Below are 115343 nucleotides of genomic sequence, written 5' to 3' on the forward strand. Positions count from 1 at the left end.
CGGCGGTGTTTCGGGCCGCGGATACAGGGATTCTCGTTTTTCCAGAACCAGCCGTGATGCACCAGGATCGCATCGGCGCCGCGGGCGATGGCGGCGTCGATCAGGGCCTGGGATGCCGTCACCCCCGTGACGATGTGGCGAATCTCGGCGCGGCCCTCGACCTGCAGGCCATTAGGGCAATAGTCGCGGAACCGTTCGGGTTGCAGCGTGATGTTCAGCCAGTGTTCCAGCTCCTGACGGGAAATCTGTGGTTTCATAACAAACGTGTCCTTTGCTGATCGGGAAATTCATGCCAATGCGACGATTGTGGCTGATTTTTGCCCAGACCGTGACGGTCTGTCTGGGCGTGCTGTTCTTGGTGTCCACCCTGCGGCCGCAGTGGCTGCCGGGCAATCAACCGCCCGCCGGCAACAGCGTCGCGGGCGGGGCCGCCGGCCCGGCGCTGCCGGTGGTCAGCTACGCTTCGGCGGTCGCCAGGGCGGCGCCGTCAGTGGTCAACGTCTACACGCGCAAGCATGTGGACGTGCCGCTGGTGCCGCTGCCCGCCGATCCTGCGCTGCGGCAGCTGCTGCGCAGCCTGCCGGGTTTCACCCAGCGGCAGAATTCCACCAGCCTGGGGTCGGGCGTGATCGTGCGCGCCGATGGCTATATTCTGACCAACTACCACGTGATCGAGTCCGCCGATTCGATCGAGGTCAGCCTGCGGGACGGCCGCCAGGCGGCGGCGCGCATCGTCGGCACCGACCCGGAAAGCGACCTGGCCGTGCTGAAGATCGATCTGGACAAGCTGCCCACCATCGTCTTCGATCCGGAACAGTCCGTGCGGGTGGGCGACGTGGTGCTGGCGATCGGCAATCCGTTCGGGGTCGGCCAGACGACCACACAGGGCATTGTCTCCGCCCTGGGGCGCAATCGCCTGGGGATCAATACCTACGAAGACTTCATCCAGACCGACGCAGCCATCAACCCGGGCAATTCGGGTGGCGCGCTGATCGATACGCAGGGGCGCCTGGTCGGGATCAACACCGCCATCTACTCCGAAACCGGGGGATCCCTAGGCATCGGCTTTGCGATCCCGTCGGGGCCCGCGCATCAGATCCTGAATCAGATCATCCAGTCCGGCCACGTTCAGCGCGGCTGGCTGGGGCTAGAGCCCCAGGACATCACCCCTGATCTGGCGCAGGCCTTCCACCTGGGCAGCGCGCAGGGCGCGATCGTCGCCCGCGTGCTGCCGCGCGGGCCGGCGGCCCGCGCCGGCGTGCAGGTGGGTGACATCATCCAGTCGCTGGACGGCCAGCCGGTGCGGGATTCCTTCGATCTGCTCAATCGGCTGGCGCCTTTGAAGGCAGGCCATGTCGCCCGCCTGGGCGTGATGCGCAGCGGCAAGACCCTGGCGCTGGACGTGACCGTGGGCGTGCGCCCGGCCGCGCAGCGGCCGGCGGGGCATTAGTTTCGCAGCAGCTTCGCCGCCGCGATGGCGAAATACGTCAGGATCCCGTCGCCGCCCGCCCGTTTGAAGGCCAGCAGCGATTCCATCATCACCTTGTCGTGATCCAGCCAGCCGTTGGCCGCCGCCGCCTTGATCATCGCGTACTCGCCGCTGACCTGATAGGCGTAGGTCGGCATGCCGAAAGCGTCCTTCACCTCGCGCAGCACATCCAGATACGGCAGGCCGGGCTTGACCATCACCATGTCGGCGCCCTCGCGGATGTCCGCGGCGACTTCGCGCAGGGCTTCCAGGCGGTTGGCCGGATCCATCTGGTAGGTGGCCTTGTTCGATGTCCCCAGGTTCGCGGCCGATCCCACCGCGTCGCGGAACGGGCCATAGAAGGCGCTGGCGTATTTCGCCGAATACGCCATGATGCGGGTATGGATGCGCCCGCGCCCGTCCAGCGCCTGGCGCACCGCGCCGATGCGCCCGTCCATCATGTCGCTGGGGGCGACGATATCCACGCCGGCCTCGGCGTGGGTCAGCGCCTGGCGCACCAGCATGGCGACCGTGGGCTCGTTGAGCAGTTGGCCGTCCGCGTCGATCAGGCCGTCCTGCCCGTGGCTGGTGTAGGGGTCCAGCGCCACGTCGGTCAGCACGCCCAGCTCGGGGAAATGCCGCTTCAGCAGCGCCACGGTGCGCGGAATCAGGCCGTCCGGGTTGGCGGCCTCGATGCCGTCCGGGGTTTTCAGCGACGGATCGATGTTCGGGAACAGCGCTAGCACGGGGATGCCCAGCTTCAGGCATTCCTCGGCGGTGCGCAGCAGGGTGTCCGGCGAGTGGCGCACGACGTCGGGCATCGAGTCCACCGCTTCGCGGACATTGCTGCCTTCGCGCACGAAGACCGGGTAGATCAGATCGTCGGTGGTCAGGCGGTTCTCGCGCACCAGGCGGCGGGAAAAGTCGTCGCGCCGGTTGCGGCGCAGCCGGACGGTGGGGAAATCGGTGGAAGGAAGGAATGTGGTCATTTTCAGTTCCTGTGGGTCTTCAGGGCACGACCTGCGGAGAAATCCAGTTCTCGATGTGGGCTGCGGCCTCGTCCAGGCCGATCCGGTGGGTGGCGGAGAAGGGCAGCGCGGCCAGCGTGCCGATCTCGGCGAGATCCTTGCGTGCCTGGGCAACAGCCCGTACGCGCTGGCCGTAGGGAAGCTTGTCGGCCTTGGTCAGCAGCGCCAGGGTGGGCAGGCCGCGCAACCCGATCCAGTGCGCCAGGCGCCGGTCCAGGTCAGTGACGCCGCGACGAATGTCGATCAGCAGCACGACACCGGCCAGGCTGGATCGTTCGTGCAGATAGCCGCCCAGGACTTCCGCCCATTCGTCACGGGCGGCGCGGTCGACCGCCGCATAGCCGTAGCCGGGCAGGTCCACCAGAAAGCCCAGCCAGGCATCGGGGGTCATCGGGTCGGGAATCCCGAACAGGTTGATCAGCCGCGTGCGCCCCGGCGTCTTGCTGGAAAAGGCCAGACGCCGCTGATTGGTCAGCACGTTGATGGCCGATGATTTGCCGGAATTGGATCGGCCCGCGAAACAGACTTCGGCGGTGGTGGGGGGCGGAAGCTGGTCCAGGCGGGCGGCTGAAACCGTAAAGCGGGCGCGATGAAGAAGGGACACGTCGGTTTGGAGAGCCGGACCGGCATGGAAGGATACCGGACGAGGGCTGAAAAATGAGGGCCAATGCCTATTGTATAATCTTCGCTTGTATTTGTTACGCCGACCCTCCTGCGCCTGGGCCAGTCTGTGTCGGCGTCTGATTGGCCGCGCCGTCCGGCGCCCGTACCCGAATCACAATCGAGGACTTCATGAAGCGTGCGCTTTCCAGTATGTTCATGGCCGGCAGCCTGGTGCTTGCCGGCGCCCTGCCTGGTTTGGCCCACGCCCAGAGTGCCACCGCGGTACCGGACGCCAAGGCTGGCGAACAGCTCTTCGCCAATGGCGACATGTCGCGCGGCGTGCTGGCCTGTGTCACCTGTCACGGGGCGGGGGGCAACAGCACCATTCCCGCCAATCCCAACCTGGCCGCCATGCCGCACGAATACATCGCCAAACAGCTGCAAGATTTCGTGGCCCAGGGCGATAAAAAGGCCGTGCGCAACGGCCCGGGTGGCGCGCCGTCCATCATGGCTACCATCGCTCCGTCGCTGACGCCCCAGGACATCCAGAACGTCGCCCTGTACCTTTCGCAGCAAAAGCTCGACTGGAACGCGGCGGGCACGGCCAAGCACGAAAAAACCCTCGATCGCGGCCAGCAGATCTGGCGCGCGGGCATCGCCGATCGGCAGGTCCCCGCCTGTGCGGCCTGCCACTCGGCCAATGGTGCCGGCCTGCCGGGCGAATTTCCGCGCCTGGCCGGCCAGCATCCAGAATACATCATGGAACAACTGAAACTCTTCCGCTCGGGCGATCGGGCCAATGCCATCATGGGTGACATCGTCAACCGGATGACCGACCCGGATCTGGCGGCCGTAGCCGATTACGCTGCGGGCTTGCGCTGATATTGCCCTGGGGCTTCCGGGCTGCGCGCAGATGCGGCCGGATGCCTGCGCCAGATTGGCGTAATCCGGGCAATTCCCGGTTGTGCTCAGGGTCTTGGGAGGGGCTCTTCGTACAGCTGGTGTATGGTTGAACTTTAAAATACAAGGGGAGACACGCGCTGGCGCGTCTCCCTTTTTTCTTGAATCGGGCTGCCGTGATGTCTTCTTCCAGTTCCCGTGTGCGTGGCGCGGAAATCATCGAACTGCTGGGTTCGATGCGTTTTGCCATCAGTTTGCTGGTGTTCATCTGTGTCGCCAGCCTGATCGGGACCGTGCTGCCGCAGAACCAGGCGACCAACACCTATATCGATCAGTTCGGCCCCTTCTGGTTCACGGTCTTCGACCAGTTTTCGATCTGGCACATCTACAACAGCCCGTGGTTTCTGCTGATCATGGCTTTTTTGGTGGTGTCCACGACGCTGTGCGTGATGCGCAACGCCCCCAAGATGCTGCGCGACATGCGGTCCTTTCGCGAATACGTGCGTGGATCCAGCCTGCGCGCCTTCCACCACAAGGTCGAGGTGGATAGTGGCCTGACACCCGATCAGGCCGTGGGGCAGGTTGGGGCGCTGCTGCGCGCCCGGGGCTTTCGCTACCGCGTCCGCCAGGACGGCGACAGCCGGATGGTGGCGGCCAAAAAAGGCGCGGCCAACCGCCTCGGGTACATCTTCGCGCACGTGGCTATCGTCGTCATCTGCCTGGGCGGGCTGCTCGACAGCGAACTGCCCGTGCGCCTGCAGACCTGGCTGTTCGACAAGCAACCCATTATCGGCAATATGTTGATTTCGGATGTGCCGGAATCCGGCCGCCTGTCGGCGCGCAACCCCAGCTTTCGCGCCAACATGCTGGTGCCTGACGGAAAACAGAGCAGCATGGGCATCGTGTCCGCTGGCCAGGGGGTGTTGCTGCAGCCCCTGCCGTTCTCGATCCGCCTGAAGAAGTTCTACGTCAAATACTACGACACCGGCATGCCCAGCGACTTCCGCAGCGACGTGGTTGTGACTGATCTGGCCACCGGAAAATCCTTCGACCGCACGATCCAGGTCAACGAGCCCCTGCACTACAAGGGCATCACGGTCTATCAGTCCAGCTTCGATGACGGCGGCAGCACCGTGAAACTGAAAGCCTGGCCGCTGAATGGCGCCAGCACGCAGCCCCAGGACGTCTCCGGTACGATCGGGCGCGAAGAGCGGTTATCCGCCGGTCTGGGGGGCCAGACGGTGGACTTCACGGGCTTGCGGGTCATCAACGTCGAGAACATGAGCACGGGTGGTGATCCGCAGCCGTCCAATCTGATCAAGGACGTCGCCGCCGTCACCGGCAGCGCGGCGCGGCCGCGCAACGACAACCTGCGCAACGTCGGGCCCAGCGTCCAGTACCGCCTGGTTGGGGCCGATGGCCAGGCGCACGAATTCACCCAGTACATGCTGCCGGTGAAGATCGACGACTTCCCGATGTTCCTGATGGGCATGCGCAGCACCTCGGCCGAGCCCTACCGTTATCTGCGTATTCCAGCCGACGGACAGGGCACGATCCAGGAATTCATGCAGCTGCGCGCGGCCCTGGCCGATCCCGCCCTGCGCGAAGAAGCCGCCCATCGTTTCGCCGACCACAATGCGCCGGAAGGCGAACAGCGCGAACTCATGTTCCAGGCGGCCCAGGGCGCCCTGCGCACGTTCTCGCAGAAGGGTTTCAATGGCATCATCGACTCGGCCCCCGCCGATCAACGGGAAAAGATCCTGAATTTCGCCGTTCCGATGATTCAGCTCAGCCTGCAGGAACTGCGTACCCTGATGCGCGAACGGCAGCATCTGCCGGCCTTGCCGGCGGATGGCCCGAGGGCTGAACATGAACAGCAGTGGTTGCGGCTGAGCGTGCTTGCGCTGGCCTCGCTGCCGGATTATCCGGCGCCGGTCGCGCTGCAGCTGTCGGGCTTCGATCAGGTCCAGGCCAGCGTGTTCCAGGTGGCGCGCAGCCCAGGCAAGACCATCGTCTATATCGGTTGCCTCCTGCTGGTGTTGGGGGTATTTTCAATGTTCTACATCCGCGAACGCCGCGTCTGGGTCTGGATCCGGCCCGGCGATACCGGGGGCAGCAGCTGGCTGGCCGCCATGACCACACAGCGGCGCGGCCTGGATTTCAATCACGAATTTGAACGGCTGCGCGATGCCCTGCGCCGCCTCGGAGGAGCCCGCCATGACGACTGATACCCTGACGCATGAATCTCCCGGCCTGTGGCCTCGGGACATGAATACCAGCGGGGACCGCCGGGGCCAGCGCGGACGGCCCGACTGGACGGACTTCGGCTTTTTCCTGCTGCTTGCCGTGGGGGCCGGGTATGTGCTGACCGATTACGGCCAGTTCATGGACTATTACGAAAAGCTGATCCTGATCGGGGCGGTGGGCGTATTCAGCTGGCTGGGCTGGCTGTGGCGGCCCATGCGTACCCTGATGATCGCCAGTGGCCTGACGGCCCTGCTGGCCGTCTGGCTGTACAGCCCCAGCGGCGCTCTGCTGCAGGGCGACCTGTCGCGGGCCGAATCGAACTTCCTGCTGAAATACCTGCTGTCCTCGCAGTCGGCCATCTTGTGGATGTGCGCGCTGTTCGTGCTGGCCACGATCTGTTACTGGATCGGCTTCGCCAGCCGGACGGCGGCCTGGCTGGGCACCGTGCTGACCTGGTCGGCCGTCTATGCCGGCCTGACCGGTTTGCTGGTGCGCTGGCGCGAAGGCCATCTGCTGGGGCCGGACATCGGCCACATCCCAGTCAGCAACCTGTACGAAGTCTTCGTGCTGATGTCGCTCATCACCGCTCTGTTCTACCTGTACTACGAACGCCGCTACGCCACGCGGGCGCTGGGTGGTTTCGTGCTGCTGGTCATCAGCTCGCTGGTGGTGTTCCTATTGTGGTATTCGTTCTCACGCGATGCCTATCAGATCCAGCCCCTGGTGCCGGCCCTCAAAAGCTGGTGGATGAAGCTGCACGTGCCGGCCAATTTCATCGGCTACGGCACCTTCAGTCTGGCGGCCATGGTGGGCTTCGCCTATCTGGTGAAGTCCCATGGCGAGACGCGCAACTGGAAGCCGTTGATCCCGGTCTTCGCGCTGGGCGCCGTGCTGTGCGCCGAACCGTTCGTGTTCGGTTCGCGTGAATTGTCCGCCACCTGGATGCTGTATTTCGGTATCGGCGCCCTGATCGTCGGTGCGATCCTGGCGTTTCGCGCACCGATCGCTCAGCGCCTGCCGTCACTGGAAACGCTCGACGACATCATGTACCGGGCAATTGCCGTCGGTTTCGCCTTCTTTACGGTCGCCACGATCCTGGGCGCGCTGTGGGCGGCCGATGCCTGGGGCACCTACTGGCAATGGGACCCGAAGGAAACCTGGGCGTTGATCGTCTGGCTGAATTACGCCGCCTGGCTGCACATGCGCCTGATGAAGGGTCTGCGCGGCTCGATGGCCGCCTATTGGGCGCTCAGCGGTCTGCTGGTCACCAGCTTCGCCTTCCTGGGTGTGAACATGTTCTTGTCCGGCCTGCATTCCTACGGCGAACTCTGATCGTTTCAGGCGGGGATGCTGCGCCCGCTGATCTCTTCGACGTAGGCCCGCGCCGCTGGGTTGGCGATCAGCGGCAGGATGTTGTCGTGGGCCAGGATCTCGGCGGGTTGGCGCGCCGCCGAGATCACGAACCCCTGGACGTAGTCCACGCCCATTTCCGCCAGGGTGCGCAGGGTGGCGACGTCCTCGACCCATTCGGCGATGCACTCCATGCCCAGGTTGTGGGCCAGATCCACGATGCTGTTGACGATGGCGATATTGGCCTCGCTGCCAAGCATGTCGCGGATCAGGGTGCCGTCGATCTTGATCGTGTCGGCGGGCAGTTCCTTCAGGTAGGAAAACGAGGTGTAGCCGGCGCCGAAGTCGTCCAGCGCCACGCGGGCCCCCATGCGCTGCAGGCGCCGCATGAACTGCCGCGTGCGTTCCAGGTCCTGCAGGGCGACACCTTCGGTGATCTCGACGCACAGACGGCGGGTGAACTGGGGCTGCTGGTTCAGGATGCCGAACAGCGTGTCGATGAAGTGGTCGTCGTTCAGCGACACGCCGCTGAGGTTGACGTTGACCTGCTGTGTCCGGCCGAGTTTCCGGTCGTTCTGGGCCATCCATTCCAGGGTTGTCGAGAACACCCATTTGTCGATCATCGTGATCATGCCGGTGTCTTCGGCCGCCTGGATGATCTTGTAGGTCTGCAGCGGGTGATCGCCGTGGCTGTGGACCCGTAGCAGCGCTTCGAAATTGAGCGTCTGCAGCGGATGGCGCAGCGACATGATGGGCTGCATTTCCAGATGGATGTCCTCGGGGGGCGTGCCCTGTTCCAGCTGTTCGAAGACCCGCAGTTCATTGATGTGGTCGAACAGCTCGTGGGCGTTTTCCTCGTACAGGACGATGTCCTGGTGCTGCTTGCGGGCGTCGCGGCAGGCGCGGCTGGCGGCGGCGATGGCGTCCTTCGGACGCATGCGGGCGTCCAGGTCGATCAAGCCCATGGCGCTCTTGATCTGGAAAGAGCGGTTGCTGACGTGAAATGGCGTGGCGTTCAGGGTCTCGACGATGTCCTGGCCGATGCGCCGCGCCTCGCGCGCGCGCACCCGCGGAAACAGGATGATGAATTCGTCGCTGCCGATGCGGCCCAGTTGCTGCTGCTCCGTCAGCGCGTATTTCAGGCGGTCGCAGGCCAGTTGCAGTAGCTGGTCGCCCGCGGAGTGTCCGAACAGGTCGTTGACGCGTTTGAGGTGGTCCAGGCTGAGGTACGCCAGCGCGCACGGGGTGCCGGATTGCTGCAGATCGTCGATCGAAGACTGGGTGGCGTCTTCGATTCCGTGCCGGTTCAGAGTGTTCGTCAGGGGATCGTGGTCGGTCGTCAGCCGCAGATTGCGGAGGGTTTCCGAGCGGGCGCCGACGTCTTGCAGCGAGCCCTCGATCCTGCTGCCCACCAGGGTGGCGCGCAGCAGAAAGCTGCGTGTCGTCGGCTGTAGCGGGCTGGGCAGCAGCTGGATTTCCGTGTCCCGGCCCTGTTCCGTCGCCAGTGAGACGGCCGCCCAGTCAACGTCCGGGAAGAAATCCTTCCAGTTGAGGCTGGGGGTGTCCGGCCCGTCGCTGATCAGCAGCATCCCGCGCGCATTCGGATTCAGATGTTCGAAATGGCGGGTGGCACCCAGCGTGAACATGCCCAGTGGCGACAGAGAGTCGTGGGCGATGAGTTCGTTGCGCTGCCGCAGGTTGATCTGCCGGTTTTCGCGGATGCGGTTGGCTGTGGCCAGGGCGATCAGCAGATTGCAACCCAGGAAGATGACGGTGCCCGGCCAGCCGCTGATCAACGACCGGTGATCCAGTCCGATCAGGATCAGGCCGGCGAGCAGCACGCCGACCGCGAAACAGACGCCGATCGTGTGCCAGAACAAAGCGCGCGTGGTGGAACGGAACAGGGCGTGGATCAGGATGGTGGCTACCAGCGCCGTGTCCAGCCAGGCCGCCAGGAACGACGCCGTCTGGAACATGTCGTAGGATGGAAGGAAGATCGGCGTCAGCAACAGCACCGAGCCTGTCAGGCCGATGATCCGCAGCCGGCCCAGGATCCGCGGGCCGAGACTCTGGCGAAACAGACAGGTAAACAGCATCCAGGTCGTGGTGAACGACAGCGGCAGCGTCAGCTTGCGTGACCAGACCAGATTGTCGGGCGACAGCAGGTGGCCGAGCCAGAGATGGTCCCAGTTCAACGCCCAGGCGCCCAGGCGCAGGTTGCACAGGATCCAGCAGGTCAGCACGATGTAGAGTTGTTCGCGGGTCGTCAGTGCAATGACCCCGAGGAAGGCCGCCAGCATCAGCAGGCCGCCTTCCAGCAGGCCCAGGGTGCGTGTGGCGTGCGACTGGGACAAGGCGAGCGCCTGAGGGTCCCATTGCTCGACTGCCAGAGTACCTGGGAATGCCAGGTCCAGCCGGCACAGGATCTGATCCGCCTTGGCGGAGCCCGGCACTGACGCCGCATAGCCGAGCACGCTCGGCTGGAAATCCTGTTCGGTCAGCAGCCGAGGGTTCTGGCTGTCGAATCGCCAGCAACCGGGGGCCAGGCTTTGATTGGCTGACAGCAGCAGCGCCGTCGGAGATCCCGGGCGTTCTTTGGGGGCCAGGTCGGCCAGCAGCCACACCGGGCCTTCAGCGGCGCGACTGGACAGCCGGGTGGGGCGCTGCAGGATCAACCCCAGGGCGTCGTGGGGATCCTGGACGGTGGTTGTGGGCAGGAATCGCGTCGACAGCGGCTGCCCGGTATTGGTGGCGAAATAGGCGGGAAAGAACCAGGCGGTGGTCAGCAGAGCCAGGCAGATCAGCAGCAGAGCCAGGAAAATCGTGAGGGAAGAAAGATACCCTGTCGCGCGGACAGAGAACGATGGATCGAGGCGGGCTGTTGAATCCTGTTGTGGTGGCATGAAACGGCTGGAAGGAAACAGGGCGCTTCGGTGGATCCGGGCGATGTTGCGCCTACTATACGCTTTACGACAAGACGTGCCCGGATTTTACCCTGTCTCGATGTCACCTGCCGTCGGCTGTTTTGGGGATGCGTTCCTGGGCGAACAGTTCCTGGATCGATTCCCGGGGGCGGATTACCCAGGCATTCTGGCCGTCGACCAGCACTTCCGCCGCGCAGGGGCGCGTGTTGTAGTGGCTGGCCATGGAAAACCCGTAGGCGCCGGCGGACTGGATCGCCAGCAGATCGCCCTGTTCCAGGGGCAATTTTCGGTCACGCGCCAGCCAGTCGCCGCTTTCGCAGATCGGACCCACGATGTCGTAGGTTTCCTGCGGGATCCCGGCCCTGGGTTGCACGGGTACCACACCGTGCCAGGCCTCGTACAGCGCCGGGCGCATCAGATCGTTCATCGCCGCGTCCACAATGGCGAAATTGCGGGCCTCGGTGCATTTCAGGTATTCCACCCGCGTCAGCAGGATGCCGGCGTTCCCCACCAGAGAGCGGCCGGGTTCCAGGATCACCTGCAGATAGTGCAGGCCGCGCTGATGCAGTGCCGCGAAGACCGGATTGAGCAGCTCGGCCGGGTCGGGCGGGGTCTCGTCGGTGTAGCGGATGCCCAGGCCGCCTCCCAGGTCCAGGTGGCGCAGCGTGATGCCGTCGGCGGCCAGCGCGTCGATCAGGTCCAGCAGCTTGTCCAGCGCATCCAGATAAGGACTGATCTGCGTGATCTGGGAACCGATGTGGCAGTCTACGCCCACGATCTCCAGCCCCGGGTGCTGGCGCGCCTGGCGGTACAGGGACGGCGCCTCGCGGATGTCGACGCCGAACTTGTTTTCCTTCAGGCCTGTTGAAATGTAGGGGTGGGTCTTGGCATCGACGTCCGGGTTCACGCGCAGGGACACAGGCGCGCGCACACCCATTTCCTGGGCGATGTCCGCCAGGCGTTCCAGTTCGGCGGCCGACTCGACGTTGAAGCACTTGATTCCTGCGGTCAGTGCCTGGCGTAGTTCCCAGCCCTGTTTGCCGACGCCCGAAAACACGACGCGATTCGGGTTGGCCCCGGCGGCCAGGACGCGGGCCAGTTCGCCGCCGGACACGATGTCGAAGCCCGCGCCCAGGCGCTGGAATTCGTGCAGCACGGCCAGGTTCGAATTGGCCTTGACGCCATAGCAGACCAGCGCGTTGCGCCCAGCGATGGCGTGCTCGTAGCGGTGCCAGGCTTCGTGCAGCGCCGCGCGGGAATAGACGTACAGCGGGGTGCCGTGGCGATCCGCCAGTTCGGGCAGAGGGATGTCTTCGGCATGCAGGATACCGTCCCGGATCGGGAAGTGGGGGGTAGCGGTCATGAGCAGGTCACGGGTGCGCGGCCGGCGTGGCGACGGGCGCGACGGTCGGCGGTGCGGTCAGGGTGGCGTCGGCAGGGGGCGGGGCGGGCGCCTTGAGCGGGCCTTTCATGCCGCAGCCCCCCAGGAGGAACATCAGGCCTGTCGCGGCCAGGATCAGAGTCGGACGTGTCAACGGGAGTCTTGTCATCAGAACGGCACTCGCACGGGTTGCGGGGTTGCGGCATTGCTGTCTGGCTGACTGCTGCGCAGCTGATCCAGGAGCGCCCCGATGCCGTCCGGCCGGGCTGGCGCCGTGCCGGGCGCGGGGTCGCCGGGCGCTGGCAGGCCGACGCGGGCAATCGCCACGCCGGGCGGGTATTCCGAGAAATAGAAGTCGCCGTCGGTGCGTACCAGACCGCTGGGCATGGGCCCGGGCGGAATCTGGGGCTGGCCAGCCAGCGCGACGCGCATGTAGCTGGCCCAGATCGGCAGGGCGGCCCCGCCGCCGGTCTCGCCCTGGCCCATCGATTTGGGCTGGTCGAAGCCCATCCAGGCCACAGCGACCAGCTTTGGCGTGAATCCGGCGAACCAGGCGTCCTGCGAGTCGTTCGTGGTGCCGGTCTTGCCGCCGATGTCGTCGCGTTTCAGTTCGCGATGCGCCCGGGCCCCGGTGCCCACGGTCGCGACGCCGCGCAGCATGTCATCCATGACATAGGCCGTGCGCGGGTCGATCACGCGTGCCAGGGTGTCGCCGGCGACTGTCGGTCGGGCGCGCATGATGATCTTGCCGCTGCCGTCGGTGACGTGGTCGATCAGGTAGGGCGGCACCCGGTAGCCGTTATTGGCGAACACCGCGTAGCCGCCGGCCAGTTGCAGCGGCGTGACGCTGCCGGCGCCCAGGGCCAGCGGCAGCACCGCCGGCTGACGCGAACGGTCGAAGCCAAAGCGGGTGACGTAGTCCTGCACATATTTGGGGCCGACCGCCTGCATGATGCGGATGGACACCATGTTCTTCGATTTGTACAGACCCTGCCGCATGGTCAGCATGGGTTCGTAGGATCGGCCGTAGTTCTTCGGGCTCCAGGCCTTCGATCCGGTCTGTTCGGCCGTCAGGGAGAAGGGCTCGTCCGAGATCTGGGTGGCCGGTGTCAGGCCGCGTTCCAGCGCCGAGGCATAGATGAAGGGTTTGAACGACGAACCCGGCTGGCGCCAGGCCTGCGTGACGCGGTTGAACTTGCCCTCGTCGAAATCGAAACCGCCCACCATCGCCACGACGCCGCCGTCCTGGGCGCGCAGCGACACCAGGGCCGCCTGGATGCTGGGCTTGTTCAGCAGTTCCCAGTAGTCTTCGAATTTGTGGATGTAGACCACCGCCCCGCGCTGGATGCGCACGGATTCCTTGGCGTTGGGCACCAGGCCGCGGGCGACCACGCGCAAGGCGCGCTTGTCGGTGATGTCGACGATGTCGGTGGGGCTGCGGGCGACCTTGATGGCGGTCGGGCTGGCCGACAGCACGACCCCGGTCAAGAGATCGCCGTTATCGGGGTATTTTTCCTGGACGGAATCCAGGATGTCGTTGAACGCCTCGGGCTGGTTTTCGATGCCGGCGGGCAGGTCGATGGTGTCCTCGGGGCCTGGGTAGGGGGCGCGGCGCGTGTAGTCCAGCACTCCGGCGCGCAGGGCCTGGTAGGCCGCTTCCTGGTCCTTGGAGTCGATCGTGGTGTAGATGTTGAAGCCACGCGAATAGATGTCGTCCTGGTACACCCCGTACAGCAGCTGCCGGGCCAGTTCGGCGGGGTATTCGCCATGCACCGCGTAGCGCCCGGAGGGCGTGCCGGCGGCGGATTTGATGACGATGGGCTGGGCCGCGGCCTGCTTGTATTCGGCGTCGGTCAGGTAGCCCAGGGCGCGCATGCGGCCCAGCACGTAGCCCTGGCGGTCTTTTGCGCGCTGGAAGTTGGAGATCGGGTTGAAGCGCGACGGGGCCTTGGGGATGCCCGCCAGCATGGCGGCTTCGGCCGGGGTGATGTCAGCCAGCTGCTTGCCGAAATAAGTGCGGCTGGCGGCGGCGAACCCATAGGCCCGGTGCCCCAGGAAGATCTGGTTCATGTACAGATCCAGGATCTGGTCCTTGGTCAGGGTGGCCTCGATCTTGAAGGTCAGCAGCAGTTCATAGAACTTCCGGGTGTAGGTCTTTTCCGAGGACAGGTAGAAATTGCGGGCGACCTGCATCGTGATGGTGCTGGCGCCCTGCGTCTTGGACATGTGCACCACGTTGGCGATCGCCGCGCGCAGCACCCCGGTCCAGTCGATGCCGCCGTGCTGATAGAAACGGTCGTCCTCGGCCGCCAGGATGGCGGACTTCATGATGTCCGGGATCTCGTTGAAGCGCAGCGCGTTGCGGCGTTCCTCGCCGAATTCGCCGATCAGCACGTTGTCGGCGGTGTAGATGCGCAGCGGCACGCGCGGCCGGTAATCGGTCATCGCGTGCAGGTCGGGAAGATTGGGCCAGGCCAGCGCGAGGGCCAACGACAGCAGCAGGGCGCTGCACGCGCCCAAGCCGGCGAGGAGGACGAATGCCTTCAGAACCAGGCGCGTGAGCCAGGACCGGGCAGGCGCCTTTGGCTTGGAGGGAGTGGTGGTGGTTCTCATCAGGGGCGATTGTAAGCCCTGGCTGGAGCAGGCCAGATGGCAAAGACGGAGTCTGTGTAACCGGATGCTGCGTTGCGGCGATGCCGGGCGGAACACGGATTGGGCCAATGCGATAATACACGCAAACGAACTGTCCCTGAGCTGTCATGTCGATGGAATCCGCCCCCGCCGCAAGCGAAATTCTCCCGGATGCGTCCGGGGACCGGGCCGTGCCGATTTTCCTGGTGGGCATGATGGGCGTGGGCAAGACCACGATCGGCCGCCAGCTGGCCAGTCAGCTGGGTCGTGAATTCGTCGATCTGGATCACGCCATCGAGGCGCGTTGCGGCGTGCGGGTGGCCACGATTTTCGACATCGAGGGCGAAGCCGGGTTCCGCCGCCGCGAAACCGCCTTGCTGGACGAATATTCCCGCTGCCAGGGGCTGGTGCTGGCCACGGGGGGCGGCGCCGTGTTGGCCGAAGACAACCGCCGCATGCTGCGGGAACGCGGCTGTGTGGTGTATTTGCGCGCCGGGGTCGATGAACTCTACCGGCGTGTGGCGCGGGATCGCAACCGCCCGCTGCTGCGCACCCAAGACCCGCGCCAGCGCATCGCCGACCTGCTCGCGCAGCGCGAACCTCTGTACGAAAGCGTTGCCGATGTGACGCTGGATACCGCCGATCAGCCCATCGCTCAGGTCCTGCGCAGCCTTTTACCTTTGCTGCCGGCCTGTCAACCTCAGTAGGATTTCATGCACAGCGTTCACGTCGACACCCCTGGCGGGCACTACCCTATCCACATTGGTCGCGGACGGCTGGACACGCTGGCCGACAGCATTCCCGCCGATGCCACGTCCGTGGCGGTGGTCACCAACACCACGGTGGCGGGGCTGTATGGCGATCGCGTCCGGGCGGCGCTGGCGGCCACCGGCAAGGCCGTCCACTGGGTCGAGCTGCCCGACGGCGAACAATACAAAACCTGGGATTCGCTGAACCGGATCTTCGATGCCCTGCTGGGCGCGGCGCTGGACCGCAAATCGGTGCTGGTGGCGCTGGGCGGTGGCGTGGTCGGGGACATCTGCGGGTTCGCCGCCGCCTGCTACATGCGCGGCGTGCGCTTCCTGCAGGTGCCCACCACGCTGCTCGCGCAGGTCGACTCCTCGGTTGGCGGTAAAACCGCCATCAATCATCCGCTGGGCAAGAACATGATCGGCGCTTTCTACCAGCCGCAGGCCGTGGAGATCGACCCGCAGGTGCTGGCCACGCTGCCGGCGCGGGAAATCTCCGCCGGCCTGGCCGAGGTCATCAAATACGGCATGATCGCCGATGCCGATTTCTTCGTCTGGTGCGAAACCCACGCGCAGGCGCTGCGCGCCCTGGATGCCGATGCGATCGAACACGCCGTGCGCCGTTCCTGCGAACTGAAGGCCTGGGTGGTCTCCCAGGACGAACGCGAATCCGGACTGCGGGCCATCCTGAACTTTGGACACACATTCGGCCATGCGATCGAATCCGGGCTGGGCTATGGCCACTGGCTGCACGGCGAGGCCGTTGGCTGCGGCATGGTGCTGGCGGCCGAACTGTCCGTTCGGGTCAGCGGCCTGGACCGCGCCGTGGCCGACCGTATCCGCGCCTTGGTCGAGGCCATCGGCTGCCCGACGCAGGCCCCGGATCTCGGCGCCGGCCGCTGGTTCGACCTGATGCGGGTGGACAAGAAAAACGAAGGCCACCGGATCCGCTACGTGCTGCTGTCGGAACTGGGCGGCGCCCGCCTGCAGGCGGTGGACGATGACCGGGTGCGCCCGGTCCTGCCGGGCGGGGTCTGACCATGGCAGCGCTGGCACCGTACGCCTGCCACCCCGAATCCACGCGCGGGCGCCGGCACCCAGAGTCACCGCCCCAGGGGCGCAGCGACTTCCAGCGCGACCGCGACCGCATCATTCACTGCTCGGCATTCCGGCGCCTGGAATACAAGACACAGGTCTTTCTGAACCACGAGGGCGACCTGTTCCGCACGCGGTTGACCCACAGCATCGAGGTCGCCCAGATCGCCCGCACCCTGGCCCGCAATCTGGGTGTGCACGAAGACCTGATCGAGGCCATCTCGTTGGCACACGACCTGGGGCACACGCCGTTCGGCCATGCTGGCCAGGATGAACTGAACGCCTGCCTGCGGGAATTCGTGCCGGATGCCGGCGGCTTCGAACACAACCTGCAGAGCCTGCGGGTGGTGGACGAACTGGAAGAACGCTACGCCGCCTTCGATGGCCTGAATCTGTGCTTCGAAACCCGCGAGGGCATCCTGAAGCACTGCTCGCGCAGCCATGCGCGGCAACTGGGGCCGGTCGCGGCGCGTTTCCTGGACGGCACCCAGCCGTCGCTGGAAGCCCAGCTCACCAATCTGGCCGACGAGATCGCCTACAACAACCATGACATCGACGACGGCCTGCGTTCTGGCCTGATCACGGTGCCGCAGCTGCTGCATCTGGATATCTTCGCCGCGCATCACGACCAGGTGCGCCGCCGCTATCCGGACGTCGAATCCAAACGTCTGGTGTCAGAGGTCATCCGCGCCATGATCAACACCCTGGTGCAGGATCTGACGCGCACCACGACCGACAATATCGCCCGGCTGCAGCCCCGGTCGGCCGACGAAGTCCGCGCCGGTCCGCCGCTGGCGGCGTTTTCCGATGAGATGCGTGCCCAGGCCGATGATCTGAAGCAGTTCCTGCTGAAGAACCTGTACCGGCATTATCAGGTGATGCGCATGACGGGCAAGGCGCGGCGAATCGTTCGCGAACTGTTCCAGGCCTTCGTGGCCGATCCGCGCCTGCTGGCCGACGAATACCGCCGCGAAGACCAGATTGCCCAGGCGCGGGCGATCACGGATTACATCGCCGGCATGACGGACCGTTACGCGGTCCGGGAACACCGGGCGATCTACCGGATGGAATAGGCGCCGGCGGCCAACACCGTCTTCAGCCATTGTCCGGTGTGGCTTTCCGGCGTCGCGGCGATCGTTTCCGGCGTGCCCTGCGCCACGATCCGCCCACCGCCGGCCCCGCCCTCGGGGCCCAGGTCCACGACCCAGTCGGCCGTCTTGATCACGTCCAGATTGTGTTCGATCACCAGCACTGTGCTGCCGGCGTCCACCAGTTGCCGCAGCACGTCGAGCAGCACCGAGATGTCGTGGAAATGCAGGCCCGTCGTCGGTTCGTCCAGCACGTACAGGGTGCGTTCCGACCCGCGCCGCGACAATTCCTGGGATAGTTTGATGCGCTGGGCCTCGCCGCCTGACAGGGTGGTCGCGCTCTGGCCCAGGCGGATGTAGGACAGGCCCACGTCCATCAGGGTCTGCAGTTTGCGTGCCACGGTCGGCACGGCCTGGAACAGGTCTAGCGCCTGCGTCACCGTCAGGTCCAGGATGTCGCTGATGGTGTGGCCGCGATAGTGGATGTCCAGTGTTTCGCGGTTGTAGCGTTTGCCCTCGCAGACTTCGCAGGGCACGTACATGTCGGGCAGGAAGTGCATTTCCACGCGCACCATGCCGTCGCCCTGGCAGGCTTCGCAGCGTCCGCCCTTGACGTTGAAGGAAAAGCGCCCCGCGTCGTAACCGCGCAGGCGCGCCTCCGGCACGCCCGCGAACAGTTCGCGGATCGGCGTGAACAGCCCCGTGTAAGTCGCCGGATTGCTGCGCGGCGTGCGGCCGATGGGATTCTGGTCGATGCTGATGATTTTTTCGAAGTTCTCCAGGCCTTCCAGACGGTCGAAGGGCGCGGGCGCGGTCTGCGCCCGATGCAGCCGCTGGGCCAGGGCCGCGACCAGCGTGTCGTTGATGAGCGTCGATTTTCCCGACCCCGAGACGCCCGTCACACAGGTCAGGCGCCCCACCGGAATCGCCAGGTCCACCGACTGCAGGTTATGGCCGCGGCAGCCCAGCACCCGCAGCCAGGGCTGATCCGGGTCATCCCGCGGGACGGGCCGGCGTGCCGGCACCGCGATACGCTGCGTGCCGGCCAGATACTGGCCGGTCAGGGACTGCGGCTGGGCGGCAATTTCCTGCGGCGTGCCCTGGGCCACCACGCAGCCGCCCTGTTCGCCTGCGCCCGGCCCCATGTCCAGTACGTGGTCGGCGGCGCGGATCATGTCCTCGTCGTGCTCGACCACGATGACGCTGTTGCCCAGGTCGCGCAGCTGCCGCAGCGTATCGATCAAGCGCCGGTTGTCGCGCTGGTGCAGCCCGATCGACGGCTCGTCGAGCACGTACATGACCCCCGTCAGGCCGGATCCGATCTGGCTGGCCAGGCGGATGCGCTGGGCCTCGCCGCCCGACAGCGTGTCGGCGCCGCGATCCAGCGACAGATAACCCAGGCCGACGTTGTCCAGGAAATCCAGACGGGCACGGATTTCGTGCACGATGCGCTCGGCGACCTCGCGCCGCGCGCCGCCGATGACCGATTCCTGAAACCAGCGCCGGCAGTCGGCCAGCGACAGGGCCTCGATCTCGTAGATGGCGCGCCCGCGCCGCTGCCCCGGCCCGGGGTCGTCGCCGATCAGCACATGGCGCGCCTCGGTGCACAGGCGCGCACCCTGGCATTCCGGACAGGTCGTGGTGTGGCGCAGCCGGCTCAGCTCTTCCCGGACGGCATGGGAGTGCGTCTCGCGCCAGCGTCGTTCCAGATTCGGGATCACGCCTTCGAATGCATGGTGGCGGATGGCCGGAATGCCGCCCTCGCCCAGATACTGAAAGGCGATTTCCTCGGTGCCAGAACCGTGCAGCAGGCGGTCGCGCACCGACGGATCCAGATCCTGGAAGGGGGTGTCCAGACTGAAGTGATAGTGTTGCGCCAGGCTGGCCATCATGGCGTAGCTGAAGGCATTGCGGCGGTCCCAGCCGTGGATGGCGCCGGCCGCCAGGCTGAGTTCGGGAAAGGCCGCCACGCGCGCCGGATCGAAGGATTCCACCTGTCCCAGACCATTGCAGGTGGGGCAGGCGCCCGTCGGGTTGTTGAAGCTGAACAGGCGCGGTTCCAGGTCGCCCATGCCGCGCGCGCAGACGGGGCATGCATAGGCGGCGGACAAGGCCCATTCCTGCTGCGTGTCCAGATCCAGCACCAGGGCGCGTCCCTGGGCCAGATCCAGCGCCGTTTCGAAACTTTCGGCCAGCCGCTGGCGGCTGTCGGGCCGCGCGCGCAGGCGGTCCACCACGACATCCAGGTCCCAGGCGCCGCCGGGCTGGGGCAGGGGGGTGCCGCCGTCGATGCTGTGGATGACCCCATCGATGCGTGCGCGCACGAAGCCCAGAGCCTGCAGCCGGCGGCATTCGGCGGCCAGATCGTCCTGGCGCGCGCGCGCCAGCGGCGCCAGGATCGCCAGACGGCTGCCTTCGGGCAGGCCCAGCACCTGATCCACCATCTGGCTGACGCTTTGCGCCTGCAGGGGCAGGTCGTGGTCTGGGCAATAGGGCGTGCCGATGCGCGCGTACAGCAGGCGCAGGTAGTCATGGATCTCTGTCACCGTGCCAACCGTGGATCGCGGGTTGTGGCCGGCGGTCTTCTGCTCGATGGCAATGGCCGGCGACAGACCCGTGATCACGTCCACGTCGGGCTTGTCCATCATCTGCAGGAACTGCCGCGCGTAGGCCGACAGGCTTTCGACATAGCGGCGCTGGCCTTCGGCATACAGCGTATCGAAGGCCAGGGACGATTTTCCCGAACCGGACAGGCCCGTGATGACCACGAGCTGCCGGCTCGGCAGATCGACCGAAATGTTTTTCAGGTTGTGGGTGCGTGCGCCGCGGATGCAGATGGCGTCCATGCCGGTAGGGGAGTTCAGGTTCTTAAAAGGCCAACTTGCTACTATAACGCGCAGACCTCCTATATTCTGTCTTTTATGGCCCGTTCCGCACCTTCCACCGCCCCCGCCCTCAAACTCACCGACCTCGAACGGCGCAGCAGCATCGCGCTGGCCACACTGTTCGCGGCCCGCATGCTGGGTCTGTTCCTGCTGACCCCCATCTTCGCCGTGGCGGCTCGCGCACTGATCGGGGGCAACGACCCGGTCCGGGTGGGCCTGGCGCTGGGCGCCTATGGCCTGACGCAGGCGGTCATGCAGATTCCGCTGGGCATGGCCTCGGACCGCTATGGCCGTCGGCCGATCATCGTCTTCGGCATGCTGCTCTTCGTCATCGGCGGGGTCGTCTGCGCCCTGACCGACAGTGTCGATTGGGTGACGGTCGGGCGCGTGATCCAGGGGCTGGGCGCCGTGTCGGCGGCCATCACAGCCTGGATCGCCGACGCCACCCGGCCCGAGGTGCGCACCCGGGCCATGGCCATGGTGGGCGGGTCCATCGGTATCTCCTTCGCCTTGTCGCTGGTGCTGTCGCCCCTGCTGGTGGGCGAATTCGGCCTGTCGGGCCTGTTCTGGGCCATCAGCCTGCTGGGTTTCGTCTGCCTGCTGATCGCCATGTTCTTTGTGCCGGACGTCCCCAAATCCGAAGCCGACATCGTCCAGGCCACGCCGCGCGATGTGCTGGGCCACCGCGACCTGCTGCGCCTGAATTTCGGCGTGTTCTGCCTGCATTTCATCCTGATGGCGCTGTTCATGGTGGCCCCGGGGCTGCTGGGGCGCCTGGGCGGCTTCGATTCGGGCAGCCTGTGGCAGGTCTATCTGCCGGTCATCCTGGCGTCCTTCGTGCTGATGGTGCCGGCCGTTTTCTACACAGAAACCCGCAAGGTGCACAAACCCGCGCTGGAATGGGCCGTGCTGGGGCTGGCTGTGGTGCTGGGGGCGCTACCCTGGCTGATGAATTCCTTCACGCTGGTGGTCGTGGCCCTGATTGGCTTTTTCGTCTGCTTCAATATCCTGGAAGCCCTGCAGCCGTCGCTGGTGTCGCGGGTGGCGCCGCCCGCCTACAAGGGCCTGGCCCTGGGCTTCTACAACACCGCGCAGTCGCTAGGGGTGTTCGCCGGCGGCGTGCTGGGCGGCGTCCTGGTACGCACCAGCGGCCCGTCCATGGTCTTCTGGGTCAGCGCCATGCTGGCCGTGGTCTGGTTATATACCGCGCGGGGATTCAAGGAAATCCGCACGGGACACTGACACTTGGCCAGCCGCCTCAGGGGGTTCCCAGATCCTGCTCCACCGCATGACAGGCCACCAGACGGCCAGCCTGCATCTTCAGCTCGGGCATCGTTTCGCGGCAGACCGGCATCACGCGTGGGCAGCGGCTGCTGAACGGGCAGCCGGGCGGCGGGTTCAGGGGGCTGGGCAGTGCACCCGAAATGCGGATGCGCTCGCCGTGTCCTGTGGGGTTCAGCCTAGGGGTGGCCGACAACAGCGCCGACTCGTCGCCGAAATGCACGGACAGATTGCGAACTTCCAGCATGGCCCGATCCTCAGACTTTCAGGCGCGGATCCAGCGCGTCGCGCAGCCCGTCGCCCATCAGATTGAATGCCAGCACCGCCAGCAAAATGGCCAGGCCGGGAAATGTCACGATCCACCAGGCGCTTTGGGCGAACTGCAGCACGAAGGCAGGCAGCAGGATGTGATGCAGGGCGTCCCAGAAGTCGCCGGCTTCGCCGAACAGCAGCGTGTCGATCAGCATGAATCCGGTCAGCGGGTTGCTGGGGTCAAGAAACAGCGACTCGCTGATACGCCCGGACACCGGCATCAGGTCCCACTGCACCGACACCAGCATGATCAGCATTAGGCCCCACCAGAACACCGGCATGGAATAGCCGGTCAGGGCAGCCGTGATCGACATGTGATCGAACCAGGAACCGCGTTTGACGGCCGCCAGCACGCCCACCGGGATGCCGATCAGCAATGCGATGAACATGGCGATGATGCTCAGTTCCAGCGTCGCCTGGAAGCGCGGCACGAATTCCGACCAGATGGTTTCGCGGGTCGTCAGGGATGTGCCCAGGTCGCCGTGCAGCACGTTCCAGATGTAGTGGAAATACTGCGTCATCATGGCGGCATGCTGTTCTGGGGATAGGCTCCGTTCTCCGGCCATGATCAGCACGGGGTCGCCGGGGATCAGGTCTTCGAAGGGCGTGTAGCACCAGCGTGAATAGTTCGACCCGTTCTGCACGGCGGCGCAGCTGAACAGCGTGGCCAGGAAGTTGTCCGGGTCGCCGTTGTCGCCCGTCCAGCCGATCAGCATGGTCTGGTGTTCGCCGTTTTTGGCGCGCTTCGGGTATGAGCCGTTCGAGACTTTGTGATACGGATGATTGGCGTCTTTTTGGCGCAGGAAGGAAAACAGCACGTCGTCCGCGTTGAAATCGCGGGTGGGCTTGAACAGCTTGCTGGAATGGAATTTCACGCCCTTGCGCAGGTGGAAGGTGTAGGTTTTGCCGTCTTCGCTGACGTCCCAGGACTGTGCCAGGCCAGGAATGATTTCGGTGGAGCCGGCCTGCGCCGAGCCGACTGCCAGGGTCATGGCGGGGTTGGGGCGGGAAGGCCGCGCGGCCATGCACCGGCCAGGCTGATCCCCCGCAGTGAGTCTTGTGGGTGTAAACCCTGCTGCGCGATAATGTCCATTTGACCCCACTCGATGGACTGCGGGGGTGGCATATCCCCGATAATGGCAGCCACATCGTTCAATACAGGATTCACCACCATGGCCTCAGTCAACAAAGTCATTCTCGTCGGCAACCTGGGGCGCGATCCCGAGGTCCGCTACAGCCCGGATGGCGCGGCGATCTGCAATGTGTCGATCGCGACCACCAGCACCTGGAAGGACAAGGCATCCGGCGAGCGCCGCGAGGAAACCGAATGGCACCGCGTGGTGTTCTACAACCGCCTGGCTGAAATCGCCGGCGAATACCTGCGCAAAGGCCGGTCCGTCTACGTGGAAGGCCGCCTGAAGACGCGTAAATGGCAGGACAAGGAAACCGGCGCCGACCGCTACAGCACCGAAATCGTCGCCGACCAGATGCAGATGCTGGGCGGGCGCGAAGGCGGCGACACGGCTGGTGGTGGTGACGATGCGGGCGGTTTCTCGCAGGCCCCGGCGCGCCGTGCCCCGCAGCAGCAGCGCCCGGCCGCCCCGGCCGCGGCCCCGGCCAGCAACATGGCCGACATGGACGACGATATTCCGTTCTAGAACCTCCTTAGGTTTTTGTTGGTAGTAGACCCGCTCTCCCTATGGGAAGCGGGTTTTTCTTCACCCACATCTTTCTTGTGTTGTCGCTGTGTTTTGCATCAACTACCGCTGTGCAAGAACGGTGGGTTAATGGCTACAAATTGGCCTGGATATACATTTAATAAATATCTGCCTATCATTAAGTGTTTTATGGCAAGTGTCAGGAGGAACTTTCACCATGAACCAGACCATTGACACGGCGACGGCGCGGCGCATGGCCGAGGCGGGCACCATCCGGGGCGTTTCGATCATCGGCCAGCCTGGCGGCTGGAGCGTCATGCTAAAGACCGGCGCCCACGAAAAGCCGCTGGGCGGCCAGAAAACCGACCGACCGCGCATCTGGCGCAGCTTGGACACGCTTACCGAGTACCTGCGAAAGGATTTGTCCATCGTGCACATCGACAGCGTGGACGCCTCACACTACAGCAATGCTGACGTGCATCGGCTTGGTCGGCCTGATGCGGCCGCACGGCTGAAGCGTACCTACGAAGCTGCCGCTTACGATGCGTGGTTTCGTGCCCAGGTCGACGCCGGCATCAAGGAAGCCGACGATCCGGCCACGAAGTGGGTTAGTCATGAGGAAGCCATGGCTGGCATGTATAAGCACCTAGATCAACTGGAGGCCCGCGCCAGAGGCAAAAATTGAGGATTGAGTGGCTGCCCGGGGCCGATGCCACGCGGGATGACCAGCTCACGTACATCGCGCAGGACAGCATTCAGGCAGCGCGGGATGTCGCCGCGCAGATCGATCGCCAGGTCGGCCAGCTGGCACAGTTTCCAGAGTTGGGGCGGGCTGGACGGAGGCGCGGCACCCGCGAGCTGGTCATTAGCGGCAAGTCGCTGCTGGTGGTCTACCGGGTGCGACCGCAGCTGGCCAGGATCGAAATCATCCGTGTGCTGCATACCTCGCAGCAGTGGCCGCCAGGCGAAACCCCGTGAACCTTGTGCGTGGGTGTTTCTATGTTCCGCGCCCTGCGATGCATCTATTATACTGTATATAAATACAGTCATCTATGCTCCTGCCATGCCTGTCAGCGCCATCCGTCCCGAATCGATCCACCCGTCCCTGTGGCGGGCATCTCAGTTGGCGCGGGGGTGTGCTCAGGGCGTGAATACCGGCCATGCGGCACTGTCGGCCGAATTGCCGGGCCGCGGCTGGCCGGCCGGGTGTCTGATCGAATTGCTGTTGCCGCAGTCCGGCATCGGCGAACTGCGACTGTTGCTGCCCGTGCTGCGCGGGTCCATCCTGCTGATCCAGCCGCCATATCGGTTGCAGCCTCTGGCGCTGTCCTGGTGGGGGGTGGATCCCGGCCGTGTGATCCTGCTGCAGGCACCGCGCGGGGCGGATGCCTGCTGGGCGGCCGAACAGGCGCTACGAGCGGGTACCTGTGATGTGGTCCTGTTGTGGCAGGGGGCTGCCGCGCCCCAGCCTGGCCAAAGCCAGGGAAAGCCCGGCCGACGGCAGCATGCTTTTGTGCGCCCCGATGTGCTGCGGCGCCTGAATCTGGCGGCTCAGGCAGGGTCGGCCTTGTTTTTCATGTTTCGCTCATCTGTCGAGGCGGACCAGCCGTCGCCCGCGCCGTTACGTTTAGCGCTGGCGCCCGCACATGATGGCGTGGCGGTCACCTTCGTCAAACGTCATGGTCCCCCACGCGATGGCCCGCTGTTCGTGCCGCTGATGCCTTCACCCATTTTGCTGGATCAGCCTGCCAGGCCGGATCAGCGCGCATCGGCCTTTGATCCGCCACCGTGGATCCCTGCCGCAGCCGATGGAATGCGCCGGCCTGGACCCGGTGAGACGGCCGAATCACCGACTGTCGTTGAACGTGGCGTGGACGATATTTGGTAGGGCCTTGCCACTCGGATGATGTATTAATACTGTATATTAATACAGTAAAATGCCGAGTTTCGTCTACCTGCTATATCCATCATGTCCGTCTGGATCGGCGTTCATCCGCCCTCATCCGTTCCAAGCCCGCCTGCGTTGCATCTAGCACAGCCGATGTCGACAGTGGCAGGAATATCCGCCGATGCCGTTACGGATCAGGATGCTTCCGTCCTGGCCATCGCCAGCGCCTTGCTGCGGTTTACGCCAACGCTGGCGATCGCCCCGGAATCCGTCATCCTGATGGATGTCACGGCCAGCCTGCGGCTGTTTGGCGGCATTCGTGCCCTGCGGGTGCAGGTGCGCCGAGTCCTGGCCGCGTTTGACCGGGCCGACGTGGCGGTCGCGGCCAGCGGCCCCGCCGCCTGGGTGCTGGCCCGCAGCGGGCAGGGTGGCAGCGCGCTCACAGCCAGATCCCTGCGGCACGCCCTGGCTCGGGTGCCGCTGGCCGTGTCGCCGCCCGCGCGGCCCTTCGCCGACTGGTTCCGGGAACTGGGTTGCGTGACTCTGGCCGATTTGGGGCGCCTGCCGCGCATTGGCCTGAAAAAGCGTTGCGGCCCGGCCTTGCTGGACTGGCTGGATCAGCTTAATGATGGCTGCGCGCACTACCGCTGGCTGGAATTGCCGCCGACGTTCGATGCCGGGCTGGAATTGCCCGATCACATCGAGCACGCACCGGCCTTGCAATGGGCCGTGCGGCGCCTGATCCTGCAGTTGTGCGGCTGGCTGACCGCGCGCCAGCAGGATGCGGCCGCGTTTACGCTATGGCTGGGGCATGATCGCGACAGGGTTCCTCCATGGCTACCGGATCCTTCCACGCGCAATCAGGCACATAGCCACTCCACCCATGCCGAGCCGGATCCGGCAACAGGCACACGGCTCGACATCCTGCTGGGCGAACCCGGCCGGGATCCCGATTCCCTGACCCGGCTGGCAAAGGAACGGCTGCATCGCCTGACGCTGCCGGCGTCCGTCATCAGCGTGCGCCTGCAGGTCTCGCAGCTACGGGCGGCACAGGTTCCCAGCCTGGATCTGTTCCCGGAACCCGGCGGCACGCCGCAGGATCATGCCCACTTGCTGGCATTGCTGGCCGCCCGCCTGGGGGCCGATCATGTGTTGGTGGCGGCGCCCCAGGCCGACCATCGGCCGGAATGGGCTGCCCGCTGGATTCCTCTGGATCCATCCAGGCCGCACACGCCTGGCCGCGCACCGGCTTCCAGAACCCGTCACGCGGTATCCATGAATCCCTTGGGGCAATCCGGCTTGGCCGAATCGCACGCCGGAAGTTCCCGCGACACAGCACGGCAGCTGGACTGGCGGGGGAACAATTCCCTGCCGCGTCCCGCCTGGCTGCTGGATGCGCCCGTGCCGCTGGCGATGTGCGGGCATCGTCCCTGTTACGGCACACCCTTGCGCCTGGTCTCGACCGCCGAGCGGCTGGACTGCGGCTGGCAGGACGGCCATCCCATCATCCGCGACTATTTTGTCGCAGAAGACGAAACCGGTATCTGCTACTGGATTTTCCGCCTGGGAATGCCGGAGCCCATTCCGAACCCAGGCCAGTCGGGAGGGGCGGAACCGGGGCCTACGCCGGATTCGGGCACAGCGCAGGCCCCAGCGCCGGCTCCCGCCCCGGATGCCGTCGAACCGCACTGGTATCTGCATGGGCTCTTTGGATAAACGCAAACATGCCAGGAGGCTGGCCCCTGGCGGGCGTCCGGATTCGGGACAGGCTTTGCCCGCCTACGCCGAACTGCAATGCGTCAGCAATTTTTCCTTCCTGACCGGGGCATCCACGGCCGAGGAACTGGTCGCCCGCGCCGCCCGGCTGGGCTACGCCGCCCTGGCGGTCACGGATGAGTGCTCGCTGGCCGGTATCGTGCGGGCGCATGTTGCGGCGAAGGCAGCCGGCCTGCCACTGATCGTCGGGGCCGCATTCCGGCTATCCGCCGCGCCGACGTGGGCGGATGACGACGCGTGCCAGGCCAACGCCACCATCACGCTCACCGCCCTGGCCATGCACCGCGACGGCTATGGCAATCTGTGCGAACTGGTGTCCCTGGGACGCATGCGCAGCCCCAAGGGCGGTTACCGCCTGACCGCCCGGGACTTGGATGCCCCGGATCCGTCATTCGCCCATCTGCGCGGCCTGCCGGGCTGCTGGGTAATCCTGTCACCCGACTATCCCGCGGACGAGGCCCGGCTGGCGGCTCAGATCCGATGGGCTGTGGCGACGTTCGGCGAGCGGCTGCGCATCGCCCTGACCCTGCACGCCCGCGCGCTGGACGATCTCCATCGCGGCCGGGTGCTGCGCGTGGCGGCCCGGTTTGGCGTTCCGGTCGTTGCCACCGGTTGGCCCGTGATGCACACGCGCTCACGCAAGCCCCTGCAGGACGTGATGAGCGCCATCCGCCTGGGCAAGACCGTGCATGAATGCGGCTACGCCTTGCAGCCCAATGCCGAACGCCATCTGCGCAGCCGCCTGCGGCTGGCCAATCTGTATCCGGCGGACACCGTGGCGGAAACCGCGCGTGTGGCGCAGCGCTGCGGATTTTCCCTGGATCAGCTGCGCTACGAGTATCCCGACGAACTGGTGCCAAAGCATCAGACGCCCGCGACTTACCTGCGTCAGGAAACCCTGGCAGGCGCGCGGCGCCGCTTTCCGGATGGCATCCCGCCCGCAGTGCGGGAACAGATCGACCACGAACTGGAATTGATTGCCGATCTGCGGTACGAGGCCTACTTCCTGACGGTCCACGATATTGTCCGTTTCGCCCGCAGCCAGAACATCCTGTGCCAGGGCCGGGGCTCGGCGGCCAATTCGGCTGTGTGCTACTGCCTGGGCATCACCGAGGTCGATCCGGCGCGTTCGAACCTGCTGTTCGAGCGCTTCATCAGCAAGGAACGCAACGAACCGCCTGACATCGACGTGGATTTCGAACATCAGCGCCGCGAAGAGGTCATGCAGTACCTTTACGCAAAATACGGGCGCGACCGGGCGGCGCTGACGGCGGCGGTGGCCACGTACCGGCCGCGTGGCGCTCTGCGAGAGGCGGGCAAGGCACTGGGTGTGGATCCCGGCGTCATCGATCGGGTGGCCCGCGCCCATCGCTGGTTCGATTCCCGCACCGATCTGCTGCAGCGTTTTGCCGACGCGGGGCTCGACCCGCAGGCGCCGCTCCACCGCCAGTGGGCCGCGTTCGCGGTGCAACTGCTGGGTTATCCGCGTCATCTGTCGCAGCATTCAGGCGGCTTCGTCATCAGCCGCGGCAGGCTGACCCGGCTGGTGCCGGTGGAAAACGCCGCCATGGACGGCCGCACCATCATCCAGTGGGACAAGGACGACATCGAGGCCCTGGGCATCCTGAAGATCGACGTCCTGGCGCTGGGGATGCTGTCCATGCTGCATCGCGCGCTGGACCTGATGGCCGAAAGGCATGGCCGGCCTTTTGCGCTGCGGGATATCCCGCCCGAAGACCCCGCAACCTACGACATGCTCAGCCGGGGCGACAGCATGGGTGTGTTCCAGGTGGAATCCCGCGCCCAGATGGCCATGCTGCCGCGTCTGCGCCCGCAGTGTTTCTATGATCTGGTGATCGAGGTCGCCATCGTGCGCCCCGGCCCCATGCAAGGCGGCATGGTCCATCCCTACCTGCGCCGCCGCCAGGGGCTGGAGCCGGTCACCTTTCCGTCCAGGGGGATGGAGCAGGCGCTGGCCCGCACGCTGGGCGTGCCGATTTTCCAGGAACAGGTCATGCAGGTCGCCATGCTGGCGGCCGGCTATTCGGCGGGCGAGGCCGACCAGTTGCGCCGCGCCATGGCCGCCTGGAAACGCCACGGCAACATGGACGTCCACCATGACCGCCTGGTCAGCGGCATGCTGATGCGCGGCTACGACCGCGATTTTGCCGAGAGCATCTTTGCCCAGATCCGGGGCTTTGGCGAATATGGCTTTCCCGAAAGCCACGCGGCCAGTTTCGCCCTGCTGGCTTATGCCAGTGCCTGGCTGCGCCGCCACGAACCGGCCGTTTTTCTGGCGGCGCTGCTCAATAGCCAGCCCATGGGCTTCTATACCTCGTCCCAACTGGTGCAGGACGCGCAGCGGCGCAGAGTGCGCGTGCTGCCGGTGGACGTCACCGTCAGCGATTGGGACAGCGGGCTGGAGCGCGTGGACGGGGCTCGTGATACGCGGATGGAAACCGTGCGCCTGGGGTTCTCTCTCATCAGCGGCATGAATCGCGATGCCGCCGCGCACATCGTCCAGGCCCGGTCCGCGCAGCCTTTCGCGGACGTGGCCGATCTGGCCCACCGGGCACGGCTGGAGCGCCACGACCTGCAGGCGCTGGCGCGGGCCGGCGCCTTGTGCGCCCTGGCCGGCGGCAACCGGCGTGCCGCCCTGTGGCAGGCGGCCGCCGCCGTCCCGGATCGGGATCTGCTGCGCGGCATCACCCGGGATGATGTGGTGCCCGTGCTGCCGCGCGCTTCGGAAGGTCAGGAGATCGCCACCGATTACCGCGCCCTGGGCCTGACCCTGGGGCGCCACCCCCTGGCCCTGCTGCGCGACCGTTTGCGGGCCGACCATCTGCTGTCCGCCGCCCAGTTGGCCGGGCTGCGCAACCGCCAGCTGGCGCGCGCCTGTGGCCTGGTGACGGTGCGCCAGCGCCCCGGCACGGCCAAGGGCGTGCTGTTCATGACCCTGGAAGATGAGACAGGGACTGTCAATGTCATTGTCTGGCCGGATATGTTCACGCGATACCGGCACGAAGCGCTGAACGCGCCCCTGCTGGCCGTCTATGGCGTCTGGCAGACCGACGGCCAGGTCAGCCACCTGGTCGCCCGGCGTCTGGCGGACCGTAGCAACCTGCTGACGTCGCTGTTTGACGGCCTGCCGGTGCCGTCGAGGGATTTCTGCTGAGCGCTCCGCACTGGCTCGTATTCGTAACGGTGCATGTGCCGGGATCTCTCTCGATATCCGGTCAACTATATCATTGGGTGGTACAATTTATGGAAAGAATATTCCGGACCAGAATCTTCACCCGTTGGGCAAAAGGCGTGGGGCACTACCAAGTAGAGGCAAGCGAGGTGGTGGCCGAACTTTGGTTGCGACGAATTTCGCGGGTTGCTGGTTCTTTCTGTACGGCTTTGAAAAGAGCAATAGTGCCGATATTGCTATAGACGAATTAAAGGCTCTGCGACAGGTCGCCGAAGAACTTCTAGAGCTTGACGACTATTCTTTGCTGGTTGCCTTGCGGGCTGGCAAAATTATTGAGGTATCCAATGGCTACGATCAAACGGAAAAGCCGCATCCTGGCTGAAATGCACGAAACAGCCCGTGATCTCTACGAGGTCGGTCTGATCAGCAAACGCCGCATGCATGAATTTGATGCCTTGTGCCACATCGATGTGCATGAAATACCGCCGCAGCGGATCAAGCAACTACGCCAACGCGAACATCTCAGCCAGGCCGTATTTGCCGCTGTGCTCAACATCAGCGTGTCCACCGTCCAGAAATGGGAAATCGGCGACAAAAAGCCCAGTGGCCCGTCCCTGAAGCTTCTCAGTCTGATCGAACGCAAGGGGCTCGAAGCCGTCCTGTAGGCGTCTGGCGGACCGCAGCGCAATCGTGGCATCCACCGTGTCCCTTGTCTTGGCCGCCGCCAGTGGGCATAATCCTTCGCATTGTCTATACAAATAGCTAGCAGAGGCCTTTCCATGCCGCATCTCCCAGAACCCGGCGCCCGCCCACACGGTTGTGTCTTGTGGAAGAACCTGCGCATTGTGCCGCCCGGCTGGCGGTCCGGGCTGGTGCCTCTGTGCGACCTGGCGGTCGAGGGCCTGCGCATTGCCTGGCTGGGGGCGGCGGGCCAGGCGCCGGCCGGGTTTCAGGCTGCGTTGCAGCATGACCTGGGTGGTGCGCTGGTCACGCCGGGGTTGATCGACTGCCATACCCATCTGGTTCATGGCGGTCAGCGGGCCAATGAATTCGCGCTACGCTTGGCCGGGGCCAGCTACGAGGACATCGCCCGCCAGGGCGGGGGCATTGTGTCCAGCGTGCGGGCCACACGGGCGGCCGACGAGGACACCCTGTTCCAGCAGGCGCTCAAGCGCCTGGACGCCCTGCGGGCCGAAGGCGTGACCGCCATCGAGATCAAATCCGGCTACGGCCTGGACCTGGACACCGAACGCAAGATGCTGCGCGTCGCCCGGCGTCTGGGGGAAGCGCGGCCGGTCACGGTGCGCACCACCTTCCTGGGGGCGCATGCCCTGCCGCCCGAATACGCGGGCCGCGCCGACGACTACATCGATCTGGTGTGCAACGTCATGCTGCCGGCCCTGGATGACGAGGGCCTGGTCGATGCCGTGGACGTCTTTTGCGAAGGCATCGGTTTCAGCCTGGCGCAGTCCGAACGCGTGTTGCAGGCCGCCACGCGGCGCGGCCTAGCGGTGAAAATGCATGCCGAACAGCTGTCCCTGATGGGCGGCGCGGCCCTGGCCGCCCGCTACGGGGCCTTGTCGGCGGACCATCTGGAATGGCTGGACGATGCGGGTGCCCAGGCCATGCGCCAGGCCGGCATGGTGGCCGTGCTGCTGCCCGGCGCCTACTATTTCCTGCGCGACACCCACGTGCCGCCCATCGAGCTGTTGCGCCGCCACGGCGTGCCCATCGCGCTGGCGACCGATTGCAATCCCGGCACTTCGCCCGCCACGTCGTTGCTGCTGATGCTGAACATGGCCTGCACGCTGTTCCGGATGACGGTGGCCGAGGCCCTGGACGGCGTCACCTGCCACGCCGCCGACGCCCTGGGCTGCGTGGGCGTCAGTGGGCGCCTGGCCGTCGGGCATCCCGCCGACTTCGCGGTCTGGGACATCGACAGCCCGGCCGAACTGGCCTACTGGATGGGCCTGCCACGCTGCCGGATGTCCGTGCGTCAGGGCAGCATCGCCTTCCAGTCCACCCGGTAGCTGCCTTCCAGCACCCGGCGCCCGACGATGTCCAGGTCGGGGGCCAGCAGGCGGTCGTGATCGTAGAATGGCACGTCCTGGCGGATCTGCTGGTGTAGCGCCTGCAGGGGGGGCGACGTCGTCAGCGGGGCGTGGAAATCGATGCCCTGGGCCGCGCACAGCAGTTCGATGCCGATGATGTGCGCCGTGTTGCTGGCCATATCGGCCAGCCGTCGGGCGGCGAACGTCGCCATGCTGACGTGGTCTTCCTGGTTGGCCGACGTGGGCAGGCTGTCCACGCTGGCGGGGTGCGCCAGCGACTTGTTTTCCGACGCCAGCGCGGCGGCGGTCACGTGGGCGATCATGAAGCCGGAATTCAGCCCCGGTTCCGGCACCAGGAACGGCGGCAGGCCCGAAATGCTGGCGTCGATCAAAAGCGCCACGCGGCGTTCCGCCAGGCCGCCGATCTCCGCAATCGCCAGCGCCAGGATGTCGGCGGCGAACGCGATCGGCTCGGCATGGAAATTGCCGCCCGAGATCACCTGGGCCGGCTGCCCGTCGTGTCCCGGGAACACCAGCGGATTGTCCGTCACGGCATTGGCTTCGGCCAGCAGCGTGCGAGAGACCTGGTCCATCAGGTCGTGGATGGCGCCCATCACCTGGGGCTGGCAACGCAGGCTGTAGGGGTCCTGCACCTTATTGTCCGACACCAGGTGCGAAGCCCGGATCGCGCTGCCCGCCAACAACGCCCGGTAGCGGCGGGCGACCTCGATCTGCCCCGGCTGGCCGCGGATTTCGTGCACGCGCGGATCGAACGGCGCATCGCTGCCCTTGGCGGCGTCGACGCTCAGCGCGCCGGCCAGCACCGCGCTGTCGAACAGGTGTTCCGCCAGGAACAGCCCGTGCAGCGCCAGGGCGGTGGACACCTGGGTGCCGTTGATCAATGCCAGGCCTTCTTTGGCCGCCAGGTGAATGGGGGCGACGCCCGCCCGCGCCAGCGCCTGTTGCGCCGGCAGCCACTGGCCTTCGCACAGCAGGTGGCCCTCGCCAAGCAGCGCCAGCGTCATGTGCGCCAGGGGCGCCAGATCGCCCGAGGCGCCCACCGAGCCCTTTTCGGGGATGTGCGGGATCAGGCCGGCATTGAAGACCTGCATCAACGTCCTGACGACGCTGGACCGGATGCCCGAATAGCCGCGCGCCAGGCTGGCGACCTTCATCGCCATCAGCAGGCGCGCCACGCGGGCGTCCACCGGGTCGCCTACGCCCACGGCATGCGACAGGATCAGATTGCGTTGCAAGGCCTGCAACTGGTCGTCGGGGATGTGCGTCTGCGCCAGTTTGCCGAAGCCCGTGTTGATGCCGTAGGCCGGAACGCCCCGGTCGATGATGGCTTGCACGATGGCGGCCGAGGCATCCATGTCGCGCACGGCCTGTGCGGGCAGCGCCAGTTGCACCTTTCCCAGCCAGATCTGGCGCAGTGCGTCCATGTCCAGCTTCCCGGGCTGCAAGGTCAAAGTCGTCGTCATGGATATTCGCTCGAAGAAATTCGATCATCAGCACAGAGGCTGTCGGGGAAAGAGCCGCGGCCGGCGCGCGCGTCTACGAAATCATCGGCAGATTCAGGCCGAAATCCCGCGCGGTCTGGATGGCCAGTTCATAACCCGCATCGGCATGGCGCATCACACCGGTGCCGCAGTCGTTGATCAGCACGCGTTCCAGCCGGCGGGCGGCGGCGTCTGTGCCGTCGGCCACGATCACCATGCCGGCGTGCTGGCTGTAGCCCATGCCGACCCCGCCGCCATGGTGAAACGACACCCAGCTGGCCCCGCCGGCCGTGTTCAGCAGCGCGTTCAGCAAGGGCCAGTCGGACACAGCGTCCGTGCCGTCGCGCATGGCCTCGGTTTCGCGGTTGGGGCTGGCGACCGAGCCAGTATCCAGGTGGTCGCGGCCGATCACGATGGGGGCCTTCAGTTCGCCCGAGCGCACCATCTCGTTGAAGGCCAGCCCCGCGCGGTGGCGTTCGCCCAGACCCAGCCAGCAGATGCGCGCCGGCAGCCCCTGGAAGGCGATGCGTTCGCGCGCCATGTCCAGCCACTGGATCATGTGGTGGTTGTCGGGGAACAGTTCCTTCAGTTTGCGGTCGGTCGCGTAGATGTCTTCCGGGTCGCCCGACAGCGCCACCCAGCGAAACGGCCCCTTGCCCTCGCAGAACAGCGGGCGGATGTAGGCCGGCACGAAACCCGGAAAATCGAAGGCGTCGGTGATGCCTTCGTCGTAGGCCACCTGGCGGATGTTGTTGCCATAGTCCACCGTAGGGACGCCCATGGCGTGCAGGTCCAGCATGGCCTGTACGTGGCGGGCGCAGGATTGTGCCGCCTCGGCCCGCAGACGCGCATGCTGCGCCGGGTCGTGCTGGGCAGCCTGCCATTGTTCCACCGTCCAGCCCGACGGCAGGTAGCCGTGGATGAGGTCGTGGGCGGATGTCTGGTCCGTGACCAGGTCGGGACGCGGGCCGCCCGTCCGGGCGCGGCGGGCCAGTTCCGGCAGGACGTCGGCCGCATTGCCCAGCAGGCCGATGGACACGGCTTCCTTGCGGCGCGTGTGTTCGGCGATCATGGCCAGGGCCTCGTCCAGGTCGCGGGCCTGCTTGTCCAGGTAGCGCGTGCGCAGGCGGAAATCGATGTGCGACTGCTGGCATTCGATGGTCAGCGAGCAGGCCCCGGCAAAGGTCGCCGCCAGCGGCTGTGCACCGCCCATGCCGCCCAGGCCCGCCGTCACGATCCAGCGCCCCGCGAACGAGCCGCCGAAATGCTGGCGGCCGGCCTCGGCAAACGTTTCATACGTGCCCTGCACGATGCCCTGGCTGCCGATGTAGATCCAGCTGCCGGCCGTCATCTGCCCGTACATGAAGAGGCCCGCCTGGTCCAGTTCATTGAATTTTTCCCAGGTGGCCCATTTGGGCACCAGGTTGGAATTGGCCAGCAGCACGCGCGGCGCGTCCGTGTGGGTTTTGAAGATCCCCACCGGCTTGCCGGATTGCACCAGCAGGGTCTCGTCTTCCCCCAGTTTGCGCAGGCTGTCCAGGATGGCGTCGTAGCAGGCCCAGTTGCGCGCCGCTCGGCCGATGCCGCCGTAGACCACCAGATGTTTCGGGTTTTCCGCGACGGCCGGGTCGAGATTGTTCTGGATCATGCGGTAGGCCGCCTCGATCGTCCAGTTGCGGCAATGCAGTTGCGGCCCTGTGGGGGCGTGGATTTCGCGGCTGGCGTCGTAGCGCGGATCGTCTGCGGGGGAATGGGACACGGTCTGCTCCTGTGCGGGAAATATTCAGCTCGAATGTATATCTGTTTTGCTTAAATGTCTATACAAATTAACCGGACACGCGGGCCATGCCGGATGGCTGGATGGCGCGCGGCGAGGTCGATCGCGTCAGCGCGAGCGCTGCAGTGCCCGGCCTGTCCGGTATCAGATGTCCACGATCCGGCCGGCGTTCAGCCGCGCCTGGGGGTCCAGCAGCCGCCGGATGTCCGCCATCAGCACGCGTTCCGGCGCGCTGCGGCTGTGATGCAGAAAGGGTTTCTTGATGCGCCCGATCCCGTGTTCGGCCGAAATGCTGCCGCCGACCCGTTCGACTTCCCGGTAGACCAGGGCTTCGACTGCGACAAGGTCGCCGGGCGCGTAGGGCCCCGTGGACAGATGCAGATTGCCGTCGCCCAGGTGGCCGAACAACAGGCGCCGCGCCGCTGGCCAGCGGGCCGCCAGGGCCTGCTGCGCGCGGGCAATGAAATCGGGCAGCCGGGCCAGCGGAATGCCGATGTCGAAGGCCACATAGGGGGCCATTTCGTGCAGGATCTCGCCGATCGCATCGCGCAGCCGCCACAACTGGGCAGCCTGTTCCTGGCTTTGCGGCAGGATGGCGTCCAGTACCAGGCCGCTGTCCAGGCAGGTTTCCAGGAAGCGGTGCAGATCGGCCTGGGCGCGATCCCCGGCAGCGTTGCCGCCGTCCGGGTCCCGGGCGGCGCCAGGCTGTGGCTCGTTTGCGGACGCCGTATCGCCCGCAAACGATTCCACCTCCAGCAGGACGCAGATCGGGCAGGCCCCGTCGAAGGGTTCTGTCCGCTGCGTCACCGAGGCGGCAGCCTGCAGGTATTCGCGCCACATGACCTCGAACGACGACAGGGTCGACAGTTGCCCGCGCGCCGCTTTCAGCAGTGCCGTCAGCTGATCGAATCCCGCCAGGCCCACCAGGGCGCTGTGACGCCGTTCGGGTTTGGGAAACAGGCGCAGCACCGCCCGCGTGACGATGCCCAGCGTGCCTTCCGTACCGATGAACAGGTGCTTCAGATCCAGACCGGTGTTGTTCTTCAGGCCCTGGTTCATCATGGTCAGCACCGTCCCGTCGGCCTGCACGACTTCCAGCCCCAGCACCAGTTCGCGCATCGTGCCGTAGCGCAGCACCCGGTTGCCGCCCACGTTGGTGGCGACGTTGCCGCCGATCTGGCAGGATGCCCGCGCCCCGCAGTCCATGGGGAAATACCAGCCCTGCGATTCGACAGCGGCGCACACGTTTTCCAGCACGGCGCCGGCCTGCACCGTCACCGTGCCGCTGACGGCATCCAGATGTTCGACCCGATCCATCAGTTCCATCGACAGCACGACGTCGCCCGGATCCGGCACGGCGCCGCCCGCCAGTCCCGTGCGTCCGCCCTGGATCGTCAGGGCGCGGCCATCGCGCTGGCAGGCCCGCACGATGGCGGCGACCTCGTTCGTGTCGCGCGGGCGCAGGATGCAGTAGGGCGGGGCGTCGGCCTTCAGGCCGCTGTCATCCTGCAGATAACGGGCAATATCGTCGACGCCCGGCCGCAGGCACGACACGGTCTGCATGATCGCATCCAGGGCGCAGGGGGATGAAGACGGGTTCGGGTTCATGGTGCGGCTCGTGCGTGGAATATCCGATCCTATTGCTCCCAGAACGCATTGCGGTCCAGGTAGTTCTGCAGGAATTGCTTCAGCCGTTCATGCTTGACATGACGGAACAGTTCCGCTGGTGGCCCGCTGGCGGCGATCTTGCCCTGGTCGATGAACAGCACCCGGTCGGCCACCTGCGCGGCAAAGCCCATTTCGTGGGTCACGACCATCATGGTCATGCCATCGCGCGCCAGATCTTTCATCACCTGCAGTACTTCGCCCACCAATTCCGGGTCCAGGGCGGACGTCGGCTCGTCGAACAGCATGATGTGCGGTTCCATCGCCAGGGCGCGGGCGATGGCCACGCGCTGCTGCTGGCCCCCGGACAGGCGGATCGGATAGCTGTCGGCCTTGTCCGCCAGCCCGACCTTGGCCAGCATGGCGCGGGCCTTGTCGTGCGCCTGGTGGCGCGGCAGTTTCTTCACGCGGATCAGGGCCTCGGCGACGTTGCCCAGGGCCGTCATATGAGGCCACAGGTTGAAATGCTGGAACACCATGCCCACGTGGCGGCGCACGTCCTTGATCTCGGCGGACGTGGCCTTGCGCCGCCCGGTGTCCTCGTCCACATAGCCCAGCAGCCGGCCCTCGATCAGCACGTCGCCGGAATCGTATTGCTCCAGGAAGGCCAGCGAGCGCAGCAGCGTGCTCTTGCCCGATCCCGACGGCCCGATGATGCAGATGACTTCGGATTTGCGCACCCCCAGGGAAATGCCATCGAGCACCTGATTGTCACCATAGCATTTGGTGATGTCGCGGGTCTCGATCAGCCATTCGCCGTCGGCCGCGGGATTGGTTCGGGGTGTGGTCATGCGGGGTTCCATCCATCAGCGCTGCAGATAACGGCTGGCCTTCAGTTCGGCCCAGCCCCCCAGTTTCTGCGTGACGGCGACCAGCATCAGGTAGCACACGCACAGCACCAGGGTGGTTTCGACGTAAATGAATTGTTCCGATCCGATCTGCGTCAGCACGGCGGTCAGTTCGGGCACCGTGATGATCGACAGCACGGACGTTTCTTTGCTAAGAATGATGATCATGTTGATCAGGGCCGGGGTGATGATCACCAGCATCTGCGGCAGCTGCACGCGCCAGATGGTGCTGATGCGCGACAGGCCCAGGCAGTCGGCGGCCTCGATCTGGCCGTGGGGCACCGACAGAAATCCCGAACGGAAGATCTCGGCGAAATAGGCGCTGCCGTACAGCGCCAGCGACACGACACCCGCGTCCAGCGCCGACAGCGAGACGCCGAAATTCGGCCCGCCGTAGTACAGGACGAACAGCTGCACCAGGAACGGCGTGGTGCGCAGGATCTCGATGTAGACCCGCAGCACCGCCCGGATCCAGCGGCCCGTGAACAGCTGCAGCACGGCGATGGCGAACCCCACCACCATGCCCAGCGCCACGGCCCCGACCCAGCTGATGATGGTGATGCCAAAGCCATCCAGGATCTGGCCGCCGTATTGCGACACCACGGAAAAGTCCAGCGCCATCAGGCTCTCCCGAAACGCTGTTCGGCGTAGTGGCCCAGCACCGACAGCACCCCGTTGATCAGCATGTAGGCCAGCCCTGCGATCAGGTAGGCCTCCAGTGGCCGGAAGGTGCTGGCCGCGACGTTCTGCGCGGTGCGGGTGATTTCCGCCACGCCCACCACCGAGATCAGGGCGGATGCCTTGATCAGCAGGATCATTTCATTGATCAGCGACGGCGTGGTCAGCTTCAACGCCTGGGGGATCTCGATGCGGATCAGTGTGTGCGCGGGCGACAGGCCCACCATCTGCGCGGCCTCGATCTGGCCGCGCGGGATACCCAGGAAGCCGCCGCGCAGGATCTCGCCCAGATAGGCGCCTTCGCACAGCGAAATGGCGGCGATGGCCGCCACCAGGGGCGACACATTGATCCCCAGGGTGGGCAGAAAGTAGTACGCCAGCATCAGTTGCACCAGCAGCGGCACCCCGCGAAACAGGAAGGTGTACAGATTGCCGCAGCGCCGCAGCCATGCCGATGGCGACAGGCAGGCGGTGACGACCAGGACGGCGACGGCAAAGCCCAGCAGCAGCCCGATCACAGAGACGAAAATCGTCATCCGCGAGGCCTGCAGGATCAGGGGCAGGGTGTGCGCGAAGGTGCTGGCATCGAACATGCGGGCTTCCAAAGAAAAGCGGGGCCTGCGCCCCGCGGCGATCGGGCGGTCAGGTCAGGCGACCGCCCGATGCGACAGGATGGAAACGGACCGGTCAGACGTTGGGGACGAAGTCTTCCGTGGGCACCGGCATTTCCATGCCGAACCATTTTTCCTGCAGCGCCTTCAGGCGGCCGTCCTTGTGCATGGCCAGGATCACCTTGTCGATGGCGGTGATCAGCGAATCGCTGTCGGCGCCCTTGTGGCCCATGAAGGCGAAGTAGACCTTTTTCCCGATGCTGGGCTGAACCACCGCGAACGTGTCGGGGCGTTCCTTCGCGGCCACGGCGATGTTGGTGATCGAATGGCCCACCGCCATGATGCGGCCATTGGCCAGGTCGGCATAGGCCTGGTTGAAGTCCACGTATTCGCGGATTTCAGGCACGGGTTTCAGGGTCTCGGCATAGGCCTTGGTCTGCGCCAGTTGCGAAGATCCGCGCTGGCTGCCAATGATCTTGCCCGCCACCTGTTCGGGTTTGGTGAAGGCCTTGTTTTTGGCGCTCTTCAGGAAGGCCACCGTGCCGTCGGCGATGGGCAGGGTGAAGTGATAGCGTTCCTTGCGCGCCTTGGTGACGTTCAGCGGCCCGCCCACCATGTCGAATTTTTTCGCATCCAGGCCCGGCAGCACGCTGGCCCAGGGCAGGTCGATGAAGCGCACCTTCACGCCCAGGGCCTTGCCGACCTCGGCGAAGAATTCCTTGTTGAAGCCTTCCTGCTTGCCGTCTTTCAGGAAATCGAACGGCGGAAACTGCATTTCGGTGCCGACGACCAGTTCACCGGCCTTGTGCACGTCGGCCAGCTGGTCCGCCTGGGCGGGCAGGGTGAACGAGGCGGCGGCCAGGCAGCTGCTGGCCAGCAGCCATTTCAATGTCGGGGTAATGCGCATGGTGTGTCTCCTTGGTCGGCGGGACAGCGCGGGTGTGCCCCGATGCCGGAAATGATAGTGGATCTGCACGGTATCCGGGCTTCTTGCGGCCCGTTGAAAAGTATATACATTTGCGATGGGCTGTCAATCACCGAGAGCCCGGCCTGCGCGCGAATCCGCGTGAATTAAGGGTAAATCCCAGGCGGTGGCAGGCTACGCCGCCAGCATGTGGCGGGCGATGATGGTGCGCTGGATCTCGGACGAACCCTCGTAGATGCGCAGGATCCGGGCGTCGCGCACGTAGCGCTCCAGCGGCATGTCACGGGTGTAGCCGTAGCCGCCATGGATCTGCAGGGCGCGGTCGGTGATGAAGCCGACGGCCTCGGATGCAACCAGTTTCGCCATCGCGGATTCCAGGGAAAACCGCTCGCCCGATCCCCGCTTGTGGGTGGCCTGCAGCGTCAACGCCCAGGCGGCCTCCAGACGCAGCTTCATGTCGGCCAGCATCCATTGGATGCCTTGCTTCTCGGCCAGCGGTTCGCCGCCGATCAGGCGTTCCCTGGACCAGGACACGGCGGCCGCCAGCGCCGCTTCCGCAATGCCCAGGCTGGTGGCGGCCACATCCAGGCGGCTGTTGTCCAGCACCTTCATGGCGGTGCGAAACCCGCTGCCTTCCTCGCCCAGCCGCTGGGTCGCGGGCACCCGGCAATCCAGCGCCAGTTCGAAGGCATGGCCGCCCCGGATGCCCATGAGCTTTTCCGGTTGGGATATCTGCAGGCCAGGGGCGTCCTTGTCCACGACGAAGGCGCTGATGCCCCGGCTGCCCGCCTGGGCGTCGGTCTTGGCGTAGACCACGATGAAATCGGCCTCGCCCGCGTTCGAGATGAAATGCTTGACCCCGCTCAGGTGATAGTGGTCGCCATCGCGCCGCGCCCGGGTGCTCATGTCCGCCGGATTGGACCCGGCCCGGGGCTCGGTCAGGGCAAAGGCACCCAGGATGACGCCCTGGGCCGCCCGGGGCAGATAGCGCGCGCGCAAGGCGTCGTCGCCCCCGATCAGGACCGAGTCGGTGGCCAGGTAATGGGCGCCGATCATCGATGCCGTTGCCGCGCAGCAGCGGGCGATTTCGACGATGGCCAGCACCAGCGCGGTGGGACTGACCCCGGGGCCGCCCCAGCGTTCCGGCAGGTTCATGCCCATGACGCCCAGGGCCGACAGCCCGGGCAGGTGGCAGGTTGCCGATCGGGCCTGCTCGTCCAGTTCGGCGGCCAGGGGGGCGAGTTCAGCCGTTGCGTAGCGGCCGATGGCCGCAGCGATTTCCAGATCGTCGTCACTGACGCCCAGGCGTGGATTCATGGTGGTTCTCCGGTGTATTCCAATCAAGACGGGTTCAGCGCCCAAAGACGCCCAGATCGCGCAACGCGCCGATTTTGTCCAGGCTCAGCCCCAGCAGATCATGCAGGATCGCGTCGGTGTCGGCGCCCAGATCCGGCGCCGGGCGCGTCGGGCGCGTTTCCCAGGCGGAAAACCGGATCGGCTGATGCGGCAGCCGCAGACCCGCCAGATTCGGGTGGTCCACGTCCTGCAGCAGTTGGCGGGACTGCGCCTGGGCGCTGTCCAGCGCCTGGCGCACCGTCCAGATCGGCGCGGCGGGGATGGCGCTGGCCTCGAAGCGTTCGACCGCCTGGGCCACGGTCAGCGCCGCCGCCCAGGATTCGATGGCTTCGCGCAGCAGCGGCTCGTGTTGCGAGCGCTGCTCGTCGCTGGCGAAGCGGGGGTCGCGCGCCAGATCGTCGCGGCCGATGACCTGGGCGAACTGCGCAAACAGTTTGTTGTTCAGGATCGCCAGGACGAAATGCCCGTCCTCGGCCTGGTAGGCGCCAAAGGGGGCGGACAGCGGATGCCGGTTGCCCACCCGGTGGGCATCCAGGCCGGTGAACAGGTACCGCGCGACGGCGGTGACGGTAAACGACAGGGTGGCATCGAACATCGCCGCGTCCACGTGGGTGCCCCGGCCGTCGCGGTCGCGGCCGATCAAGGCCGCCAGGGTGCCCCAGGATGCGAACAGGCCGCTGAGCACGTCGGTGATGGCTTCCCCGACCAGCGTGGGCGGGCCATCCGGGAAACCGGTGGATTCCATGATGCCGCTCATGGCCTGGATGATGATGTCGTAGGCGGGCCGATGGGCGGCCGGGCCATCCTGCCCGAAACCGGAAATGCTGGTGTAGACCAGGCGCGGGTTCAGTGCGCTGAGCGTGGCGTAGCCGATGCCCAGCTTGTCCGCCACGCCCGGCCGGAAATTCTCGACCACGATGTCGACTTCGGGGACCAGCTGGTGCACCAGCGCCACCGCGTCGGGCTGTTTCAAGTCGAGCGCCAGGCTTTGTTTGTTGCGGTTGACGACGCTGAACAGCGCGCTGTGGCCGTCGCGCATCGGGCCGATGGCGCGGTAGTCGTCGCCCTGAGGGGGTTCGACCTTGATGATGTGCGCGCCCAGGTCCCCCAGCAGCGCGGTGCAAAAGGGGCCGGACAGCACCCGGGTGAAATCCAGCACGCGCAGGCCGTCCAGAGGGCCCGTGCTGGTCTGAGTGTCCTGCGCCATATCGTCTCCGTGGTGATTCATCACGGACCCGGGCCGCATGGCGGCGCCGGTTCCGGGCTTCTTGCGGCCCGGTAAAAGTATATACATTTGCGCGGAGGTGTCAATCGCAGCCTGCGCCAGAGGGCCGGTCCGCTATGTCTGTCCTGCGAGCTTGTAGCGGTTGCCGGGGTACCACATCACCGCCTGAGAGGCGAACGCCCCGCCCGAAAATGTCATGCGGTCCAGCACTAGGCAGGGCTGTTCCACCGGGATGTCCAGCGGTTCGGCCACGTTCTTCGGGGGCAGTTTGACCTCGATCGTGTAGCGCCCGGAGGGCGCGGGCGCGGCGTGCATCAGGTATTCGTTGGGGGTCGTTTGCGACCAGTCCTGCTGCAGGTAATCCGGCAGGCGCCGGGCGTCGACCACGCGATCTTCCAGCTGGATGGGTTCCGCGTTTTCGTAATGCACGATGATCGAACGAAACAGCGGCGCGCCCACCGGCAGGTGAAAGCGCTGCGCCTGTGTCGTGGACACCTTGCTTTTTTCCAGCAGCAGCACGTGGCAGGAATGCTGGTGCCCCCGGTCCTGGATATCCTGGGCGATGCTGCGGATCTCGATCAGGGTGGACGGGATTTTCGCCGGCGCCACATAGGTGCCCGACCCCTGGTAGCGCAGCAGCACCTGGTCCGCCGTCAGTTCGCGCAGGGCGCGATGCACCGTCATGCGCGACACGCTGAATTGCTTGCACAGCGCCAGTTCGGTGGGGATCAGTTCGCCTTCCGTCCAGGCGCCACCGCGAATCTGCTGCAGGACGTAGTCCTTGATGCGCTGGTAGGCGGGCGTCGCCCGCGCGGTGGTCTCGGTCTGGGCCTGGCGGGGCATGTCGTGTTTCCTGTTCGTCGGATAGGGCTATTCTATGCGACACCGTGCCGCATCCACGCGGATAGGTGTTTTCCCGGGATTATGCGTCAACCTTAAAGCACCTTATAGGGCTTTTCTGATAGCCGCCCGAAGGGGCGTCCGGTACATTGCTGAAAAACGTCTGAATCGCGCGCGGACCGTCGGGGACCCTGGGCGCGGCAGGCACATCAGAATGACATACTGGAGACAACCATGAGCCATTCCGTCGCACCGGTCGATGAAGTGCTGCCGCTGGGCAAATTGACCGCGTTGGGCCTGCAGCACGTGCTGGTCATGTACGCCGGCGCCGTCGCCGTGCCCCTGATCATCGGCCGCGCCCTGAATCTGGATGCCCACGAGGTATCCCTGCTGATCGCCGCCGACCTGTTTGCCTGCGGCATCGCCACCATCATCCAGTCCCTGGGCGCCACCCAGTGGTTCGGCATCAAGCTGCCCGTCATCATGGGCGTCAGCTTCGCGCCCGTCGGGCCGATGATCCACATCGCCCAGGGCAATCCGGGGCACGAGGGCGCGCAGCTGCTCTTTGGCACCATCATCGCGGCGGGGATCATCACCATGATCATCGCGCCCTGGATCAGCCGGCTGCTGCGGTTCTTTCCGCCCGTGGTCACCGGCACCATCATCGCCATCATCGGCATCACCCTGATGCGCGTCGGGATCAACTGGATCTTCGGCAACCCCTTCGGCCCCACGGCCCCGTCCGTCGTCGATCCGAACTACGTCGAATGGCTGAAGAACATCCAGGCCGCCACCGGCGCGCCCGGGTCGCCGCTGCCGGCCGTGCCGAAGGGGCTGTCGATCGTGCCCACCATCCCCAACCCCAAATACGCCAACCTGGCGGGGGTGGGCGTGGCCGCCGTCGTGCTGCTGTCCATTCTGGTGATCGCCAAATTCGCCAAGGGATTCATGGCCAACATTGCCGTGCTGCTGGGCATCGTCGTCGGCGCCGTCGTCACGACCGCCATGGGCATCATGAACTTCGACAAGGTCGCCAAGGCCAGCTGGTTGGATGTGGTCCTGCCCTTCCATTTCGGCATGCCCAAATTCGACTTCTGGATGATCCTGACCATGACGCTGGTCATGATCGTGATCCTGATCGAATCCACCGGCATGTTCCTGGCCCTGTCCGACATGACGGGTAAAAAGATCGGCCAGAAGGACCTGGCGCGCGGCCTGCGCACCGACGGCCTGGGCACGCTGATCGGCGGCATCTTCAACACCTTCCCGTATTCCAGCTTTTCGCAGAACGTGGGGCTGGTGGCGGTGACGGGGGTGCGCAGCCGCTTCGTCTGCGTGACCAGCGGCGTCATCCTGGTGATCCTGGGGCTGCTGCCCAAACTGGCGGCGCTGGTCGAATCGCTGCCCACGGTCGTGCTGGGCGGCGCCGGCATCGTCATGTTCGGGATGGTCACGGCCACCGGCATCCGCATCCTGGGCGGGGTGGACTTCAAGGACAACCGTCACAACGCCATGATCGTCGCCATTTCCATCGGCATGGGCATGATCCCGGTGGTGGCCCCGCGCTTCATGCAGTGGACACCGACCGCCATCCATCCCCTGATCGAGTCCGGCATTCTGTTGACGTCGCTGTCGGCCGTGCTGCTGAACCTGTTCTTCAATGGCGCCTCGCACGACGCCAAGGCCGCGGCCGAGGCCGCGAAGCACGCGGAGGTGTGATGGATCGAGCCGGGGCGGGGGCTCGGGCCCCCATTCCGGACTGCCTTGAACTCAAGATAGCCCGCTGCCGACAACGGTGGTGGGCTATCCTGTCAGATGTGACTGAATAATCAGTGTTGTCCTGACTGTTGGTGGTTTCTTCCTGGTATGGATGCGATAATGCCTGTATCCCGTCTTTGTCAGATGGGGTCCCCTCGCCATGATTCATCGACAACGCCTACTTAATACCATCGTGTTCTTTGCGCAGAACACGAAGTACTGCGGAAAAATCAAGCTCTTCAAGCTGCTGTACTTGCTCGATTTCGAGCACTTTCGGCAAACTGGCAAGAGCGTGACCGGCTACGCCTATCAGGCATGGAAATTCGGCCCCGTGCCAGTCGATCTGATGGAAGAATGGGAACAACCCGAGGCAGATCTGGCCGCTGTGATCGAGATCGTTCCAGAGACCATCATCGATTACACGCGTCAGACCGTCAGGCCGCGGGCTGGCGTTACGTTTGACGATCAGGATTTTTCTCCGCGTCAGTTGCGAATTATGCGGGATCTTGCTGACCGGTACCAAGATACTTGGTCACCCATCATGATCGATGTGACGCACACCCAAAATGGTGCTTGGGATCGGGTTTGGCGCGGTGGCGAGGGCAGAAGCAATCCTATTCCTTACGAATTGGGGATCCCAGACGACGATCCCAATAAGTCAGCTGTTTTGGCTATCGCACAGGAACAGGCCATGTTTCAAGCTGCGCATCGCGCTGATTCGGCGGTTTGCTGATCTGTGCCGCATTTCAAGACCAACACGTTATGGCGGGATGCTCATTACTACCGGCATCCCGAAACCGGCGTCTTCATGCCGAAGTACGTGCTGATGTTGGCTGTCAGTCCGGACGCCAGTGATGCTTTGACAGCGGTGATGACCTCAAAGCCAAATGGTCTGCGTGAAAATCCGCCTTGCCAATTAGGAAATCCCAGGTCTGGCTATTTCTTGGGTATTCCAGGTCGGCCGCTGCTCAAACCGACATGGGTGGATTTCAATAGCCTGGTGGTGCAGGATATCCTGGATTTTCAGCGTAGATATCGTGATCGGGTCCTGAACGCCGAGCCGCTCGAACTACCTGTGCAGCTCTTTTGCGGCCTGTTGCGATGTGTGGCCCGGTCCGAGGATTTGTCCCGCCGTCATCACGGGTGGGTGCTGGATGCGTTGGATATGTTCAAGGAAAGCTGAGGCGTGTCGCATTCCACTGCCTGGTACGTCGCCCACACCAAGCCCCGCCAGGAATCCACCGCGCGGGAACAGCTGCTGCGCCAGGACTTCGAGGTCTACCTGCCGCTATTCAAAGTCTTCAAAAAATCGCGCCCGGTCGCACGGCGCGTGGCGACTGCGGCGACCGACGCCGCTGTCACGCTGACCGCCCACGAACCCATGTTCCCCCGTTACCTGTTCCTGCGCCCGACCCGGCCCACGCAGTCGCTGTCGGTCGTCCGGTCCACCGTCGGCGTCAGCCGGCTGGTGATGTTCGGCCATCAGCCCGCACAGCTGGCCGATGCCGCCGTGCAGGCCATCCGCCAGGCCGAAACCCTGCGCGAGACCGCTGATATCAACCAGATCAGTCCGTTCCAGGCCGGCATGTCCGTGCAGATCCAGGATTCCCCCCTGGCCGGCATCCAGGCCCTGGTGCAGGCCGTGTCCAAAGACCGTGTCACCCTATTGTTGAACATCCTGGGCCGCCCCCAGACCGTGCAGGTCGAATTTGGGCAGATCAGGCCGCTGTGAGGAAAAGGCCCATCACCTGCAGTCTTGCACGGAACTGGGTGTCACACCCGATCAGCCTTTCAAGGGCAGCTTCAATGTCCGGGTCGGGGGCGATCTGCATCAGCAGGCCGCCTACGAGGCCCGTCGCCGAAGCACCGCCCTGAACGAACTGGTGATCTAGGCCCTTAGAAACGAACTTAGCCTGACTTATCAATCCGCAGATAAGTTATCGTTTGGTCAGTCGCGAAATACGTCATCCAGGGTAGCGGCATCCACAAAATTCAGCGACCAGAGTTCCAACTGAGTCGTGCTAGCCGCACGGATTCTCTGAGTGGTCTCGTCAGAGGCAGGGCCGAAGCGGCGGGCGATCTGACGCAATAACAGATCAGCCTGGCCTTCGGCTCGGCCAACCTGCATGCCTTTCTTGATACCCAAGCGCTCAGCGGTAGTCAGGTAAGTCATTTTCTCTCCCTCCGACAGGGTCTCAACAGCCTGTACGAAAATGGGTTCAAGATCCTCAGGTAGGGTGATGAGCCAATCGACCAACCGGTAGATCTGCCGGGTTTGGGTGTCGTCGTAACCATACCGTCGAAGCCGCCGCACCAGCTCAAATTTCGGCTGCACCCGCGTGCGCTTGTCGGGATGCAGGTTAGCCTGTAACTGCGCCATGATGACGACCGAAAAGGGATTCACGTATGCCTGGGATTCCAGTTCCGTCCACCGAAGCCGCCATCGGTTCAATTCTACGACACGACAGGCGAATCGGACGCCCAGTCCCAGGTATTCATCGCTGTAGGTCAGACGGCCTTCAGGGCCATGACCATTGAGCACGATGCCCAGGCTATAGACGGGAGGCGGCGGATCCGACCGGCGCATCCGCCATTCGTGTGTCTGGATCAGGTGATGATATTCATACATGCGGCGGGCAAAGCCCTGACGGATCTTGGGGCCGGATAAGGCACCTTGCACTTCGACGTGGATCAGTAGCCGCAGTTCGACGCCGCCAAGCAGCCGTACACGAGCCAGTTTGTCGACAAAGCGGCGGCCGTGCTTGCTACGCTGATCGATGGATTGCAGTTCCTTGTCCAAGAACGTCGGTGACACAGACCAGTCGATGGCGGCATATAGATCAGGGGTCAATAGGGCCAACGCCTGTGGAAAGTACAGTTCCAACGATTCCTTCCACGGACTGTCATAGTCGTTTGTGGGTGTCGCCGTCGTGGATTCGGGCTGCTGTATCTGATCGGGCATGTGAGGGCATCATGACGGTGGGATACCCATTTTGGTCAAGGGACTGCGTTCCCGACAGATCGGAAAATACGATGGGCTGGAAAGGTCCATCCGTAGAAGATCGACTGGCGTGGCTCTGTCCGTGCTCGCAAAGTAAGGCCTCATCAAGAACATATCAGCAACTAATTTTTAGTTTCTGATATCGGCAAATTGGGGCACAATCCATGTCGAGCGGGCGATCTGCATCAGCAGGCCGCCTACGAGGCCCGTCGCCGAGGCGTCGCCCTGAACGAACTTGTGATCCAGGCGCTTAGAAATGAACTTAGCCTGACTTATCCGTCCGAGGATAAGTTATCGCGTCGGCAATAAGCACCCATAACCGCCTGCGTGCCGTCAACCGCGGATAGGCTGGGGATACCTATGTTCGCCCCAGCGCCGCCCGATACGCTGCCAGGCGATCGCGCTTTCCGATGGCCAGCACCAGCACCAACAGTTGCTGGTCTTGGACCTGGTAGACCAACCGGTAGCCGGCGGTACGCAGCTTGATTTTGTATAGATTCAGCCCGCCGCTGACACGGTCACCGGAGACATGCGGGCTTTCCAGGCGCTGACGCAATTTTGATTTCAGTTGCGCGTGAACCGATCCGTCCAGCCGATGCCATTCGGTCAGGGCATCTGGGTGGAACTGTAGATCAAAGGTCATCCAGCGTGACCGGTACGGATGCCTTGCCGTCATTCAGACGGGCTGCGGCAATCTGGGCGAGCTCCAGGTTTTCCAGCTGTTCCATGATCGATTCCCAGAGCTGGGCACCCACGACGTAACCGGTCGGCTTGTTGCGGTTCAGGACGACAATGGGCTCGGTTTCCGCAGACTGCAGGACGGTCGCCGGATTGGCCTTGAGCTCGCTAAGACCAACCGCGCGGGTCGCAAATATCGTGTTCATAGTGGGCCTTTAATTGGTCTATTAACAAGGCTAATTATAAGCTGTTTAACGTCTATTCCATATCGCTTTCCGCCGCCCGCATCGCCGCCCACCAGATCGCCAGCGACGCCAGAAAGAACATCACCCCGTTGTTGCGCCCCAGGATCACCTGCGTCAGGCCGAAGCCCGTCTGCGGCAGCCGCTGTCCTTGGGGAACTGGGGCATTATCCCCAGGGCCCTGGGCGCGGGCCGGGTGACTGTATCTGCGCCGTGCCGACGCGCGGGAAACTTCATAACGAATCAGACCGTGGCTTGATCTTGCGCACAGAAGTGATGGCGTATATGCTGTCACTATGGTCACCATCGTCATTGACACCAACGTATTCGTGGCTGGATTGCGATCCTCCGGCGGGGCATCGCGAGAGGTCCTGCGGGGGGCTCTGAGGGGCCGTTTCAAGCCATTATTCGGCAATGCCTTGTGGCTGGAATATCAGGATTTGCTGGGGCGTCCAGTTTGGGGAGACCTGACTACGGCGCAAGATCGTTTGCAAGTGCTGGCGGCATTGGCGCAGTGCGGGCATTGGGTGACGGTGTATTACGGCTGGCGTCCCAATCTTCCCGATGAGGCGGACAATCATCTGATCGAGCTTGCCCTGGCTGGTAACGCAGCCGCGATCGTGACCCACAACGTCAGAGACGTCAACCGCGGAGACTTGCAGTTGGGCAATCTCCGTATCTTGACTCCTGCGCAATTCCTGGAGGCACTGAAATGAGCACTCTCACCGTTAGGCTGCCCGAGGATACGGCCGCCCGGCTCAAGGACATGGCGAAAAGCCGCGGACTGAGCACCAACAAGCTGATTGAACAGTTAAGCGCACAGGCATTGGCAGCCTGGGATACGGAAAATCATTTTCGTAGCCTGGCCGCGACCGGTGACCCGCGACGGGCGCTCGCGATCCTGGATCGACTCGATGCCGCCGATCGATCCGGCAAGCGTTCCTGAACGAACTGGTGATCCAGGTGCTTGGAAACGAACTTAGCCTGACTTATCCGTCCGAGGATAAGTTATCGCGTCGGCAATAAGTACCCATAACCGCCCGCGTGGTCGGTTGGATCAGGCTTTCGGCCGGTATACCCAGCTCCTCATGCAATTTCCGGATCATGGGCAGCGTCAGGGCGCGCTTGCGGCTGTGATTCGGCACGAAGCACAGGGCTCGCAGCGAGCCCGACGACGGCATGCCGGCCGCACGACTATGGCCTATCATCCTTGAGAGACAGCGTTCCGCGAGATTCGAGCAAACGCCGCGTGTTCTCCAGCTCCTTTTGCAGTAACTCGGCATCCGGCAGCACCGTCCGGTAGTTTGCAGCCATCACCTTGGTCGGCAAGCCATCCAACGCATACCGTGCCAGTGCATATCCCTTGTTGGCGCATAGAATCAGACCCACCGGCGGATTCTCATCCGGGTAGGCCCAATGCTCTTTGGCATAGTTGCAGTACATATCCACATCGGCATGGGTCAGGCTGCCCAGCTTCAGGTCGATGATGACCAGGCAGCGCAGCTTGCGATGGAAGAACAACAGATCCACGCGATACCAAGTATGGTCTATGCGCAACCGACGTTGCCGCCCGACGAAGGTAAAGCCTTCGCCAAGCTCCAGCAGGAAGTCTTCCAGCCGCAGGATCAATGCCGCTTCCAGGTCGGATCAACCACCGCGCAACGCCTCGGCCTCGTAGAACCGGCGGGCATGGTCATCCTTGACCGACAGCAGCCGGACATAGGCCGACCACGGCAAGGTGAAGATCTGGGACAGTTCGGACAAGCTCAATTTCCCAGACGCTGTCTGGGAAATCTTTGGTTGGGGGTATGCGAGGAAGAAACGCCGCATGCTCTCCAGGTTGTTGACGCCGAACCCGCGCCCGAATCGGGCCGTCAGATCGGCGGACAACCGCTCCATCAACTGCTCGCCGTAACCGGCCCGCCGCCTGCCTTTCTGCTCGGCTTCCACGATTCGGCGGCCAATCTCCCAATAGCTGGCCGTCATCAGCGCATTGACGCTGCGCGCCGCTGCCTGGCGTGCGGCATCCAGCAACTCCACAATGCCACCGTGGATGCCGGCATAGCCAGCCGGTAAGGCGGCGCGTTTCCCGGCCGCCGTAGGCGTCTTTCTTGTCATGCTGTTGCCTCCATAGAACAGGATGCCTCGGTAATCGCCAGCCGCCGATTCGCCACCAGTTCGGCCGCATCGCGCACCAGCTTGTCCTCGGTATGAACATAATGCATAAACATCGCCACGGTCTTGTGGCCTGTGAGCTTCATGTCCGCCTTGGTCGGAACGCCCACATAAGACGTGGGCCATCGTCACCTGTCCGTTACAACAAAAAATTTACCTATGGGTTAACATTCTGTGTATCTGCTGAGCCTTGATGACCTGTGCGGCGATCAGCCTCCTTGCTGAAAGGCGTTCACCCCATGCTCGGAGGACGGACGATCCAGCTTGCATTCCATCAATGATGCATTGATGGCGTGGAGAACATCATGACCATGTTTTCGGAATTGCTGGCTGCCGCCAGGCAAAAAGACTCTTACTGGGAATCCCGGCTGCGGCATCAGTTCGCTTCCAGCGTCCTCGAGGCGCTGGCGGAACGCGGAATCAGCCAGAAAGAGTACGCAAAGAAGGCCGACGTATCCGCAGGATATGTCTCACGCGTGCTGGCGGGCAATGAAAACCTGTCGCTGCGCACTCTCGTGAAACTTGCCCGTGTGCTCGATCTGGATCTGGATCTTCGCGTCTATCCAAAGGCCCCCACTTTCCATCAGATCGATCAGGACGAGCATGACTGGTCCATGCTCGAAGGCTCAATGCAGCGCCAGCATGGCGCGCCGCGCTTTCGTCTAATCAAGTCCGCAGTGACCGTCAATGAAACCAAGATTGCAACCAAGAAGCCATCGCACCGCAAGAGCCTGAAGTCCTGATCTCCAGCGCCGCAATCTCCGTATCTTGACTCCTGCGCAATTCCTGGAGGCACTGAAATGAGCACTTTCACCGTTAGGCTGCCCGAGGATACGGAAAATCATTTTCGTAGCCTGGCCGCGACCGGTGACCCGCGACGGGCGCTCGCGATCCTGGATCGACTCGATGCCGCCGATCGATCCGGCAAGCGTTCCTGAACGGTCTGCACCAGCAGGCCGCCCCCCGATCCGCGCATCAGAATTGATGGCCATCAAGAAAAAGTAAAATTCAGTAACAACCCTACTGCACAGACATTGAATTTTCCTGGAAAAGATACCTGTCACATTTCGTGACTGATAACTTTGACAGGAGACTTCCATGTTCATCCGACATAGCGTCACGATGTTCTTGCTTTGCTGCGTGGGCCTGCCACCGCCCGTGCTATCGCAGCCGATGCCGCCGCCAGCCCTACCGTCGGGCCAGCCAGAGGCGCCGTGGGATTCGTCCCCGGCGCCTTTTTTATTGGACGGATCGCTGTACGACGTCCCCGGCAGCCAGACCATCACCCGGCCGATGGTGCTGGGGGGCGACAGCGGCTTTCGCGTGCAGGCGGGGCAGGCCCTGGGCATCCAGGGCGCGATCTGCGCGCCGGCGGGCGGCGTCAATCCCGCCTGCCTGGACGACGGAACACCGCCCCCGACCGCATCCCTGTTGCTGAAACTGGGCGATGGCCACCTGGCGCTGTCCGGCGCCAACACCTGGCGTGGCAATACCGTCCTGCTGCAGGGCAGTCTGGGGCTGCAATCCAGCCAGGCGCTGGGGTATTGGGGCAACACGCTGGATATGGCCTCCGGCACGCGGCTGGAATTGGCCGATGGCGTCATGATCGATCAGGGACTGCGCATCCAGACCGTCGATGCCATGGCGTCCCTGGTCCCGTTCGATTGGGGGCTCGGTCCGCTGCCGGCCAGCGGGGCGCCTGCCGTCCTGCGGGTGGCCGCCGGCACGGCGACGTGGCGGGGTCCGATCACGGCCCTGGCACCGCTGGAAAAAGACGGCGCCGGCACCCTGCGGCTGCTGGGCACCGGGTATGCGCCGAATGACCCGCTGCTGCTGCGCGAGGGTGGCCTGCAGGTCGGCGAAGGCGGCCTGGATGCCGGCCACCTGTGGTTCGGTGCGATACATGGCATGCCGGGCACCACGCTGTCGGGCACCGGGCTGATCCTGGATGCCCAGGTGGCGGGGCATGTGCAGCCGGGCACCCCGCAGTCCGTGGGCACCCTGCTGTTCGGCAATCACCTACGGCTGGCCGATACGGCCCAGGCCCGAATCCGCATCGATGCTGCGGGCCAGGCCGATCAGCTGTGGTCCCTAGGCACGGCTCGCCTGGGCGGCGAGCTGCTGGTCATGCCCACTGCGGGGAATTGGACGCCCGCCACCCGCTGGACCATCGTCCGCGCCGATGGCGGGCTGGACTATACCGCCCTGGGCACCACCGATCCAGCAGCCACCACCCCGGTCGGCCTGTCGAGCGGGGGTGGACGCTTCAGCCGGGTTCGCAGCCGTGTGCGCTACCTGGATCCCGTCCTGAGCTATGGCCCCACATCCGTCACCCTGGGCTTGCAATACAACGCCCTGGGCCTGAACACGGCCGATTCCAGCTGGCGCAGTGCCCTGCTGGAAGACAGCCGCTTCCCGCGCGAATCCGCCCTGATGCATACCGCCAGCGGCCGCGCCTGGGCGCAGACCTGGGCCGTCAACAGTGAACGGACGGGTAGCGGTAGCCTGCCGGGCGACGACCGCGACACCGGCGGGCTGCAGATCGGCGTCAGCCGCCCGCTGGCCCGGGATTGGCACTGGGCCGCGTTCGCAGGCGTGCAGAACAGCCGCCAGCGCACCATGGGGCCAGCGGGCATGGAACCCGATGGCAGCGGCCCGGGCGGCGCCTACCGCCTGCGGGACGAGTCGGTCCACGCTGGCGTGGGGCTGGCGTATACCGCGCCGGCCCTGTCCCTGACCCTGGGCGCCGCCCAATCGTGGCATCGGGCAACCATCAGCCGCCAGGCCGACTTGGCAGAACCCGATTTGCGCAGCCGGGCCAGTGCCACCTTAAGCCAGATCTGGGCCGAAGCCCGCTTGCGGCAGCCTCTGCCGCTGGGTGACTGGGGCATCGTCCCCTGGGCTCGCGTCGGGTGGCTGCATCTGCGCCGCGCCGACGTGCAGGAAACCGGCGGCCTGGCGGCCGTCACGCTGCCGGCGCAGACCGACCGGCGATGGCTGACCCATCTGGGTATTCAGGCGGAGCGCCGCTGGCCAACCCCGCACGGCGACGCCGTCCTGGGGGCGGAGATCAGTGCGCGCAGCCTGTGGGGTGGGCGCACTTTATCCAGCCAGCAGGCCTATCGTGCCGATCCGGACGTCCTGTTCCAGACTGTTGGCTTGCCGCTCAGCCGGCATGTGCTGGGGCTGGATGTGGGGGTGGATGCGCCTGCCATGCGCCGTGCCCGTATCCGGCTAGCCTATACCGGCCAGTATGGCAGCGGGCAGATGCAGCATGGGGTGTGGCTGGGGGTCAGCATCGCGCTGGATGGGAAGCTGGCGGATATGAAGTAGTGGGGTGACGCATTCGTCACGGGTCTGCGCTGCATCGCCAACAGGCGGTGCGGCGCCCGATTATTCCTCCCCCCGCATCGCCGCCCACCAGATCGCCAGCGACACCACGAAGAACATCACCCCATTGTTGCGCCCTAGAATCACCTGCGTCAGGCCGAATGCGGCAAAGGCCGCCGGCAGGCTGGCGCCGCAGCAGGCCAGCACGCGCACCGTGACGTCGGCATGTCGCAGCCGCTGCGCGAAATACCAAAAGCTGGCGATCAGCAGCGCCAGCAGTGCCATCAGCCCCAGCGTGCCCTGGTGCAGCCAGACCTCGAGAAACTGGTTGTGGGTGTTGGACAGAGTCCCCACAAACGGCTTGACGCGCCCGGCCTGAATCAGCGTCTGCAGGTGCGCGTCGTAATCGGTATAGCTCCAGCCCAGCAGCGGGCGGTCGGGGATGCTGATCAGGGCGGCCTTCCAGGCCTCTAGCCGGGAACCCACGTTGTTGGTCGCATCGCCCTGCTGACTGTAGGCCTGCCATTCGGACAAGGCCTCGCCGAAACGGCCTTCGGCGATCTGACCTGCGGTCAGCAGCGTGAAGGCCAGCGTGATGGCGACAATCAGCAGGCCACAACCTACCAGCACGACACGGACATGTTCCCGCCGGATCAGGACCACAGCGGCCAGAATGATCATGATCGGTAGCGCCACTAGCCCGCCGCGCGTGGCGGACGCGATAAAGGCATACACCCCCGCCAGCGACCCCGCCAGCAGCAGCGCCGTCCAGCCAAGACGATGGCGGATGGCCATCAACGCCGCGCCCAGAAGGCACCAGAACGCCATGATCAGCGCCATGTCGCCAAACGGAATGGCGCTGGTGATGAAGCCTGACGCCCGATTGAATTCCATTCGATGAATTTGCCACCAGGCTACCCCAGCCGCCCCCATGCAGCCCAGCGCCAGCCCCGCCCACAGCCAGTCCATGCGCAGGCGCACCCGGCGCAGGCCCCACACCACCGGGATGACCAACAGGTAGCGGACCCCCTGGTCCAGGTATTTCCCCTCATCCCCGTGCCAGGCGACCGCGACGGCATTCATCAGAAAGACCGCTGTCAGCAGGACGCACAGTGTCCGGTCCTGAATCGACCAGTGGGCAGCGTGCGGTGCCTGTGCCAGACGCCGCTGCCACAGACCCGCCAGCGCACCCGCCAACAGCAGCCCGGCACCCCAGGAATAGCCGTTAGGTACCGACAGCGTCAGCAGAAAGAAGAGAGCCGCGCTGGCGGTCATCCAGACCGACAGCCGGGGGAAACCAGCTGGTGACGCTTGCATACGCAATATCAGAAGAAATGGTGGGGAAAAGTGACACATTGTACCGGGCCCGATGGGGTGGCGGCCCCGCAGCCGTGCCAGCGCGATCCTAAGTCAGATCTGGGTCGAAGCCCGCCTGCGGCAACCGCTACCGCTGGGGTAACTAGGGCATTGCCCCCTGGGTCCGTGCCGCGTGGCTGCATCTGCGGCGTCCCGACGTCCAGGAAACCGGCGGTCTTGCGGCCGTTGCGCTGCCGGCGCAAACCGATCAGCGGTGGCTGACCCACTTGGGCATTTAGGCGCCGCACTGCGGGCCGACCCCGCACAGCAATGCCGTCCTGGGGGCTGGCTTATCCCAGCCAGTATGGTGGCGGGCAGATGCAGCATGGGGTGTGGCTGGGGGAGACGGCTAGCTTCAGATAGGCCTTTTGGGCTTTCCGTAGTAGTGCATAGCCGGGTGATGTATCATCACGTTCAACCAATGAACATCACCCGGCGCTTGCTGACCGTGTCACAGCACGGCGGTAGCGTGCCTGAAATGCCCGAGACTGCGTACGAAGAAAGCCACCTGAAGGTCCTGCGCTTGCTGGAGTCCGACCCTGGACTGAGTCAGCGCGACTTGGCGCGTGCTTTGGGCATCAGCCTGGGCAAGACCAACTACTGCATGCGCGCCTTGCTGGACAAGGGGCTGATCAAGATGCAGAACTTTCGTCACAGTAAGGACAAGTTGCGTTACGCCTATTTGCTCACGCCCATAGGGCTAGCGGAGAAGTCAAAGCTAACGGCTGAGTATCTGAGGCGGAAAGTGGTGGAGTATGAAGTGCTTCAGGCCGAGATTGACGCCTTAAGAGCTGAAATGGATTCTGTGAAGGGGAGCCGCGAGTGAAAGTCACCATTGCTGGAACCGGTTATGTAGGACTTTCCAATGGCGTGCTGCTGGCGCAATACAACGAAGTCGTCTGTCTGGACATCGTTCCTGAAAAGGTGGCGATGCTAAATCGCAAGGAATCGCCGATCGAGGATGCCGAGATCAGCGATTTCCTGAAGAACCGGCCATTGAACTTCCGTGCCACACTCGACAAGCAGGATGCCTATGCTGGTGCCGACTACGTCATCATCGCTACGCCAACTGATTACGATCCAGAGAATAACTACTTTGACACCCGATCGATCGAAGCGGTAGCCTGCGATGTCCTGGCCATCAATCCGCAGGCGGTCATGGTCATCAAATCGACTGTACCGGTGGGTTATACCGCCAAGATCAGGGAAACGTTGGGAACCGATAACCTGATCTTTTCTCCTGAATTCCTGCGTGAGGGCAAGGCGCTGTATGACAACTTGTATCCGTCGCGTATCGTTGTCGGTGAAAAGTCAAAGCGAGCAGAAGCTTTTGCCGGGCTTCTTCAGCAGGGTGCCATCAAGCAGAATATTCCCGTGCTGTTCACTGATAGTGTCGAGGCCGAAGCGATAAAGCTATTCGCCAATACCTATCTTGCCTTGCGAGTGGCCTATTTCAACGAACTTGACACCTATGCTGCTCGTCATGGCCTCGATACGCGTCAGATTATCGACGGCGTCTGTCTCGACCCACGTATTGGTGCCCACTATAACAACCCCAGTTTCGGCTATGGCGGCTATTGCTTGCCAAAGGATACCAAGCAACTTCTGGCCAACTACCGCGACGTGCCACAGAACCTTATTCATGCCGTCGTCGAGGCAAATACCACACGCAAGGATTTCATTGCCAGTGAAGTCGTGCGTTTGTGCCAAGTCAGTAGTTCGCACCGGGCCCCCATTGTCGGTATTTATCGCCTGGTGATGAAGCAGGGCAGTGACAATTTTCGTGCGTCCGCTATTCAGGGTGTGATGAAGCGAATCAAGGCTAAAGGGATCGAGGTCATCATCTACGAGCCGACCTTGAAAGAGTCAACGTACTTTCACTCTCGTGTCATCGACGATCTGCCTGCTTTCAAGCAAAATGCTGATGTGATCATCGCTAATAGGCGATCGCCTGATCTGGATGATGTTTCGGAAAAAATCTACACACGGGATCTGTTCGGGAATGACTAACGGGAGTGTCAGATTTTTTGTGGGCGGGGCGGTTTGACATCGTTTAATCCCTCGCCTCGGTGAACCGTTCACCGAACAGGATGGCGAACTGATTCATGGCTGCTTTCCACGTATGAACCGATCGTGACGGCTTGGCCAGCACGTTTCGCAGCGCCAGCCATAGGAGTTTGACGGCCGCCTCGTCGCTGGGGAATTGGCCCCGGTTCTTGATGATTTTACGCAGCTGCCGATTCATGTTCTCGATGGCGTTCGTGGTATAGATCACGCGCCGGATATCGGGTGGGAAGATGAAGAACGGCACCACATGTTCCCAGGCCCGCTCCCAGGCGGCCACGATCGTCGGATATTTCGTGCCCCAAGGGCCAGCCGCGAAGGCGGCCAGCGCCTCTCTGGCCTGTTGCTCATTGGCGGCGGCATAGATGGGCTTGAGGGCGGCGGCGACCAACTTACGGTCCTTCCAGCCGGCGTAATCCAGGCTGTTGCGCATCAGATGCACGATGCAGGTCTGCACCGTCGTTTTCGGGAAGACCACGTTGATGGCCTCGGGCAGGCCCTTTAAACCATCGACCACGGCAATCAGAATGTCCTGGCAGCCCCGGTTCTTGAGCTCGTTGAAGACCTTGAGCCAGAACTTCGAACCTTCGGTCTGCTCAATCCACAGCCCCAGCACGTCACGCTCCCCGTTAGCGTCGATCCCCAGGGCCAGGTAGACCGCCTTGTTGACCACCAGCCCGTCGGTGCGGATCTTCACGCGCAGGGCATCGAAGAACACGACCGGGTACATGCGCTCCAGGGGCCGATTCTGCCAGGCCACCGTCTCGGTCATGACCTCGTCAGTGACCTCGCTGATGAGCTCGGGCGAGACATCCGTGCCATAGGTCTCAGCCAGGAATGCCTGGATCTCGCGCACGCTCATGCCTCGGGCGTACAGGGCGATGATGCGTTCATCGAACCCGGCGAAATGGCGCTCATGCTTGGGGATCAAGACCGGCTCGAAGGTACCGTCCCGGTCGCGGGGCAACTGAACACGCATCGAGCCGTGTTTGGTCAACAGCGTCTTGGCGCTCACGCCGTTGCGTTCGTCGGCTTGTTGGGCCGGCTTGTCTTCGCCGGCACGGTAGCCAAGGTGGGCGTTCATCTCGCCAGCCATGGCCCGCTCGATCACCGCCTTGCCAAAGGCATCAATCAGATCCTCGACCTCCATGGCCGACATCGGACCTTCGACCAGGCCGTCCAGCAAATGCTCAGGCAGCTTCGGAAATCGGGCCGTACGGGCGGCCGCCTGGGCCGCAATAGATGGCTTCTTGTGTTTCACGGGCATATCCATGATCGTTTTCTCTCATGTTATGCCTCGCCCACAAAATTCTGGACACTCTCTGACTAACTTAATTCAGCCGGTCATACTTTGTGGAGGGGCTGGCACACGTCTTTGGCCCTTGTCCCGTGCTGGCTTCCCGAAGCAGTTCCTCTCCCTTACAGGAAAAGAAAGTCTGTTTCAGCAAGCTGTCCGGCGGTCCATCGGGCTGGGTGCGGACGATATACAAGTCGCCAGGCCTTTCATCGTCACAGGTGAAGAGCACCGTTTCCTGGCGGCAGAGCAGTTGCGTGAAATGGGCATTGAGCTGGGCGCCGCGCTGCTGGAGCCCGTGGGTCGCAACACCGCTCCGGCACTCACCTTGGCTGCATTGGCGGCCCAAGCTGATGGCCAAGACCCGGTGCTGGTTGTCACGCCTGCGGACCAAACCGTCGCTAACACCACTGCCTTCACCCAACCCATGCAGCTAGCCATACGCGAAGCCGCCAGCGGCAGCATCGTCATTCTGGGCATCATTCCAGACAGACCGGAAACTGGCTACGGCTACATCCAGGTTGAAGGCAATGACGGCCAGCCCGCCACGGTTGTTCAGCGCTTTGTCGAAAAACCCACCGCCACCACTGCCCAACAGTATCTGGATGATGGTGGCTACTATTGGAATGCTGGGATATTCGTGCTCAAGGCGTCTGTGTGGTTACAGGCCCTGCAGACATTCCGCCCCGATATTCTGGAATCAACCACTCAAGCTTGGGGCCAGCGCATCACAGATAGCAATCTGGCTGTCCCCTTCGTACGTCCCGGCAAGAACGAATTTGCGACCGTACCGTCCGAGTCCATTGACTACGCGGTGATGGAACACTGCCCCGGTAGCACCTTTCCCATTCACATGGTCCCGCTTGACGCGGGTTGGAGCGACTTGGGCGCATGGGACGCCGTATGGAGCGTACTGCCCAAAAACGAGCAGGGCAACGCGCATATGGGTGACGTGCTCACCACGGACAGTCGCAATACGTTGGTGTATGCCTCAAACCGGTTGGTCAGTCTGGTGGGTGTGGAAAATCTCGTTGTCGTGGAAACCTCTGATGCCGTGTTGGTGGCAGACAAAACCAGAAGCCAGGACGTCAAGCATATCGTCACGCAACTGCAAGCTGCCCAGCGCGAAGAGCATTCTCTGCATCGCAAGGTGCACCGTCCTTGGGGCTGGTATGACAGCGTCGACGAAGGCGATCGGTTCAAAGTCAAGCGCATTCAGGTCAAGCCTGGTGCCAGTCTTAGCCTGCAGAAGCATCACCACCGGGCCGAGCATTGGGTGATTGTCAAAGGCACTGCAGAAATTACCTGCGGGGACAAGAAGCTGTTACTCACCGAGAACCAATCGACTTACATCCCACTGGGTGAAGTGCATTGCCTCGCAAACCCTGGAGCCATTCCGTTAGAGATTATTGAGGTGCAGTCGGGTAGCTACCTGGGCGAAGATGATATCGTCCGGTTTGAAGATCATTATGGGCGTACAAACCCATGAACCAACTACCAAAGATTTACGTCGCTGGGCATCGCGGCATGGTGGGTTCGGCCATCGTTCGCCAGTTGCTGGCCCATGGCCATCCAGCCGAACGCATCGTCACCCGCACGCGCACGGAACTCGATCTCACTGATCAGGCTGCCGTACGAGATTTCTTCGCTACTGAAAGGCCCGATCAGGTGTTCCTGGCTGCCGCCAAAGTGGGTGGTATCCACGCCAACAGCACCTACCCGGCCGAGTTCATCTACCAAAACTTGATGATTGAGGTCAATATCATCGATGCCGCTTTCCGGAACGGCATCAAGAAACTGTTGTTCCTTGGCTCCAGCTGCATTTATCCCAAACTCGCCTCGCAGCCAATGCGCGAGGAGGCTCTACTGACCGGCACGCTGGAGCCCACCAACGAGCCCTACGCCATCGCCAAGATCGCCGGCATAAAGCTCTGCGAAAGCTACAACCGTCAGTACGGCGAAACTCATGGGGTGGACTACCGCAGTGTGATGCCCACCAACCTGTATGGTCCCGGGGACAACTATCACCCAGAAAACTCCCACGTCATTCCGGCGCTGATTCGTCGCTTTCACGAGGCCAAGGCCAGCAAGACGCCTAGCGTCGTCATCTGGGGTACCGGCACGGCGCGGCGCGAATTTTTGTACGTGGACGATATGGCCGCTGCGTGCTTGCACGTCATGAACCTGAGCAAGGCCATTTACGACCAGCACACCCAGTCTATGCGCAGCCACATCAATGTGGGCTGTGGCCACGACATCACTATCAAAGAGCTGGCTGAAACCATTGCGGGGGTTATCGATTATCAGGGCGAAACCGCATTCGATCCTAGCAAGCCCGATGGTGCTCCGCGTAAGCTCATGGACAGCACTCGTCTTAACGCACTGGGTTGGGAGGCCAAGGTGACTTTGGAAGTGGGTCTCAAAAAGGCCTATGAAGGCTTCCTGAACAACAACGCTGCATAGCCTTAGAAGAATCTCTAATGACAGATCACACTAAAGTCGCCCTTATAACTGGCATCACCGGGCAGGATGGCGCCTATCTTGCCGAATTCTTGCTTAACAAGGGCTACATCGTTCACGGTATCAAACGACGCTCATCGCTATTTAATACCGATCGTATCGATCACCTGTATCAAGATAGCCACGAGAAGTGCGTTCGTTTCTTCCTTCATCATGGTGACATGACGGATAGCTCCAGTCTCATTCGCATCATTCAGCAGACCCAGCCAGACGAGGTCTACAACCTTGCCGCGCAAAGCCATGTCGCGGTGAGTTTTGAAGAGCCTGAATACACTGCCAACTCCGATGCACTCGGAGTGCTGCGTCTTCTCGAAGCCATTCGCATATTGGGCCTTGAAAAGAAGACCCGTTTCTACCAAGCCAGCACCAGCGAACTCTATGGCCTAGTTCAGGAAATACCACAAAAGGAAACCACTCCTTTTTATCCACGCAGCCCTTACGCTGTCGCCAAGCTTTACGGCTACTGGATTGTCGTTAACTACCGCGAGGCGTACGGCATGTATGCCTGCAACGGAATTCTTTTCAACCACGAGTCGCCCATCCGCGGCGAAACCTTCGTGACGCGCAAGATTACCCGTGCCATGGCGCGCATCAAGCTTGGGCTACAGGATTGTCTATTCCTCGGCAACCTTGACGCAAAACGCGACTGGGGGCACGCCCGCGATTACATCGAAATGCAGTGGTTAATGCTGCAACAGGACCAGCCTGAGGATTTCGTTATTGCTACAGGCATGCAATACAGCGTGCGTGATTTTCTTGACGCCACCGCTCGCGAGCTGGGTATCAAGATTAGCTGGGAAGGCCAGGGTGTGGACGAGAAAGGCTATGACGAGCAAGGCAAGTGCATCGTTGCAGTCGACCCTCGCTACTTCCGTCCCACTGAAGTCGAGACTCTGCTCGGCGATGCAAGTAAGGCTAAACAGAAACTAGGGTGGACGCCACGTACTTCATTTGACGAATTGGTCATGGAAATGGTGCGCGAAGACCTACGTGCTGCAGAGCGAGACGAACTCGTCAAGCGGCACGGTTACAAGGCGATGGACTATAAAGAATAAAGCATGTCTCACTTCATTATGCTTAACCTGCCAACGTTCACTGATCCACGTGGTTCTTTAACAGTACTCGAAAAAGCTTTGCCTTTTGATGTGATTCGGACTTATTGGATTTACGGTGCCGATGGACAAACGCGTGGCGGACACCGGCACACATACACCCGTCAAGCGCTGGTTGCATTGAGTGGCAAAGTGTCGATGTATATGAACGATGGCGTCACGGAAGAAACGATCGAGCTCAACCGACCCAGCCAATGCCTTCTCGTCGAGCCGGAGGACTGGCACACCATGACATTCAGTGAAAGTGCCGTTTTGCTTGTCATGTCTTCGCACCCATATAACCTCAATGAGTACATCGATACTCCTTATGAGCGAGCATCGTATGATTGAGTACGAAAGTTTGGCACGTTCGAACGGTGCTTACATGGCCAACCTTGAAGAAGCGGCGACCCGCGTTATCCGAAGTGGTTGGTATGTGCTCGGGCAGGAAGTAAATGCTTTTGAATCTGAATTTGCGCACTATGTAGGTGCGAAGCACTGCATCGGGGTGGCCAACGGCCTGGATGCGCTCATCCTTTCCATCGAGGCGCTGGACATGCCACGCGGAAGCGAGATCCTGGTGGCCTCCAACACCTACATCGCCACTATCCTGGCCATCGTGCGCGCCGGGCACAAGCCGGTGCTGGTGGAGCCCGAACTGGAAACCTTCAACATGGACTCGGCCCGGCTGGTCGCCGCTCTCACGCCCCGCACACGTGCCGTGTGCGTCACGCACCTCTTCGGCAAGACATGCCGCATGGACACCATCGGCGCTTTTGCGCGCACACACGGGCTGAAGGTGGTGGAAGACTGTGCACAGTCGCACGGTGCCCGTCTGGGTAGCCAAATGACGGGTACCTTCGGCGATGCAGGTTGCTTCAGCTTCTACCCGACCAAGAACCTGGGCGCCATCGGCGACGCCGGGGCCGTGGTTACCAACGACGATGCGCTGGCAGACCGGTTGCGCCATATCCGCAACTACGGCTCCAAGCAAAAGTATGTCAACCGTTACGTCGGCATCAACTCGCGCCTGGACGAGCTCCAGGCAGCCATGTTGCGGGCGAAGCTGCGGCACCTGGACGAAATGACCGCGCACAAACGCGCCCTGGCCGAAATCTATTTTGCTGAGCTGCCCGATTGGGTGGCCAAGCCAGTGCGCCGCCCAGATGAGTTTGACGTGTTCCACATCTTCGGCATCCGTCACCCGCAGCGCGATGCGTTGCAGCAGTATCTGCTGGAGCAAGGCATTAAGACCGAAGTTCACTACCCGATTCCACCGCATCGGCAAGAGGCTATGAAGGGCATTCTTTTTGGAGATTACCCGGTAGCGGATCAATTGCACGAAACGGAACTTAGCTTACCTATCTCGTACGGTCATACGCAAGATCAAATAAAGGACGTGTGCGCCACTATTTGTCGCGGAGTCAACAGGCTTGGTGGGAGCTCGAAGTGATGGGAAACAAAGAAATTACCCTCCCGGTAACTGATGAGGCGGCATTCAGTGAGCATTGGGATGTGGTGATACAGCCGCGCTCACGCATTGGTGGTATCGATTTCTATGCATTGTGGCGGTATCGCGATCTTGTGTGGATGTTCTTTAAGCGCGATTTCATTACTCTTTACAAGCAGACAATATTGGGGCCCTTGTGGTATCTGATTCAACCTTCGTTGACTGCTTTCACCTATTTCATTGTGTTTGGAAAGATCGCCGGGCTGTCCACGAATGGTGTTCCGCCTTTGCTTTTCTACATGTCGGGTATTGTGTTGTGGACCTACTTCGCGAACTGCTTAACGAATAACTCGGAAGTGTTTTCAAAAAATGCATCGCTGTTCTCAAAGGTGTATTTTCCGCGTCTCGTTGTGCCATTGTCAGTGGCAATGAGCGGAGCGGTGGCTTTTGTCATTCAGTTCTCGCTTCTTGTTCTGCTTGTAGGTCTATTTGTGGCTCGCGGGGAAATTCTTTGGCCAGGGACTAGCGCTCTACTGATCCCCTTGCTTATGGTCAATGTCGGAGTACTTGGCGTTGGTGTTGGATTAATCGTGTCCGCGTTGACCGTTCGTTTCCGCGATCTCGCGTTTGCTACAGGCTTTGTCACGCAGCTATGGATGTATGCGACCCCAGTCGTATATACATTTCAGCAAATTCCCCAGAAATATTACTGGTTCTTCTTCATGAATCCTATGACAGCTCCCGTGGAGACATTTCGCCACATGCTGTTCGGCTCTCCCGCGGTTCCAGCGTCGATATGGATCGCAAATATTGGTGTTACATTGATCCTTCTCTTTTTAGGTGTTGTTTTGTTCTCTCGCGCTGAATCAAGTGCAATGGATACCGTCTAACCATGACTACACCTGTTGTCATTCGCGCTGAACACGTTAGTAAACAATATCGGCTTGGCGTCATTAACCATGGGACGCTGTACCGTGACTTACAGAGTTGGTACGCACGCTGGAGGGGGCAACCAGATCCCAATGCTAGTCTCTCTGAGATGTCGCAGCAACGGGGGGCGGCATCACGCACCGTTGGCGACCGGTTCCGAGCCCTAGATGACGTATCTTTCGAGATTCGCCAAGGTGATGTAACTGGTATCATTGGCTCGAATGGTGCCGGAAAGTCCACGTTGCTCAAAGTGATCTCACGTATCACTGATCCGACAAGTGGACGGATAACACTAAAAGGTCGGGTCGCCAGTCTTCTCGAAGTGGGCACAGGGTTTCACCCAGAGTTGACCGGCCGAGAAAACGTATTTCTGAATGGCGCTATTCTTGGAATGCGTCGGCACGAAGTCGCTGCCAAATTTGAGCGAATAGTCGAGTTTGCGGAGATTGGGCGGTTCATCGATACGCCTGTAAAGCGGTACTCCTCCGGAATGTACGTCCGGCTCGCATTTTCCGTCGCGGCGCACTTGGAGCCAGAAATTTTGTTGGTGGATGAGGTGTTGGCTGTCGGCGACGCTAGTTTTCAGAAGAAATGTATGGGTCGGATGCAAGAGGTCGGTCGCGATGGTCGCACCATTCTCTTTGTTAGTCACAACATGACTGCGATCAATAGCATCTGTCCCAACACCATCTGCGTGGAGGATGGTCGAGTCGCGGAGATTGGGCCTACGTCAATGGTCGTGCAGAACTACCTGGCTCGTGGCCAAGTGGGCGCTAATGGCGTCTATATGCACAAGCCGGAAGATCTGGATGGCAAGGCGATAATTTACAAAGTTGCGTCGGTTGATGCCACAGGTAGGGAAAGCGGAGCTCTGGATCTGTCGCAAGAGTTCTCGATCGAAATACAGTATGAACTTCGCGAAGTTCTTTCCGGTATTCATCTCAGTCTGCAGATTTTGGCCGAGGATGGTTATACGTCAATATTTAGCGTGTCGGACGTCGAGCTACAGCCAGATCTTCTTAATCCACGCCAGCCGGGGCGTTATCGGGCTAATGTTAAGTTCCCTTCTTGTGCGCTGAATACGGGCGCTTACTATGTTTACGTGGGGTTAGCATCGCGGTTTTCAATCTTCTCGACGGTGTCCAATCTGCGAGTGGAAGTGATTGATCGCGTGGGAATTATTCAGATGTTAGGTCACGCACGAAAGCCGTCTGTTTCGGCCATGCAGTTTCCGTGGACAACCGAGCGAATTTAACTACGCGATGGGACTGTTTCTGGATTCTGGGCATGTGCTCACGGCGCATCGTGGGCGGCTCCCTGTCCCCCTTGGTTGGCTGCGCTTGCGTGGTGCGGCACAAATGAACAATGGGATACTCAAATGGTAGATGAACAAACAGTTATCCAGCCGTGCTATCTATGCGGCTCAACCAACTTCGTCTTTCGTCAAGGTGTCGTGCGCGACGCGCCTCAGCTTAAAATTGTCGAGTGTTGCAATTGCACTTTGGTGTTTCTCCATCCGAAGTTTGACAATAATGCGGAGCACTACGCCAATTCGGGGATGCATGGTACTCAAGTTCCATCTATGGAGGAATGGCAGCGGACGACAGCATTTGACGATGACCGTCGCTTCCAAAATTTGCGTGACGCGCTTACGAATAAGAGGATTCTTGACTTTGGATGCGGCAATGGTGGCTTCTTGTTGCGTGCGCGGAGTCTGGCTGCTAAGGTAACTGGCTTGGAGCCTGAGAAGAGGGTAAGAAAGTATTTTGATAACTCCCTTGAAATTGAGTCAGATTTGGCGACGTTCATTCATCGAGCCGAGCAATTTGATTTGATAACGGCTTTTCACGTTATTGAACATCTCCCGAATCCACTTGATGTGCTGACCCAACTGAAGAAGGTTCTCGCGCAGAAAGGGCGCATCGTGCTTGAGGTGCCTAGCGCCGAAGATGCCTTGTTGACGCTATATGATTCTGCTGCTTTTCAGCGATTTACTTATTGGAGTCAACATCTATTTCTATTTAATGCGCGCACATTGAAGGATCTGGCCCTACGCGCGGGATTGGCTGTGGTCGGGATCGAACAATATCAACGCTATCCGCTATCAAATCATTTGTACTGGTTGTCCAAGGGGAGGCCGGGAGGGCATCAAGTTTGGTCTTTCATTGACTCCCCCGTTCTTAATGAAGCGTATTCTGCAGCTTTGGCAAAGACAGGGAAAACCGATACCTTGATTGCGTATCTGGAGCACGCTTGACGCGGCGACGAGACGCATGGCTGGATTGTGTTCAGGTCCATTCGCTTGATCCCAAGAATGCGGCCGATGGAAAATTCATGGTTGATAGACTTCTAATGACCGCCTCCGCGGTTGACTAATCTTGAAAATTCAGTTCAAAGATGTTATCGCAATCATCCCCGCACGAGGGGGATCAAAGGGGCTTCCACGAAAGAACCTTCGACTGCTTGCGGGCAAGCCGCTGATTGTCCACACGATCGAGCAGGCCAGGCAATCGAGTTGGGTGACAGAGACCGTGGTGTCGACTGACGATGACGAGATTGCCGCCGTCAGCGAGGCCGCCGGCGCGGCGGTAGTGCGCCGCCCAGCTGACATCAGCGGCGACCGGGCGAGTTCAGAATCGGCGCTGATCCACGCGATCCACAGTCTTCTGCAGCAGGGGCGTCCGCTCCCCGATTTGGCGGTCTTCCTTCAATGCACGTCACCGGTCCGTCGACCGGGCGACATAGACGCGGCGGTGACCACGCTGACGCAAAAGGGGGTGGACTCGCTGCTTTCAGTGTCGCCCAACCACCGTTTTCTGTGGACAGAGGAAGGGGGCGAGGCGCGGTCCATCAACTATGACTTCCGTAATCGTCCCCGGCGGCAGGACATGGCGCCGCAATATGTAGAGAACGGCTCCATCTATGTCTTTCGCCCCCGGGCCTTGCTGGACAGCGGTAACCGGCTTTCGGGCAAGGTGGCGCTCTATCCCATGGATGAGGAGGCGGCGGTGGATATCGACTCGATGCTCGACATGAAACTGGCGGAGCTGATCCTGCACGAGCGCGCTGTGGCATCGCGGTGACCCATTCCCCGTCGGCGGACTTGAAACGCACCTTGCTCATCGTGGGTAGCGGCTTTATCGCGGCGGAACTCGCCCGTACCGCGCAGCGTGAGTGGGGGTGGTCGGTTGAGGTGTTGTTCCGCAACTACCGCAACCCTGCCCTGGGCGAGGTACCGAACTTTCCCCTGCCGTCCGGCATGGACGAGCTGGTTCGCCTGCTGGATCAGGTGCGGCCTACTGATGTGGTGATTGCCACCGGTTCTTCCTTTGTGCCCGAGATCAACCGTGATGTAGAAAAGGCCTTGGACCAGCACCTCAACGGTACGCTGATGATCCTCGACGCCTTGACGCGGCTGAAGCAGCCTCTGCGCGGACGTGTGCTTTTGATCGGCTCCGCCTCGGAGTACGGTGAGTTCTCTGAAAGCCCGGTGGACGAGCGGCATCCCGCCTTGCCCCGTGATCACTATGGCTTGATCAAACTCTCTTTGCGCCACCTCGGCTTGCATTTCCATCGGGTCCACGGCTTGCCCGTGGTCCACCTGCGGCAGTTCAATGTCACCGGTCCGGGCCAGGACGGCCGTTTCGTGTTGCCGTCCATATGTCGCCAGATTGCGCAGGGAGCGCTGGCGTCCGGCAGTGGTGGCGTCGTGCGTGTTGTCGCCGGGAATACATCGGTCCGGCGAGACTTTCTCGCGATTGCCGATGTGTGTCGGGCCTACCGCACGCTGATGCTGCATGGTGAGCCAGGGGATGTCTACAACATCTGCTCCGGCCAGGCACATCAGATCAGTGCATTGATTGCGATGGCTGCCGAGGTGGCGGGTGTCCGTGCTGAGATTGAGGTCAGTTCCCAACTCGTGCGGGAGAACGATAAGGCGCAGGCGGTAATCTTGGGGGATCCGTCCCGGCTTCGCTCTCTCGGCTGGGCCCCCCTGGTGCCCATGCGTGAGCTGCTGGCACAGATGATAGAAAGACTTACTCCCGTGGCAGGCGAAGGCGCCATGCCGGCTGGGAAACAACGTTAGCTGGAGAAGTTATGTCCCGTATCGCGGCACTTAAGAATGACGGTTTGTATGTCATCGCGGAGATTGGCATCAACCACAATGGATCCGTCGAGGAGGCGCTCTTTCTCATGAATGAGGCTGCAAAGGCGGGAGTTGATGCCGTCAAATTCCAGAAACGGACGCTTTCGGAAATCTACGTTACGTCGCTCCTCGACGATCCCAACAGTGCGGAATGGTCGTTCCAGTACCTGATTCCGCAGCTGAAGGCGCTGGAATTGAGCGAGGGGTCGTTTCACGCCCTGCGGGCGGAAGCCCGCCGCCTGGGTGTCGATTTCATCGTGACACCCTTCGATCAGGTGTCGGCGGACTTTGTCGCGACCCTGGATCTGGATGCAGTCAAGTTTGCGTCGGCCGATCTCACCAATTGGCCCCTGATCTCGCACACCCTCGACAAGCTGGCCTGTCCAGCCATTTTTAGCACCGGCATGTGGGACGATACCGTGATCCGGAAGTCGGCCAAGTTCATCGCCGAGAGTTTCACCAACCGCTACGCGATGCTGCTGTGCCAATCGACCTACCCTGCACCGCCGGAGTCGCTGAACCTGCGTTACCTGCACAGCCTAGCGTCGATAGCCCCTATGGTGGGATACTCCGGCCACGAGCTGGGCGTGCAGGCATCACTGCTGGCGCATGCCCTGGGCGCGACTATTATCGAGAAGCACATCACCCGTGATATCCACCAGTTGGGGCCCGATCACAAGGCTTCATTGACGCCAGAGCAGTTCCGGGACCTGGTGCGCCAGCTGCAGCTGACGCGAACGATGCTGGGCGAGGATCGCAAGGTCATCACGATGGCGGAGCAGCTCAACCGGGAGGTGTTTGCCAAGTCGCTGGTCGCGAAGCGGGATCTCGCAGTGGGCGAGACGATACGTCTGGAGGACTTGAAGTTCATGAGCCCCGGCAAGGGCATCACCCCCGACCGCTTGTCGGAATTCCTGGGCAAGACATTGATGCGTGCCAAGAGTGCCAATGACTACATTACGGAACAGGATTTCGAAAAAGCACTAATTGTCGCTGAATGGCCACGTTTCACCTTCTCCAAGGAATGGGGCGTGAAGTGCCGTTTCCACGATTTTGAAACCTACAAGCAGCTTAAGACCCCAGTGATCGAATTTCACTGCTCGGACCGCGATGTGATCGATGAGGTTCACGCGACGAGTGAAAGCTCAGCCCTGGTCATGCATGCGCCGGAGGTCATCGGCCGTGACCTTTTTGATCTCTGCTCGAATAACGCGGAGGTAGTCCGGAAATCGGTCGGCATCCTCGAGCAGACCATCGCCCGTACGCGGGAGCTGGCACCAGGTTTCCAGCAGGGAGCCAAGCCTAAGATCGTTCTGCATGTGGGTGGCATGAGCCTGCTGGATGGGAACTACGACTGTGCCGAGATCACCTCGAAGGCCGAGAAGATTCTTCGCAATATCAATCTCGATGGTGTTGATCTCCTGCCGGAGAATTTGCCGCCCCGCCCCTGGTATCTTGGGGGACAGTGGCATCAATACGGGTACATGCGACCCGAGGACATAGCAGCCTTCTGTAAGTCGTTGTCCCTGGGCATGACCTTCGATATCTGCCACGCCCAGCTTTACTGCAAGTACGCAGGCATCGACCTGGTGGACTACGCCAAGATCATCCTGCCATACATCCGTCACGTGCATATTTCCGATGCGCACGGGATCGACGGGGAGGGAGTGCAGATTGGCGCAGGGGAGTTGGACTTCGACGCCTTGTTCAAACATCTTGAGAAGATTCAGTTCAGCTGGGTGCCCGAAATCTGGAGTGGTCATATCAATCATGGCGCTGGTACGCATCACGCGCTTTGCTGTTTGGGTAAATACGGTGCACAGGGTGCTCTCTAGCGCGGGCCGCTGTAACTTATCCAAGGTCATACTAGGTTTTTAATGCGCACGAAGAAAGAGACGAGTCGGTTTGAGGCGAACGTAGCGTGAATAGAGTGTTGAAATACATTGCCAATGCCATTATCAATTTTTTGCCGCACAGGCTCTATCTTTGGGTACAGCATTTCCTCAGCAAAAGAAATGAGAGTCCGGTTTCGTGGAGTGTCCTCGAGCGGAATCGGGAACTCAAAGATCGGCATCTTGGGGAGCGATGCTTTGTATTGGGTAATGGCCCGAGCGCTAGAGCGGTCGATCTCTCAAGATTGAAGGGGGAGACCGTAATCTCGGTGTCGAATGGGTATCTACACCGAGATTACTCTGAGATTCGACCAAAGTACCACTGCGTCCCGCAGACGCATCCGCCCATGACTGCCGATGATATCGCGCGATGGTTTGGGGAAATGGATGCCGAGTTGGGTGGCGCTACCTTGTTCCTCAACGAGACAGAGCGCCAACTGGTGTGCAGTCGGAAGTTATTTGAGAGAAGAGACGTCCGTTATTTGGATATGCGGGCCGATTTCGACCAGCTTTCGGATCGACAAGTTCTTGATCTGACCAAGCCAATCCCGCGGGTTCAGTCGGTTCCGGTGATGGCCTTGATGGTTGCCATGTACCTCGGCTTCAAAGAAATCTATCTTCTTGGTGTGGACCATGATCATTTTATTACTGGCACCTACGTGTACGCATTTGACCTGAAGGCGCAGCGAGGGAAAGACGACTCGGTATCAAGTAGCGGGGAGATACTTACAAGTAGGCACGACGACTTTCAGTCGCTGGCGCGCCTGTGGCGGCAGTATCGTGTGCTCCGCGAGATCGCTGCGGCAAATGATGTGCAAATATTGAACGCAACGCCAGGAGGGGTTCTGGATGAATTCCCGAGAGTCGACCTGGATGCAGCATTGTCGGGGCGGTGATGAGGCGATATGAGGCACGGATAGGGGCTTGGCGCGTCGCTGTGGAATTGGGGAAGCTGTCGCCTGTTGCGCGTGTCGGCAATGAATACGAAGTTGGATTCAAAGACTGGACAGACGCCGCTAAGCGCGCCACCGGTTACGACGCGCAGGCAATACTGAACAAGGTCGTAGATGCAGCGTTACAGGTGAAAGACGGTGAAGTTGCTTTCGAACGCGATACGGTCACATTCAAGCAACGAGAAGTGGTCTATCAACTCTTTGCCTGGCTTATGTACGCGGCGAGTCGTGAAGGAGCACTGCGTGTTATGGATTTTGGGGGGGCTCTTGGCAGCCTTTATTACCAGCATAGATTTTTGTTTGATCGACTGAACGATCTCCGGTGGGGGGTTGTCGAACAATCTCACTTTGTCCACGCTGGGCGAAAGGATTTTGAGGATCATGCACTGTATTTCTTTGAGACTACGCAGGAGTGCGCAGATGAGATTCGACCAAACTTTCTTCTGCTGTCGAGTGTTATCCAATATCTAGAGTCCCCCTATCAAGTATTGGCCGAGTTGCTAGATAGGGGGGTTCCCTACGTTCTTGTCGATCGAACGATGGCCCGACGCGGAATGGCAGAGGAGATTGCCGTCCAACACGTGCCGCCGTCAATCTATGACGCTAGTTATCCGCTTTGGCTATTGGATGCCAACAAGCTTGAGAGTTGTTTCGCGGACCACGGGTACCAAGTGTTTGATAATTTTGATCCATTTCCGGGCTCATATTTTGGACCAGCCGGAGGTCGCGCGCCGTATCAGGGGTGGTTTCTAGTAAGGAAAGGGAGCTTCTGATGCGGGTGTTTGTGCTGATCCCTGTATTCAATCGGTTGGCGCATACCAAGAAGGTGCTTGGGGTCCTGAGAGCGCAATCAATGGCCTCGCAGCTACGGCTGGTGGTTGTCGATGACGGATCGACCGACGGGACTGCTGAATACCTAGCGGGTGAGCCCGATGTCGTTACTCTGACCGGAGATGGCAATCTGTGGTGGGGCGGGGCCATACAAAAGGGGCTTGCATATGTGCGTACTCAATTGCCCATCGATGATGACTTTGTCTTGTTTGTCAATAATGACACGTGGTTCAATGTGGACTACGTGCAGACTCTGATCGAGACGTCCCTCTTGCGCGGTGGGGCGGCGGTGGGTAGCGTGGTTCACGAGGAAAACTGCGAGGCTCCCCTGGTTAGCATTGGCCCGCGCATCAACATCAACCGCATAGCGGTCTGGGACGTGCTGGCCGAGTTGCCGGCGCAGGAGCGGCGAACACCCAAGCCGGTTTACTGCGTAGATGCCTTATCTGGGCGGGGAACTCTATATCCTGCTGGTCTGTTCAAGGCACACGGTGGCATGCGCCCCCGGCTGTTGCCTCATTACCTGGCCGACTACGAAATCGCCATGCGGTTCGCGCGCGATGCCGGCGTTCCACTGCTCGTGAGCAGTAATGCCATCGTGTTTTCGCCACCTGTCTACGGCAACGAGGTTGCGCGGCTGGACTGGTGGGAGCGGTACTTCGGCCAGCGCTCGTCGAGCAACGTGATCCGGCGGCTGGTCTTTTACTGCATGGTGGGCTCCCCCCTTCAGCGACTGACGGCCCCCCTGCGACTTGCCTACTTCGGTATTTCGCGCTACCTCCACCAAAAACTCAAACCCTTCACATCGAGCAAATGAACAAAGAAGACACGACGTGCATCGTCTGCGGTTCGTCCACTGCGGTGTTTATCGATCGCATCTGGGACGACCGCTATGGGTTCCCCGGGATGTTCTCGATATTGCAATGCAAATCCTGTGGCCAGATGGTGACTACGCCACGCTTGAAGGAGATAGACCTGCCGGGGCTTTACAGCCAGTACTATCCCCGACGTAACATCAATTTTGATTCGCTTGAGAGGGAAAGCTCACTGGTCGCCAAGAAGTACGCCCGCTTTAAGCGCTGGCTGACTGGCACTGACAACCAGGGGCACTACCTCGCCAAACCTGGACAGCGGGTGCTGGATATTGGCAGCGGCTCCTGCCTGTCCTTGTTGGAACTTCGTCAGATCGGTGTCGAACCCTTTGGCGTGGAAGCGGATCCAAACGTCGCTGTCATCGCTCAGCGCTATGGCCTGAATGTGCACATCGGTAGCATCCATAACAACCCATTTCCTGGACAAGTCTTTGACCTTATAACACTCAACCAGGTGATCGAGCATGTGCCCGATCCGGCGGCCTTGCTGCGCGTAGTGCGCGACCGGCTGGCGCCCGGTGGCCGCATTGTGCTGTCGTTTCCCAACGTTTCGTCGTGGCAGCGCCGGTTGTCGGGAAGCAGGTGGATCAACTGGCATGTGCCCTATCACCAGCACCATTTCAACCAGCGCTCGTTTGCCCTCCTAGCCCGGCAACAGGGCTATGAAGTGGTGATCGCCCGATCGATTACCCCCAACCTCTGGACCCTTCTACAGCTGCGCGCCATGGGCCGTGCGCCGGACGAAGGCGTGGCCTCTGAGTCCTGGCAAGGCCAGACAGCGTCGGATTCCGAGCGGCCGTCCTTCACGCACCGCCTTAAGAACGCGCTGCTGCGCCGGCTGAGCACGGTGGCGGGTGGCTTGCTGGTGGTCCTCAACCGCATCGTCGACCGGCTCGGCGCGGGCGACAGCCTGCTGGTCGTACTGAAGAAAACAACCGATAGATACTGACTCCAGGTAGCCCGAATGAAGGCGGTCATACTCGATACTTACTATCCCCGTTTCCTCAAGACGTTCTACGCCAAGCATGTTGGGTTACACCACGCGTCCTCGCAAGAGCAGACCCAGTCCCTCCTCAAGGCCTCCTTTGGCACCTCGGACTTCTACTCGCGCAATCTAAAGAGCCTTGGCGTGGACGCCCAAGACCTCATCGTTAACTGCGTTCCGCTGCAAAAGGCCTGGGCGACCGAAAATCAAGTCTCGTTCAGCGCCTGGGCGTTGCGGCTGCCCCACCGCACTTTCAGATTACCGATCATTGGCGCGAAGCTTGCGGCATTGCCGGGGCTCATGGAAGTCGCGATCGCCCAGATCCGCTCGCTTAAACCCGATGTGCTCTATTGCCAGGATCTGAGCTTCTTCCCGGGCGAGGTCTTGAAAGAGCTGAAATCGCATGTGCGTCTGATCGTCGGACAGATCGCCTGTCCGTTGCCGCCCGAGTCCTTTCTCAAGGGCTACGATCTCATTCTGACTTCCTTTCCTCACTTTGTGCCCCGCCTGCAGGCGCTAGGCATCGCCTCCGAATACTTCCGCATCGGCTTCGATACGCGGGTGTTAGAAGTGCTCGGTACCATTCAGAAAGACATCGGCGCAAGCTTCGTCGGCGGCATCAGCCGACATCACGGCAAGGCCGTGCCTCTGCTTGAGTATCTGGCCACCCATACACCTATTGAGTTTTTCGGTTACGGGGCCAAGACGCTGCCGCGTTCTTCCCCTATCCGCCGAAATCACCATGGTGAGGTATGGGGCCTGGACATGTACCGCGCGTTGGCGCGTAGCAAGGTCACCCTCAATCGCCACATCAACGTGGCCGAGAATAACGCCAATAACATGCGTTTGTACGAGGCTACCGGCGTGGGCTCGCTGCTTATCACGGACCGTAAGGGCAATCTCGGCGAGATCTTCGAGGTAGGTAAGGAAATCGTGGTTTACTCCTCACAAGAGGAAGCGGCAGAGATGATCCACTACTACCTTGATCATCCTGCAGAGGCTGCCACAATCGCCCGTGCTGGTCAGGCACGAACGCTGCGGGAACACACCTACCAGCATCGAATGGAAGAACTAGTGCCAGTGCTTAAACGACATCTCGGAGTCCGCCGCCCATGAAAGCGGCGCTGCGATCACTGCTCAACCGATTTCCCCGGCTCAAGGCCGAATTCAAGCGGCTGCGCAAGCTACTAGGCCAGCAGGGGGGCGTGTCTTCGAACTACGTACTGATGAAAGCCGAGGAAGCAGTGAGCGAAGCGGTACGCCTGCGCGATGCTTGGCAGTCCAATGCACTCCCGCATCGGCAACGTGAGCTTGTGAATGGCCAGCTTGCTGCCTATCGGAACGGTGAATCAATTGACGTGTTCGATGTCATGATCCAGGCTTTGCGAGTGTTGCCGACGAATGTGTGCGGCATGTCGGTGCTGGAGGTAGGATGCTCCAGTGGTTTCTACTCCGAGGTGTTTGAGATTGCCGGTCTGGCTGTGAGCTACGTCGGCTGCGACTATTCCGAGGCTTTCATCGGACTGGCACGCCAGAAGTACCCCACGTTGCGTTTCGACGTTGAAGACGCCACAGCGTTGAAGTATGCCGAAAGCGTCTTCGACATCGTCATATCTGGCTGCTGCCTGTTGCATATTCCGGAATATGAGGCTGCCGTGGCCGAGACGGCGCGGGTGGCGCGCCGTTATGTAATTTTTCATCGAACGCCCGTGGTGCTGGGGCAGCCAAATGTGTACTACCGCAAACAGGCATACGGCGTGGAGACGATGGAGATCCATTTCAACGAGCCGCAGTTCCTGGAGCTGCTCGCCCGCCAAGGCCTGGAATTGATCGCAATTTACACCCTTGACGAATCAGTGCGGGGCGGTGTCGGGTCGGCCAACCGCACCTATGTCTGCAAGAAGGTAGGTTCATGAACACACGATATTTTTGCTCGCTGTTTGACAGCAATTACTTGCTGAAGGGCTTGGCGATGATACGTAGCCTGGAGCGCCACTGCCCAGGGGCGAAAATCTTTGTGCTGTGCATGGATGATCAGACCAAATACATCCTAGAACGGCTGGATATGTCTTTCGTTAAGTGCATTACCCTAGCCGAGGTGGAGGACGAGGAACTACTCAAGGCAAAAGCTGATCGTGGCGTGGCCGAGTACTGCTGGACACTCTCGTCCTGCCTTACTTGGTATGTAATGCAAAACCATCCTGAAATCGACTTTCTCACCTACATCGACGCCGATCTGCTGTTCTATTCGGATGTGCAACCGCTGTTCGAGGAAATCGGAAACGCTTCAATAGCTATCATTGAGCATCGCTTCTCCGAGAGACTGAAAGACCGTGAGGTTAATGGCCGTTTTTGCGTCGAGTGGGACAGCTTCCGTCGAGATGAGCAGGGGCTGGCCTGTCTTTCTCGCTGGCGTGAGCAATGCATCGAATGGTGCTATTACCGTCTTGAGGATGGCAAGATGGGCGACCAGAAATATCTCGACGAGTGGCCTGATCGCTATTCTTCCTGCCATATTCTGATGCACCCTGGCGCCGGTATTGCCCCGTGGAACTATGCGCAATATCGTTTTGACAAAGATGCTTCTGGCCAGATTACCATCGAAGGCGTGTCGTTGATTTTCTACCACTTCCACCAGTTCCAGCTGCTGGAAAACGGCAAGTTCGATCGGCTTTCCACCTTTTACACATCGGAGTGTGCAGAGCCAGTTGCCGTGTATGAAGTTTATGAAGCCGAGTTGAAGAAATGTCTGGTCGACGTTCGCACGATTGTGCCCAATTTCAAGGGAGGACTGAAGCCGGTATCCAGCGTGCGCGGCCGCCGCTTCATTCAGCAGTTCGTGCCGATGTGGGCCAAGGAAATCGCGCGACGTTTTCTGCGTTACTGATTCATGTAGGCCCATTCATTTATTTCTGTCATCGCTGTTTGCTACAACAGCTCAACTACTTTAGAGCGCGCGCTACTGTCAGTGACTAACAAAGATTACCCACTGATCGAGCACATTGTCATCGATGGCGCATCAACAGATACGTGTTCAGTCACTTGAACGATGATGAGCTCGACGAGCTAAAAGTTGTTGCCCAAGAGTTTGGATCACTTCAATCCGGCGAAAACTTCGAGGGAGCGGCATATTTTTCAGTCATGGGTGGGAAGGCATTAAAATGAAGATATTCGCTTCCATTGCCCACCAGAGTTACTGAAGTAGCCACGCGCGGCGTACACTGCACTATCGAATCGTTGCAAGCCGATCTCCTCATCTTCGTCGTCACGGTCTGCAGCAACAGCGCCACCATACCGGGGCGTAGTGTGTCCGGAGTTTGTTGGCGAGGCATAATATGAGCGAAAGCAATCATGGATGTGCTAGTGAAACACAAGACACCATTCATCGTGGCCCAGGCGGCCGTCTGTGAGACGAGGCTGCCCAAGCTGCCTGAGCCAGAGACCATGAATCAGAGCTTATGACACCCATCAGACGGTCCGAAAGAACAGGAGCACTTCAGAGCACAGAGTGCCGAAAATTGGGCCTTCTGGGCTAACTTTCTTGATTTACTAGATTTTCAGAAACTCCTGCGAATTATGGGATTTGATTTGATTTGATTGTGATTTTCGATTGGCTTTTCGAAGCTTCGTGATGGAAACGTACTTCAAAAATGGATGGCTGTAACGTGAACCAGAGAAAGGGGATTATTTTGGCGGGTGGGTCCGGTACCCGGTTGCATCCCGCCACGATTGCGATTTCAAAGCAATTGCTTCCTGTATTTGATAAGCCCATGATTTATTATCCGTTGACGACTTTGATGTTGGCGAAGATAAGGGATGTTTTATTGATCTCTACTCCTCAAGATTTGCCCCGCTTTCAGTCTTTGATTGGGGATGGTGGGCAGTGGGGTATGAATATCTCATATTGCGTACAACATACGCCAGATGGTTTAGCACAGGCATTTCTGCTAGGCCGTGATTTTGTGGGAGCATCCCCTAGTGCACTGATTCTGGGAGATAATGTCTTTTATGGCGATAGCTTCCAAGGTCTTTTGAGTCAGGCATCTCTCAATGAGAGTGGCGCTTCTGTGTTCGCCTACCATGTCACTGATCCGGAGCGGTATGGTGTGGTGGAATTCGATCATGACTTCCGAGCAATCTCGATCGAGGAAAAGCCTGAAATCCCAAAATCTGATTACGCAGTCACTGGTTTGTATTTTTATGACAATCAGGTGTGTGACATCGCGGCCGAGGTCAAACCATCAGCTCGCGGTGAACTGGAGATTACGGATATCAATGCCAAGTATCTGTCTCTTGGCCAGTTGCATGTAGAAATCCTGGGGCGAGGATATGCCTGGTTGGATACCGGTACTCACGATTCTCTGTTGGAGGCATCCCAGTATATAGCCACCATTGAAAGGAGACAGGGGTTGAAAGTGGCCTGCCCCGAGGAGATTGCCTATCGCGCAGGGTGGATCGATGCGGAACAATTAGCGGCGCTTGCGAAGCCGTTGCTTAAGACGGGATATGGTGCTTATCTGATGAGATTGTTGGGCGTAAGGGTAGGTAGTCGCTCGCAAGAGATCCATAGCTTCCCACAATGATGTTTAGTATTATTACCGTTTGTTTTAATGCGGCTGGTACGATTGCGGATACTCTGCATTCTGTCGCTACACAGGCCTATGCGGATGTGGAGCATATCGTAATTGATGGGGGTTCTAGCGATGGGACACAAGCAGTTATTCTGCAGCATGGAAGTCGCGTAGCACATTGTGTTTCGGAGCCGGACGGTGGCATTTACGATGCCATGAATAAGGGGGTTCGGCTGGCGTCCGGGGATATCGTCGGCATTCTCAATGCGGATGACGTTTATTCAGATTCGGATGTATTGATGAGGGTTGCTCATTATATGGAGGACGAAAACCTGGACGCCCTTTATGGGGACGTGGAGTATTTTCTTCCGACTAACCCTGCTGTTGCGTCGCGTCGATATCGATCTCGGCGGTTTTCACCTGCTAGAATTGGGTGGGGGTGGATGCCTGCACATCCATCTTTGTTTTTGCGGCGACGGCTTTTCGATCGCTTCGGTTTGTATCGAACGGATTATCGGATTGCTGGAGATTACGAGTTGGTGGCGCGGTTTTTCAAGAACGGACAAATCGCCTATCGATACTTGCCGGAGGTCCTGGTAAAAATGCGAACGGGGGGCGTCAGTACCGGGGGATGGAAGAACACATTGCTGCTCAATCAGGAGGTGCTCCGGGCCTGCCGTGAGAACGGTATACCAACTAACTGGTTTAAATTGTTAAGCAAATATCCGTTTAAGGTGCTGGAATTTTTGGCGAAATGAGGAGGTTTTTTTGAGGGTGGTAGTCTAATGGTGCGATCTGCACCGGAAAATCCAATATGACCCGGATCCTCGTCACTGGCGGTAGTGGGTTCATAGGTCGAACCTTGTGTGGTCATTTGCAAATCCTGGGAGTTGACGTGGTGCCGGTTGTTCGCCGCGTAAGCGGCATGCCGGGTGAGCAGATTGTGGCAAGACTGGGGACAGCGCTCGACGCTGTGCTGGTGGGGTGCGATGCTGTTGTACATTTAGCGGGTGATGCACAAGCGCCGCGCGGGGGAACGACGGCGGATCTTGAGGTATTCAGATCCGCTCAGGTAGGCCTGGCATGCGGTTGGGCCCAGGCAGCTGCCGCCGCCGGGGTCCGCCGCTTTGTATTTGTCAGTTCGGCGAAGGTAAATGGTGAATGGACGGCAGATGGCCAGGCATTCAGTTCCGACGATACTCCCGGCCCCCAGGATATCTATGCTCAGTCCAAATGGGATGCGGAGCAGGCGCTGTGCAGGATTGCTACCGAAACCGGGTTGGAGCTCGTCATCGTGCGGCCACCGATGGTCTATGGTCCTGGAGGACGGGGCAATTTTGCCGCGCTGGTAGCCGCGGTGTGTCGGGGGGTTCCTCTGCCCTTCGGGGCTGTGCGGAATCATCGGTCCATGATTGCGGTGACCAATTTGGTGGATTTTCTGGCCTTATGTGCAGATCCCGCTGCTAGTCCTGGCGCAGCAGGTCGGGTATTTCTGGTATCAGATGGGCAACCTGTTGCAACGCCTGAGTTGCTGAAACGTATAGCGCAGGCCTACGGGTGTAAGGCCCGGTTGCTGCCAGTGCCGCCTGCCTTCATGGTTACTGTTGCGAGGCTTCTGGGCCGTCGCCAGGTGGCGGACAGGTTGCTAGGCTCGCTGGTTCTGGATGATTCCCTGGCACGTGATCTTTTGGGCTGGAAGCCTGTGGTGACGATGGATGAACAACTACGGGTGATGGCCAATGCAGCGGGTGTGTGATGTCTTGCTATCGCTGATTGGGTTGGTGTTGGGTAGTCCAGTGCTGCTGGCTTTATGCGTGTTGGGGTATGCCGATACGGGATCGCCGCTGTTTCGCCAGCCACGGGTGGGGCGGGCGCAGCGTATCTTCACTCTGGTCAAGTTTCGCACCATGCGTCCCGATACCGCGTCAGTTGCGACTCATCTGGCGGATGCATCGGCGATTACACGGCTTGGACATTTTTTGCGCCGGACGAAACTGGATGAATTGCCCCAACTCTGGAATGTGCTGATGGGTGACATGAGTCTCGTTGGGCCGCGTCCCTGTCTGCCGAGTCAGTTGGATTTGATCGAAGCCCGTCGGAATCTGGGTGTGTTCGATCATCGCCCCGGGATCACGGGGCTGGCGCAAATCAATGGCATCGATATGTCGACCCCGTCGCTATTGGCGGAAACGGATGCTCGAATGCTTCGAGCACTGACCCTGCGTGCCTATGGCCGCTATATCTTGCTCACCGCCCTGGGGCGTGGGGCGGGGGACGCAATCCGCCGCCGGCCCGGTTCTTAGCGGAGTGTCGCGCGCCTCTGGTCGGTTCGCCCCTCCGTCTTATAATCAATAATTCAAGTGGCCTGGCGGGAAGGGTCTGCGTGATCTTCCGGGGCTTGATGGTCTGAATTGCCCTGAATGATCCCCTGTTGGGTGTTTCATACACCGAAGGTCTGCCTTGTCTCTGCGTTCCCTACTTGTGTTTGCCTTCGATCTGTTGGCGGTGATCCTGGCCTGGTTGGGCGCCTTCCTATTGCGCTTTAATTTAGAGCTTCCGCCGATGTTCCGGACAGAGATCATGGCTGGCGTTCTCTTTTTGATGGCGGTTCAGTTGGCTGCCTGTCGCTGGGCGGGCTTGTATCGCGGGATGTGGAGCTTTGCCAGTTTGCCCGATCTGCGGCGTCTGGTTCGGGCAGTTGCGGCCTCGGCTGCCGCAGTGCTGGCGCTGGCGGCTTTTGGCCGTTCCTGGCTGTTGATCCCTCGGTCCATCGTGATCCTTTATCCGCTGCTGCTGATCGTCATCATGGGCGGTGGCCGCATTGCCTGGCGCTTGTGGAAGGAATCCCGCATGCTGCCGATATCGGATACCGCCCGCAAACCGATCGTAGTGGCGGGGGCGGGCACGGCGGGCGCGATGCTGTTGCGGGAATTGGCCCGAAGCCCCGATTGGAAGGTCGTGGCGCTGGTCGACGATGATCGGCATAAATGGGGGAGGGATCTGAATGGCTGCCGGGTGGAAGGCGCAACAAAAGATCTGGCGGCAGTGCTGCAGCGGCATGGCGCGCGTCACGTCATCCTGGCGATGCCATCCGCGTCTCCAGAGGTACTGCAGGCAGTGACCAAACTGGCGACCGGCGCCGGTGCGGCCCTGTTCACAGTCCCTGGGTTGGCCGAACTGATGAGCGGCCGTGTCGCCATCAACATGATGCGCCCGGTGAAGATCGAGGACCTGCTGGGCCGGGAATCCGTGCGCATCGACAACGAGAACGTCCAGGCCATGCTGACCGGCAAGCGCATCCTGGTGACAGGGGCGGGCGGGTCGATCGGCAGTGAACTGTGCCGACAGCTGGCCCGTTTCCAGCCTGCCTGCATTGTCTTACTGGAATCCAGTGAATTTGCCCTGTACATGATCGAGCAATGGTTCGGAGAGCACCGTCCCGAAGTCCCTATTGTGCGTCTGGCGGGTGATGTCAAGGACGAATCCCGCATGGCGCAAGTGTTTGCGGATCAACGACCTCAGGTCGTATTCCATGCGGCAGCTTACAAGCACGTGCCCCTGATGGAAGTCGGCAATGCCTGGCAAGCAGTACGCAACAACGTGGCCGGTACGTTGGTCGTAGCGCGCGCTGCCCGCGATGCGGGGGCAGAACGCTTCGTGCTGATTTCCACCGACAAGGCCGTCAACCCCACCAACGTGATGGGTGCCACCAAGCGGGTCGCGGAAATGGTCTGTGAGGTGATGCAGAATGGCCCGGGCACGACGCGCTTTCACATCGTGCGCTTTGGCAACGTGCTGGGCAGCACGGGCAGCGTGATCCCGAAATTCCAGTCCCAGATCGCGCATGGTGGTCCTGTGACCGTCACGCATCCGGAAATCAACCGCTATTTCATGTCCATCCCCGAAGCTGCCCAGCTGGTGCTGCAGGCGGCCGCTATGGGGCAGGGCGGCGAGATCTTCGTCCTGGATATGGGCGAGCCCGTAAAGATCGTGGACCTGGCGCGCAATATGATCCGTCTGTCGGGCTTCACGGAAGACGAAATCCGCATCGAATTCACTGGCCTGCGCCCGGGTGAAAAGCTGTACGAGGAACTGCTGGCCGACGCCGAGGAAACCCTGCCCACCCCGCATGAAAAGCTGCGTATTGCCCGACCCAGGGCGGTGCCTGACGGCTTTTATCAGGAAGTCCAAGCGTGGTTGACTCGGGTGCCGCAGATGGATGAGGCCGTGCGGGCCGGATTGAAGCGCTGGGTGCCGGAATATGAGCCCAGAGGGTAATGGCGGCCTTTTCTTTTGTCACTCAGCTAATAAACACTAACGATTTGCGTAGTCCGTCGCTGCTAAGCTGACGAGTTCGAGTTGGCGTGGATGCGGAGGGACTTTGGGGCGATGGATGATAAATGACAGGCTCCCTGTCATATTGTTGACGGCGTCCCTGGTCCTGATGGCATCGGGCAGTCTTCGGGATCTCATCACGCCCATGGGCTATTGGGCCGCGTGGGGGGGCTGGGCCGTGGTGACGCTCATTGCTGCGCGCCCTGTCGGCAGGGAACCCAGGGTTCCGGGGTTGCCTGTCTGGGTTATGGGTTCCTATGCCGTGCTGTGGCTGGGAATGATCGTTGCCGCAGCCGCCAATCAGCACTGGACCTCGGCGTACCAGGCGATGAAGATCGCGGTGATCGCGGGCATGTTCGTGACGATGTGGCGCCTGGTTGCCCAGCTGAGCTGGCGCCAGCTTGTCATGGCAATGAGCTGGGCGGTTGGGGTGGTGCTCATCAGCCTGGCCGTGTCCAAGGTCTGGAATCCTACCGGTCAGATGCTGGTCGATGGCCCTCGTGAAGGCAGTTTCCTGGCGGTTTACGGGGTGCTGTGGAAGGCGGGGGCGCTTTTCCTGCCGGTGTTCCTGGCGGACGCGGTCGAAACTCCCAGGGCTTGGGCCAGGAACGGCCTGATGATCGCGACCTGTGTCTTCCTGGTGCTGATCGATGGTAGTCGCACGGGCTTGTTGCTGCTGGGGGCAACCGCGCTGGGGTTCGTCGCCTTTCTGACCTGGCGCGGCGATTTGGGGCTGGCGCGCCGCCAGTTCCGGCCGTTTTGGGTTGCGGCGGTTCTGTTGCTGCTCCTGCAATTGTTCAACACAGGCGCGAACCTGGAGGCGGTCAAAAGCTGGGCCGGAGGATCCGTGTCAGAGGGTTCGCCGGGCGGCGCCGCTGCGGCAGAGGTCGAACCAGCGCGTGTCCTGGAAGGCGCCCTGAGCAGGACTTTCGAGACCCGGATCGGCGAGGGGGATCCTGCGCGCATCAAGCTGCTGCGGGCAAGCCTGGGCCAGGTTGTCGTATGCCTGCCGCTGGGCTGCGGTTTCGGGACGACGGGGACGGATGTCGGCACCGGGACGCTGATGCCGGTCCATAACGCCTATCTGGCCGCGCTGGGGGATTTCGGCGTGCTGGGCCTGCTGGGCATGCTGGGTTTCTTGGTGGCGGCATGGCTGCCGATTCGTGGTGTCCTGCGTCGGGGTGGTGGGGCTGGGCATGGCTGCTTTGTCGTGGCCACCGCGGGTTCCGCATTGGCCTATGGCATGGCGCTGATGCTCAATACGTTCACGACCGAGATGTCGGAATGGGGCTATCTGATCCTCATGCTGGCATTCGCGTGGATGCCCGCCGAGAACGCCTGATGGAAGGCGGTTCCGTCCGGGGCCGGGTCGCGCGCAATGCGGGGGCCTTGTATGTCGTCCAGCTGGTCTCCTTCCTGGTTCCGGTGTTCGAAATCCCGATTCTGGCACGGGCCCTGGGGGCCACACTCTACGGGCAGATCCTGTTCTGCCAGGCGCTGGCGCTGACGGCTTCCCTGCTGGTGGAATATGGCTTCAACATCAATGCCGCGCAGCAGGCGGCGCTGGCAGGGGGGCGCCTGGAAGCCTTGAACCGTCTGTTTTCCCAGGTGTTGCTGGCCAAGATCCTGCTGGCGGTACCCCTGGTGGTGGTGTTGTGCGCGGCGTGGCTCATGGGGCTGTTGAACGCCTATTTGGGTGGTGTGGCACTGCTGAGTTTCGTGCTGGCCTATTTCCTGGCCTTTGGTTTCAGCCCCATGTGGTATTTCCAGGGCCGGGAACGGATGGCGGGGCCGGCGCTGCTGGACGTGGGGCTGCGTCTGTGCGGCTTGGCGGTGTTGGCGGCTCTGGTCCGTGATCCGCATGATTTCCTGCTGTCTCTGCCGATTCTGGCGATTCCCCCTTTGCTCAATACGTGCCTGACGACTGGGTGGTGTCGTCGCGAGGTCGGGCCGGTGCATTGGGATGTCCATGGTGCCCGCCGCCAGATCCGCGAAGGTTTCCATTTTTTTGTCTACCGTAGTGCCAGCAATCTGGCGATGTCGGCCGTCCCTGTGTTTTTGGGGCTGACTTCCGGCAAACAGGCCGTGGGTGAGTTCGCGCCGCCCGAGAAACTGATCAAGGGGATGACCAGCCTGGCCATGCCGTTCCTGTCGGCGGTGTTTCCGGTCTTTTCCACGCGCTTGGCGGGGGGGGGCATTGAAAAATCGATGCGTGTCCCGGTCGTCGTGTTGCTGGGGATCGGCCTGACGGCCCTGGTGGGTACGGTTTTGGCGGTGTGGCTGGGCCCCTGGGTGCTGGACCTGATGCTGGGGCCGGGCTTTCCGGGCGCGCATCTGATTTATGGCGTGCTGCTGGGGGTGGCGCCTTTGCGTATTCTCAACCAGAGCATCGCTCTGGTGCTGCTGATTCCAGCAGGTCGCGCAAAACCCGCCAGCTATGCCATTTCCGGGTTTTCGATCCTGGGGGTTGCCCTGGGTTCGGGCCTGTCCCTGTCGTATGGCGGGGTTGGCATGGCCGCGGGCCTGGTGGCGGTGGAAGCGGCCCTGCTGGTCGTCATGATGGGCATGGCGGTCCGTGTGGTCGGAAGCGCGCGTCAGGCGGCGGGTACGATAAGCATGGACGAGGATCAATGAGAATTTTGCTGGTCACGACGGGTTTGGCCCTGGGTGGGGCGGAGCGCCAGGTGATGGATCTGGCTGAAAGATTGGCGGGGCGGGGGCATGAAGTCGCGATCGCCTATTTGGTGGGGGCTGCCGAGTTGCGGCCGCAACCTTCGGTGGCCTTGCTTCCCATGGGATTCACGAAGTCGCCGCTGGGTTTGATCGGTGGTTGTTGGCGTCTCGGGCGGCTGGTGCGCGATTGGCAGCCGGACGTGGTGCATAGCCATATGGTGGATGCGAACTTGCTGACGCGTCTGGTGCGGTTGATCAGCCCCATGCGGCGTCTGGTTTGCACGGCGCACAATACGAACGAAGGAGGGCGCTGGGTCAGTTTGGCGTATCGTTTGACGGACCGGCTGGCGGACCTGTCGACCAACGTCAGCCAGGAGGCGGTCGATGCTTTCGAACGCAACGGCGCGGTTCCCAAGGGCCGCATGTTGGCGGTGCTCAATGGCATCGACCTGCGGCGGTTCTTGGATGCGCCTGAGTTGCGGGCGAAATCCCGGGATGCGCTATGTCCGGATCGAACCCGACGGTTGCTGCTATCGGTGGGGCGTCTGGTGGAGCAAAAGAATCATGCCGGCCTGTTGCGGGTTTTTGCCGGTTTTGCGGCGCGGTGTCCGGATGTCGATTTGTGGATCGCGGGCGATGGGCCTTTGCGCGCAGCCTTGCGCAGGCAGTGTGACGACCTGGGGCTGGGAGGGCGTGTCGTATGGCTGGGCGCGCGTGCGGACGTGCCGGATTTGATGCGTGCTGCGGATGCGTTTGTGCTGTCGTCTCATTTTGAGGGGTTCGGGCTGGTGGTGGCCGAGGCAATGGCCTCTGGGACCCCGGTGGTGGCTACGGACGCGGGCGGTGTGGCCGAAGTCATGGCCGGGACCGGGTTTCTGGTGCCCGTCGATGACGAGACAGCCCTGGCGCATGCGCTTGACCAGGTGTTTGCCCTGGGGGGTGAGTTGCGGATGGCCAGAGTGGCAGCGGCGCGCCGCAGCGTCGAGGATCGCCTGGACATTGAGCGTGTCGTCGAGACTTGGCTAAAGCTCTACCAGGGGGAAATCGTATGCTGACCATCCTGACGCCGACATACAACCGTCGGCATACGCTTCCACATCTATACGACAGCCTGTACAAGCAGGGCCGGCAGGATTTTGAATGGCTGATCGTCGATGACGGAAGCGTGGACGATACGATGTCGTGGGTCCAGGGCTGCCAGGCGCAGGCCGAATTTCCGATTCGGATCGAGCGGCAGGAAAATGGCGGCAAGCATGCGGCCATCAACGCCGGGGTTCGCGCGGCGCGGGGGGATTGGATCTTCATTGTCGATAGCGACGATTGCCTGACGCCGGATGCCGTGGAATGCGTGGCGGATGCGGTGGCGGAAGCCGTGCAGGCGCCGGAATCCGTGGTCGGCGTGTGTTTCCGTAAGGCGGACATGCAAGGGCGTTTGCTGGGCCTGCCGCGCGAAAGAGAACCATCGCCCTGGGTGGCAACGCCCAGCCAGGCGGGCCGCAGGGTTCAAGGCGACCTGGCCTATGTGTTTCGCCGGGACGTCATGGCTGATTTGCCTTTTCCCATCATCCCGGGGGAATGCTTCGTGCCTGAGCTCTACATCTGGAACCAGATCGGCGACCGGGGGCCGATCTGGTTCTACCTGGATCGGGCGATCTACCTGTGTGAATATCTGGACGATGGCTATACCCGGAATTTTCGGGCGCATTTGCGGCGCAACCCCGGCGGTTTCCTCTTGTTTTATGCGGCACAGATCGGCCGGGAGCCGCACTGGAAGGACCGGGTCAAGGCTGCAATCCGCAGCCTGCAATGTCTGGTCTATTGCGCGATGAATGCGGCTGATCGCTCGCGTCCCACCGTATGACGCGGCTGGCCATCATTTCCCACCATGCGGTGGATTTGCTGAACTTTCGGGGGCATCTGATCCGTGATCTGGTCGCCGATGGCATGACGGTGTGCTGCCTGGCGCCGGACTACGATACGGCGACGCGCGCGCAATTGGCTGAACTGGGTGCGGAACCGGTCGATTACCGGCTGCAGCGCACCGGCATGAATCCCCTGCGCGATCTGGTGGACTTTGTTGGGCTGGTCCGCATCCTGTGGCGCCTGGCGCCGGATGTCGCGTTTGCATTTTCCACCAAGCCGATGGTCTATGGGACGCTGGCGGCATGGCTGGTCGGGGTTCCCAGGCGTGTGGCCATGGTCGAGGGCGCTGGCTATGTGTTCACGCAGTCGGGCAGCCGCCCCGGATGGCGCCGTCGGTTCCTGCGCAGGGTGGTGGAAGTCTTGTATCGCGTGGGGTTCGGGCGTGCGCATCGGGTCGTGTTCCTGAATCCGGACGATCAGCGGGAATTCATCGGCCGAGGCCTGGTGGCGCAGGGAAAATCGGTCTTGCTGGGCGGCATCGGTGTCGATCTGCAGGCTTGGCGGGAAGCCCCGCCGGTGCTTGATCCGGTCGGTTTCGTGCTGGTGGCCCGTTTGCTGCGTGAAAAAGGCATCGTGGAATACGTGGCAGCGGCGCGCCTGGTCCGGAATCGCTACTCGGCGGCACGGTTTGTGCTGTTGGGCGGACTGGACTCCAATCCGGGCGGCTTGGGCCGGGCGCAGGTGCAGGCCTGGGTGGATGATGGCATCGTGGAATGGCCAGGGCATGTGCCGGTCCGTCCGTGGATGGAACGCGCCAGCGTGTTTGTGCTGCCCTCGTATCGCGAGGGTGTGCCTTTGAGCACCCAGGAGGCCATGGCGATGGGGCGCCCGGTGATCACCACGGATGTGCCGGGTTGCCGCGAAACGGTCAGCGATGGGGTCAATGGCTATCTGGTGCCGGCGCGCGATGTGGATGCCCTGGCGGACGCTATGCTGCGTTTCCTGGATGATCCCGGCCTGATTGCGTCCATGGGTCGTGCCAGTCGCCGGATGGCCGAGGCCCGTTTTGATGTGCGAAAGATCAACGAAACGTTAGCGGCTTGGCTGCGGGATTGATCTGGCTAACCCTGGATTGTCGCTTTCGAATGGATGCTGCGCCCCTATGCGGGCTGCGCGGCGTTCACCTTAGTGTGATGCGATATTTCAAGTTTTTTCGGAATATCTTGAGCAAATCTGATTAGAACTGCATGAACCTATTACATACGACTCTCGCGGTGACCCATAGGATGTTGGAGGTCGCAATGAGGCTCTATTTTGTTAATGGTTCATCGTGGGTTTTCAATATCGGCGTTGTTGACGCTGGGTTTACTACTGGCCGCGCTGGGAAGCCTGCGGGATGTCGTGACGCCCTGGGGGTACTGGGGGTTGTGGGCACTCTGGGGGCTGGCGGCGGTGGCTTTGACGTGGCCGGTCCATGTGGCGGGCACCAAGCGCCCGATGCCGCCCGCATCGGTATGGGGCTCGTTTGCGGCGCTGGTGTTGGGCATGGCGGTGTCGGCCTGGGCCAACCACAGCGCCATCACGCTGCACCATGGCATCAAGATCGCCATCATCGGCCTGTGCTGCGCCATCGCCTGGAGACTCGCCGCGGATCTTGGGTGGGGGGATCGGGCTGCCATACTGCGCTGGGTCGTGGCTGCCGTGGTACTGGTGTTTCTGGCATCCAAGGCGGCGCCTAGTGGCTATTACATCGCCATGGGAGCTGCGGAGCGCGAGGGCAGTTTCCTGGCTTGGCCGGGAGTGATCTGGAAGGCCGGGGCATTTTTCGCGCCGCTATTTCTGGCCGATATGCTGGTCTGTCCCCGGCGGTGGATTGCGAATGGCGTCGCGGTCGCCGGATGCGTGTTCCTGGTTGTGATCGATGGCACGCGGACTGGGGTTCTGGTGCTTGGGTTGACGGCTCTGGCGTTTGGCCTGTTGCTGGCCTGGCGCCATGACTGGCGTGCCTTGTCGGGTGCCAGGCCGGCGATGGCCGTCTGTGTGCCGGCCTTGTTCGGCTTGCTGCTGCTCAGCACGGGCATCGGGTACCTGAGTCACGGATCGGCCGGGTCTCCGCCGATCCAGCGTGCCGGTGTCAGCGGCATGTTCGGCGGCAAGACCGAGGCCCTGATGGAAACGGCGATCGAGCCCGTCACCACCACCCGCCTGGGGGAAGGGGATCCTCAACGGATCCGCTTGCTGGAATACGGCATGGATCGCGCAATGGATTGCCTGCCTCTGGGCTGCGGCTTTGGCTCCACCGCCATGGATCCCGGCTACGGCGTGGTCATGCCGGTGCACAACGCGTATCTGGGTGTCTTGGCGGACTTTGGCGTGCTGGGCCTGGCCGGCATGCTGGGGTTCATCGTGGCGGCCATCCTGCCGATCAGGCGGGTGCTGCGCGGCGGGGCGGGCAGCGCGAAGGACACGTATTTCGTCGTGGCATCCTCGGGCGCGGCCCTGGCCTATCTGGCCAGTCTGATGCTGCATACCTTTTCGTCCGAGATGTCGGAATGGGGGTATCTGATCGTGATGCTGGCGTTTGCCTGGCTGCCGGTGATGCAAGGCAGGCGGGCTGCCTGCCCAGGTGCGGACGGTCAGCCGGATGCGCTGGGGTGCTATGAGCGGCGGCATTCCCGCTGGTATGAATACGTGCTGTTGGGTGGCCCATTCCAGGTTGTGGCAGGGTTGCTGGTGGTGGCTGTTCTGCCGGCCATCCTGGCTTGGGGCTGGCCGTTCTGGCAACACATGGATGTGGTCCGGGTCAATACACTGCTGGCCATCAGCTTGTCGTTTCTGTTCATCATCCTGACCTTGCGCCGTCTGGGACAGTTTTCGGGAGGCGCGATCATTGCCCATATCGCGCCGGTCGTGACGGGGACGTTCCTGGTGGCGTTCGCAGCCTTGTTCTTTAGCCGCAGCGGGTATTCCCGGCCGATCTTGTTGATGGCTTACGCCGCAGCCCTGGCCTGGTGCTACGCGGCATACTTTGTTGGCAGAAAGTATCGGCAGCTGAAGCTGGCGGTCGTGCCGCTGGGCGAGGCGCAGGCGATCCGGCCGCAGCGCAATCTGGAAATCCGCCAGCTTGCCGTGCCTGACCTGGCGGGGATTCGATACGATGCAGTCGTCGCCGACCTGGATGCCGATGACTTGAGCCCCGACTGGGAGCGGTTCCTGGCTCAGTGCATCCTGTCGCGTGTCCCGGTGTTCCATGTCCGCCAGATGCGCGAGAGGCTGACGGGCCGGGTCGAAATCGAGAATCTGTCCGAAAACGACGTGGGTTCTCTGCTGCCGTCGCCCTTGTATTCCGTCTGCAAGCGCCTGATCGACATGGCGGGGGCGTTGGCGATCATTCCGGTGGCGGTCCCCCTGATGCTCCTGACGGCGCTGGCCATCCGGCTGGATAGTCCCGGCCCCGCCCTGTTCGTCCAGAGCCGTGTCGGCCTGGGCGGGCGCGATTTCCGCATCTACAAATTCCGCAGCATGGTCGCCGATGCCGAATCGAATGGCGCGCGCCTGGCCTCCGACGGCGACGACCGCATCACGCGGGTGGGGGCGTTCATCCGCAAGACACGCCTGGACGAGCTGCCCCAGCTATGGAACGTGCTGAAGGGCGACATGAGCCTGATCGGCCCGCGCCCCGAGCAGCGCGTGTTCGTGGACCAGTTTGATGCCGAGATCCCGTTCTACATCTATCGCCACGTCGTGCGTCCCGGCATCACCGGCTGGGCCCAGGTGATGCAGGGCTACACGGCGGATGCCGACGAGACTCGCGTCAAGATCCAGCATGATTTTTATTACATCAAGCACTTTTCGCTGTGGCTGGATATCCTGATTGTCTTCAAGACGGTGCGGATCGTGCTGACGGGGTGGGGGGCGCGGTAGCTTTCTCAGTCAGAGGATACGTCCGCGCCCCCGGTGGGTCAATATTACATCGGCGCTAACAGATATGGGCAGTAGTTGCCTGCCTGGACTGCGCTGATCCCGCGACGGGTTTCGACTGGCAGGATCTCGCCGCCTATCCGGCGCTGGAGCGCACGCCGGGGGGTGACTGGCTGCGCCAGCTGGCCGGTGATCTGCTTGGCAATCACGAGGCGCGAACGCTTTCCTTCGGCACCGAGGGCGGTCTGTTCCAGGCGATCGGCATCCCGGCCATCGTCTGTGGTCCGGGATCGATGGATCAGGGCCACAAGGCCGATGAATTCGTCGATCGCAGCCAGTTGCAGGCCTGTCTGGATTTCCTGCGGCGGCTCATGGAAGTCATGGCCCGGGACGCGGGGCGGATTCCCCAGGTGTCCGTTGGGTGAGGCGGAAGCGGCGGGCGAGGTTTTGGCTTAGGCAGCCTCGCGCCAGCCAGTGTTCGTATCCTCGAAAATGATCTTGCCAGGATCTTTCTCGTCGAGATCGATGAGGCGATCGATCATTTCCCGTATTTTGACATTCCCGTCCAGCTTTTCTAAGTAGATGACGCGAATTAGCCGATCATAGGCCTTGGGCAACTGGCGGCCGCGTTCCCATAACGATATGGTTTGCTCTGTGGATCCAAGCAGTTCTGCGAGTCGATTCTGAGACAGGCCCATCTCCTTCCTTAGGAATCGTAGTTCAGTACCCGTCAGATAGGGTTTGTGCGCCAGGCTTCGGCCAATGGCCCGGTGCAGTTGGTCGACGTCATGGATTGCCACGGCATCCTCACCGCCAACGGTGCGAACTTTGTAGCCGTTGGCAAGCCACACATTGCGCAACCCTGACTCAGTGTAGTGATACATGGCATCTATCCTTCAAAAAACTGTGACTACCGCAATCCAGTCTCCTTTCTCGTCCCGGTGTAACGCTGCGGCTACATGCACCTCGTCCCCCGCCCATCGGTTTCGCAATGTGCATTTCCATGAGCCATCTATGTCCTGGTGCGCAGGTTCGTGAATTGATCCGCCTCGCAAACATGCCAGCACCTGTGAGATTGTGATCTTCCTTTGCTGCATTCTTGTTCGTGCATGCTTGAGGATATACACATTGCCAGAGTCCTTGGCCAAGTGCCTGATGATGCGAAGCATGGTGACATCGCTCATCTTGAACGGTATCGGTTCTATCATACCCGTAATTATTATGGGTTATGGGCGTGTTGGCAAGTATGGGCCGGCCGGGACGCCGTCTTGCTGTCCCGCAGGGCCTCGTCGACGCGCGGGCTGATGTTGCGGGGATAAAGGGATACCGTTTCCATCCGGACATTCTATCGGGAATATCGGAAAGTATGAGCGTGAATTTCGGAATTTAAGGTCGTGGATCTAGGAATTTACCTACGTGGTAGTCGTCCCATGTACGGATGGATGTCAGCAATGCGGCTGCCTCGGCCAAGGCGCGCCCTTTGCGCAGCAACTCCTTCTCCAGCAGGCGGCTGCGTTTGCGCTCGGCCGCCAGGTGCGCCTTGTCGGCCGGGCTACCGCCAGCGTCCATAGCCTCAAGTGGGCTACGCCTTGGTTGTGCGGCGGTGCCATCCTGTGTCTGTCTCGCGCAGGATAGTACTTTCGATATCCGGCGTTCAAGGCCCTCGCTTATTGCCTGGTGCCCAGAAGTTTTGCGAAGAAGACCAATAAAACGCCATGATCAGGGTGGCGTATCGCAGAAGCCATGGAATGAGGGCAGGAGCAACGGGAGTTGCTTAGGGATATTCCTGGCGGGCGTGCAACACGGCCACAACCTCGATGCGATCAACCTGTACCGCGTACACGATGACGTAATTGGGATGAGCCACGATTTCGCGGGTACCTGGTACGCGGCCTTGCCGATACAGATACGGGTGTTCCGAGGCTGGATGCACCGCGCTTTCAATCAAATCGTGCATATCGATAGCCGCATGCACACTGTATTCCGCGATGTAGGTGGTAATTTCGTCCAGGTCATCGAGTGCCGCGGCACTCCAGAAGAGGGGAAGCATTCTTAAGCGTCACGACTACGCGATTTGGCAATCATAGCGTCCTGGTGGGCCAATTTGGCGACCAGCTTTTCACGAATGAGAGCCATTGCTTGATCGTGAGGGATGGATGGGCGCGAGTCGTCAAGGCTGGCCTGCACCTTTGCACGGAACCAGCGGTCATAACTGGCCGCTTGTTCTTCGGTCTCGAATTCGGAGACGATAGGAGAGAGGGCATTGCTCATGACAAAAATTCCTTGTTAGGCACCTATTTTAAGACATCCGCGCACAGCAATGGGGGCGCGATACCTCATCCCCCCGGCCCCATGGTCCGTTCCACCACCCGCGAGCTCCAGGTCAGCACGGTGGCGATGATCAGGTAGACCACGAACATGAAGGCATAGACCTCGTAGATCTGGTCCGAGAACTGCGGATTGGCCAGCACCACCTGGCCGGCGCGCACGAATTCGGTCAGGCCGATGATGAAGAGCAGCGGCACGTTGTTGAAGATGTCCAGCACGTTGCCCACCAGCCCGGGCAGGACCGTGCGGATGGCCTGGGGCAGCACGATCTGGATCAGGATGTCGGTTTTGCGCAGGCCCAGGGAACGGGCCGCGTGCCACTGGCCTTCGGGCACGGCCTGCAGGCCGCCGCGGACGTATTCGGCCACGTAGGCGGCGTAAAACAGCGTGATGCCGATCGTGCCACGCACCACGTCGGAAATGCGCACGTCGCTGGCCAGGATCAGGGGCACGACCATCCAGGCCCAGTACAGGATCGAGATCAGCGGCAGCGACCGGATCAGTTCGATATAGGCGGTGCTGACCCAGCGCACCCCCGGCAGGCGGCTGGTGCGGCCCAGGGCCAGCAGGATGCCCAGGGGAAAGCTGACGATGGCGGCGACCAGGGTGACCAGCACCCCCAGCAGCAGGCCGCCGACGGCGTGGCCGGCGTCCAGCACCAGCAGTTGCCACATCAGGACCACCCCCGCAACCCAGATCAGGCTCAGCCACGAGCTGCGCCAGGGCAGGCGCGCGCCGATCAGCGCGCCGACGACGGCGGCCAGCAGCAGCGCCGCGACCCGCGCGGCGACGGGGTCGCCGATGCCCCACAGGATGGCGGCGGCCGCCAGGCTGATCGCCCCGGCGGCCAGCAGGCCTTTGATGGCGCGGGCGCGGGTGATGCGCGCCAGGCTGATGCCCACCAGCAGGCAGAAGATGCCGCTGGCGAGCCAGGCGCGCCAGAGTTCGGTCAGGTCCAGCGTCCCGGCCATCAGGAAGCGCAGGCTGCCGCCGATGACCGACCATTGGGCCTGGACGATGGCCCAGTGCGCCAGGGCATAGACCAGCACCGCGATCCCCGCCAGGATCAGCAGTGACAGCAGACCTTCGAACCAGCTGGGGAACAGGTTCTTGCGGCAAAGGGTCAGGAATCTGGCGGTCATCAGCGCGCCCCCTGGGCCATCAGGCGCCGGTTGTACAGGTTCATGACCAGGCTGATCAGCCAGTTCAGCGCCAGGTAGGCCACCATGACGATCAGGATGCCCTCCATGCTGCGGCCGGTCTGGTTGGCGACAGTGCCGTAGACGTTGAACAGGTCGGGAAACCCGATGGCGATGGCCAGGGACGTGTTTTTCGCCAGGTTCAGGTATTGGTTGACCAGCGGCGGCACCAGGATGCGAAAGGCCTGCGGCAGGATGATGTGGGTCATGGCCTGATGGCGCTTCAGGCCCAGCGCGTAGGCGGCCATCCACTGACGGGTGCTGACGGCCTCGATCGAGCCGCGCACGATTTCGGCGATGAAGGCAGCGGTATAGACGACCAGCGCCAGCAGGATGGCGGAAAATTCGGGGGTAAAGGCCAGGCCGCCGCTGGCGCGAAACCGCGAGGCGACGGGCAGGTCGATCCGCAGGGGATGGCCCAGCGCCGCCAGCGCCACCCCCCAGGCAATCGCGATCACGGCGATGCCGGGCCAGCGAAAGGCGCGCGCGCCTGGGCGGCGGGTCAGGCGCAGGATCACGGCGGCGAGCACCAGGCTGGCCAGCGCTGCCCACCAGAAGTCGGGCCAGGCGGGTACGCCCAGGAGCGACGGGGTGTAGATGCCCTGGCGGCTGGCGATGACGCCGTAGAACTGTGCGGCGCTGCGCAGCGCGGGCAGTTGCAGCACCACCGCGAAATACCAGAAGAACAGCTGGATCAGCAGCGGCGTGTTGCGGACCAGATCGACGAAGACCAGGCAGACGCGGTTGAGCAGCCAGTTCGGCGACACGCGACCGATGCCCACCAGCAGCCCCAGCAGGGTGCTGAAGACGATGCCCAGCAGGGCGACCTTCAGGGTGTTGTACAGGCCCAGGATTAGGGCCTGCAGATTGGTGTCGCTGGAACTGAACGGCACCAGGTCCCAGGGACGGGATAGATCCAGCGTCAGCCCTTCGGACAGATGCAGACCCGAGACCTGCGACAGGAAGGAAAAATCGATGGGAATGTGGTGGGATGCCAGGCCGATGTAGACGCTGGCCGCCAGCCCCAGCACGATCGCAATGGCCCCGAGCACCACGCCGATCTGCAGAACGTGGTCCCCGAGCGTGTAGCGTTCCTGGCTGCCCCCTGCCTTCATCGCCTGCCTCCCAGCCGACTGAAACCATGGGCCGCGGCGCCATCGGCCGCGGCCAACCCCTAGCCTAGCGGAAGGGCGGCGAATACATCAGCCCGCCATGGGTCCACAGGTCGTTCAGGCTGCCCTTGCGGTCGATGCCATAGGGGGTTTCGGGGCCGATGTTGCGGTTGTAGATTTCCCCGTAATTGCCCATGGCGCCGACGACCTTTTGCACGAAGTCCGGCGCCAGGCCCAGGTCTTTGCCCAGATCGCCGTCCACGCCCAGGAAGCGCTTGATGTCCGGGTTTTCGCTCTTGAGCATTTCCGGGATGTTTTTGGACGTGATGCCGAATTCCTCGGCCTGGACCAGCGCATAGGCGACCCAGGTCAGGGCGGTGTGCCACTGGGTGTCGCCCTGGCGGACGAACCCGGCCAGGGGTTCCTTCGAGATGGTGTCGGCCAGGACCACAAAGTCGTCAGGCTTTGGGGCGTTGCCCTTCCAGCCGACCAGGGCGGATTTGTCGGTGGTCATGGCGTTGCAGCGCCCGCTGTTCAGGGCAGCAAAAAGTTTGTCCAGATCCTGGTAGGTCAGCACCTGGGTTTTCGGGTCCCATTTATGGCCCTTGATGTAGTCGGCCCAGACGGCTTCGGTGGTGGAACCCTGGGTGGTGCAGATGGTGCCGCCGTTCAGGTCGTTGATGGATTTGATCTGGTCGGCTTTTTTCACCAGGACGCCGGTGCCGTCGTAGAAGCTGACCGGCAGGAAAGCCGCGCCGACTGCCGTAGCCCGGGTGGTGGTGACGGTGGTATGGAAGAACACCACGTCGGCTTCGCCGTTTTGCACGGCATTGAAGCGGTTTTTATCGGTCAGGGTCAGGATCTTGACCTTGCTGGCGTCGCCCAGCACTGCGGCGGCCACCGCGTGGCAGTAATCCACATCGAAGCCTTCGAGCTTCCCGGTTTTGGGATTCATGTAGCCGAAACCAGGTTTGGTGTTGTCGGAACCGCAGATCAGCTGGCCGCGTTTGATGACGGTCTGCAGGGTGGAATCCTGCGCGAGGGCGGGGGGGCTGGCCAGCCCCATCAGCAGAAGGGCCGAGGCCAGGCCCGTGCCGGCAATTTTCATGTTCATGCTGTCTCCTTGGTAGGTATTGTGATGCACATGAATGAAAAGGTGCCATCGGGATGCGATGGCGGGGTGCTTGTGTAACGCACCTCTGGTATCTAGTGTCTGATGAAGTGTAGTGTTTTGAACTGATGACGGAAATCAGCGACTTCCCGAGTCAGGGCGGTGGGGATCGTGTCGGCCTTCAGCGCCCGTGCGATCAGGCGCGCCAACGGCGTCATGTCGTCGGGCTTCATGCCGAATCGCACGATTTCCGGGGTGCCCAGGCGCAGGCCGTTCACGTCGCCCGCCACCGCGGCGATGGGCAGGCCGATTCCGCAGCTCAGGATATTGGCCTTGCGCAGTTTTTTGGCGGCGGCCTGGCCGCCGCCCCAGGCCGCGGCTTCGATCGCGAACTGATGCGACCGGGTGTAGCCGCGGTCGGCGGCGAACACCGGGATGCCTTCGTGGTGCAGGGCCTGCGCCAGGGCCTTGGCCGTGGCGGCCATCATGGCGGCGTAGTCGCGCCCGTAGACCTTCCAATCCAGCAGGGTCATGGCCAGGGCGGCGGATTTGCCGGCATCGAAATTGGCCGTCAGCCCGGGATAGGCGATGGCGTCCAGTTTTTTGGCCAGATCGGCGTCGTTGGTCACGATCAGTCCGCCGGCCGGCCCGCCCAGGCTTTTGTAGGTGCTCATGGTCATCAGGTGGGCGCCTTCTTCCAGGGGCTGCTGCCAGGCGTGCCCGGCGATCATCCCGGACATGTGGGCGGCATCGAACAGGACCCTGGCGCCGACTTCGTCGGCGATCTGGCGGATTCCCCGGATGGGGTGCGCGAACAGATTCAGGCTGCCGCCGATGGTGATCAGGCTGGGTTTGAGCCGCAGGGCGTCCTGGCGCAGCTGGGTCAGATCGACGGTGTAGCCGTGCGCGTCGATGCCCGAGCTGACGCTGTTCAGGCCATACAGACCGGCGGCGCCGGCCTTGTGGTGCGTGACGTGGCCGGCAATCGATGCGGAGGGCACGATGATCGTGTCGCCCGGTTTCGAAGTCGCCATGAAGGCGTACAGGTTGGCCAGGGCGCCGGACCCCACGCGGATTTCGGCATAATCGGCCCCGAAGATTTCGCTGGCCAGCTGGGCGGTGATGACCTCGATCTTTTCGATGGCCTCCAGGCCCATTTCGTATTTGTCGCCGGGATAGCCCAGCGAGGGCCGGCTGCCCAGGCCCATGGCCAGGACGGCCCCGGCCTTGGGGTTGATGACGTTGGTGGCCGGATTCAGGTTGAAACAGTCGGTCTCGTGGATATGCCGGTTTTCGGCGATCAGCGCGGCGAGGCGCCGATCGGTCTGGTCCGGGGTTTCCGCCTGGGTTTCCTGGGCGATCGAGCCCACGTAATTTTCGACCGCGTCGGGAACCCACGTTCTGCGCTTGAGCATGTTGATCACCTCGTTTGAGTTGGGCGGCAATGCCGGCCCGTTCAAAGACATGATGGAGGCCTTTCTATTTCATCGCAAACGAGATATTTTCTGGGTTAGGGCTAGATTGTCTATCCCTAGCTGCGCTGATTCCAGGAGGCGAGTTTGAATTCGTTTTCACGGCCTGGCATGCCGTCGCTCAATGCCCTGCGGGCGTTCGAAGCGGCCGCGCGCCACCAGAGCTTCGTCCAGGCGGCGCATGAACTCAACGTCACGGCCGGGGCTGTCGCGCAGCAGATCAAACAACTGGAATCCTGGGTCGGCTACCCGCTGTTTCAACGCGCGGCGCAGGGGGTGCGGCTGACAGCCGAGGCGCAGGCGGCGCTGCCTGTGCTGATCCGGGCCTTCGATTTGCTCAGCGATGGCGTGCGGGCCTTGCGCGGCGCCGGCCATCAGACCCAGATCGCCATTGCGGCGTTGCCGGCGGTGGCGCATCTGTGGCTGTCGCCCAAACTGCCCCAGCTGTCCGCCCTGTTTCCGGGATGTTTCTTTTCCATCGCCGCCATGGAAGAACCGCCCAACTTTCGCCGCGAACCGTTCGACCTGGCCTTGTTCTATGTGGATCGCGACGGGGAAGGTTCCCGCCGGATCCCGCTGGGCAAGGACGAACTGGTGCCGGTGTGCGCGCCGGCGCTGCTGGATGGCGAACCCCTGCCGCTGGATCCGGTGCGTCTGCGGTCCATGCGCCTGCTGCATGATTCAGTCTGGCGGGACTATTGGCAGCGTTGGCTGGATGGCGCCGGGGTGCCTGCGGTCGATGCATCGAAGGGATCGGAATTCTCGCTCTACAGTCTGGCGCTGCAGGCCGCGATCGGCGGTGCGGGGGTGCTGATGGGGCGCAGCGCCCTGGTGCGCGAACCGCTGGCGTCGGGCGCCCTGGTCACGCCGTTCGCGGCGCACGTTCAGGCACCCGGCGAACTGTGCCTGCTGATCCCCGACCGGTCACTGTTGCTGCCGCGTGTCGATCTGCTGGTGGACTGCCTGCGGGTGTGATGATCGATGGATGAATGGGTGCCAAGGCGCCTAAGCGCGGGTAGGGGAGCCGAGATCAGAGAAGTTTGAGATCTTCACGGCGCCTTCAGGAAATCGTGCCACGACCTCCAGCTCGCCGCCCATGGCTTCGATGTGGCTGCGAAGTGTCGAGATATACATATCGGTGCGCTTTTCGAGCTTGGCAATGGATGGCTGTTGAATATGCAGCACCTGCGCCAGCGTCTTCTGCGACAGCCCTCGTGCCTGACGCAGTTCGTTCAGCGGCATTTCCACCAGCATGGCATGCGCCTTGTTGGCGGAAGCTGTGCGTGCGCCGGGCGACATTTGTGCGCGGAGTTCAGCGAATTTCTTGATCATTGATTGGCCTTTCCTTTTGAAGTTGTTCCAAATGCTCGTCGTAGAGCCGGTCGGTGATTGGCACAGTGGTGTCGTACCAGCGGTTGTGTCCGGTCTTGTCGCCACCAATCAGCAAAATGGCGTTGCGGCGAGGATCAAAGGCATAGAGTGTCCTGTAAGGGCGGCCTTCGTGCTGTGTCCTGAGTTCACGCATATGGCTATGTCTGGAGCTGTTGATGCCGCTACTGTGTGGGAATCCCAGGTTTGGCCCGCATGTTTCGAGTAGTCGTACCGACGCATCCAGCGACACCTGTTCGTCTTCAGTCAGCGTGCCCCACCAGTCACCGAATTCGTCGGTGTATTCAACTTCCCATTTCATGGTCAAATATAGCCTCTGTGGAATATTCCGTCAATGGAATGTAAAGTGTGGTTCGATTGCCCACCTTACAGGAGAGCTTACGAGGCTACGTGTAAAAGCGGCACTGCACGATGTACAGGTTCCCGCCTTCTCGCAGATAGGCTAGACATCTGTAAGCAGCCGCGTCCGGCCACCACTCAGGCCTGCCAGGCGGTAAAATCCTCCACTGAATTTTTCCCGCCTGGTGGGACCATGCAGATGACCACGCCGATAGCCGGTGTCCGCGTTCGCGGCGCCTGGTCCGATGAACAGCAATCCCGGTGGATTACCTGGCTGACGGGCTTGGGCCTGACTGGCCTGGTGATCCAGGACGCCGGCGCCGATGGGCAGGGGCCCTGGCAGCGTTTCCGGCTGTCTTTGCCGGACCCGATCTCCGATTTCGATACGGCCGGTTTGGCGCGGATGCTGAACCTGTCGCCGGACGACAGCGACCGCGATCTGGATGCCGAAATCCTGGCGGCGCTGCTCTTGTCCCCCCTGGCCTTCGATTTTCCCAGCCTGGATGAATGCGTGTCCGCCGTGCGGCTGCGGCGCCACATCGTGCAGACGGGGCGGCGCACGGTGCTGGCCTTCGACACGGAACAAGCCGAACGGCCCGATTACTGGTCATGGACGGAAGCGACCGGCTTTATTCTGTTGCCGGGCCACGATCTGATTCCTTCGCTGGAACAGACCCTGTGGCCGGATCTGTCCGGGCGCCAGTATTCGTTTTCCTGCTATCGGGCGACCGAATACGTGCTGCTGCTGGGCCTGGCAAAGGAACTGCGGGATAGCCATCCGGCGGCGCTGGATGCGCTGCAGGCACAGTGGCACGTCAAGGCGATCCAGTCGGGTCCGTTTCATGATGCCTTCCTGCACGAGTACGGCTCGCTGCAGGCGCCGCTGCCGTTTCGCTATTACGTGCCGGGCGACCGCCTGTGGTTTCGCAATCCGCATGAGCCGTCGGCCTGTGTGGAAGGCTACGAGGGGTCCTGGGTGTTCTACCTGGGCCAGGGGCATTTCACCAATTTCTGGAAGCCGGACCAGCCCTACACGCTGCGGTCCAAATGCGTCGAGCTCTACCATTGGCGCGATGGTCTGGCGCAGAAAAATGGCCGCCCCTGGATGGATGAATCGATCGTCGAGGCCCGCGTCGCGCAGACCCTGGCCGATCCGGCCGCCACGCAGCGGATCCTGGACCCGATGATGCGGCTGCGCGATCCGGCCGGCGTTTACGCCGAAGGCGGCTGCATCGATGCCTCGCGCGAGGCGGTGCGCTGCGTGCGGCCCGAAACCTGGTCACTGGGTTTGTCGCCCAAGGCGTCGTTGCTGGCGTCTTGATACGGTCAGGGCGTGCACACCATTGCGCAGCGGATTTCAGGCAAGGCACCGGCCCGTATTTACTGACCGCCGCGCCTGGGCCGCAGGAATGCGGCCTCGAATGGCTGCGCGCTGGCACGGATGGCATGAGCAATGTCCGGTGCGGTTTCCACACGATCCGGCTGGCTGCCCAGCGTGGCTTCGATGGCGGCCAGGACGCGCTCAACGATCGCGGACGGATTCTCGATCTCGAGTTTTCGCGCGAGATCGAGAAGGCCCAATTTGGCGGCAAAGAAGCTTTTATGGCCGCCTAATTTCAGGGCCAGGGAATCATTCGGCAGATAGGCGGTGGTATTGACGATGTCGTAGGCGGGCGCCAATCGGGTGTCCCCTGCGGTTGGGTCGGAATACAGCAGGCCGAAATTTTTCAGGTGCGCATCGCCGTTGCCGACCATGCAGGAGACGGTGATGGACAGAAACAGCTGCTGCAAAGACACCTGAACCTGGTCCGGTGCGCAAAACAGTCGCACGGCCCGGGCGATATGTTCGTAACTGCCTTCGTACTTCCGGGTGGCCGCCAGGCCCATCAGCGCCGCCATATCTTCGAACCCCAGCCGGGTGTTCTCATGGCGATCGAAGCGGCGCATGATGAACAACTGGCCGTTGTCCGACAGGTGGAATTCGGGGGTATCCAGGCCTGCCGCCTTGGCGATCGACATGCATAGGTATTCATTGATGGCCAGATGGGGCCAGGTGTCCCCGCCCGATTTCAGGATGAGTTCTCCAGTGATGGCCGTGTGGCGATCCACTGGAGATTCGGGCACCAGGAGCTTGGGCTGAACGCCGGAGATCCCGGATCGCAGGATGTATTTGTCCAATAGGGCTTCAAACAGGTCTTCCGTACCATCCCAGGCAATCAGGTCCGCCAGCCGTTCCCCGGTTGAGACAGGTGCTGGTGCCAGGCCGGGCATATCGACCTGAAGCCTGCCGATGGGTTCATTGCGGCCAGTCATGGCCAACAGCAGCATCGGATTGAGCGATGTGGTCTTGGCAAAGCGATTGCGCAGAGCCTCCAGCACGAAACCTTCGGGCAGGTTCATCTGAAAGATCGGATGCAGTCCTGTCTGGGGGTAATCCGCGTAACGGGTCGGCATGGACAGGCAGATGGCGGCGCGATCCGTCGCCGATGGCGCATACCGGAACGAAAACTGGTCGGACCCGAGATCGGTCAGGGTGCCGCTATGGCCCTGTGGGGTATCCACCGTCATCGTGTTCATGGAAAGATATCCTTGAGTTCTTCCAGCGTGGGCATGCGGGCGGGGACGGTGCGTAGTTCGGCCCCCAGAGCGGCAATCGCGCGCGCGTAGTAGCCGGCGGCGACACTGTCGGCGCCTTGTTCGATTTCGATTAGCTTCTGGCGGGTGATGCCCGCCCGCTGTGCCAGCGCGGCCTGCGTCAGGCCGCGGTTCTTACGCAGATCCCGGATCTGACCGCCCAGTCGTGAAAGTAATAAGATGGCATCCATGTCGTTAATATATGACAATTCATATCGAATGTCAATTAAACAACACATAACAGGCGTGCTGCAGTGACAGACTGCTGATGACTCGGGTTGTTGGTGACTAGCGGTCAATACCGATGACGCATGTCAAAAGGTCGTGAAGGCATGTGATGCATTGTGATGGTTGGGGTATTCTGTGCCATGTTCAGCAGTCACACCGTGATTTTAGGTCGCATGATGCACCTTCCAGCTGATGTCTATGCTGATTGCGGAGTTTCGATGTAACGCGCGAAGAGGTGGCACTGCATGCGGTTGGGTGCCGTGGGCTTGGTCCGTAGGCACCGCATAAGAATTGGAGAATACCCAATTATCGATCTGTGCGTGTTACATCCATGTAGGTTGCACTATTCTGTAGGGTATCCTCTCTATTTTCCCAGGCATTGAGCTTGCAAAATGTGCCTCCGCGCTTTGTTGCGATCTGGCTGGCCTTGTTTTCCATTCATCAACCTGTGCTGGAGGGCATCGCGTGATTCTGCAGCTGGCTTGGGTCGACTGGATCCTGATGGCAATCTGGGGAGAAGGTGTTAGTGCTCTCCGGTTGAGGTGATTATTATGCTGACTAAGTTGGAAGTGCATGGGTTCAAGAATCTTCTTGGGTTCTCTGTATCCTTCGGGCCATTCAATTGTATTGCTGGTCTTAATGGCGTTGGTAAATCGAATATATTCGATGCAATAAGGTTTTTGTCTCTTTTGAGCGATCGGTCAATTGTTGAGTCTGCTTTGGCTGCAAGGGCCTCAGAGTCTTCAGATCCTCTTGATATATTTTGGACTAACGGGGATTTTCGGTGTGAGAGACTATTAATTGCTGCAGAGATGATTGTCTCGCGGGATGTAGTGGATGATTTCGGTAGAAAAGCGCAGGCTAAGTCTACATTCTTGCGATACGAAATTGAACTTGCTCATGATCCGGAAGGGGCGTCTTCCGGCGACCTTGGTTTGTATCTTGTGCGAGAAGAGCTGAGTCATATTAATAAGGGAGAGGCAGCCAGCAAATTGAAATTTCCCTTGAGTGCCTCAAAATTTAGAGATCCTATAATTATTAATGAGCGAAAGGGAGCGGGATATATTTCCACCCGGAAAACTGAGGATGGTATTATTGAAATTCAACTGCACCAAGATGGTGGTAGTAGCGGGCAGCCGCAGAAAATTCCTGCGCATCATATCCCCAAAACGGTGATTGCGAATACGAACAGTGCCGCTTGGCCAACTGTTTTAGCTGCGCGAAGAGAGATGCAGGCATGGCGTTTCCTGGCTCTTGAGCCGAGTGCAATGCGTCGGTCTAATCGGATGCATGAAAGTAGCTCAGTGGGTTCTGATGGGGGTAATCTTGCAGCGACTTTATACAAACTATACCGTGAAGATAAGAATGTCTGTTCTCGCGTGGCAAGTAGACTCTCGGAGATAGTGCCCACATCGGATATCCGTGTCGATGTGGATCAAGTCCGAAAGCTGCTGACCATTGAAGTGAAGGAACGCTCAGGTGCATTCTTGCCTGCCCGGTCTTTGTCCGATGGAACGTTGCGTTTCTTGACGCTTTGTATTATGTCAGAAGACCCTGAATTTAACGGATTATTGTGCTTTGAAGAGCCTGAAAATGGAATTCATCCCGCCAGAATGAAGTCCATGCTTAATCTTCTGAAAGATCTAGCTGTGAATCCTCATGAAGAAGTTGGGGAAGATAATCCAATGAGACAGATATTTATAGCAACACATTCTCCGGTGCTAGTGTCGTTAGAGGAGCCGGATGATCTTATTTACGCGGATATTATAAAGGTGTTAGGTCCGGACGGTAGGCCGGCCACAACGATCCGCTGCAAAAGTTTGCCTAACACCTGGAGGGGTAGCTCAAGCGACGCTTCTCCCATTGATATCGGCTCTGTCATCGCATACTTGAGCTTGCCTCCTAATGCACAGATACCGCTGAATCTTGAGTGTGCCTTGGGTGGGGGCGCAGCATGAGGATTAGTTTTATCTTGTCAGGTGAAGGGACATCCGATTTAAATTTGGTGGATCATATAGAAAAAATTCTGGTCGAAGAGGGGTTCTCTGAGGTCAGTGGTGACGCACCAGATCTGTCTAGTTTTCCCGTTCCAGTGGGCCGTGCTGTTGGAGATAAGCTTGAAGTTTTGGCAAAACTTTATCCTAATACCGATGTGTTTTTCATTCATCGTGATTCTGATGACGTAGGGGTTGTGCAGCGGGAAGAGGAGATCGCTTCTGCGGTTAGATCTCTCAACTTGCAGCGGCCAGTGATCCCATTAATTCCCGTACGACAGCTAGAGACTTGGCTTTTGACGGATCTCGACGCTATAAAACGTGTGGCGGGCAATACAGCTTATCGTGGTGGGTTCCCTTTCCATCCTGATTTCCGACGGTTAGAAAACGAGAAGAATGCCAAGGCTGTCCTTCTAGAGTCGTTGTGTATTGCGAGCGAGGCACAAGGCAGCCGTCTCAAAAAATTCCGGAAACACTTTAGCTCGATGAGAGCCCGACTTGCAATAGACCTGGATCCGCAGGGCCCAATTAAGGACCTACCCTCCTATGTCCATTTCCGAAAGTCGGTAGCGAGTTTTGCTCGTCGAAAACTGAATCCGTAGGGGTGGGATTTTTGCCCTCGACATCCGCTTACAGGAAATGATCCAGGATCTTCCGGCTGAACCGGTCCAGGGCATTCAGGTCGCGGACCAGGTAATGCACCCCGCAGGCGTCCGCGATCAGTAGCGTGGACGCCGACAGGCGGCGGATGTCGTCCTCGCTTTTCAGGGTCAGCACGGCGGGCCCGCGGTCGGTCTCGATGTCCCAGCGGCTGGGGGTTGCCCAGGTGGAGGCGTGCTCGATTCGCAGGATCTCGGGCTTGAACTCGCGCTGGGCCAGTTCCTCGGTGATCAGCTTCTGGGCGTTGGCGGGCAGCGTGTCCAGCCGATCGATCCAGGCCAGTTCCTGGGCCTGAGGCCCGACCAGCGAAATGCCTTCGTCGGGGCCGCTGATGGGAAAGCTGCGCACGGGGATCACGACGGTATCGGGCATGCCGGGGCGCGACAGGATCAGGTGCCCGAACGTGTCCCGGACGAGCGTGAAGTCCGGCGCGGTGGTCTCGACCGCGGCGGCCTGCGCCTCGGCAACGGGGGGCGGAACGTGCTCAGGAATCATAATCGGCCTCGTGGGCGGCCTGTTTCGCCGAATGATCCGACGACGGCGGCAGGGTGCCCTGCAGCTGGGCGCGGTACAGGCGGGCATAGGCGCCTTCGCGCGCCAGCAGTTCGTCGTGCCGGCCGATCTCGACGATGCGGCCGCTGTCCATGACGACCAGGCGGTCGGCCTCGCGCAGGGTGCTCAGGCGGTGGGCAATGGAAATCGTCGTGCGCCCCTTGACCAGATTGTCCAGGGCCTTCTGGATTTCGTTTTCGGTGGCGGTGTCCACGGACGAGGTCGCTTCGTCCAGGATCAGGATGGGGGGGTCGATCAGGATCGCCCGGGCGATGGAAATGCGCTGGCGTTCGCCGCCCGACAGGGCCTGGCCGCGTTCCCCGACCAGCGAATCGTAGCCGTGCGGCAGGCGCAGGATGAATTCGTGCGCATGGGCGGCGCGAGCGGCGGCGATGATCTCCGCGTGGCTGGCGTCCGGGCGGCCGTAGGCGATGTTTTCCGCGATCGTGCCGTAGAACAGGAACGGTTCCTGCAGCACCAGGCCGATGTGGCGCCGGTAGTCGCTGATGGCGTACTGGCGGATGTCCACGCCGTCCAGCCGGATCGTGCCTTGAGACACGTCGTAGAAACGGCAGATCAGGTTGACCAGCGTGCTCTTGCCCGAGCCGCTGTGGCCCACCAGGCCGACCATTTCGCCGGGGGCGATATCCAGACTCAGGTCCTGGATGACCGCGCGGTTGCCGTAGCGGAAACCGATACGTGAAAGTTCGATGCGGCCCTGGATGTGGTCCATGGGCTTGGGTTCGCCGGGTTCGGGCACGCTGGAGACGTGATCCAGGATGTCGAAGATGCGCTTGGCGCCGGCGGCGGCACGCTGGGTGGTGGACACGATGCGGCTCATGGAATCCAGGCGCACATAGAAGCGGCTGATGTAAGCCACGAATGCGGTCAACACGCCGACGGTAATGGCGTCGTGCGATACCAGCCAGATGCCGAAGACCCAGACCACCAGCAGGCCCAGTTCCGTCAGCAGGGTGACGGTGGGCGTGAAGAGCGACCACAGGGCGTTGACCCGGTCGTTGATCGCCAGGTTGCGGTTGTTGGCCTCGCGAAAGCGCGTGACCTCGCGCTTTTCCTGGGCGAAGGCTTTCACCACGCGGATGCCGGGGATGGTGTCGGCCAGCACGTTGGTGATTTCCGACCAGACGCGGTCGGCCTTTTCGAAGCCGTGGCGCAGGCGGTCGCGCACCCAGTGGATCAGCCACAGGATGATCGGCAGTGGCGCCAGCGTCGCCAGGGCGAGCATCGGATTGATCGACAGCAGGATGACGGCTGTCATGACGATCATCAGGATGTCGGTGACGAAATCCAGCAGGTGCAGCGACAGGAACAGGCAGATGCGATCGGATTCGGAACCGATGCGCGCCATCAGGTCGCCGGTGCGTTTACCGCCGAAATACTGCAGGGACAACTGCTGCAGGTGCTGGTAGGTGGTGGTGCGCAGGTCGGCGCCGATGCGTTCGCTGACCCAGGCCAGAATGGCGCTGCGCCCCCAGCCCAGCGCCCACGCCAGGATGGACGATGCCAGCAGCCCGCCCAGATACAGCGTGACCAGGTCCCAGTGGACGGGTTCTCCGTTCTGGAAGGGGATCAGCACGTCGTCCATCAACGGCATGGTCAGGTAGGGCGGCACCAGCGAGGCGGCGGTGGCGGTCAGCGTCAGGGCCAGCCCGATGCTGAGCTGGCGGCGATAGGGGCGTGCGAAACGCCACAGACGAAACAGCGAACTGGTGCGTGGCGTTTCCGTATCCGTGTCGGACGGCATCGCCTGGAGCGTGGGGACCGGGTCGTCGTCGGGCTGGCTGAGCGCGTTGTAGCGCGCGACCAGCTGCAGGGCTTGCGGGTGCAGATCCAGGGTATAGCGCCAGCGGGCCAGCCGCGCATGGCTGTCCAGCAGTTCCAGACTGCCGACCCCAGCGTGGTCCTGCAGCTTCAGGGTCATGTCGGGCCGCAGCGGCCAGGACCGGCTGGATTGCGCGTCTGTGCCGCAGTACAGCCAGCGGCGCTCGGTCAGCACGATCAGACTGTCACCGAAGTGCAGTTGGCTGTCCAGGTTCAGCGGCAGCCAGCCCAGCACGTGTTCGTCGGTCGCCAGCAGGGCGGACAGCGTGTCGTGCCACACCATGGGCAGGCCTGGCGGACACACGTCCACAGCCGGAGAGTCGAGAGGGGAGCCCTGCATGAATGATGGAAGAAGAGGGAGTCGGAAGGTGGATCGGACAGCGGAATAGTTGACCGGGGTTCAGGGGTTCGCGCGCACACCGTTGCGCGAGCGACACAATTTTCAACTCTTTTTCTGTGCTACGCAACAGGCGCAAGATTATTATGTGTGCCGTTGTTTCGCTGTGTAATGGCAGCATTAGGCCCCACACCCCCACTTTCTTGCATGGTTCCATCATGGACAATAAAAGTATTGAGTTTCTCAATATGGTGTATTTGCGGGGGCCGAACATCTGGGCCTATCGCCCTGTCATCGAGGCGCTGGTGGATATCCACGACCTGGAAGACTACCCCTCGAATGTCATACCTGGTTTCTACGAACGCCTGAGCGCCTGGCTGCCGACGCTGATCGAACATCGCTGCAGCATCGGCGAGCGCGGCGGCTTTCTGCAGCGCGTGCGCGAAGGCACCTGGCCCGCGCATATCCTGGAACACGTCACACTGGAACTGCAAAGCCTGGCGGGCATGCCCGGCGGTCTGGGCCGTGCGCGCGAGACCTCGCTGCGCGGGGTCTACAAGGTCATCGTGCGCGCCTGGCACGAGCCGCTGACGCGTGAAACGCTGTACGTGGCGCGCGATCTTCTGATGGCCGCCATCGAGGATCGCCCCTTCGACGTGGCCGGCGCGGTCGATCGCCTGAAGGATCTGGCGGAATCGCTCAGCCTGGGGCCCAGCACGGCGTGCATTGTCGATGCGGCCGACGACCGCGACATTCCGGCGATCCGCCTGAGCGACGCCAATCTGTTGCAATTAGGCTACGGCGCGCGTCAGCGCCGCATCTGGACGGCGGAAACCAGCCGCACCAGCGCCATCGCCGAAGGCATTTCCCGCGACAAAGATCTGACCCGCCAGCTGCTGCAGGCGTGCGGGGTGCCCGTGCCCGAAGGCCGGCTGGTGGCCGACGCGAACGAGGCCTGGGACGCCGCCCAGGACATCGGGCTGCCGGTCGTGGTGAAACCGTCCGACGGCAACCATGGACGGGGTGTCTTTACCTGCCTGAGCACGCGCGAACAGATCGCGGCGGCCTTTGCCGTGGCGGTGAACGAGGGCAGCAGCGTGATGGTCGAGCGTTTCATCGAGGGCGACGAGCACCGCCTGCTGGTGGTGGGCGGCCGGATGGTCGCCGCCGCCCGCGGCGAGGCTGCGATGGTGGTGGGCGATGGCGTGTCCACCGTGCTGCAGCTGATCGAGACGCAACTGAATTCCGATCCCCGGCGCGGGCGCGACGAGGACCATCCCCTGAACGTCGTACGCCTGGATTCGGCGGCGCGGCTGGAACTGGACCGCCAGGGGCTGACAGGCGATTCGGTGCCCGAACGCGGGCGCGCCGTCATGATCCAGCGCAGCGGCAACGTATCGATCGACATCACGGACTCGGTCCACCCGGACGTGGCGGAACAGGTTTCGCTGGCCGCCCGCGTGGTCGGGCTGGACATCGCCGGCATCGATCTGGTGACGCGGGACATTTCCCGGCCGCTGGACGAGCAGCAAGGCGCCATCGTCGAAGTCAACGCCGGCCCCGGCCTGCTGATGCACCTGAAGCCGGCCATGGGCCAGTCGCGCCCCGTCGGGCGAGCCATCATCGACGATCTGTTCCCGGCCCCGGAAGACGGCCGCATTCCCGTGATCGGCGTCACCGGCAGCCGGGGCACCGCGCCGGTGGCGCGCCTGGTGGCCCATCTGCTGCAGCTGACCGGCAAGACCGTGGGCCTGGCCTCGACCGAGGGCCTGTTCCTGGGACATCAGCAAGTTACGGCGAAGGATTCCTCCCATTGGGACTCCGTGCGGCGGGTGCTGCTCAATCGCGCGGTGGAATACGCGGTGCTGGAAAACGGCGGGCGGGTCATCCTGGGCGAGGGCCTGGCCTATGACCGCTGCCAGATCGGCGTGGTGACGGGCATCGATCCGGCCGTGACCTGGCCCGAATTCCACATGGAAACGCCCGAGCATCTGGTGCGCATTTTCCGCACCCAGGTCGATGTGGTGCTGCCAGGCGGCGCCGCGGTGTTGAATGCAGACGATCCGCTGACGGTCGGGCTGGCGCCGCTGTGCGATGGGGCCGTCATTCTGTACGGTCTGCAGCCGGACGGCGAGGCCCTGGCGTCGCACCTGGCAGAGGGCGGCCGCGCCGTGTTCGAGCGGGACGGCAGCGTGGTGCTGGCCGAAAAAGGCGTGGAAATCCCGCTGGTGGACTTGGGTGATCCCGCCGTGTCCGCCCTGCGCGACGATCTGGCCAGCGTGCTGGCGGCCCTGGGGGCCGTCTGGGCCCTGGGGCTGGGCATCGAGCACATTCGGGTGGGCCTGCGGACCTGGGTGGCGCAACAGGGCGCGACCTCGGCCACGATGGCCGTCTGAACCTGATTCCGGTCCGGCGGATGGCTGCCGGGCCGAAACTTCCTCTAGGAAAAAAATCTCATCATGGAAGTCTCCCGAGTGCGGGCCTTGCGCGGGCCGAATGTGTGGTGCCGACAGACGGCGATCGAGGCCATCGTGGCCTGCTCGGACAGCGAGTGCGCGATCGACGACCCGGACGCTTTCGAAACCCGGCTGCGCGCCCGTTTTCCCGATATCGATATTCAGCGGCCGGCGGGGCAGCCGGGTGCTCTTTCGCTGGCGCACGTGCTGGCCGGGGCGGCGCTCAGCCTGCAGGCCCAGGCAGGCTGCCCGGTGGCGTTCTGCCGCACCGCGCCGACACCGGACGCCGGGGTTTTCCAGGTCGTGATCGAATACGTCGAGGAAAGCGTTGCGCGCCTGGCGTTCGATCTGGCCTGCGTGTTGTGCCTGGCGGCTCTGAAGGACGAGCCTTTCGATCTGGCGGCGGCGGTTTCGCGCCTGAAGGATCTGTACGAGGACGTGCGTCTGGGGCCCAGCACCGGATCGATCGTTCATGCGGCGGTGCGCCGGGGCATTCCCTACCGCCGGCTGACCGAGGGCAGCCTGGTGCAGTTCGGCTGGGGCCGTCGCCAGCGCCGCATCCAGGCGGCGGAAACCGACGCCAGCAGCGCGATCGGCGAAGCCATCGCTCAGGACAAGGCGCTGACGAAATCCCTGTTGGCGTCAGCCGGGGTGTCAGTGCCTCGGGGTCGTGTGGTCGCCGATGCGGAGGACGCCTGGCTGGCCGCCCAGGAGATCGGCGGGCCGGTGGTGGTCAAACCGCTCGATGGCAACCAGGGCCGGGGGGTCGCCGTCAATATCCAGGGGCGCGAGCAGGTGCTGGCCGCCTACGCCGTGGCGAGCGAACACGGTTCTAGCGTCCTCGTCGAACACTACTTTCCCGGGCATGATTTCCGGCTGCTGGTGGTGGGCGACCGGTTGGTGGCGGCCGCGCGCCGCGACCCGCCCCAGGTGGTGGGCGACGGCGCGCATACCATTGCCCAACTGGTGGATCTGATCAATCAGGATCCTCTGCGTGGCGAAGGCCATGGCACGTCGCTGACGCGCATCCGCCTGGATGAAACGGCGCTCAACACCCTGGTCAGCCAGGGGTATCGGGCCGATTCGGTGCCGGCCCAGGGGGTGTGCGTGGTGCTGCGCAACAACGCCAATCTCAGTACTGGCGGGACGGCGACCGACGTCACCGATCACGTCCACCCGGAACTGGCCGCCAGCGCCGTCATGGCCGCGCGCATGGTGGGGCTGGATGTCTGCGGCATCGATCTGGTCAGCGGCGATGTTTATCAGCCGCTCACCCCGGAAACAGGCTGCATCGTCGAGGTCAATGCCGCGCCCGGTCTGCGCATGCACCTGACGCCGTCCTACGGAACGGGGCGCGACGTGGGCGCCGCCATTGTCGAGACGCTGTACGCGCCTGGGGACGACGGGCGGATTCCGGTCGCCGCAGTCACGGGCACCAACGGCAAGACCACCACGGTGCGCCTGCTGGCCCATCTGTGCGCGGCGCCAGGCGTGTGCGTGGGCATGACGAATTCCGATGGCGTCTACATCGGCGCACGACGCATCGATACGGGCGATTGCAGCGGGCCGCGCAGCGCGCGCAACGTGCTGCTGCATCCGGATGTGGACATGGCGGTCTTCGAGACGGCGCGCGGCGGCATCCTGCGCGAAGGCCTGGGGTTCGACCGCTGCGACGTCGCGGTGGTCACGAACATCGGGATCGGCGACCACCTGGGCATGAATTACATCCGCACGGTCGAGGAACTCGCCGTCGTCAAACGCGTCATCGTGGAGAACCTGGCGCCCACCGGCATGGCGGTGCTCAACGCCCAGGATCCGATCGTGGCGAAAATGGCCGCCAGCTGCCCCGGCCGGGTGACCTATTTCGCCCGGGATGCCCGGCATCCGCTGATCGATACGCACCGCGCCCAGGGTGGCCGGGTGGTCTTCGTCGATCAGGGGGACCTGGTGTTTTCCGAGGCCGGCGCCGAAACGCGCATTGAACTGGTGCGCGTGCCGCTGACGCACGGGGGCACGCTGGGCTTCCAGGTGGACAACGCCATGGCGGCGGCGGCCGCCGCCTGGGCGCTGGGGGTGGATTGGGTGCAGATCCAGGCCGGCCTGGCGTCGTTCGTCAACGATGCGGGCACCGTGCCGGGTCGTTTCAACGTGTTCGACTATCAGGGCGCGACGGTGATTGCCGACTATGGCCACAATCCGGATGCGATCCTGGCGCTGGTCGAAGCTGTCGAAACGATGCCCGCGCGGCGCCGCACCGTGGTCATCAGCGGGGCGGGCGACCGGCGCGACCAGGACATCCGCCGCCAGACCGAGATCCTGGGCGACGCGTTCGATACCGTCATTCTGTATCAGGACCAGTGCCAGCGCGGCCGCGCCGACGGCGAAGTGCTGGCGCTGCTGCGCGGCGGCCTGGAGGCTGCGCGCCGTGCCAATCGCCTGGAGGAGATCCATGGCGAGTTCCTGGCCATCGATACGGCGCTCGATGCGCTGGAACCGGGCGACCTGTGTCTGGTGCTGATCGATCAGGTCGAGGAAGCGCTGGCGCACATCGCGCAGCGGGTGAAATCGCCCCAGGTGGCGTAAGGGCAGGCGCCCGGGATCCCCCTGGGCGCCGGTTTTCCGGATATTTCAATCCCAGGACGCCAGGGCAGTGTCCTGGTCCCGCGCGGCCTGCCGCCAAGGATTGTTTTAATATAGGATGCTTGCGATCCGTGGCGTCCTGGAAGGCGCGTGCGGATCAACCGAACAGGGCACTGGACCCCACCATGGACACGCTGAATTCCTCACCCATCACCTTTTCCGGCCGCGCCCTGCAGCTCACCA

Annotated in this window: 103 protein-coding genes and 4 pseudogenes (2 of these 107 only partly in view); 66 read left to right on the plus strand and 41 right to left on the minus strand. The window is 62.0% G+C overall.

All coding sequences use genetic code 11. The features are described 5' to 3' along the window. Positions 1 to 257, minus strand: the 5' portion of a protein-coding gene (locus tag ABCV34_RS12645) for a Nif3-like dinuclear metal center hexameric protein (protein ID WP_345796565.1). Its footprint begins 523 nt before the window's first position; 257 of the gene's 780 nt are visible here — the first part of the coding sequence; the start codon lies at positions 255 to 257; its stop codon lies beyond the left edge, outside the window. Positions 258 to 295: 38 nt separating this feature from the next. On the opposite strand from ABCV34_RS12645, the gene ABCV34_RS12650 reads away from it, so the two are divergent. Next, positions 296 to 1450: a trypsin-like peptidase domain-containing protein gene (locus ABCV34_RS12650; protein ID WP_345798779.1), complete on the plus strand. Its 1155-nt coding sequence runs from the start codon at positions 296 to 298 to the stop codon at positions 1448 to 1450. Here ABCV34_RS12650 and hemB read toward each other — a convergent pair. Then, a complete protein-coding gene (gene hemB, locus ABCV34_RS12655; protein ID WP_345796566.1) occupies positions 1447 to 2457 on the minus strand; it encodes a porphobilinogen synthase in 1011 nt (336 codons plus the stop codon). The two genes, ABCV34_RS12650 and hemB, sit on opposite strands and share 4 nt — an antisense overlap. 19 nt (positions 2458 to 2476) lie before the next feature. Next, on the minus strand, positions 2477 to 3100 hold the full coding sequence (yihA, locus tag ABCV34_RS12660; RefSeq protein ID WP_345796567.1) for a ribosome biogenesis GTP-binding protein YihA/YsxC: 624 nt from the start codon (positions 3098 to 3100) through the stop codon (positions 2477 to 2479). A gap of 188 nt (positions 3101 to 3288) precedes the next feature. Here yihA and ABCV34_RS12665 point away from each other — a divergent pair, with 188 nt between their 5' ends. The 3 genes from ABCV34_RS12665 (at position 3289) to ccsB (ending at position 7578) form a co-directional block, all read left to right on the plus strand. Then, positions 3289 to 3981: a c-type cytochrome gene (locus ABCV34_RS12665; RefSeq protein ID WP_345796568.1), complete on the plus strand. Its 693-nt coding sequence runs from the start codon at positions 3289 to 3291 to the stop codon at positions 3979 to 3981. Between the two features lie 197 nt (positions 3982 to 4178). Then, positions 4179 to 6227 carry a cytochrome c biogenesis protein ResB gene (locus tag ABCV34_RS12670; RefSeq protein WP_345796569.1) on the plus strand — a complete coding sequence of 683 codons (2049 nt, stop codon included), beginning with the start codon at positions 4179 to 4181 and terminating at the stop codon, positions 6225 to 6227. Beyond that, entirely contained in the window at positions 6217 to 7578 is a 1362-nt protein-coding gene (gene ccsB, locus ABCV34_RS12675) for a c-type cytochrome biogenesis protein CcsB (RefSeq protein ID WP_345796570.1), read from the plus strand. Before ABCV34_RS12670 ends, ccsB begins: the two co-directional genes overlap by 11 nt. Before the next feature lie 5 nt (positions 7579 to 7583). On the opposite strand, the gene ABCV34_RS12680 is transcribed toward ccsB, so the two are convergent. From ABCV34_RS12680 to ABCV34_RS12695, 4 genes are all read right to left on the minus strand, one after another. After that, positions 7584 to 10499 (minus strand): bifunctional diguanylate cyclase/phosphodiesterase, encoded by a 2916-nt coding sequence (locus ABCV34_RS12680; RefSeq protein ID WP_345796571.1) that lies wholly within the window; start codon positions 10497 to 10499, stop codon positions 7584 to 7586. Positions 10500 to 10602: 103 nt separating this feature from the next. Further along, positions 10603 to 11883, minus strand: a complete 1281-nt coding sequence (gene lysA, locus ABCV34_RS12685; RefSeq protein WP_345796572.1) for a diaminopimelate decarboxylase — start codon at positions 11881 to 11883, stop codon at positions 10603 to 10605. Positions 11884 to 11890: 7 nt separating this feature from the next. Then, on the minus strand, positions 11891 to 12055 hold the full coding sequence (locus ABCV34_RS12690) for a hypothetical protein (RefSeq protein ID WP_345796573.1): 165 nt from the start codon (positions 12053 to 12055) through the stop codon (positions 11891 to 11893). Between the two features lie 14 nt (positions 12056 to 12069). After that, positions 12070 to 14514, minus strand: coding sequence for a PBP1A family penicillin-binding protein (locus tag ABCV34_RS12695; protein ID WP_345796574.1), 2445 nt, complete (start codon positions 14512 to 14514; stop codon positions 12070 to 12072). 152 nt (positions 14515 to 14666) lie between these two features. On the opposite strand from ABCV34_RS12695, the gene ABCV34_RS12700 reads away from it, so the two are divergent. Genes ABCV34_RS12700 through ABCV34_RS12710 form a run of 3 tightly spaced genes read left to right on the plus strand, consistent with a single transcriptional unit; the run spans position 14667 to position 17449 of the window. Beyond that, complete coding sequence (locus ABCV34_RS12700) at positions 14667 to 15239, plus strand: shikimate kinase (RefSeq protein ID WP_345798780.1); 573 nt, start codon at positions 14667 to 14669, stop codon at positions 15237 to 15239. Between the two features lie 6 nt (positions 15240 to 15245). Further along, positions 15246 to 16319, plus strand: a complete 1074-nt coding sequence (aroB, locus tag ABCV34_RS12705; RefSeq protein WP_345796575.1) for a 3-dehydroquinate synthase — start codon at positions 15246 to 15248, stop codon at positions 16317 to 16319. 2 nt (positions 16320 to 16321) lie between these two features. Then, complete coding sequence (locus tag ABCV34_RS12710) at positions 16322 to 17449, plus strand: deoxyguanosinetriphosphate triphosphohydrolase (protein WP_345796576.1); 1128 nt, start codon at positions 16322 to 16324, stop codon at positions 17447 to 17449. Here the strand turns inward: ABCV34_RS12710 and uvrA are convergent. Next, entirely contained in the window at positions 17434 to 20310 is a 2877-nt protein-coding gene (gene uvrA, locus ABCV34_RS12715) for an excinuclease ABC subunit UvrA (protein WP_345796577.1), read from the minus strand. The genes ABCV34_RS12710 and uvrA overlap by 16 nt on opposite strands. A gap of 75 nt (positions 20311 to 20385) precedes the next feature. On the opposite strand from uvrA, the gene ABCV34_RS12720 reads away from it, so the two are divergent. Next, on the plus strand, positions 20386 to 21591 hold the full coding sequence (locus tag ABCV34_RS12720) for an MFS transporter (protein WP_345796578.1): 1206 nt from the start codon (positions 20386 to 20388) through the stop codon (positions 21589 to 21591). 16 nt (positions 21592 to 21607) lie between these two features. Here the strand turns inward: ABCV34_RS12720 and ABCV34_RS12725 are convergent, their stop codons facing one another. After that, the gene (locus tag ABCV34_RS12725; protein WP_345796579.1) at positions 21608 to 21877 is read right to left on the minus strand and encodes an oligopeptide/dipeptide ABC transporter ATP-binding protein; all 270 of its coding nucleotides are present in this window, start codon (positions 21875 to 21877) and stop codon (positions 21608 to 21610) included. Between the two features lie 10 nt (positions 21878 to 21887). Further along, entirely contained in the window at positions 21888 to 22967 is a 1080-nt protein-coding gene (locus ABCV34_RS12730) for an ABC transporter substrate-binding protein (RefSeq protein ID WP_345796580.1), read from the minus strand. Positions 22968 to 23114: 147 nt separating this feature from the next. On the opposite strand from ABCV34_RS12730, the gene ssb reads away from it, so the two are divergent. From ssb to hutI, 9 genes are all read left to right on the plus strand, one after another. Further along, positions 23115 to 23600: a single-stranded DNA-binding protein gene (gene ssb / locus ABCV34_RS12735; RefSeq protein WP_345796581.1), complete on the plus strand. Its 486-nt coding sequence runs from the start codon at positions 23115 to 23117 to the stop codon at positions 23598 to 23600. 217 nt (positions 23601 to 23817) lie between these two features. Next, positions 23818 to 24285 (plus strand): hypothetical protein, encoded by a 468-nt coding sequence (locus ABCV34_RS12740; protein WP_345796582.1) that lies wholly within the window; start codon positions 23818 to 23820, stop codon positions 24283 to 24285. Next, entirely contained in the window at positions 24282 to 24578 is a 297-nt protein-coding gene (locus tag ABCV34_RS12745; protein WP_345796583.1) for a type II toxin-antitoxin system RelE/ParE family toxin, read from the plus strand. Before ABCV34_RS12740 ends, ABCV34_RS12745 begins: the two co-directional genes overlap by 4 nt. A gap of 85 nt (positions 24579 to 24663) precedes the next feature. Further along, positions 24664 to 25488: a cell division protein gene (locus tag ABCV34_RS12750; protein ID WP_345796584.1), complete on the plus strand. Its 825-nt coding sequence runs from the start codon at positions 24664 to 24666 to the stop codon at positions 25486 to 25488. A 153-nt stretch (positions 25489 to 25641) separates the two neighbouring features. Then, positions 25642 to 27204: a DNA polymerase Y family protein gene (locus ABCV34_RS12755; RefSeq protein WP_345796585.1), complete on the plus strand. Its 1563-nt coding sequence runs from the start codon at positions 25642 to 25644 to the stop codon at positions 27202 to 27204. Next, positions 27188 to 30439 carry an error-prone DNA polymerase gene (locus tag ABCV34_RS12760; protein ID WP_345796586.1) on the plus strand — a complete coding sequence of 1084 codons (3252 nt, stop codon included), beginning with the start codon at positions 27188 to 27190 and terminating at the stop codon, positions 30437 to 30439. The genes ABCV34_RS12755 and ABCV34_RS12760 overlap by 17 nt, the downstream gene beginning before the upstream one ends. Positions 30440 to 30620: 181 nt before the next feature. Beyond that, positions 30621 to 30839: a type II toxin-antitoxin system RelE/ParE family toxin gene (locus ABCV34_RS12765; RefSeq protein ID WP_345796587.1), complete on the plus strand. Its 219-nt coding sequence runs from the start codon at positions 30621 to 30623 to the stop codon at positions 30837 to 30839. Further along, positions 30802 to 31122: a DNA-binding transcriptional regulator gene (locus ABCV34_RS12770; protein WP_345796588.1), complete on the plus strand. Its 321-nt coding sequence runs from the start codon at positions 30802 to 30804 to the stop codon at positions 31120 to 31122. The genes ABCV34_RS12765 and ABCV34_RS12770 overlap by 38 nt, the downstream gene beginning before the upstream one ends. Before the next feature lie 114 nt (positions 31123 to 31236). After that, positions 31237 to 32487: an imidazolonepropionase gene (gene hutI, locus ABCV34_RS12775; RefSeq protein WP_345796589.1), complete on the plus strand. Its 1251-nt coding sequence runs from the start codon at positions 31237 to 31239 to the stop codon at positions 32485 to 32487. Here hutI and hutH read toward each other — a convergent pair. From hutH to hutC, 10 genes are all read right to left on the minus strand, one after another. Next, positions 32454 to 33992, minus strand: coding sequence for a histidine ammonia-lyase (hutH, locus tag ABCV34_RS12780; protein WP_345796590.1), 1539 nt, complete (start codon positions 33990 to 33992; stop codon positions 32454 to 32456). The genes hutI and hutH overlap by 34 nt on opposite strands. Before the next feature lie 73 nt (positions 33993 to 34065). Then, a complete protein-coding gene (gene hutU / locus ABCV34_RS12785) occupies positions 34066 to 35769 on the minus strand; it encodes a urocanate hydratase (protein ID WP_345796591.1) in 1704 nt (567 codons plus the stop codon). A gap of 162 nt (positions 35770 to 35931) precedes the next feature. Continuing rightward, complete coding sequence (locus tag ABCV34_RS12790; protein WP_345796592.1) at positions 35932 to 37395, minus strand: FAD-binding oxidoreductase; 1464 nt, start codon at positions 37393 to 37395, stop codon at positions 35932 to 35934. A 29-nt stretch (positions 37396 to 37424) separates the two neighbouring features. Beyond that, positions 37425 to 38243: an amino acid ABC transporter ATP-binding protein gene (locus tag ABCV34_RS12795; protein WP_345796593.1), complete on the minus strand. Its 819-nt coding sequence runs from the start codon at positions 38241 to 38243 to the stop codon at positions 37425 to 37427. Between the two features lie 15 nt (positions 38244 to 38258). Continuing rightward, positions 38259 to 38921, minus strand: coding sequence for an amino acid ABC transporter permease (locus tag ABCV34_RS12800; protein ID WP_345796594.1), 663 nt, complete (start codon positions 38919 to 38921; stop codon positions 38259 to 38261). Continuing rightward, complete coding sequence (locus tag ABCV34_RS12805; RefSeq protein ID WP_345796595.1) at positions 38921 to 39571, minus strand: amino acid ABC transporter permease; 651 nt, start codon at positions 39569 to 39571, stop codon at positions 38921 to 38923. Before ABCV34_RS12805 ends, ABCV34_RS12800 begins: the two co-directional genes overlap by 1 nt. A 94-nt stretch (positions 39572 to 39665) precedes the next feature. Next, positions 39666 to 40496, minus strand: a complete 831-nt coding sequence (locus ABCV34_RS12810) for a transporter substrate-binding domain-containing protein (protein ID WP_345796596.1) — start codon at positions 40494 to 40496, stop codon at positions 39666 to 39668. A gap of 192 nt (positions 40497 to 40688) precedes the next feature. Then, entirely contained in the window at positions 40689 to 41831 is a 1143-nt protein-coding gene (locus tag ABCV34_RS12815; RefSeq protein WP_345796597.1) for an acyl-CoA dehydrogenase family protein, read from the minus strand. 34 nt (positions 41832 to 41865) lie between these two features. Next, a complete protein-coding gene (locus ABCV34_RS12820) occupies positions 41866 to 43077 on the minus strand; it encodes a CoA transferase (protein WP_345796598.1) in 1212 nt (403 codons plus the stop codon). A gap of 132 nt (positions 43078 to 43209) precedes the next feature. Then, entirely contained in the window at positions 43210 to 43938 is a 729-nt protein-coding gene (hutC, locus tag ABCV34_RS12825; RefSeq protein WP_345796599.1) for a histidine utilization repressor, read from the minus strand. A gap of 231 nt (positions 43939 to 44169) precedes the next feature. On the opposite strand from hutC, the gene ABCV34_RS12830 reads away from it, so the two are divergent. The 5 genes from ABCV34_RS12830 to ABCV34_RS12850 all read left to right on the plus strand — a co-directional run bounded on the left by ABCV34_RS12830 (position 44170) and on the right by ABCV34_RS12850 (position 47585). Continuing rightward, positions 44170 to 45654, plus strand: coding sequence for a nucleobase:cation symporter-2 family protein (locus tag ABCV34_RS12830; RefSeq protein WP_345796600.1), 1485 nt, complete (start codon positions 44170 to 44172; stop codon positions 45652 to 45654). A gap of 199 nt (positions 45655 to 45853) precedes the next feature. Next, positions 45854 to 46426, plus strand: a complete 573-nt coding sequence (locus ABCV34_RS12835) for a Panacea domain-containing protein (RefSeq protein ID WP_345796601.1) — start codon at positions 45854 to 45856, stop codon at positions 46424 to 46426. A 3-nt stretch (positions 46427 to 46429) separates the two neighbouring features. Next, positions 46430 to 46876 carry a hypothetical protein gene (locus ABCV34_RS12840; protein WP_345796602.1) on the plus strand — a complete coding sequence of 149 codons (447 nt, stop codon included), beginning with the start codon at positions 46430 to 46432 and terminating at the stop codon, positions 46874 to 46876. A 3-nt stretch (positions 46877 to 46879) separates the two neighbouring features. Next, entirely contained in the window at positions 46880 to 47425 is a 546-nt protein-coding gene (locus tag ABCV34_RS12845) for a transcription termination/antitermination NusG family protein (protein WP_345796603.1), read from the plus strand. Next, on the plus strand, positions 47403 to 47585 hold the full coding sequence (locus tag ABCV34_RS12850) for a toxin-antitoxin system HicB family antitoxin (RefSeq protein ID WP_345796604.1): 183 nt from the start codon (positions 47403 to 47405) through the stop codon (positions 47583 to 47585). Before ABCV34_RS12845 ends, ABCV34_RS12850 begins: the two co-directional genes overlap by 23 nt. A 56-nt stretch (positions 47586 to 47641) precedes the next feature. Here ABCV34_RS12850 and ABCV34_RS12855 read toward each other — a convergent pair whose 3' ends face one another. The 3 genes from ABCV34_RS12855 to ABCV34_RS12865 form a co-directional block, all read right to left on the minus strand. Then, entirely contained in the window at positions 47642 to 48655 is a 1014-nt protein-coding gene (locus ABCV34_RS12855) for a DUF4351 domain-containing protein (RefSeq protein WP_345796605.1), read from the minus strand. A gap of 397 nt (positions 48656 to 49052) precedes the next feature. Next, positions 49053 to 49337 carry a type II toxin-antitoxin system RelE/ParE family toxin gene (locus ABCV34_RS12860; protein ID WP_345796606.1) on the minus strand — a complete coding sequence of 95 codons (285 nt, stop codon included), beginning with the start codon at positions 49335 to 49337 and terminating at the stop codon, positions 49053 to 49055. Continuing rightward, positions 49327 to 49578 (minus strand): type II toxin-antitoxin system prevent-host-death family antitoxin, encoded by a 252-nt coding sequence (locus tag ABCV34_RS12865; RefSeq protein ID WP_345796607.1) that lies wholly within the window; start codon positions 49576 to 49578, stop codon positions 49327 to 49329. Before ABCV34_RS12865 ends, ABCV34_RS12860 begins: the two co-directional genes overlap by 11 nt. Before the next feature lie 332 nt (positions 49579 to 49910). Here ABCV34_RS12865 and ABCV34_RS12870 point away from each other — a divergent pair, with 332 nt between their 5' ends. Together ABCV34_RS12870 and ABCV34_RS12875 are read left to right on the plus strand one after the other, a co-directional pair. Further along, positions 49911 to 50330: a putative toxin-antitoxin system toxin component, PIN family gene (locus ABCV34_RS12870; RefSeq protein WP_345796609.1), complete on the plus strand. Its 420-nt coding sequence runs from the start codon at positions 49911 to 49913 to the stop codon at positions 50328 to 50330. Then, a complete protein-coding gene (locus ABCV34_RS12875) occupies positions 50327 to 50560 on the plus strand; it encodes a CopG family transcriptional regulator (RefSeq protein WP_345796610.1) in 234 nt (77 codons plus the stop codon). Before ABCV34_RS12870 ends, ABCV34_RS12875 begins: the two co-directional genes overlap by 4 nt. A gap of 248 nt (positions 50561 to 50808) precedes the next feature. Here ABCV34_RS12875 and ABCV34_RS12880 read toward each other — a convergent pair. Both ABCV34_RS12880 and ABCV34_RS12885 read right to left on the minus strand, forming a co-directional pair. Next, positions 50809 to 51732: pseudogene (locus ABCV34_RS12880) on the minus strand (PDDEXK nuclease domain-containing protein). Next, positions 51729 to 51896 (minus strand): annotated as a pseudogene (locus tag ABCV34_RS12885) (integrase); the annotation flags it as partial. The pseudogenes ABCV34_RS12885 and ABCV34_RS12880, both read right to left, overlap by 4 nt. 198 nt (positions 51897 to 52094) lie before the next feature. On the opposite strand from ABCV34_RS12885, the gene ABCV34_RS12890 reads away from it, so the two are divergent. From ABCV34_RS12890 to ABCV34_RS12900, 3 genes are all read left to right on the plus strand, one after another. Continuing rightward, entirely contained in the window at positions 52095 to 52532 is a 438-nt protein-coding gene (locus ABCV34_RS12890) for a helix-turn-helix transcriptional regulator (protein WP_345796611.1), read from the plus strand. A gap of 57 nt (positions 52533 to 52589) precedes the next feature. After that, entirely contained in the window at positions 52590 to 52727 is a 138-nt protein-coding gene (locus ABCV34_RS12895; RefSeq protein ID WP_345796612.1) for a hypothetical protein, read from the plus strand. Positions 52728 to 52887: 160 nt separating this feature from the next. Beyond that, on the plus strand, positions 52888 to 55122 hold the full coding sequence (locus tag ABCV34_RS12900; RefSeq protein WP_345796613.1) for an autotransporter domain-containing protein: 2235 nt from the start codon (positions 52888 to 52890) through the stop codon (positions 55120 to 55122). Between the two features lie 60 nt (positions 55123 to 55182). On the opposite strand, the gene ABCV34_RS12905 is transcribed toward ABCV34_RS12900, so the two are convergent. Further along, positions 55183 to 56436 (minus strand): O-antigen ligase family protein, encoded by a 1254-nt coding sequence (locus ABCV34_RS12905; protein ID WP_345796614.1) that lies wholly within the window; start codon positions 56434 to 56436, stop codon positions 55183 to 55185. Between the two features lie 460 nt (positions 56437 to 56896). On the opposite strand from ABCV34_RS12905, the gene ABCV34_RS12910 reads away from it, so the two are divergent. Continuing rightward, positions 56897 to 57301, plus strand: coding sequence for a MarR family EPS-associated transcriptional regulator (locus ABCV34_RS12910; protein WP_345796615.1), 405 nt, complete (start codon positions 56897 to 56899; stop codon positions 57299 to 57301). Beyond that, positions 57298 to 58485 carry a nucleotide sugar dehydrogenase gene (locus ABCV34_RS12915; RefSeq protein WP_345796616.1) on the plus strand — a complete coding sequence of 396 codons (1188 nt, stop codon included), beginning with the start codon at positions 57298 to 57300 and terminating at the stop codon, positions 58483 to 58485. Before ABCV34_RS12910 ends, ABCV34_RS12915 begins: the two co-directional genes overlap by 4 nt. Positions 58486 to 58528: 43 nt before the next feature. Here the strand turns inward: ABCV34_RS12915 and ABCV34_RS12920 are convergent, their stop codons facing one another. Further along, positions 58529 to 59806: an IS256 family transposase gene (locus ABCV34_RS12920; protein WP_275162860.1), complete on the minus strand. Its 1278-nt coding sequence runs from the start codon at positions 59804 to 59806 to the stop codon at positions 58529 to 58531. Positions 59807 to 59831: 25 nt separating this feature from the next. Here ABCV34_RS12920 and ABCV34_RS12925 point away from each other — a divergent pair, with 25 nt between their 5' ends. The 30 genes and pseudogenes from ABCV34_RS12925 to ABCV34_RS13070 all read left to right on the plus strand — a co-directional run. Further along, positions 59832 to 61322, plus strand: coding sequence for a mannose-1-phosphate guanylyltransferase/mannose-6-phosphate isomerase (locus ABCV34_RS12925; RefSeq protein ID WP_345798781.1), 1491 nt, complete (start codon positions 59832 to 59834; stop codon positions 61320 to 61322). Beyond that, positions 61319 to 62296 carry a GDP-L-fucose synthase gene (locus ABCV34_RS12930; RefSeq protein WP_345796617.1) on the plus strand — a complete coding sequence of 326 codons (978 nt, stop codon included), beginning with the start codon at positions 61319 to 61321 and terminating at the stop codon, positions 62294 to 62296. Before ABCV34_RS12925 ends, ABCV34_RS12930 begins: the two co-directional genes overlap by 4 nt. Before the next feature lie 17 nt (positions 62297 to 62313). Further along, positions 62314 to 63408 carry a GDP-mannose 4,6-dehydratase gene (gmd, locus tag ABCV34_RS12935; protein ID WP_345796618.1) on the plus strand — a complete coding sequence of 365 codons (1095 nt, stop codon included), beginning with the start codon at positions 62314 to 62316 and terminating at the stop codon, positions 63406 to 63408. A gap of 3 nt (positions 63409 to 63411) precedes the next feature. Further along, positions 63412 to 63795 carry an FdtA/QdtA family cupin domain-containing protein gene (locus tag ABCV34_RS12940; RefSeq protein ID WP_345796619.1) on the plus strand — a complete coding sequence of 128 codons (384 nt, stop codon included), beginning with the start codon at positions 63412 to 63414 and terminating at the stop codon, positions 63793 to 63795. Beyond that, complete coding sequence (locus ABCV34_RS12945) at positions 63773 to 64897, plus strand: DegT/DnrJ/EryC1/StrS family aminotransferase (protein WP_345796620.1); 1125 nt, start codon at positions 63773 to 63775, stop codon at positions 64895 to 64897. The genes ABCV34_RS12940 and ABCV34_RS12945 overlap by 23 nt, the downstream gene beginning before the upstream one ends. After that, positions 64897 to 65784, plus strand: a complete 888-nt coding sequence (locus tag ABCV34_RS12950) for an ABC transporter permease (protein ID WP_345796621.1) — start codon at positions 64897 to 64899, stop codon at positions 65782 to 65784. Before ABCV34_RS12945 ends, ABCV34_RS12950 begins: the two co-directional genes overlap by 1 nt. A gap of 2 nt (positions 65785 to 65786) precedes the next feature. After that, positions 65787 to 67079 (plus strand): ABC transporter ATP-binding protein, encoded by a 1293-nt coding sequence (locus ABCV34_RS12955; RefSeq protein WP_345796622.1) that lies wholly within the window; start codon positions 65787 to 65789, stop codon positions 67077 to 67079. A gap of 123 nt (positions 67080 to 67202) precedes the next feature. Continuing rightward, entirely contained in the window at positions 67203 to 68081 is an 879-nt protein-coding gene (locus tag ABCV34_RS12960; RefSeq protein ID WP_345796623.1) for a class I SAM-dependent methyltransferase, read from the plus strand. A gap of 121 nt (positions 68082 to 68202) precedes the next feature. After that, positions 68203 to 68907 carry an acylneuraminate cytidylyltransferase family protein gene (locus tag ABCV34_RS12965; RefSeq protein WP_345796625.1) on the plus strand — a complete coding sequence of 235 codons (705 nt, stop codon included), beginning with the start codon at positions 68203 to 68205 and terminating at the stop codon, positions 68905 to 68907. A 20-nt stretch (positions 68908 to 68927) separates the two neighbouring features. Then, positions 68928 to 69911 carry a GDP-mannose 4,6-dehydratase gene (locus ABCV34_RS12970; protein ID WP_345796626.1) on the plus strand — a complete coding sequence of 328 codons (984 nt, stop codon included), beginning with the start codon at positions 68928 to 68930 and terminating at the stop codon, positions 69909 to 69911. An 11-nt stretch (positions 69912 to 69922) separates the two neighbouring features. Further along, on the plus strand, positions 69923 to 71806 hold the full coding sequence (locus ABCV34_RS12975) for an N-acetylneuraminate synthase family protein (protein ID WP_345796627.1): 1884 nt from the start codon (positions 69923 to 69925) through the stop codon (positions 71804 to 71806). Positions 71807 to 72210: 404 nt separating this feature from the next. Further along, complete coding sequence (locus ABCV34_RS12980) at positions 72211 to 72759, plus strand: hypothetical protein (RefSeq protein ID WP_345796628.1); 549 nt, start codon at positions 72211 to 72213, stop codon at positions 72757 to 72759. Positions 72760 to 72800: 41 nt separating this feature from the next. After that, positions 72801 to 73589 (plus strand): methyltransferase, TIGR04325 family, encoded by a 789-nt coding sequence (locus ABCV34_RS12985; RefSeq protein ID WP_345796629.1) that lies wholly within the window; start codon positions 72801 to 72803, stop codon positions 73587 to 73589. After that, positions 73589 to 74464 (plus strand): glycosyltransferase family 2 protein, encoded by an 876-nt coding sequence (locus ABCV34_RS12990; RefSeq protein WP_345796630.1) that lies wholly within the window; start codon positions 73589 to 73591, stop codon positions 74462 to 74464. Before ABCV34_RS12985 ends, ABCV34_RS12990 begins: the two co-directional genes overlap by 1 nt. Further along, positions 74461 to 75468, plus strand: a complete 1008-nt coding sequence (locus tag ABCV34_RS12995) for a class I SAM-dependent methyltransferase (protein ID WP_345796631.1) — start codon at positions 74461 to 74463, stop codon at positions 75466 to 75468. The genes ABCV34_RS12990 and ABCV34_RS12995 overlap by 4 nt, the downstream gene beginning before the upstream one ends. 15 nt (positions 75469 to 75483) lie before the next feature. Further along, positions 75484 to 76620, plus strand: coding sequence for a glycosyltransferase (locus tag ABCV34_RS13000; RefSeq protein WP_345796632.1), 1137 nt, complete (start codon positions 75484 to 75486; stop codon positions 76618 to 76620). Continuing rightward, positions 76617 to 77420, plus strand: a complete 804-nt coding sequence (locus tag ABCV34_RS13005) for a class I SAM-dependent methyltransferase (protein ID WP_345796633.1) — start codon at positions 76617 to 76619, stop codon at positions 77418 to 77420. Before ABCV34_RS13000 ends, ABCV34_RS13005 begins: the two co-directional genes overlap by 4 nt. Then, positions 77417 to 78391, plus strand: coding sequence for a hypothetical protein (locus ABCV34_RS13010; protein ID WP_345796634.1), 975 nt, complete (start codon positions 77417 to 77419; stop codon positions 78389 to 78391). Before ABCV34_RS13005 ends, ABCV34_RS13010 begins: the two co-directional genes overlap by 4 nt. 778 nt (positions 78392 to 79169) lie before the next feature. Further along, complete coding sequence (gene rfbA, locus ABCV34_RS13015) at positions 79170 to 80087, plus strand: glucose-1-phosphate thymidylyltransferase RfbA (RefSeq protein WP_345796635.1); 918 nt, start codon at positions 79170 to 79172, stop codon at positions 80085 to 80087. Further along, positions 80084 to 80833, plus strand: coding sequence for a glycosyltransferase family 2 protein (locus tag ABCV34_RS13020; protein WP_345796636.1), 750 nt, complete (start codon positions 80084 to 80086; stop codon positions 80831 to 80833). The genes rfbA and ABCV34_RS13020 overlap by 4 nt, the downstream gene beginning before the upstream one ends. A gap of 56 nt (positions 80834 to 80889) precedes the next feature. Next, on the plus strand, positions 80890 to 81831 hold the full coding sequence (locus ABCV34_RS13025) for an NAD-dependent epimerase/dehydratase family protein (RefSeq protein WP_345796637.1): 942 nt from the start codon (positions 80890 to 80892) through the stop codon (positions 81829 to 81831). 4 nt (positions 81832 to 81835) lie between these two features. Continuing rightward, positions 81836 to 82378: a sugar transferase gene (locus tag ABCV34_RS13030; protein ID WP_345796638.1), complete on the plus strand. Its 543-nt coding sequence runs from the start codon at positions 81836 to 81838 to the stop codon at positions 82376 to 82378. Positions 82379 to 82655: 277 nt separating this feature from the next. Continuing rightward, a complete protein-coding gene (locus tag ABCV34_RS13035; protein WP_345796639.1) occupies positions 82656 to 84353 on the plus strand; it encodes a nucleoside-diphosphate sugar epimerase/dehydratase in 1698 nt (565 codons plus the stop codon). Between the two features lie 142 nt (positions 84354 to 84495). Next, the gene (locus tag ABCV34_RS13040) at positions 84496 to 85752 is read left to right on the plus strand and encodes a hypothetical protein (protein ID WP_345796640.1); all 1257 of its coding nucleotides are present in this window, start codon (positions 84496 to 84498) and stop codon (positions 85750 to 85752) included. Beyond that, positions 85728 to 87044, plus strand: coding sequence for an oligosaccharide flippase family protein (locus tag ABCV34_RS13045; RefSeq protein WP_345796641.1), 1317 nt, complete (start codon positions 85728 to 85730; stop codon positions 87042 to 87044). The genes ABCV34_RS13040 and ABCV34_RS13045 overlap by 25 nt, the downstream gene beginning before the upstream one ends. Beyond that, positions 87041 to 88138, plus strand: coding sequence for a glycosyltransferase (locus ABCV34_RS13050; RefSeq protein WP_345796642.1), 1098 nt, complete (start codon positions 87041 to 87043; stop codon positions 88136 to 88138). Before ABCV34_RS13045 ends, ABCV34_RS13050 begins: the two co-directional genes overlap by 4 nt. Continuing rightward, entirely contained in the window at positions 88132 to 88944 is an 813-nt protein-coding gene (locus ABCV34_RS13055) for a glycosyltransferase family 2 protein (protein WP_345796644.1), read from the plus strand. The genes ABCV34_RS13050 and ABCV34_RS13055 overlap by 7 nt, the downstream gene beginning before the upstream one ends. Further along, on the plus strand, positions 88941 to 90062 hold the full coding sequence (locus ABCV34_RS13060; protein ID WP_345796645.1) for a glycosyltransferase family 4 protein: 1122 nt from the start codon (positions 88941 to 88943) through the stop codon (positions 90060 to 90062). Before ABCV34_RS13055 ends, ABCV34_RS13060 begins: the two co-directional genes overlap by 4 nt. A gap of 204 nt (positions 90063 to 90266) precedes the next feature. Beyond that, the gene (locus tag ABCV34_RS13065) at positions 90267 to 92870 is read left to right on the plus strand and encodes a sugar transferase (protein WP_345796646.1); all 2604 of its coding nucleotides are present in this window, start codon (positions 90267 to 90269) and stop codon (positions 92868 to 92870) included. A gap of 116 nt (positions 92871 to 92986) precedes the next feature. Next, a pseudogene (locus tag ABCV34_RS13070) lies at positions 92987 to 93292 on the plus strand (M20/M25/M40 family metallo-hydrolase); the annotation flags it as partial. A 27-nt stretch (positions 93293 to 93319) separates the two neighbouring features. Here ABCV34_RS13070 and ABCV34_RS13075 read toward each other — a convergent pair. The 8 genes from ABCV34_RS13075 to ABCV34_RS13110 all read right to left on the minus strand — a co-directional run bounded on the left by ABCV34_RS13075 (position 93320) and on the right by ABCV34_RS13110 (position 100032). Continuing rightward, positions 93320 to 93751 (minus strand): helix-turn-helix domain-containing protein, encoded by a 432-nt coding sequence (locus ABCV34_RS13075; RefSeq protein ID WP_345796647.1) that lies wholly within the window; start codon positions 93749 to 93751, stop codon positions 93320 to 93322. 12 nt (positions 93752 to 93763) lie between these two features. Then, positions 93764 to 94075, minus strand: a complete 312-nt coding sequence (locus tag ABCV34_RS13080) for a DUF4258 domain-containing protein (protein ID WP_345796648.1) — start codon at positions 94073 to 94075, stop codon at positions 93764 to 93766. Positions 94076 to 94641: 566 nt separating this feature from the next. Then, complete coding sequence (locus ABCV34_RS13085) at positions 94642 to 94917, minus strand: type II toxin-antitoxin system RelE/ParE family toxin (protein WP_345796649.1); 276 nt, start codon at positions 94915 to 94917, stop codon at positions 94642 to 94644. Positions 94918 to 94919: 2 nt separating this feature from the next. Then, positions 94920 to 95138, minus strand: coding sequence for a stability determinant (locus tag ABCV34_RS13090; protein ID WP_345796650.1), 219 nt, complete (start codon positions 95136 to 95138; stop codon positions 94920 to 94922). Between the two features lie 65 nt (positions 95139 to 95203). Beyond that, the gene (locus ABCV34_RS13095; protein WP_345796651.1) at positions 95204 to 96337 is read right to left on the minus strand and encodes an amino acid ABC transporter permease; all 1134 of its coding nucleotides are present in this window, start codon (positions 96335 to 96337) and stop codon (positions 95204 to 95206) included. Beyond that, positions 96337 to 97509 (minus strand): ABC transporter permease subunit, encoded by a 1173-nt coding sequence (locus tag ABCV34_RS13100; protein ID WP_345796652.1) that lies wholly within the window; start codon positions 97507 to 97509, stop codon positions 96337 to 96339. Before ABCV34_RS13100 ends, ABCV34_RS13095 begins: the two co-directional genes overlap by 1 nt. Positions 97510 to 97573: 64 nt before the next feature. Then, positions 97574 to 98620, minus strand: coding sequence for a transporter substrate-binding domain-containing protein (locus ABCV34_RS13105; RefSeq protein ID WP_345796653.1), 1047 nt, complete (start codon positions 98618 to 98620; stop codon positions 97574 to 97576). Positions 98621 to 98712: 92 nt separating this feature from the next. Continuing rightward, positions 98713 to 100032, minus strand: coding sequence for an aminotransferase class I/II-fold pyridoxal phosphate-dependent enzyme (locus ABCV34_RS13110; RefSeq protein ID WP_345796654.1), 1320 nt, complete (start codon positions 100030 to 100032; stop codon positions 98713 to 98715). Between the two features lie 144 nt (positions 100033 to 100176). On the opposite strand from ABCV34_RS13110, the gene ABCV34_RS13115 reads away from it, so the two are divergent. Further along, positions 100177 to 101064: a LysR substrate-binding domain-containing protein gene (locus ABCV34_RS13115; RefSeq protein ID WP_345796655.1), complete on the plus strand. Its 888-nt coding sequence runs from the start codon at positions 100177 to 100179 to the stop codon at positions 101062 to 101064. A 30-nt stretch (positions 101065 to 101094) separates the two neighbouring features. Here the strand turns inward: ABCV34_RS13115 and ABCV34_RS13120 are convergent, their stop codons facing one another. After that, a complete protein-coding gene (locus ABCV34_RS13120) occupies positions 101095 to 101421 on the minus strand; it encodes an XRE family transcriptional regulator (RefSeq protein WP_345796656.1) in 327 nt (108 codons plus the stop codon). Beyond that, positions 101402 to 101779: a type II toxin-antitoxin system RelE/ParE family toxin gene (locus ABCV34_RS13125; RefSeq protein WP_345796658.1), complete on the minus strand. Its 378-nt coding sequence runs from the start codon at positions 101777 to 101779 to the stop codon at positions 101402 to 101404. Before ABCV34_RS13125 ends, ABCV34_RS13120 begins: the two co-directional genes overlap by 20 nt. A 237-nt stretch (positions 101780 to 102016) precedes the next feature. Here ABCV34_RS13125 and ABCV34_RS13130 point away from each other — a divergent pair, with 237 nt between their 5' ends. Beyond that, entirely contained in the window at positions 102017 to 103138 is a 1122-nt protein-coding gene (locus ABCV34_RS13130) for a hypothetical protein (protein ID WP_345796659.1), read from the plus strand. A 59-nt stretch (positions 103139 to 103197) separates the two neighbouring features. Here ABCV34_RS13130 and ABCV34_RS13135 read toward each other — a convergent pair whose 3' ends face one another. Next, positions 103198 to 104394, minus strand: coding sequence for a type II toxin-antitoxin system HipA family toxin (locus ABCV34_RS13135; RefSeq protein ID WP_345796660.1), 1197 nt, complete (start codon positions 104392 to 104394; stop codon positions 103198 to 103200). Next, a complete protein-coding gene (locus ABCV34_RS13140; protein ID WP_345796661.1) occupies positions 104391 to 104642 on the minus strand; it encodes a helix-turn-helix domain-containing protein in 252 nt (83 codons plus the stop codon). Before ABCV34_RS13140 ends, ABCV34_RS13135 begins: the two co-directional genes overlap by 4 nt. Positions 104643 to 105230: 588 nt before the next feature. On the opposite strand from ABCV34_RS13140, the gene ABCV34_RS13145 reads away from it, so the two are divergent. Both ABCV34_RS13145 and ABCV34_RS13150 read left to right on the plus strand, forming a co-directional pair. Then, positions 105231 to 106637 (plus strand): AAA family ATPase, encoded by a 1407-nt coding sequence (locus ABCV34_RS13145; RefSeq protein WP_345796662.1) that lies wholly within the window; start codon positions 105231 to 105233, stop codon positions 106635 to 106637. Beyond that, the gene (locus tag ABCV34_RS13150) at positions 106634 to 107275 is read left to right on the plus strand and encodes a hypothetical protein (protein WP_345796663.1); all 642 of its coding nucleotides are present in this window, start codon (positions 106634 to 106636) and stop codon (positions 107273 to 107275) included. Before ABCV34_RS13145 ends, ABCV34_RS13150 begins: the two co-directional genes overlap by 4 nt. Before the next feature lie 28 nt (positions 107276 to 107303). On the opposite strand, the gene ABCV34_RS13155 is transcribed toward ABCV34_RS13150, so the two are convergent. Both ABCV34_RS13155 and ABCV34_RS13160 read right to left on the minus strand, forming a co-directional pair. Then, complete coding sequence (locus tag ABCV34_RS13155) at positions 107304 to 107828, minus strand: DUF1854 domain-containing protein (RefSeq protein ID WP_345796665.1); 525 nt, start codon at positions 107826 to 107828, stop codon at positions 107304 to 107306. Next, positions 107818 to 110010: an ABC transporter ATP-binding protein gene (locus ABCV34_RS13160; protein WP_345798782.1), complete on the minus strand. Its 2193-nt coding sequence runs from the start codon at positions 110008 to 110010 to the stop codon at positions 107818 to 107820. The genes ABCV34_RS13155 and ABCV34_RS13160 overlap by 11 nt, the downstream gene beginning before the upstream one ends. Before the next feature lie 272 nt (positions 110011 to 110282). Here ABCV34_RS13160 and cphA (ABCV34_RS13165) point away from each other — a divergent pair. The 3 genes and pseudogenes from cphA (ABCV34_RS13165) to ABCV34_RS13175 all read left to right on the plus strand — a co-directional run. After that, positions 110283 to 112418: pseudogene (gene cphA, locus ABCV34_RS13165) on the plus strand (cyanophycin synthetase); the annotation flags it as partial. Between the two features lie 105 nt (positions 112419 to 112523). Further along, a complete protein-coding gene (cphA, locus tag ABCV34_RS13170) occupies positions 112524 to 115103 on the plus strand; it encodes a cyanophycin synthetase (protein ID WP_345796666.1) in 2580 nt (859 codons plus the stop codon). Positions 115104 to 115285: 182 nt separating this feature from the next. Further along, positions 115286 to 115343: the 5' end (the start) of a PLP-dependent aminotransferase family protein gene (locus tag ABCV34_RS13175; RefSeq protein WP_345796667.1), read on the plus strand. 1145 nt of this gene lie beyond the right edge of the window; 58 of the gene's 1203 nt are visible here — the first part of the coding sequence; its start codon is at positions 115286 to 115288; its stop codon lies off the right edge, out of view.

The sequence above is a fragment of the Castellaniella sp. MT123 genome (assembly GCF_039614765.1).
Classification (GTDB): domain Bacteria; phylum Pseudomonadota; class Gammaproteobacteria; order Burkholderiales; family Burkholderiaceae_B; genus Castellaniella.

Excerpts from the sequence above, each read along its gene's own strand:
- ABCV34_RS12945 (WP_345796620.1), top strand. The coding sequence starts at position 63,773 with ATGAGCGAGCATCGTATGATTGAGTACGAAAGTTTGGCACGTTCGAAC.
- ABCV34_RS13090 (WP_345796650.1), bottom strand. The coding sequence starts at position 95,138 with ATGAGCAATGCCCTCTCTCCTATCGTCTCCGAATTCGAGACCGAAGAA.
- lysA (WP_345796572.1), bottom strand. The coding sequence starts at position 11,883 with ATGACCGCTACCCCCCACTTCCCGATCCGGGACGGTATCCTGCATGCC.
- ABCV34_RS12865 (WP_345796607.1), bottom strand. The coding sequence starts at position 49,578 with ATGAACACGATATTTGCGACCCGCGCGGTTGGTCTTAGCGAGCTCAAG.
- aroB (WP_345796575.1), top strand. The coding sequence starts at position 15,246 with ATGCACAGCGTTCACGTCGACACCCCTGGCGGGCACTACCCTATCCAC.
- ABCV34_RS13085 (WP_345796649.1), bottom strand. The coding sequence starts at position 94,917 with ATGCTTCCCCTCTTCTGGAGTGCCGCGGCACTCGATGACCTGGACGAA.
- ABCV34_RS12810 (WP_345796596.1), bottom strand. The coding sequence starts at position 40,496 with ATGCGCATTACCCCGACATTGAAATGGCTGCTGGCCAGCAGCTGCCTG.
- ABCV34_RS12930 (WP_345796617.1), top strand. The coding sequence starts at position 61,319 with ATGAACCAACTACCAAAGATTTACGTCGCTGGGCATCGCGGCATGGTG.
- ABCV34_RS12750 (WP_345796584.1), top strand. The coding sequence starts at position 24,664 with ATGCCTGTCAGCGCCATCCGTCCCGAATCGATCCACCCGTCCCTGTGG.
- ABCV34_RS13060 (WP_345796645.1), top strand. The coding sequence starts at position 88,941 with ATGACGCGGCTGGCCATCATTTCCCACCATGCGGTGGATTTGCTGAAC.
- ABCV34_RS13020 (WP_345796636.1), top strand. The coding sequence starts at position 80,084 with ATGATGTTTAGTATTATTACCGTTTGTTTTAATGCGGCTGGTACGATT.
- ABCV34_RS13080 (WP_345796648.1), bottom strand. The coding sequence starts at position 94,075 with ATGATAGAACCGATACCGTTCAAGATGAGCGATGTCACCATGCTTCGC.
- ABCV34_RS12975 (WP_345796627.1), top strand. The coding sequence starts at position 69,923 with ATGTCCCGTATCGCGGCACTTAAGAATGACGGTTTGTATGTCATCGCG.
- hemB (WP_345796566.1), bottom strand. The coding sequence starts at position 2,457 with ATGACCACATTCCTTCCTTCCACCGATTTCCCCACCGTCCGGCTGCGC.
- ABCV34_RS12695 (WP_345796574.1), bottom strand. The coding sequence starts at position 14,514 with ATGAGAACCACCACCACTCCCTCCAAGCCAAAGGCGCCTGCCCGGTCC.
- ABCV34_RS13055 (WP_345796644.1), top strand. The coding sequence starts at position 88,132 with ATGCTGACCATCCTGACGCCGACATACAACCGTCGGCATACGCTTCCA.
- ABCV34_RS12980 (WP_345796628.1), top strand. The coding sequence starts at position 72,211 with ATGACTGCCGATGATATCGCGCGATGGTTTGGGGAAATGGATGCCGAG.
- ABCV34_RS12875 (WP_345796610.1), top strand. The coding sequence starts at position 50,327 with ATGAGCACTCTCACCGTTAGGCTGCCCGAGGATACGGCCGCCCGGCTC.
- ABCV34_RS12860 (WP_345796606.1), bottom strand. The coding sequence starts at position 49,337 with ATGACCTTTGATCTACAGTTCCACCCAGATGCCCTGACCGAATGGCAT.
- ABCV34_RS13025 (WP_345796637.1), top strand. The coding sequence starts at position 80,890 with ATGACCCGGATCCTCGTCACTGGCGGTAGTGGGTTCATAGGTCGAACC.
- ABCV34_RS13010 (WP_345796634.1), top strand. The coding sequence starts at position 77,417 with ATGAACACACGATATTTTTGCTCGCTGTTTGACAGCAATTACTTGCTG.
- ABCV34_RS12925 (WP_345798781.1), top strand. The coding sequence starts at position 59,832 with ATGCCTCGCCCACAAAATTCTGGACACTCTCTGACTAACTTAATTCAG.
- ABCV34_RS12720 (WP_345796578.1), top strand. The coding sequence starts at position 20,386 with ATGGCCCGTTCCGCACCTTCCACCGCCCCCGCCCTCAAACTCACCGAC.
- ABCV34_RS13100 (WP_345796652.1), bottom strand. The coding sequence starts at position 97,509 with ATGAAGGCAGGGGGCAGCCAGGAACGCTACACGCTCGGGGACCACGTT.
- gmd (WP_345796618.1), top strand. The coding sequence starts at position 62,314 with ATGACAGATCACACTAAAGTCGCCCTTATAACTGGCATCACCGGGCAG.
- ssb (WP_345796581.1), top strand. The coding sequence starts at position 23,115 with ATGGCCTCAGTCAACAAAGTCATTCTCGTCGGCAACCTGGGGCGCGAT.
- uvrA (WP_345796577.1), bottom strand. The coding sequence starts at position 20,310 with ATGGACGCCATCTGCATCCGCGGCGCACGCACCCACAACCTGAAAAAC.
- ABCV34_RS12730 (WP_345796580.1), bottom strand. The coding sequence starts at position 22,967 with ATGGCCGCGCGGCCTTCCCGCCCCAACCCCGCCATGACCCTGGCAGTC.
- ABCV34_RS12725 (WP_345796579.1), bottom strand. The coding sequence starts at position 21,877 with ATGCTGGAAGTTCGCAATCTGTCCGTGCATTTCGGCGACGAGTCGGCG.
- ABCV34_RS13160 (WP_345798782.1), bottom strand. The coding sequence starts at position 110,010 with ATGGTGTGGCACGACACGCTGTCCGCCCTGCTGGCGACCGACGAACAC.
- ABCV34_RS13120 (WP_345796656.1), bottom strand. The coding sequence starts at position 101,421 with ATGATCAAGAAATTCGCTGAACTCCGCGCACAAATGTCGCCCGGCGCA.
- ABCV34_RS13000 (WP_345796632.1), top strand. The coding sequence starts at position 75,484 with ATGAAGGCGGTCATACTCGATACTTACTATCCCCGTTTCCTCAAGACG.
- ABCV34_RS12790 (WP_345796592.1), bottom strand. The coding sequence starts at position 37,395 with ATGAACCCGAACCCGTCTTCATCCCCCTGCGCCCTGGATGCGATCATG.
- ccsB (WP_345796570.1), top strand. The coding sequence starts at position 6,217 with ATGACGACTGATACCCTGACGCATGAATCTCCCGGCCTGTGGCCTCGG.
- ABCV34_RS12890 (WP_345796611.1), top strand. The coding sequence starts at position 52,095 with ATGACCATGTTTTCGGAATTGCTGGCTGCCGCCAGGCAAAAAGACTCT.
- ABCV34_RS12755 (WP_345796585.1), top strand. The coding sequence starts at position 25,642 with ATGTCGACAGTGGCAGGAATATCCGCCGATGCCGTTACGGATCAGGAT.
- hutC (WP_345796599.1), bottom strand. The coding sequence starts at position 43,938 with ATGCCCCGCCAGGCCCAGACCGAGACCACCGCGCGGGCGACGCCCGCC.
- ABCV34_RS12770 (WP_345796588.1), top strand. The coding sequence starts at position 30,802 with ATGGCTACGATCAAACGGAAAAGCCGCATCCTGGCTGAAATGCACGAA.
- ABCV34_RS12895 (WP_345796612.1), top strand. The coding sequence starts at position 52,590 with ATGAGCACTTTCACCGTTAGGCTGCCCGAGGATACGGAAAATCATTTT.
- ABCV34_RS13005 (WP_345796633.1), top strand. The coding sequence starts at position 76,617 with ATGAAAGCGGCGCTGCGATCACTGCTCAACCGATTTCCCCGGCTCAAG.
- ABCV34_RS12960 (WP_345796623.1), top strand. The coding sequence starts at position 67,203 with ATGGTAGATGAACAAACAGTTATCCAGCCGTGCTATCTATGCGGCTCA.
- ABCV34_RS12910 (WP_345796615.1), top strand. The coding sequence starts at position 56,897 with ATGAACATCACCCGGCGCTTGCTGACCGTGTCACAGCACGGCGGTAGC.
- ABCV34_RS12795 (WP_345796593.1), bottom strand. The coding sequence starts at position 38,243 with ATGACCACACCCCGAACCAATCCCGCGGCCGACGGCGAATGGCTGATC.
- ABCV34_RS12920 (WP_275162860.1), bottom strand. The coding sequence starts at position 59,806 with ATGCCCGTGAAACACAAGAAGCCATCTATTGCGGCCCAGGCGGCCGCC.
- ABCV34_RS12815 (WP_345796597.1), bottom strand. The coding sequence starts at position 41,831 with ATGAATCCACGCCTGGGCGTCAGTGACGACGATCTGGAAATCGCTGCG.
- ABCV34_RS12940 (WP_345796619.1), top strand. The coding sequence starts at position 63,412 with ATGTCTCACTTCATTATGCTTAACCTGCCAACGTTCACTGATCCACGT.
- ABCV34_RS12870 (WP_345796609.1), top strand. The coding sequence starts at position 49,911 with ATGGTCACCATCGTCATTGACACCAACGTATTCGTGGCTGGATTGCGA.
- ABCV34_RS13065 (WP_345796646.1), top strand. The coding sequence starts at position 90,267 with ATGGTTCATCGTGGGTTTTCAATATCGGCGTTGTTGACGCTGGGTTTA.
- ABCV34_RS13145 (WP_345796662.1), top strand. The coding sequence starts at position 105,231 with ATGCTGACTAAGTTGGAAGTGCATGGGTTCAAGAATCTTCTTGGGTTC.
- hutH (WP_345796590.1), bottom strand. The coding sequence starts at position 33,992 with ATGACGACGACTTTGACCTTGCAGCCCGGGAAGCTGGACATGGACGCA.
- ABCV34_RS12740 (WP_345796582.1), top strand. The coding sequence starts at position 23,818 with ATGAACCAGACCATTGACACGGCGACGGCGCGGCGCATGGCCGAGGCG.
- hutI (WP_345796589.1), top strand. The coding sequence starts at position 31,237 with ATGCCGCATCTCCCAGAACCCGGCGCCCGCCCACACGGTTGTGTCTTG.
- ABCV34_RS12650 (WP_345798779.1), top strand. The coding sequence starts at position 296 with ATGCGACGATTGTGGCTGATTTTTGCCCAGACCGTGACGGTCTGTCTG.
- ABCV34_RS12990 (WP_345796630.1), top strand. The coding sequence starts at position 73,589 with ATGCGGGTGTTTGTGCTGATCCCTGTATTCAATCGGTTGGCGCATACC.
- ABCV34_RS12950 (WP_345796621.1), top strand. The coding sequence starts at position 64,897 with ATGGGAAACAAAGAAATTACCCTCCCGGTAACTGATGAGGCGGCATTC.
- ABCV34_RS13155 (WP_345796665.1), bottom strand. The coding sequence starts at position 107,828 with ATGATTCCTGAGCACGTTCCGCCCCCCGTTGCCGAGGCGCAGGCCGCC.
- ABCV34_RS12680 (WP_345796571.1), bottom strand. The coding sequence starts at position 10,499 with ATGCCACCACAACAGGATTCAACAGCCCGCCTCGATCCATCGTTCTCT.
- ABCV34_RS12805 (WP_345796595.1), bottom strand. The coding sequence starts at position 39,571 with ATGTTCGATGCCAGCACCTTCGCGCACACCCTGCCCCTGATCCTGCAG.
- ABCV34_RS13140 (WP_345796661.1), bottom strand. The coding sequence starts at position 104,642 with ATGGATGCCATCTTATTACTTTCACGACTGGGCGGTCAGATCCGGGAT.
- ABCV34_RS13075 (WP_345796647.1), bottom strand. The coding sequence starts at position 93,751 with ATGTATCACTACACTGAGTCAGGGTTGCGCAATGTGTGGCTTGCCAAC.
- cphA (WP_345796666.1), top strand. The coding sequence starts at position 112,524 with ATGGAAGTCTCCCGAGTGCGGGCCTTGCGCGGGCCGAATGTGTGGTGC.
- ABCV34_RS12820 (WP_345796598.1), bottom strand. The coding sequence starts at position 43,077 with ATGGCGCAGGACACTCAGACCAGCACGGGCCCTCTGGACGGCCTGCGC.
- ABCV34_RS13105 (WP_345796653.1), bottom strand. The coding sequence starts at position 98,620 with ATGAACATGAAAATTGCCGGCACGGGCCTGGCCTCGGCCCTTCTGCTG.
- ABCV34_RS12995 (WP_345796631.1), top strand. The coding sequence starts at position 74,461 with ATGAACAAAGAAGACACGACGTGCATCGTCTGCGGTTCGTCCACTGCG.
- ABCV34_RS12670 (WP_345796569.1), top strand. The coding sequence starts at position 4,179 with ATGTCTTCTTCCAGTTCCCGTGTGCGTGGCGCGGAAATCATCGAACTG.
- ABCV34_RS12835 (WP_345796601.1), top strand. The coding sequence starts at position 45,854 with ATGATTCATCGACAACGCCTACTTAATACCATCGTGTTCTTTGCGCAG.
- ABCV34_RS13125 (WP_345796658.1), bottom strand. The coding sequence starts at position 101,779 with ATGAAATGGGAAGTTGAATACACCGACGAATTCGGTGACTGGTGGGGC.
- ABCV34_RS12855 (WP_345796605.1), bottom strand. The coding sequence starts at position 48,655 with ATGCCCGATCAGATACAGCAGCCCGAATCCACGACGGCGACACCCACA.
- ABCV34_RS12955 (WP_345796622.1), top strand. The coding sequence starts at position 65,787 with ATGACTACACCTGTTGTCATTCGCGCTGAACACGTTAGTAAACAATAT.
- ABCV34_RS13095 (WP_345796651.1), bottom strand. The coding sequence starts at position 96,337 with ATGACCGCCAGATTCCTGACCCTTTGCCGCAAGAACCTGTTCCCCAGC.
- ABCV34_RS12830 (WP_345796600.1), top strand. The coding sequence starts at position 44,170 with ATGAGCCATTCCGTCGCACCGGTCGATGAAGTGCTGCCGCTGGGCAAA.
- ABCV34_RS12710 (WP_345796576.1), top strand. The coding sequence starts at position 16,322 with ATGGCAGCGCTGGCACCGTACGCCTGCCACCCCGAATCCACGCGCGGG.
- ABCV34_RS13130 (WP_345796659.1), top strand. The coding sequence starts at position 102,017 with ATGACCACGCCGATAGCCGGTGTCCGCGTTCGCGGCGCCTGGTCCGAT.
- ABCV34_RS12900 (WP_345796613.1), top strand. The coding sequence starts at position 52,888 with ATGTTCATCCGACATAGCGTCACGATGTTCTTGCTTTGCTGCGTGGGC.
- ABCV34_RS13135 (WP_345796660.1), bottom strand. The coding sequence starts at position 104,394 with ATGAACACGATGACGGTGGATACCCCACAGGGCCATAGCGGCACCCTG.
- ABCV34_RS13150 (WP_345796663.1), top strand. The coding sequence starts at position 106,634 with ATGAGGATTAGTTTTATCTTGTCAGGTGAAGGGACATCCGATTTAAAT.
- ABCV34_RS12665 (WP_345796568.1), top strand. The coding sequence starts at position 3,289 with ATGAAGCGTGCGCTTTCCAGTATGTTCATGGCCGGCAGCCTGGTGCTT.
- ABCV34_RS12760 (WP_345796586.1), top strand. The coding sequence starts at position 27,188 with ATGGGCTCTTTGGATAAACGCAAACATGCCAGGAGGCTGGCCCCTGGC.
- ABCV34_RS12905 (WP_345796614.1), bottom strand. The coding sequence starts at position 56,436 with ATGCAAGCGTCACCAGCTGGTTTCCCCCGGCTGTCGGTCTGGATGACC.
- ABCV34_RS13110 (WP_345796654.1), bottom strand. The coding sequence starts at position 100,032 with ATGCTCAAGCGCAGAACGTGGGTTCCCGACGCGGTCGAAAATTACGTG.
- ABCV34_RS12700 (WP_345798780.1), top strand. The coding sequence starts at position 14,667 with ATGGAATCCGCCCCCGCCGCAAGCGAAATTCTCCCGGATGCGTCCGGG.
- ABCV34_RS12800 (WP_345796594.1), bottom strand. The coding sequence starts at position 38,921 with ATGGCGCTGGACTTTTCCGTGGTGTCGCAATACGGCGGCCAGATCCTG.
- ABCV34_RS13035 (WP_345796639.1), top strand. The coding sequence starts at position 82,656 with ATGGCTGGCGTTCTCTTTTTGATGGCGGTTCAGTTGGCTGCCTGTCGC.
- ABCV34_RS13050 (WP_345796642.1), top strand. The coding sequence starts at position 87,041 with ATGAGAATTTTGCTGGTCACGACGGGTTTGGCCCTGGGTGGGGCGGAG.